At 57.7% G+C, this 115343-nt stretch carries 104 protein-coding genes, 1 tRNA gene, 1 riboswitch and 1 other annotated feature (1 of these 107 cut by a window edge); of the genes, 62 read left to right on the top strand and 43 right to left on the bottom strand.

Features of this window, described 5'->3' with window-relative positions; genetic code table 11:
- Positions 1–87 (bottom strand) — tRNA-Leu (locus N438_RS16380).
- 171 nt (positions 88–258) lie between these two features.
- Entirely contained in the window at positions 259–1287 is a 1029-nt protein-coding gene (gene rsmC, locus N438_RS16385; RefSeq protein WP_008807532.1) for a 16S rRNA (guanine(1207)-N(2))-methyltransferase RsmC, read from the bottom strand.
- Between the two features lie 102 nt (positions 1288–1389).
- On the opposite strand from rsmC, the gene N438_RS16390 reads away from it, so the two are divergent.
- From N438_RS16390 to deoD, 12 genes are all read left to right on the top strand, one after another.
- Entirely contained in the window at positions 1390–1803 is a 414-nt protein-coding gene (locus N438_RS16390) for a DNA polymerase III subunit psi (protein WP_004146046.1), read from the top strand.
- A complete protein-coding gene (gene rimI, locus N438_RS16395; protein WP_008807531.1) occupies positions 1772–2218 on the top strand; it encodes a ribosomal protein S18-alanine N-acetyltransferase in 447 nt (148 codons plus the stop codon). The genes N438_RS16390 and rimI overlap by 32 nt, the downstream gene beginning before the upstream one ends.
- 14 nt (positions 2219–2232) lie before the next feature.
- Positions 2233–2910 carry a pyrimidine 5'-nucleotidase gene (gene yjjG / locus N438_RS16400; protein WP_008807530.1) on the top strand — a complete coding sequence of 226 codons (678 nt, stop codon included), beginning with the start codon at positions 2233–2235 and terminating at the stop codon, positions 2908–2910.
- A 90-nt stretch (positions 2911–3000) separates the two neighbouring features.
- On the top strand, positions 3001–4590 hold the full coding sequence (prfC, locus tag N438_RS16405; protein ID WP_008807529.1) for a peptide chain release factor 3: 1590 nt from the start codon (positions 3001–3003) through the stop codon (positions 4588–4590).
- Between the two features lie 219 nt (positions 4591–4809).
- Entirely contained in the window at positions 4810–5430 is a 621-nt protein-coding gene (gene osmY / locus N438_RS16410) for a molecular chaperone OsmY (protein ID WP_008807528.1), read from the top strand.
- A gap of 129 nt (positions 5431–5559) precedes the next feature.
- A complete protein-coding gene (locus N438_RS16415; protein WP_002887716.1) occupies positions 5560–5721 on the top strand; it encodes a DUF1328 family protein in 162 nt (53 codons plus the stop codon).
- Between the two features lie 153 nt (positions 5722–5874).
- On the top strand, positions 5875–6948 hold the full coding sequence (locus N438_RS16420; protein ID WP_016160262.1) for a patatin family protein: 1074 nt from the start codon (positions 5875–5877) through the stop codon (positions 6946–6948).
- Complete coding sequence (locus tag N438_RS16425) at positions 6945–7730, top strand: metal-dependent hydrolase (RefSeq protein WP_012542923.1); 786 nt, start codon at positions 6945–6947, stop codon at positions 7728–7730. The genes N438_RS16420 and N438_RS16425 overlap by 4 nt, the downstream gene beginning before the upstream one ends.
- Positions 7731–8145: 415 nt before the next feature.
- Positions 8146–8925: a deoxyribose-phosphate aldolase gene (deoC, locus tag N438_RS16430; RefSeq protein WP_002887784.1), complete on the top strand. Its 780-nt coding sequence runs from the start codon at positions 8146–8148 to the stop codon at positions 8923–8925.
- 113 nt (positions 8926–9038) lie between these two features.
- Positions 9039–10361, top strand: coding sequence for a thymidine phosphorylase (gene deoA, locus N438_RS16435; RefSeq protein ID WP_008807525.1), 1323 nt, complete (start codon positions 9039–9041; stop codon positions 10359–10361).
- A gap of 52 nt (positions 10362–10413) precedes the next feature.
- A complete protein-coding gene (gene deoB, locus N438_RS16440; RefSeq protein ID WP_012542922.1) occupies positions 10414–11637 on the top strand; it encodes a phosphopentomutase in 1224 nt (407 codons plus the stop codon).
- A gap of 102 nt (positions 11638–11739) precedes the next feature.
- The gene (gene deoD, locus N438_RS16445) at positions 11740–12459 is read left to right on the top strand and encodes a purine-nucleoside phosphorylase (RefSeq protein WP_002887789.1); all 720 of its coding nucleotides are present in this window, start codon (positions 11740–11742) and stop codon (positions 12457–12459) included.
- An 80-nt stretch (positions 12460–12539) separates the two neighbouring features.
- Here deoD and lplA read toward each other — a convergent pair whose 3' ends face one another.
- Both lplA and N438_RS16455 read right to left on the bottom strand, forming a co-directional pair.
- Positions 12540–13556 (bottom strand): lipoate--protein ligase LplA, encoded by a 1017-nt coding sequence (gene lplA / locus N438_RS16450; protein ID WP_032732480.1) that lies wholly within the window; start codon positions 13554–13556, stop codon positions 12540–12542.
- Positions 13556–14203: a YtjB family periplasmic protein gene (locus tag N438_RS16455; RefSeq protein WP_012542920.1), complete on the bottom strand. Its 648-nt coding sequence runs from the start codon at positions 14201–14203 to the stop codon at positions 13556–13558. Before N438_RS16455 ends, lplA begins: the two co-directional genes overlap by 1 nt.
- A 104-nt stretch (positions 14204–14307) precedes the next feature.
- Here N438_RS16455 and serB point away from each other — a divergent pair, with 104 nt between their 5' ends.
- The 3 genes from serB to nadR are packed head-to-tail and all read left to right on the top strand — an operon-like array spanning position 14308 to position 17925.
- Entirely contained in the window at positions 14308–15279 is a 972-nt protein-coding gene (gene serB, locus N438_RS16465; RefSeq protein WP_016160266.1) for a phosphoserine phosphatase, read from the top strand.
- Positions 15280–15288: 9 nt separating this feature from the next.
- A complete protein-coding gene (radA, locus tag N438_RS16470) occupies positions 15289–16671 on the top strand; it encodes a DNA repair protein RadA (protein WP_110235838.1) in 1383 nt (460 codons plus the stop codon).
- Between the two features lie 21 nt (positions 16672–16692).
- Positions 16693–17925, top strand: coding sequence for a multifunctional transcriptional regulator/nicotinamide-nucleotide adenylyltransferase/ribosylnicotinamide kinase NadR (gene nadR, locus N438_RS16475; protein ID WP_002887802.1), 1233 nt, complete (start codon positions 16693–16695; stop codon positions 17923–17925).
- A gap of 174 nt (positions 17926–18099) precedes the next feature.
- Here the strand turns inward: nadR and ettA are convergent, their stop codons facing one another.
- Positions 18100–19767, bottom strand: coding sequence for an energy-dependent translational throttle protein EttA (ettA, locus tag N438_RS16480; protein WP_116696376.1), 1668 nt, complete (start codon positions 19765–19767; stop codon positions 18100–18102).
- Between the two features lie 228 nt (positions 19768–19995).
- On the opposite strand from ettA, the gene sltY reads away from it, so the two are divergent.
- Both sltY and trpR read left to right on the top strand, forming a co-directional pair.
- A complete protein-coding gene (gene sltY / locus N438_RS16490; protein WP_048964730.1) occupies positions 19996–21933 on the top strand; it encodes a murein transglycosylase in 1938 nt (645 codons plus the stop codon).
- Positions 21934–22021: 88 nt separating this feature from the next.
- Positions 22022–22351 (top strand): trp operon repressor, encoded by a 330-nt coding sequence (trpR, locus tag N438_RS16495; protein ID WP_008807518.1) that lies wholly within the window; start codon positions 22022–22024, stop codon positions 22349–22351.
- On the opposite strand, the gene yjjX is transcribed toward trpR, so the two are convergent.
- On the bottom strand, positions 22338–22853 hold the full coding sequence (gene yjjX / locus N438_RS16500; RefSeq protein WP_008807517.1) for an inosine/xanthosine triphosphatase: 516 nt from the start codon (positions 22851–22853) through the stop codon (positions 22338–22340). The genes trpR and yjjX overlap by 14 nt on opposite strands.
- Before the next feature lie 113 nt (positions 22854–22966).
- Here yjjX and gpmB point away from each other — a divergent pair, with 113 nt between their 5' ends.
- Positions 22967–23614: a 2,3-diphosphoglycerate-dependent phosphoglycerate mutase GpmB gene (gene gpmB, locus N438_RS16505; protein WP_008807516.1), complete on the top strand. Its 648-nt coding sequence runs from the start codon at positions 22967–22969 to the stop codon at positions 23612–23614.
- On the opposite strand, the gene robA is transcribed toward gpmB, so the two are convergent.
- Complete coding sequence (gene robA / locus N438_RS16510) at positions 23611–24480, bottom strand: MDR efflux pump AcrAB transcriptional activator RobA (protein ID WP_008807515.1); 870 nt, start codon at positions 24478–24480, stop codon at positions 23611–23613. The two genes, gpmB and robA, sit on opposite strands and share 4 nt — an antisense overlap.
- 209 nt (positions 24481–24689) lie before the next feature.
- On the opposite strand from robA, the gene creA reads away from it, so the two are divergent.
- The 4 genes from creA to creD are packed head-to-tail and all read left to right on the top strand — an operon-like array spanning position 24690 to position 28708.
- Positions 24690–25163 (top strand): protein CreA, encoded by a 474-nt coding sequence (gene creA, locus N438_RS16515; RefSeq protein ID WP_012542917.1) that lies wholly within the window; start codon positions 24690–24692, stop codon positions 25161–25163.
- Between the two features lie 12 nt (positions 25164–25175).
- On the top strand, positions 25176–25865 hold the full coding sequence (gene creB, locus N438_RS16520) for a two-component system response regulator CreB (protein ID WP_032731599.1): 690 nt from the start codon (positions 25176–25178) through the stop codon (positions 25863–25865).
- Positions 25865–27289 carry a two-component system sensor histidine kinase CreC gene (creC, locus tag N438_RS16525; protein WP_116696377.1) on the top strand — a complete coding sequence of 475 codons (1425 nt, stop codon included), beginning with the start codon at positions 25865–25867 and terminating at the stop codon, positions 27287–27289. Before creB ends, creC begins: the two co-directional genes overlap by 1 nt.
- 60 nt (positions 27290–27349) lie before the next feature.
- The gene (gene creD, locus N438_RS16530) at positions 27350–28708 is read left to right on the top strand and encodes a cell envelope integrity protein CreD (RefSeq protein WP_165818805.1); all 1359 of its coding nucleotides are present in this window, start codon (positions 27350–27352) and stop codon (positions 28706–28708) included.
- Between the two features lie 62 nt (positions 28709–28770).
- On the opposite strand, the gene arcA is transcribed toward creD, so the two are convergent.
- Entirely contained in the window at positions 28771–29487 is a 717-nt protein-coding gene (gene arcA, locus N438_RS16535; protein WP_002887843.1) for a two-component system response regulator ArcA, read from the bottom strand.
- A gap of 95 nt (positions 29488–29582) precedes the next feature.
- Between arcA and yjjY the strand changes: the two genes are divergently transcribed.
- The 7 genes from yjjY to N438_RS16575 all read left to right on the top strand — a co-directional run bounded on the left by yjjY (position 29583) and on the right by N438_RS16575 (position 36340).
- Entirely contained in the window at positions 29583–29723 is a 141-nt protein-coding gene (gene yjjY, locus N438_RS16540; RefSeq protein WP_001541509.1) for a protein YjjY, read from the top strand.
- A gap of 396 nt (positions 29724–30119) precedes the next feature.
- The gene (locus N438_RS16550) at positions 30120–30806 is read left to right on the top strand and encodes a tRNA/rRNA methyltransferase (RefSeq protein WP_008807510.1); all 687 of its coding nucleotides are present in this window, start codon (positions 30120–30122) and stop codon (positions 30804–30806) included.
- A 211-nt stretch (positions 30807–31017) separates the two neighbouring features.
- On the top strand, positions 31018–31086 hold the full coding sequence (gene thrL, locus N438_RS16555; RefSeq protein WP_004222578.1) for a thr operon leader peptide: 69 nt from the start codon (positions 31018–31020) through the stop codon (positions 31084–31086).
- Positions 31025–31142 (top strand) — a sequence feature (Thr leader region). It overlaps the preceding gene by 62 nt.
- A 25-nt stretch (positions 31143–31167) precedes the next feature.
- On the top strand, positions 31168–33630 hold the full coding sequence (thrA, locus tag N438_RS16560; protein ID WP_008807509.1) for a bifunctional aspartate kinase/homoserine dehydrogenase I: 2463 nt from the start codon (positions 31168–31170) through the stop codon (positions 33628–33630).
- A 1-nt stretch (position 33631) separates the two neighbouring features.
- Positions 33632–34561, top strand: coding sequence for a homoserine kinase (gene thrB, locus N438_RS16565; RefSeq protein WP_008807508.1), 930 nt, complete (start codon positions 33632–33634; stop codon positions 34559–34561).
- A 3-nt stretch (positions 34562–34564) separates the two neighbouring features.
- Complete coding sequence (gene thrC, locus N438_RS16570) at positions 34565–35845, top strand: threonine synthase (RefSeq protein ID WP_008807507.1); 1281 nt, start codon at positions 34565–34567, stop codon at positions 35843–35845.
- 195 nt (positions 35846–36040) lie between these two features.
- Positions 36041–36340: a DUF2502 domain-containing protein gene (locus tag N438_RS16575; protein WP_012968980.1), complete on the top strand. Its 300-nt coding sequence runs from the start codon at positions 36041–36043 to the stop codon at positions 36338–36340.
- A gap of 39 nt (positions 36341–36379) precedes the next feature.
- Here the strand turns inward: N438_RS16575 and yaaA are convergent, their stop codons facing one another.
- Positions 36380–37153 carry a peroxide stress protein YaaA gene (gene yaaA / locus N438_RS16580; protein WP_008807505.1) on the bottom strand — a complete coding sequence of 258 codons (774 nt, stop codon included), beginning with the start codon at positions 37151–37153 and terminating at the stop codon, positions 36380–36382.
- A gap of 77 nt (positions 37154–37230) precedes the next feature.
- Positions 37231–38661: a sodium:alanine symporter family protein gene (locus N438_RS16585; RefSeq protein ID WP_043875810.1), complete on the bottom strand. Its 1431-nt coding sequence runs from the start codon at positions 38659–38661 to the stop codon at positions 37231–37233.
- Between the two features lie 202 nt (positions 38662–38863).
- Here N438_RS16585 and tal point away from each other — a divergent pair, with 202 nt between their 5' ends.
- From tal to N438_RS16600, 3 genes are all read left to right on the top strand, one after another.
- Positions 38864–39817, top strand: a complete 954-nt coding sequence (gene tal, locus N438_RS16590) for a transaldolase (RefSeq protein ID WP_004204228.1) — start codon at positions 38864–38866, stop codon at positions 39815–39817.
- A gap of 99 nt (positions 39818–39916) precedes the next feature.
- Positions 39917–40504: a molybdopterin adenylyltransferase gene (gene mog, locus N438_RS16595; RefSeq protein WP_008807503.1), complete on the top strand. Its 588-nt coding sequence runs from the start codon at positions 39917–39919 to the stop codon at positions 40502–40504.
- Between the two features lie 119 nt (positions 40505–40623).
- Positions 40624–41928, top strand: a complete 1305-nt coding sequence (locus N438_RS16600; RefSeq protein WP_116696378.1) for an MFS transporter — start codon at positions 40624–40626, stop codon at positions 41926–41928.
- 56 nt (positions 41929–41984) lie between these two features.
- Here the strand turns inward: N438_RS16600 and satP are convergent, their stop codons facing one another.
- From satP to N438_RS16615, 3 genes are all read right to left on the bottom strand, one after another.
- Positions 41985–42551 (bottom strand): acetate uptake transporter, encoded by a 567-nt coding sequence (gene satP, locus N438_RS16605; protein ID WP_012542907.1) that lies wholly within the window; start codon positions 42549–42551, stop codon positions 41985–41987.
- 88 nt (positions 42552–42639) lie between these two features.
- Positions 42640–43389, bottom strand: coding sequence for an acidic protein MsyB (gene msyB, locus N438_RS16610; RefSeq protein ID WP_116696379.1), 750 nt, complete (start codon positions 43387–43389; stop codon positions 42640–42642).
- Positions 43390–43416: 27 nt separating this feature from the next.
- Entirely contained in the window at positions 43417–43821 is a 405-nt protein-coding gene (locus N438_RS16615) for a DUF2541 family protein (RefSeq protein ID WP_023339565.1), read from the bottom strand.
- Positions 43822–44207: 386 nt separating this feature from the next.
- Between N438_RS16615 and dnaK the strand changes: the two genes are divergently transcribed.
- From dnaK to nhaR, 4 genes are all read left to right on the top strand, one after another.
- A complete protein-coding gene (dnaK, locus tag N438_RS16620) occupies positions 44208–46124 on the top strand; it encodes a molecular chaperone DnaK (protein WP_008807498.1) in 1917 nt (638 codons plus the stop codon).
- Between the two features lie 87 nt (positions 46125–46211).
- Positions 46212–47345: a molecular chaperone DnaJ gene (gene dnaJ, locus N438_RS16625; protein WP_008807497.1), complete on the top strand. Its 1134-nt coding sequence runs from the start codon at positions 46212–46214 to the stop codon at positions 47343–47345.
- A gap of 175 nt (positions 47346–47520) precedes the next feature.
- Positions 47521–48696 (top strand): Na+/H+ antiporter NhaA, encoded by a 1176-nt coding sequence (nhaA, locus tag N438_RS16630; protein ID WP_008807496.1) that lies wholly within the window; start codon positions 47521–47523, stop codon positions 48694–48696.
- Positions 48697–48750: 54 nt separating this feature from the next.
- Positions 48751–49647, top strand: a complete 897-nt coding sequence (gene nhaR / locus N438_RS16635) for a transcriptional activator NhaR (protein WP_008807495.1) — start codon at positions 48751–48753, stop codon at positions 49645–49647.
- A 119-nt stretch (positions 49648–49766) separates the two neighbouring features.
- On the opposite strand, the gene rpsT is transcribed toward nhaR, so the two are convergent.
- Positions 49767–50030, bottom strand: coding sequence for a 30S ribosomal protein S20 (rpsT, locus tag N438_RS16640; RefSeq protein ID WP_002887965.1), 264 nt, complete (start codon positions 50028–50030; stop codon positions 49767–49769).
- Between the two features lie 329 nt (positions 50031–50359).
- Here rpsT and ribF point away from each other — a divergent pair, with 329 nt between their 5' ends.
- The 7 genes from ribF (at position 50360) to N438_RS16680 (ending at position 57555) form a co-directional block, all read left to right on the top strand.
- Entirely contained in the window at positions 50360–51298 is a 939-nt protein-coding gene (ribF, locus tag N438_RS16650) for a bifunctional riboflavin kinase/FAD synthetase (RefSeq protein ID WP_008807494.1), read from the top strand.
- Positions 51299–51341: 43 nt separating this feature from the next.
- A complete protein-coding gene (gene ileS / locus N438_RS16655) occupies positions 51342–54158 on the top strand; it encodes an isoleucine--tRNA ligase (RefSeq protein ID WP_032691334.1) in 2817 nt (938 codons plus the stop codon).
- Positions 54158–54658: a signal peptidase II gene (gene lspA / locus N438_RS16660; protein WP_008807492.1), complete on the top strand. Its 501-nt coding sequence runs from the start codon at positions 54158–54160 to the stop codon at positions 54656–54658. Before ileS ends, lspA begins: the two co-directional genes overlap by 1 nt.
- A gap of 117 nt (positions 54659–54775) precedes the next feature.
- Positions 54776–55225 carry an FKBP-type peptidyl-prolyl cis-trans isomerase gene (fkpB, locus tag N438_RS16665; RefSeq protein WP_002887976.1) on the top strand — a complete coding sequence of 150 codons (450 nt, stop codon included), beginning with the start codon at positions 54776–54778 and terminating at the stop codon, positions 55223–55225.
- A gap of 1 nt (position 55226) precedes the next feature.
- Positions 55227–56177, top strand: a complete 951-nt coding sequence (ispH, locus tag N438_RS16670; protein ID WP_002887979.1) for a 4-hydroxy-3-methylbut-2-enyl diphosphate reductase — start codon at positions 55227–55229, stop codon at positions 56175–56177.
- A 67-nt stretch (positions 56178–56244) separates the two neighbouring features.
- Positions 56245–57159 carry a ribonucleoside hydrolase RihC gene (gene rihC, locus N438_RS16675; protein WP_101139446.1) on the top strand — a complete coding sequence of 305 codons (915 nt, stop codon included), beginning with the start codon at positions 56245–56247 and terminating at the stop codon, positions 57157–57159.
- Positions 57160–57189: 30 nt separating this feature from the next.
- Positions 57190–57555 (top strand): DUF805 domain-containing protein, encoded by a 366-nt coding sequence (locus N438_RS16680; RefSeq protein ID WP_016160277.1) that lies wholly within the window; start codon positions 57190–57192, stop codon positions 57553–57555.
- Here N438_RS16680 and N438_RS16685 read toward each other — a convergent pair.
- Positions 57503–58432 (bottom strand): LysR family transcriptional regulator, encoded by a 930-nt coding sequence (locus N438_RS16685; RefSeq protein ID WP_008807489.1) that lies wholly within the window; start codon positions 58430–58432, stop codon positions 57503–57505. The two genes, N438_RS16680 and N438_RS16685, sit on opposite strands and share 53 nt — an antisense overlap.
- 92 nt (positions 58433–58524) lie before the next feature.
- Here N438_RS16685 and N438_RS16690 point away from each other — a divergent pair, with 92 nt between their 5' ends.
- From N438_RS16690 to N438_RS16715, 5 genes are all read left to right on the top strand, one after another.
- Positions 58525–59154 (top strand): hypothetical protein, encoded by a 630-nt coding sequence (locus N438_RS16690; protein ID WP_016160278.1) that lies wholly within the window; start codon positions 58525–58527, stop codon positions 59152–59154.
- Between the two features lie 294 nt (positions 59155–59448).
- Positions 59449–60270 (top strand): 4-hydroxy-tetrahydrodipicolinate reductase, encoded by an 822-nt coding sequence (dapB, locus tag N438_RS16695; protein ID WP_008807487.1) that lies wholly within the window; start codon positions 59449–59451, stop codon positions 60268–60270.
- 457 nt (positions 60271–60727) lie between these two features.
- Positions 60728–61876: a glutamine-hydrolyzing carbamoyl-phosphate synthase small subunit gene (gene carA, locus N438_RS16705; RefSeq protein WP_039102836.1), complete on the top strand. Its 1149-nt coding sequence runs from the start codon at positions 60728–60730 to the stop codon at positions 61874–61876.
- Between the two features lie 17 nt (positions 61877–61893).
- Complete coding sequence (gene carB / locus N438_RS16710) at positions 61894–65118, top strand: carbamoyl-phosphate synthase large subunit (protein WP_008807485.1); 3225 nt, start codon at positions 61894–61896, stop codon at positions 65116–65118.
- A 167-nt stretch (positions 65119–65285) separates the two neighbouring features.
- Positions 65286–65519, top strand: a complete 234-nt coding sequence (locus N438_RS16715) for a YgdI/YgdR family lipoprotein (protein WP_002888059.1) — start codon at positions 65286–65288, stop codon at positions 65517–65519.
- 47 nt (positions 65520–65566) lie between these two features.
- Here the strand turns inward: N438_RS16715 and N438_RS16720 are convergent, their stop codons facing one another.
- Genes N438_RS16720 through idnO form a run of 3 tightly spaced genes read right to left on the bottom strand, consistent with a single transcriptional unit; the run spans position 65567 to position 67341 of the window.
- On the bottom strand, positions 65567–66034 hold the full coding sequence (locus N438_RS16720) for a YhcH/YjgK/YiaL family protein (protein ID WP_008807484.1): 468 nt from the start codon (positions 66032–66034) through the stop codon (positions 65567–65569).
- Positions 66031–66561 (bottom strand): gluconokinase, encoded by a 531-nt coding sequence (locus tag N438_RS16725; RefSeq protein ID WP_016160279.1) that lies wholly within the window; start codon positions 66559–66561, stop codon positions 66031–66033. Before N438_RS16725 ends, N438_RS16720 begins: the two co-directional genes overlap by 4 nt.
- A 15-nt stretch (positions 66562–66576) precedes the next feature.
- On the bottom strand, positions 66577–67341 hold the full coding sequence (gene idnO / locus N438_RS16730) for a gluconate 5-dehydrogenase (protein ID WP_008807482.1): 765 nt from the start codon (positions 67339–67341) through the stop codon (positions 66577–66579).
- A gap of 236 nt (positions 67342–67577) precedes the next feature.
- Here idnO and N438_RS16735 point away from each other — a divergent pair, with 236 nt between their 5' ends.
- The 6 genes from N438_RS16735 (at position 67578) to folA (ending at position 74247) form a co-directional block, all read left to right on the top strand.
- The gene (locus N438_RS16735; RefSeq protein WP_008807481.1) at positions 67578–68570 is read left to right on the top strand and encodes a LacI family DNA-binding transcriptional regulator; all 993 of its coding nucleotides are present in this window, start codon (positions 67578–67580) and stop codon (positions 68568–68570) included.
- A 210-nt stretch (positions 68571–68780) separates the two neighbouring features.
- Positions 68781–69731 (top strand): 2-hydroxyacid dehydrogenase, encoded by a 951-nt coding sequence (locus N438_RS16740; RefSeq protein ID WP_022066144.1) that lies wholly within the window; start codon positions 68781–68783, stop codon positions 69729–69731.
- 70 nt (positions 69732–69801) lie between these two features.
- Positions 69802–71106, top strand: coding sequence for an MFS transporter (locus tag N438_RS16745; RefSeq protein WP_008807479.1), 1305 nt, complete (start codon positions 69802–69804; stop codon positions 71104–71106).
- Between the two features lie 95 nt (positions 71107–71201).
- On the top strand, positions 71202–71735 hold the full coding sequence (kefF, locus tag N438_RS16750) for a glutathione-regulated potassium-efflux system oxidoreductase KefF (protein WP_008807478.1): 534 nt from the start codon (positions 71202–71204) through the stop codon (positions 71733–71735).
- A complete protein-coding gene (gene kefC / locus N438_RS16755) occupies positions 71728–73593 on the top strand; it encodes a glutathione-regulated potassium-efflux system protein KefC (RefSeq protein WP_032732495.1) in 1866 nt (621 codons plus the stop codon). The genes kefF and kefC overlap by 8 nt, the downstream gene beginning before the upstream one ends.
- A gap of 174 nt (positions 73594–73767) precedes the next feature.
- Positions 73768–74247, top strand: coding sequence for a type 3 dihydrofolate reductase (folA, locus tag N438_RS16765; RefSeq protein ID WP_008807476.1), 480 nt, complete (start codon positions 73768–73770; stop codon positions 74245–74247).
- Between the two features lie 292 nt (positions 74248–74539).
- On the opposite strand, the gene apaH is transcribed toward folA, so the two are convergent.
- The 6 genes from apaH to lptD are packed head-to-tail and all read right to left on the bottom strand — an operon-like array spanning position 74540 to position 81275.
- Positions 74540–75388 (bottom strand): bis(5'-nucleosyl)-tetraphosphatase (symmetrical) ApaH, encoded by an 849-nt coding sequence (apaH, locus tag N438_RS16775; protein ID WP_008807475.1) that lies wholly within the window; start codon positions 75386–75388, stop codon positions 74540–74542.
- Between the two features lie 4 nt (positions 75389–75392).
- On the bottom strand, positions 75393–75770 hold the full coding sequence (gene apaG / locus N438_RS16780) for a Co2+/Mg2+ efflux protein ApaG (RefSeq protein ID WP_016160282.1): 378 nt from the start codon (positions 75768–75770) through the stop codon (positions 75393–75395).
- Between the two features lie 2 nt (positions 75771–75772).
- Positions 75773–76594: a 16S rRNA (adenine(1518)-N(6)/adenine(1519)-N(6))-dimethyltransferase RsmA gene (gene rsmA / locus N438_RS16785; RefSeq protein WP_008807474.1), complete on the bottom strand. Its 822-nt coding sequence runs from the start codon at positions 76592–76594 to the stop codon at positions 75773–75775.
- Positions 76591–77580: a 4-hydroxythreonine-4-phosphate dehydrogenase PdxA gene (gene pdxA, locus N438_RS16790; RefSeq protein WP_012542876.1), complete on the bottom strand. Its 990-nt coding sequence runs from the start codon at positions 77578–77580 to the stop codon at positions 76591–76593. Before pdxA ends, rsmA begins: the two co-directional genes overlap by 4 nt.
- A 5-nt stretch (positions 77581–77585) precedes the next feature.
- Complete coding sequence (gene surA / locus N438_RS16795) at positions 77586–78872, bottom strand: peptidylprolyl isomerase SurA (protein WP_008807472.1); 1287 nt, start codon at positions 78870–78872, stop codon at positions 77586–77588.
- 54 nt (positions 78873–78926) lie between these two features.
- On the bottom strand, positions 78927–81275 hold the full coding sequence (gene lptD, locus N438_RS16800) for an LPS assembly protein LptD (protein ID WP_008807471.1): 2349 nt from the start codon (positions 81273–81275) through the stop codon (positions 78927–78929).
- A 243-nt stretch (positions 81276–81518) separates the two neighbouring features.
- Between lptD and djlA the strand changes: the two genes are divergently transcribed.
- Positions 81519–82346, top strand: coding sequence for a co-chaperone DjlA (gene djlA, locus N438_RS16805; RefSeq protein ID WP_008807470.1), 828 nt, complete (start codon positions 81519–81521; stop codon positions 82344–82346).
- A gap of 32 nt (positions 82347–82378) precedes the next feature.
- On the opposite strand, the gene N438_RS16810 is transcribed toward djlA, so the two are convergent.
- Together N438_RS16810 and N438_RS16815 are read right to left on the bottom strand one after the other, a co-directional pair.
- Complete coding sequence (locus N438_RS16810; protein WP_008807469.1) at positions 82379–83077, bottom strand: response regulator; 699 nt, start codon at positions 83075–83077, stop codon at positions 82379–82381.
- On the bottom strand, positions 83067–84692 hold the full coding sequence (locus N438_RS16815; RefSeq protein ID WP_116696380.1) for a sensor histidine kinase: 1626 nt from the start codon (positions 84690–84692) through the stop codon (positions 83067–83069). Before N438_RS16815 ends, N438_RS16810 begins: the two co-directional genes overlap by 11 nt.
- A 323-nt stretch (positions 84693–85015) precedes the next feature.
- On the opposite strand from N438_RS16815, the gene N438_RS16820 reads away from it, so the two are divergent.
- Together N438_RS16820 and citX are read left to right on the top strand one after the other, a co-directional pair.
- Complete coding sequence (locus tag N438_RS16820) at positions 85016–86380, top strand: 2-hydroxycarboxylate transporter family protein (RefSeq protein ID WP_008807467.1); 1365 nt, start codon at positions 85016–85018, stop codon at positions 86378–86380.
- A gap of 179 nt (positions 86381–86559) precedes the next feature.
- On the top strand, positions 86560–87099 hold the full coding sequence (citX, locus tag N438_RS16830; protein ID WP_008807466.1) for a citrate lyase holo-[acyl-carrier protein] synthase: 540 nt from the start codon (positions 86560–86562) through the stop codon (positions 87097–87099).
- 42 nt (positions 87100–87141) lie between these two features.
- On the opposite strand, the gene rluA is transcribed toward citX, so the two are convergent.
- From rluA to araB, 6 genes are all read right to left on the bottom strand, one after another.
- Positions 87142–87801: a bifunctional tRNA pseudouridine(32) synthase/23S rRNA pseudouridine(746) synthase RluA gene (gene rluA, locus N438_RS16835; RefSeq protein ID WP_008807465.1), complete on the bottom strand. Its 660-nt coding sequence runs from the start codon at positions 87799–87801 to the stop codon at positions 87142–87144.
- A 12-nt stretch (positions 87802–87813) separates the two neighbouring features.
- Positions 87814–90720 carry an RNA polymerase-associated protein RapA gene (gene rapA, locus N438_RS16840; protein ID WP_008807464.1) on the bottom strand — a complete coding sequence of 969 codons (2907 nt, stop codon included), beginning with the start codon at positions 90718–90720 and terminating at the stop codon, positions 87814–87816.
- 186 nt (positions 90721–90906) lie between these two features.
- Positions 90907–93264, bottom strand: coding sequence for a DNA polymerase II (polB, locus tag N438_RS16850; protein ID WP_116696381.1), 2358 nt, complete (start codon positions 93262–93264; stop codon positions 90907–90909).
- A 148-nt stretch (positions 93265–93412) separates the two neighbouring features.
- The gene (gene araD, locus N438_RS16855; RefSeq protein ID WP_012968949.1) at positions 93413–94108 is read right to left on the bottom strand and encodes an L-ribulose-5-phosphate 4-epimerase; all 696 of its coding nucleotides are present in this window, start codon (positions 94106–94108) and stop codon (positions 93413–93415) included.
- A gap of 137 nt (positions 94109–94245) precedes the next feature.
- Positions 94246–95748 (bottom strand): L-arabinose isomerase, encoded by a 1503-nt coding sequence (araA, locus tag N438_RS16860; RefSeq protein WP_008807461.1) that lies wholly within the window; start codon positions 95746–95748, stop codon positions 94246–94248.
- A 10-nt stretch (positions 95749–95758) separates the two neighbouring features.
- A complete protein-coding gene (araB, locus tag N438_RS16865) occupies positions 95759–97468 on the bottom strand; it encodes a ribulokinase (RefSeq protein ID WP_012968947.1) in 1710 nt (569 codons plus the stop codon).
- A gap of 336 nt (positions 97469–97804) precedes the next feature.
- Here araB and araC point away from each other — a divergent pair, with 336 nt between their 5' ends.
- The gene (gene araC / locus N438_RS16870) at positions 97805–98650 is read left to right on the top strand and encodes an arabinose operon transcriptional regulator AraC (protein ID WP_004204301.1); all 846 of its coding nucleotides are present in this window, start codon (positions 97805–97807) and stop codon (positions 98648–98650) included.
- 128 nt (positions 98651–98778) lie between these two features.
- On the top strand, positions 98779–99546 hold the full coding sequence (locus N438_RS16875; RefSeq protein ID WP_008807458.1) for a DedA family protein: 768 nt from the start codon (positions 98779–98781) through the stop codon (positions 99544–99546).
- Here the strand turns inward: N438_RS16875 and thiQ are convergent.
- The 4 genes from thiQ to sgrR all read right to left on the bottom strand — a co-directional run bounded on the left by thiQ (position 99533) and on the right by sgrR (position 104732).
- Positions 99533–100234, bottom strand: coding sequence for a thiamine ABC transporter ATP-binding protein ThiQ (gene thiQ / locus N438_RS16880; RefSeq protein ID WP_012542868.1), 702 nt, complete (start codon positions 100232–100234; stop codon positions 99533–99535). The genes N438_RS16875 and thiQ overlap by 14 nt on opposite strands.
- Positions 100218–101828: a thiamine/thiamine pyrophosphate ABC transporter permease ThiP gene (gene thiP, locus N438_RS16885; RefSeq protein WP_008807456.1), complete on the bottom strand. Its 1611-nt coding sequence runs from the start codon at positions 101826–101828 to the stop codon at positions 100218–100220. Before thiP ends, thiQ begins: the two co-directional genes overlap by 17 nt.
- Positions 101804–102787, bottom strand: coding sequence for a thiamine ABC transporter substrate binding subunit (gene thiB, locus N438_RS16890; RefSeq protein ID WP_016160289.1), 984 nt, complete (start codon positions 102785–102787; stop codon positions 101804–101806). The genes thiP and thiB overlap by 25 nt, the downstream gene beginning before the upstream one ends.
- A 32-nt stretch (positions 102788–102819) precedes the next feature.
- Positions 102820–103039: riboswitch (TPP riboswitch) on the bottom strand.
- A gap of 37 nt (positions 103040–103076) precedes the next feature.
- Positions 103077–104732 carry an HTH-type transcriptional regulator SgrR gene (sgrR, locus tag N438_RS16895; protein WP_008807454.1) on the bottom strand — a complete coding sequence of 552 codons (1656 nt, stop codon included), beginning with the start codon at positions 104730–104732 and terminating at the stop codon, positions 103077–103079.
- An 87-nt stretch (positions 104733–104819) separates the two neighbouring features.
- Between sgrR and sgrT the strand changes: the two genes are divergently transcribed.
- Together sgrT and N438_RS16910 are read left to right on the top strand one after the other, a co-directional pair.
- Positions 104820–104972: a glucose uptake inhibitor SgrT gene (sgrT, locus tag N438_RS16900; protein ID WP_012542866.1), complete on the top strand. Its 153-nt coding sequence runs from the start codon at positions 104820–104822 to the stop codon at positions 104970–104972.
- Between the two features lie 271 nt (positions 104973–105243).
- Entirely contained in the window at positions 105244–106428 is a 1185-nt protein-coding gene (locus N438_RS16910) for a sugar efflux transporter (protein WP_008807453.1), read from the top strand.
- 44 nt (positions 106429–106472) lie between these two features.
- On the opposite strand, the gene N438_RS16915 is transcribed toward N438_RS16910, so the two are convergent.
- The gene (locus N438_RS16915; protein ID WP_012542864.1) at positions 106473–107783 is read right to left on the bottom strand and encodes an MFS transporter; all 1311 of its coding nucleotides are present in this window, start codon (positions 107781–107783) and stop codon (positions 106473–106475) included.
- 231 nt (positions 107784–108014) lie between these two features.
- Here N438_RS16915 and N438_RS16920 point away from each other — a divergent pair, with 231 nt between their 5' ends.
- Positions 108015–108911 (top strand): LysR family transcriptional regulator, encoded by an 897-nt coding sequence (locus N438_RS16920; protein ID WP_012542863.1) that lies wholly within the window; start codon positions 108015–108017, stop codon positions 108909–108911.
- A gap of 37 nt (positions 108912–108948) precedes the next feature.
- On the opposite strand, the gene aroD is transcribed toward N438_RS16920, so the two are convergent.
- From aroD to leuC, 6 genes are all read right to left on the bottom strand, one after another.
- Complete coding sequence (gene aroD / locus N438_RS16925) at positions 108949–109704, bottom strand: type I 3-dehydroquinate dehydratase (protein ID WP_038422108.1); 756 nt, start codon at positions 109702–109704, stop codon at positions 108949–108951.
- 30 nt (positions 109705–109734) lie between these two features.
- Complete coding sequence (locus N438_RS16930) at positions 109735–110949, bottom strand: MFS transporter (RefSeq protein ID WP_038422109.1); 1215 nt, start codon at positions 110947–110949, stop codon at positions 109735–109737.
- Between the two features lie 10 nt (positions 110950–110959).
- On the bottom strand, positions 110960–111823 hold the full coding sequence (locus tag N438_RS16935) for a shikimate dehydrogenase (RefSeq protein WP_008807448.1): 864 nt from the start codon (positions 111821–111823) through the stop codon (positions 110960–110962).
- Positions 111824–111834: 11 nt separating this feature from the next.
- The gene (locus N438_RS16940) at positions 111835–113868 is read right to left on the bottom strand and encodes an FAD-dependent oxidoreductase (protein ID WP_008807447.1); all 2034 of its coding nucleotides are present in this window, start codon (positions 113866–113868) and stop codon (positions 111835–111837) included.
- Between the two features lie 397 nt (positions 113869–114265).
- A complete protein-coding gene (gene leuD / locus N438_RS16945; RefSeq protein ID WP_008807446.1) occupies positions 114266–114871 on the bottom strand; it encodes a 3-isopropylmalate dehydratase small subunit in 606 nt (201 codons plus the stop codon).
- 10 nt (positions 114872–114881) lie between these two features.
- Positions 114882–115343 carry the end of a 3-isopropylmalate dehydratase large subunit gene (gene leuC / locus N438_RS16950; RefSeq protein WP_008807445.1) on the bottom strand. It continues 939 nt past the right edge of the window, so only the last 462 of its 1401 coding nucleotides appear in the window; its start codon lies off the right edge, out of view; the stop codon is at positions 114882–114884.

The raw sequence follows: 115343 nt of genomic DNA on the forward strand, positions 1-115343 counted from the left end.
TGGTGCGAGGGGGGGGACTTGAACCCCCACGTCCGTAAGGACACTAACACCTGAAGCTAGCGCGTCTACCAATTCCGCCACCTTCGCATACCATCGACACTATGAAAGTATCGTTACCACGGAGGCGCATTCTAGTGGTTTTCGGCGGCACGTCAATAGTTAATTATGCAGGTTGTATCGATTGCTGCAAAAATGGGCGGGTTTGCCGCGAAGAAGAGCCAGCGGCACCGCAAGTGGGCCGCTGGCGCCAGAAGACGATTATTTTTTCGCCTGGCGGGTCATGATGGTGCGATAGACCTTAAACCGTCCTGTTTGGGCGATCACTTCATGGAAGCCAAATGTCTCATCCAGCACCTGGGGATACGGCAGGAAGGCGTTGGCGACAATGCGCAGTTCGCCGCCGCTGTTCAGATGGCGAACCGCGCCGCGGATCAGCGCCTGGGCCGCTTCGAGGCTGGTCTGCAGCCCATCATGGAATGGCGGGTTGGAGATGATCATGTCGAAGCGACCATTGACCTCCGAAAAGACGTTGCTGGCAAACACATCGCCTGCAAAACCATTAGCGGCAAGCGTCGCGCGGCTGGCTTCGACCGCCGGGGCGCTGACGTCGCACAGGGTCAGACGCACCTTCGGCGAATGGCTGGCCAGCACTGCGGCCAGCACGCCCGCGCCGCAGCCGACATCCAGCACTTTCCCTTTGGTATGCGGCTCGAGAGTGGACAGCAGCAGCTGACTGCCGACGTCCAGACCGTCGCGACTAAACACGCCAGGCAGCGTTTTAATCGTCAGATTATCCAGCGCATACTCGCCCCAGAATGCGTCGGCGTCGAAGGTCGGCTGCTTTTCCAGACGACCATGGTAGAGGCCACAGCGACGGGCGCTGTCGATTTTATTCAGCGGGGCATATTCGGCCAGCATTTGCTCTGCGCTGCGAACGCCGCTACGGTTTTCCCCGACGACGAAAATATCGATTCCCACCGGCAGCAGAGAGAGCAGGTTCATCAGCTGGAACTGCGCCTCGGGTTTGTTCTTCGGCCAGTAGTAGATCAGGGTGTCGCAATCGGCGACGTCGGCGGCCTCGGCCACTAAGCTAAAACGGACGTTGTCACCCATCTGACGGTTCAGCACCTGCCAGTGGTGGAACTGTTGGGTATGAGCGCGGCTGGCCGCGGTATCCAGACGCGCAGGCAGGTCATCCTGCAGGTCACCGGCAAACAGAACGCGGGCGGACTCGAAATCATCACTGTGGCGCAGCAAGACTTCACTTGCCGGGGTAAAAGCGGACATGAAACACTCCTTCATTAAGACTGGCGCCGATTATAGTAGTTTGTTGGCGCAGATACGACGGATTTGCTATATTGCGCGCTTGTTTACCAGGAGTGTTTCGCTATGACATCCCGACGAGACTGGCAATTACAGCAGCTGGGCATTACCCAGTGGTCGCTGCGCCGACCGGGGGCGTTGCAGGGCGAAATCGCTATCTCGCTTCCTGAACATATTCGTCTGGTGATGGTGGCAGAAACCCCGCCGTCGCTGACAGAGCCGCTGATTGGCGACATATTACGCGCGCTGGCCGTGACGCCAGATCAGGTCCTGCAGCTTACCCCCGAGCGGGTGGCGATGCTGCCGCAGGACAGCCGTTGCAACAGCTGGCGGTTGGGCACAGAGGCGTCGCTGCCGCTGGCGGGCGCCCAGGTGTCCACCCCCGCTTTTGATGAACTTCAGACCAGCGCGCCTGCTCGCAGGGCGCTCTGGCAACAAATCTGCGCACATGAACACGATTTCTACCCTCAGCACGGCTGATTTATCCAACGCCTGGCAAATCGAAAAACGCGCCCACGCTTTCCCGTGGAGCGAACAGACCTTTGCCAGCAATCAGGGTGAACGTTATCTGAATTACCAACTGGCAGTGGATGGGGAAATGGCGGCATTTGCCATTACTCAGATTGTCCTTGATGAAGCGACGCTGTTTAACATCGCCGTCGACCCCGCATACCAGCGCCGTGGCCTGGGACGGGAACTGCTGGAACATGTTATTGATGAAGTTGAAAAACGCGGCGTCGTCACGCTGTGGCTGGAGGTGCGCGCTTCCAACGCTGCCGCCATTGCGCTCTATGAAAGCGTGGGTTTTAACGAAGCGACCATCCGCCGCAACTACTATCCGACGGTCGACGGGCGCGAAGACGCCATCATTATGGCTCTACCAATCAGTATGTAAGACAAGGTGATACGATGAAATGGGACTGGATTTTCTTTGATGCCGATGAAACGTTGTTTTCGTTTGATTCTTTCAGCGGCTTACAGCGGATGTTTCTCGACTACAGCGTGACATTTACCGCCGAAGATTTTCAGGACTATCAGGCCGTGAATAAGCCGCTGTGGGTGGATTATCAAAACGGCGTCATCACCTCGCTGCAGCTGCAGCACCAGCGCTTTGACAGCTGGGCGGAACGTTTGAATGTTAAGCCGGGTGAGCTCAACGACGCGTTTATGAATGCGATGGCGGAAATCTGTGCCCCGCTGCCGGGGGCGGTCTCGCTGCTCAACGCGCTGCAGGGCAAGGTCAGGATGGGCATCATCACCAACGGTTTTACCTCGCTGCAGCAGACTCGTCTGGAACGCACAGGTTTACGCGATCACTTTGATTTACTGATTATTTCTGAAGAAGTCGGCGTCGCCAAGCCGGATGCGCGCATCTTCGATTACGCGCTGGCGCAGGCGGGTAATCCACCGCGCTCGCGAGTACTGATGGTCGGTGATACCGCCGAGTCGGATATCCGCGGCGGCGTGAATGCCGGCCTGGCGACCTGCTGGCTGAATGCGCACCAGCAAACGCTGCCGGTAGACCTGCAGCCCGACTGGACGGTGACCTCGTTAAGCGAACTGGAGCAGCTCCTGTGTAAACACTGATTGCCTCCCCCCCATTGATGGGTAAAATAGCCGCAATTTTTCGTATTCCACATGCGCAGCCCGTTGCTGCGTTTACTTAGAAGATTAATTATGACGTTGTCTCCTTATCTGCAAGAGGTGGCCAAACGCCGCACTTTTGCCATTATTTCTCACCCGGATGCCGGTAAGACCACCATCACCGAAAAGGTGCTGCTGTTCGGACAGGCGATTCAGACCGCCGGTACCGTAAAAGGCCGTGGCTCCAGCCAGCATGCAAAGTCCGACTGGATGGAGATGGAAAAGCAGCGTGGGATCTCAATCACCACCTCGGTGATGCAGTTCCCGTATCACGACTGCCTGGTGAACCTGCTGGATACGCCGGGGCACGAAGACTTCTCCGAAGATACCTACCGTACTCTGACGGCGGTTGACTGCTGTCTGATGGTGATCGACGCGGCGAAAGGCGTTGAAGACCGGACCCGTAAGCTGATGGAAGTTACCCGTCTGCGCGACACGCCGATCCTCACCTTTATGAACAAACTCGACCGTGATATCCGCGATCCGATGGAGTTGCTGGATGAAGTTGAGAATGAGCTGAAAATCGGCTGCGCGCCGATTACCTGGCCTATCGGCTGCGGCAAGCTGTTCAAAGGCGTTTATCATCTCTACAAAGATGAAACCTACCTGTATCAGACCGGTAAAGGCCACACCATTCAGGAAGTGCGCATCGTGAAGGGGCTCAACAACCCGGAACTCGACGCAGCGGTGGGGGAAGACCTGGCGCAGCAGTTGCGCGACGAGCTGGAGCTGGTGCAGGGCGCGTCAAACGAGTTCGATAAAGATCTGTTCCTGGCGGGCGAAATCACCCCGGTGTTCTTCGGGACCGCGTTAGGTAACTTCGGCGTTGACCATATGCTGGATGGCCTGGTGGAGTGGGCGCCGGCGCCGATGCCGCGTAACACCGACACGCGTGAAGTCACCGCCACGGAAGAGAAATTTACCGGCTTCGTGTTTAAAATTCAGGCCAACATGGACCCGAAACACCGCGACCGTGTGGCTTTCATGCGCGTGGTGTCCGGCAAATATGAAAAAGGCATGAAGCTGCGTCAGGTGCGTATCGGTAAAGACGTCGTGATTTCCGACGCGCTGACCTTTATGGCCGGCGACCGTTCTCACGTTGAAGAAGCGTATCCGGGCGATATTATCGGCCTGCATAACCACGGCACCATTCAGATTGGCGATACCTTCACCCAGGGCGAGATGATGAAGTTCACCGGTATTCCGAACTTCGCACCGGAACTGTTCCGTCGTATTCGCCTGAAGGATCCGCTGAAGCAGAAACAGCTGCTGAAAGGGCTGGTTCAGCTCTCTGAAGAGGGCGCGGTACAGGTCTTCCGTCCGATCGCCAATAACGACCTGATCGTCGGCGCCGTTGGTGTGCTGCAGTTTGACGTGGTGGTCGCGCGTCTGAAAAGCGAATACAACGTGGAAGCGATTTACGAATCGGTCAACGTGGCCACCGCGCGCTGGGTTGAATCCACGGATGTGAAGAAATTCGAAGAGTTCAAACGTAAAAACGAAGTTCAGCTGGCGCTGGATGGCGGTGATAATCTGACCTATATCGCCCCGACAATGGTCAACCTGAACCTGACGCAGGAGCGTTATCCTGACGTGGTGTTCCGCAAAACGCGCGAGCACTAATCCCTGATGAAGCGCGGCATAGCCCGCGCTTTTTTCTTTCCACGCTCGCGTTTCCCTCCTTCTGGAAAGTTCTTAAAACACCGCTAATTCGTCTGTTTTTTGTCCATATCATCCGCAACCCCTTCGTCTGTCTACTATATTTAATTCGTGATTTTAAAAATGCTGGCGTAATTCACTGCTTTCAGACGCCAGCGCTGGTGAAAAAACGAGGACATCACGATGACCAGACTAAAGAATGCCAATATGTTGCTGGCGCTCTTCTTAGGCTTAGCCGCGTTGAACGCCTCGGCAGAGACGGAAAAAACAACGGTAGACAGTGCGAAGTCGGCTGCCAGCAATGCGGGAGAGGCGGTAGACAATTCGATTAATAAAGTCGGCGATTTTATGGATGACAGCACCATTACCGCGCGGGTAAAAGCGGCGTTGATCGACCATAAAGATATTAACTCCGGCGATATTTCGGTGAAAACGGAGAATAAAGTGGTCACCCTCAGCGGCGACGTCACCAGTACTGAACAGAAAAGTCAGGCACTGAGCGTAGCGAAAGGGGTCGAAGGCGTCTCGCACGTTAACGACAAGCTGACGGTCCATCATAAATCATCGAGCGAGACGGCGACGCTGAAAGGCTATGCCGGGGATACCGCCATTACCAGCGAAGTGAAAGCCAAGCTGTTGGCGGATGACATTGTCCCTTCGCGCAATGTGAAAGTCGAAACCAACGCCGGCGCGGTGCATCTGACCGGTACGGTGGCTTCCGCGGCGCAGGCGGAGCGTGCGGCAGAGATTGCGAAAGCGGTCTCCGGCGTGAAAAGCGTCCGCAACGATCTTAGCGTTAAGTAAATCGAGTTATTAACAAAAGTGTTGTCTGGCCAAGGTTGCCGAACGAATAGCAGCATCCTCTGAGCGATGAGCTATACAGAAAGGGTGCGCAAACCGCTGTTCACCGTCCATTATGGTAAGGAGAAAAGTATGTTTCGATGGGGAATTATTTTTCTGGTCATTGCATTAATTGCTGCGGCCCTGGGCTTTGGTGGTCTGGCGGGTACTGCCGCTGGCGCCGCGAAAATCGTCTTTGTCGTCGGGATTATCCTGTTCCTGGTGAGCCTGTTTACAGGACGCAGACGTCCTTAGGTGGCCCGCGATGCGGGCGATGCTGAAGCCTGAGCATTTTTACTGACACGTCATCTTACACAAAGCCAGTCCTGCGGACTGGCTTTCGCGGTTTAAGCGGTGGGCAAATTGCGTTACCTTGTCAGGAGAAGACCAATCGAACAGGAAAGCAGGGTGGGGCAACGCATTCCCGTCACGCTGGGCAATATCGCCCCGCTGGCGGTTAAACCCTTCCGACCAGGTAAGCTGGCGCTGGTATGCGAAGGCGGGGGACAGCGAGGGATTTTTACTGCCGGGGTGCTGGACGAATTTATGCGCGCCGGATTTAACCCCTTTGATCTGATGTTGGGGACCTCCGCCGGCGCGCAAAACCTCTCCGCCTACATGTGTAATCAGCAAGGCTATGCCCGCAAAGTTATCACCCGCTACACCACCTCACGCCAGTTTTTCGATCCGATGCGCTTTGTGCGCGGCGGCAACCTTATCGATCTCGACTGGCTGGTGGAGGCCACTTCGCAGCAGATGCCGCTGGCCATGAATTATGCTGAAGCGCAGTTCGCGTTGGGGAAAGAGCTGTGGCTGTGCGCCTGCCGCGGTGACGATTACTCTGCCAGCTATTTTTCGCCGACGCCGCAAACGTGGCTGGACCTGATCCGCGCCTCCAGCGCCATCCCCGGCTTTTATCGCAGCGGCGTGTTGCTCGACGGCGTCAGCTACCTTGACGGCGGCGTCAGCGATGCGATCCCGGTGCAGGAGGCGGCCCGCCGCGGCGCGCAGACCATCGTGGTGATCCGTACCGTCCCCTCGCAGATGTTTTATACCCCGCAGTGGTTTAAGCGGATGGAGCGCTGGCTGGGGGAGAGCAGCCTGCAGCCGCTGGTCAATCTGGTGCACCACCACGAAAACACTTACCGCGCTATCCAGCAGTTCATCGAGAAGCCACCCGGCAAGCTGCGGATCTTCGAAATCTACCCGCAGCGGCCATTGCGCAGTATGGCGCTTGGCAGTCGGCTGCCGGCGCTGCTGGAGGACTACAAAACCGGACGTCAGTGTGGCCGCTATTTCCTGGCGACGGTGGGTAAACTGCTGGCCGACCAGCCGCCGCTGCTGCGCCATGCGCCGCGTATTGCCCGGGCTGCGCCGGTGGTGGTGCCGCCCGTACCGGTGGCCAATGAAGCGCCTCAGGCGACTGTCATTCCTGCACCGCAGGCGAATGACGCCAGCTTTGATCATGAGGATCTGGCATGAGCCACCGTTTTATCGATACCCACTGCCACTTCGATTTTCCTCCCTTCGCCGAGGATGAAACCGCCAGCCTGGCGCGCGCGGCCCAGGCCGGTGTCGGGCAGATCATTGTCCCGGCCATCTCCGCTGCGCGTTTTAACCGGGTGCTGGCGCTGGCGGCGCAGCATGAGGCGCTGTACGCCGCGCTGGGAATGCATCCGATCGTCATTGAGCAGCATGCCGATGAGGGGTTGGCGCAGCTGGAGAGGTGTCTGTCCCTGCGTCCGCCAAAACTGGTGGCGGTGGGGGAGATTGGCCTCGATCTCTATCGCGACGATCCGCAGTTTGACCGCCAGCAAGCGCTGCTGGAGGAGCAACTGAGGCTGGCGAAGCGTTACGATCTGCCGGTGATCCTCCACTCCCGACGTACCCACGATAAGCTGGCGATGCTGCTGAAAAAACATGCCCTGCCGCGCACCGGCGTGGTACATGGCTTCGCCGGCAGCCTACAGCAGGCCGAGCGCTTCGTTCAGCTCGGCTATAAGATTGGCGTTGGCGGCACTATTACCTATCCGCGCGCCAGCAAAACCCGCGAAGTGATGGCGCGTCTGCCGCTTTCCGCGCTGCTGCTGGAGACCGATGCGCCGGATATGCCGCTGAATGGTTTTCAGGGTCAGCCCAACCGCCCTGAACAGGTGGCGCGCGTATTTGACGCGCTATGTGAACTGCGCGCGGAACCGGCACCGACGATTGAAGCCGCGGTGTTGGCGAATACAAAAAGCCTCTTTTCCGCGCTCGCGGGCTAAGCCTCTCCTTTTCCGCCTGAGACGAAGCAGGCCTCGATTTTGGCCTGCTGTGATAATTCCATCATTTTTTGTCCATCTAAAATTCTTTATATCTCAATAATAAACTGTTGTTTATGGCGACGATATGCACAAATTGTGCGCCATGGCGTCGAGAAACCTTAGTAGGATATGTTAGAATAATAACATCATCACTCACTGCGCTTTGCCGGTTATGCTTAAACAGGACGTAAAGGTAAGCGTCGCGATGATGGATGATTAATTGTGACTCACATCACATCACAGTAATGCAAATTAGTAAGTAGTTTTCATTAACTGTGATGAATGTCGAAGTGTAACAGCGAGTGGATGTTACAATAGTAACAGACTCGCAAGGTGAACAAACTATTGATCCGGCATGACGCCGGCGGAGTATGAAATGACTGATTTAAAAGCAAGCAGCCTGCGCGCGTTAAAACTGATGGACCTGACCACCCTGAATGACGACGACACCAATGAGAAAGTCATTGCCCTGTGTCATCAGGCGAAAACCCCGGTGGGTAACACTGCGGCGGTGTGTATCTACCCGCGCTTCATCCCGATTGCCCGTAAAACGCTGAACGAGCAAGGAACGCCGGATATTCGCATCGCCACGGTCACCAACTTCCCGCACGGTAATGACGATATCGACATTGCGCTGGCGGAAACCCGCGCAGCGATCGCTTACGGTGCCGATGAAGTGGACGTGGTCTTCCCGTACCGCGCGCTGATCGCCGGCAACGAGCAGGTCGGTTTCGAGCTGGTGAAAGCCTGTAAAGAGGCCTGCGCGGCGGCCAACGTGCTGCTGAAAGTGATCATCGAAACCGGTGAGCTGAAAGAAGAAGCGCTGATCCGCAAAGCGTCTGAAATCTCTATCAAGGCAGGCGCTGACTTTATCAAGACTTCGACCGGTAAAGTGCCGGTGAATGCCACGCCGGAAAGCGCGCGCATCATGATGGAAGTGATCCGCGATATGGGCGTTGAGAAAACCGTTGGCTTCAAGCCTGCCGGCGGCGTACGCAGCGCGGAAGATGCGCAGCAGTTCCTGGCGATCGCTGATGAACTGTTCGGCGCCGACTGGGCCGATTCTCGTCACTATCGTTTTGGCGCATCCAGCCTGCTGGCTAGCCTGTTGAAAGCGCTGGGTCACGGCGACGGCAAGAGCGCCAGCAGCTACTAATCCCTTGATTTGCCGGATGGCGCTGCGCTTATCCGGCCTACGAATGGATGCCTGTAGGCCGGATAAGGCGCTCGCGCCGTCATCCGGCAATTTATTCTCTTTGGGAGGTTACCGTGTTTCTCGCACAAGAAATTATTCGTAAAAAACGTGATGGTCATGCATTAAGCGATGAAGAGATCCGCTTTTTCATCAACGGCATCCGCGACAATACTATCTCAGAAGGGCAGATCGCCGCGCTGGCGATGACCATTTTCTTCCACGATATGTCCATGCCGGAGCGTGTTTCGCTGACCATGGCGATGCGGGATTCCGGCACCGTTCTCAACTGGAAAAGCCTTAACCTCAACGGCCCGATCGTCGATAAACACTCCACCGGCGGCGTGGGTGACGTGACCTCGCTGATGTTGGGGCCAATGGTGGCCGCCTGCGGCGGTTATGTACCGATGATCTCCGGGCGTGGCCTCGGCCATACCGGCGGTACGCTGGATAAACTGGAAGCGATCCCGGGCTTCGATATCTTCCCGGACGACAACCGCTTCCGCGAGATTATTAAAGATGTCGGCGTGGCGATTATCGGGCAGACCAGCTCGCTTGCTCCGGCCGACAAACGTTTCTATGCCACCCGCGATATTACCGCGACGGTGGACTCCATCCCGCTGATTACCGCCTCGATTCTGGCCAAGAAACTGGCGGAAGGGCTGGACGCGCTGGTGATGGACGTCAAAGTCGGCAGCGGCGCCTTTATGCCGACTTATGAACTCTCTGCCGCGCTGGCCGAAGCGATCGTGGGTGTTGCCAACGGCGCCGGCGTGCGTACCACCGCGCTGCTGACCGATATGAATCAGGTGCTGGCATCCAGCGCCGGCAACGCCGTTGAAGTTCGCGAAGCGGTGCAGTTCCTGACCGGCGAATATCGCAACCCACGCCTGTTCGACGTGACGATGGCGCTGTGTGTGGAAATGCTGATCTCCGGCAAGCTGGCGGCGGATGACGCCGAGGCGCGCGCGAAGCTGCAGGCGGTGCTGGATAACGGTAAAGCGGCGGAAGTCTTTGGCCGCATGGTCGCGGCGCAGAAAGGGCCGACCGACTTTGTCGAGAATTATGATCATTATCTGCCGACGGCGATGCTGAGCAAAGCGGTCTATGCTGATACCGAAGGTTTTATCAGCGCGATGGATACTCGCGCGCTGGGAATGGCAGTGGTTTCTATGGGCGGCGGCCGCCGCCAGGCATCAGATACCATTGACTATAGCGTTGGCTTTACCGATATGGCGCGTCTGGGTGACCACGTTGACGGACAGCGTCCGCTGGCGGTGATCCATGCCAAAGACGAGAACAGCTGGCAGGAGGCCGCGAAAGCGGTCAAAGCGGCCATTAAACTGGACGATAAAGCCCCGGAAATTACACCGACAGTCTATCGCCGCATCACTGAATAGCGATATACTGATCTGATCGCTTTTTTGCAGCGCAAGATGTATGGAGAACAAGATGAAACGTGCATTTATCATGGTGCTGGACTCCTTTGGGATTGGTGCAACGGAAGACGCTGACCGCTTTGGCGACGTCGGCGCCGATACGATGGGCCACATTGCGGAAGCCTGCGCCAAAGGCGAGGCTGACAATGGCCGCAAGGGCCCGCTGAATTTACCGAACCTGACCCGTCTGGGTCTGGTGAAAGCGCATGAAGGTTCTACCGGTAAAATTGCCGCCGGAATGGATGGCAATGCCGAAGTGATTGGTGCCTATGCCTGGGCGCATGAACTCTCTTCTGGTAAAGATACGCCGTCCGGTCACTGGGAAATCGCCGGTGTGCCGGTGCTGTTTGACTGGGGCTACTTTAGCGACCATGAAAACAGCTTCCCGCAGGAGCTGCTGGATAAGCTGGTGAAACGCGCCAACCTGCCGGGCTACCTCGGCAACTGCCACTCCTCCGGGACGGTGATCCTCGATCAGCTCGGCGAAGAACATATGAAAACCGGGAAACCGATCTTCTATACCTCCGCTGACTCGGTGTTCCAGATCGCTTGTCACGAAGAGACCTTTGGCCTCGACAAGCTGTATGAGCTGTGCGAAATTGCGCGTGAAGAGCTGACCGAAGGCGGCTATAACATTGGCCGCGTCATCGCCCGTCCGTTTATCGGCGACAAAGCCGGTAACTTCCAGCGTACCGGCAACCGTCACGATCTGGCGGTCGAACCGCCGGCGCCGACCGTGCTGCAGAAGCTGGTTGACGAGAAGAACGGCCACGTGGTGTCCGTGGGTAAAATCGCCGACATCTACGCCAACTGCGGCATCACTAAGAAAGTGAAAGCCACCGGGCTGGACGCGCTGTTCGACGCGACCATCAAAGAGATGAAGGAAGCGGGCGACGAGACCATCGTCTTCACTAACTTCGTCGACTTTGACTCCTCCTGGGGCCACCGTCGCGATGTCGCCGGCTACGCGGCGGGTCTGGAGCTGTTCGACCGCCGTCTGCCGGAGCTGATGGAGCTGGTTGGCGAGGACGACATTCTGATCCTCACCGCCGACCATGGCTGTGACCCGACCTGGACCGGTACCGACCATACCCGCGAGCATATTCCGGTGCTGGTGTACGGCCCGAAAGTGAAACCGGGTTCGCTCGGTCACCGTGAAACCTTCGCGGATATCGGCCAGACTATTGCGAAATACTTTGGTACGTCTGACATGGAATATGGCAAAGCCATGTTCTGAGGTCATTGCCCGGTGGCGCACAGCGATCCGGGCCTACGATTTGTAGGCCGGGTAAGGCGTAGCCGCCACCCGGCAAAAACAACAATGTAAAAGGAACTGAAGATGGCAACTCCTCACATTAACGCAGAAATGGGCGATTTCGCTGACGTCGTTTTGATGCCGGGCGACCCGCTGCGCGCGAAGCACATTGCAGAAACCTTCCTTGAAGACGTGCGTGAAGTGAACAACGTGCGCGGCATGCTGGGCTTCACCGGTACTTATAAAGGCCGCAAAATCTCCGTGATGGGCCACGGGATGGGTATCCCGTCCTGCTCAATCTACACCAAAGAGCTGATCACCGATTTCGGCGTGAAGAAAATCATCCGCGTGGGCTCCTGCGGCGCGGTGCGTGAAGATGTCAAACTGCGTGACGTGGTGATCGGCATGGGCGCGTGCACCGACTCTAAAGTGAACCGTCTGCGTTTCAAAGACCATGATTTCGCGGCGATTGCCGATTTCGGCATGGTGCGTAACGCGGTAGACGCGGCGAAAGCGCTGGGCGTTGACGCGCGCGTGGGCAACATCTTCTCCGCTGACCTGTTCTATACGCCAGACCCGTCCATGTTCGACGTGATGGAAAAATACGGCATCCTCGGCGTGGAAATGGAAGCGGCCGGGATCTACGGCGTGGCGGCAGAATTCGGCGCGAAAGCGCTGACCATCTGCACCGTCTCCGACCACATCCGTACCCACGAGCAGACCACTGCCGCTGAGCGTCAGACGACCTTCAACGATATGATTAAAATCGCGCTGGAATCGGTACTGCTGGGCGATAAAGAATAAGACCTGCTGTGCCGGGTGGCGGCTTCGCCTGACCCGGCCTACGGTTTTCCAGGCCCGCTAAGCGCAGCGGGCTTTTTTTATTAGCGCACCGCGCCGGCTATCCACGCCGACAGTTCTTTGAGTTCCGCTTCCTGCTCCGGGAAATCGCCGACCAGCGCCTCACACTGCTGCTGCAAGACTTCCGCCCGATACTGACAGCCAACTAAGCGTGCCGCCAGGGCCTCCAGCGGCGCCGGGTTCAGGCTATCGGTAAAGGCTTGCGTGCGGGTGATATGGCCTTTCTCGACGTCAAAATGCAGCTCAACGCCGCCCCAGCGAAAGCGCTCGTCCAGCAGATGAGAGAAGGCCGGCGCCTGGCCGAAGTTCCACTCCCAGCTGCTCTGGCGGGCGAAGGTCTCGGCAAAATTCGGCAGGTCCGGCGTGTTGTCCGGGGAGATCACCTCGGCGTCCACCCGTTCGCCGTAATGGCTGAAGAACGCCTCCTGAATCGCCTCGCAAATGTGCTGATGGGTAATGCCCGGCAGCAGCTCAACCAGGTTCGCCACGCGACCGCGCACCGAGGTAATGCCTTTGGCCTTTAGCTTTTTCTGGTCCGGGTTAAGGTAGTTAGCGAGGCGACTTAAATCGGCATTCAGCAGCAGGGTGCCGTGATGGAAACCGCGGTCGATGGTCTCGCGATAGGCGGATCCAGACACTTTGCGGTCGCCGCTGTCGGTTTTGACCACCAGATCGTTGCGCCCGGAGGCTTCGGCGGTTACGCCGAGTGAATTGAGCGCCGCCAGCACGATAGCGGTGGAGACGGTTTTGTCGTACTCCGGTTTGCCTGCCATAAAGGTAAAGCAGGTATTGCCGAGGTCGTGGAACACCGCGCCGCCGCCGCTGCTGCGACGGGCCAGCCGCACGTGATCTTCCTCCATGCGGCGAGTATTACACTCCTTCCACGGATTCTGCGCGCGGCCGATGACCACGGTATCGGCATTGCGCCACAGGAACAGCACCCGCTGGGTGGCGGGCATCTGTCGGAAAATACACTCCTCGACCGCCAGGTTGAACCACGGGTCGTAAGAGTCAGAGAGCAGGAGGCGCAATGTGGACATTATAGATTTCCTTTCTTTTCATCGTCTTCATCCTCAACCGGCTTGTTGGCGGTGAGCAGGAAGGGCGATTGCTGCCAGCGGGTGCGTTTACCCTGCAGCAGCGTGCGGGTTAGCACCACGCCGATAGCCAGGGACAGTAACAGCATCAGGCGTAATATATTGGTGGTATTATCCACCTGCTTCGCCTCGGTCGCCAGGGTATGAGTATCGAGGGTCAGACGCAGGTAGCCCAGCGGGCCGTTTTTTCCCGGAACCGGCTCGACAATCTGCTGGTTGAAGTAGCCGCCGGCTTTTTTGCCATCCAGCGCCAGCCGGTCGCGAACCTCGACGCTTTCGCCAGAGCGTGCCACCAGGTCGCCCTGTTCGTCATACACGCCGGCGTCCAGTACGCGGCTGTTATGGGTCAGCTGCGTCAACAGTTGATTAATGCGCTTCTCGTCCGGTGTTTCGCTGCGCATCAGCGGCACGAGATTCAGTACCACCTGCTGCGCCAGCGTGCGGGCCAGCTCTTCCAGCTGCGGATTGCGTTGTTTCTGACTGTTCTGACTGAACCACGAGGCGCCCTGCATCAGTGCGACGAGCAGCGCCAGACAGATAAGGACAATGACCGCACGATGCAGCCGGAATTTCAGTTTTGCGCGAACCATATTCCACCTTTGAAAATTTGCAGCTTAATGTTGCCAGAAGCGCTGGTTACAAGGTAGCCTCATGCGTTATTTTCCTCGCCTGAATGAAGAGATGTGGAGCCGTAATGCCTAACAGTTTGACCTGGTGCGACCTGCCTGAAGACGTTTCCCTGTGGCCTGGGTTGCCGCTTTCCCTGAGCGGCGATGAGGTCATGCCGCTGGATTATCACGCCGGGCGCAGCGGCTGGCTGCTGTATGGTCGCGGTCTGAATAAGCGCCGTCTGACGGACTGGCAGCGCGAGCTGGGCGCCGCGTTAGTGATCGTTGCCTCCTGGGTGGTCGAGGATTACCAGGTGATCCGCCTGGCCGGTTCGCTGACTCCCCGTGCGACGCGACTGGCGCATGAGGCGGGGCTGGACGTCGCGCCATTGGGTAAAATCCCCCATCTGCGCACCCCGGGCCTGCTGGTGATGGACATGGACTCCACGGCGATCCAGATCGAATGCATCGATGAGATTGCGAAACTGGCCGGCACCGGCGAGCTGGTCTCGGAAGTGACCGAGCGGGCGATGCGTGGGGAGCTGGACTTCACCGCCAGCCTGCGCCAGCGCGTGGCGACGCTGAAAGATGCGGATGCCAGTATTTTGCTGCAGGTGCGCGACGCGCTGCCGCTGATGCCGGGCCTGGCACAGCTGGTGCTCAAGCTGGAAACGTTAGGCTGGAAAGTGGCGATCGCTTCCGGCGGCTTCACCTTCTTTGCGGAGTACCTGCGCGACAAGCTACATCTCGACGCGGTGTTCGCCAATGAACTGGAGATCCGCGACGGCAAGCTCACCGGCAACGTGCTCGGCGATATCGTCGATGCGAAATATAAAGCCAATACGCTGCGCAAGCTGGCGGAAAAGTATGAGATCCCAACGGCGCAAACCGTGGCTATCGGTGACGGCGCCAACGACCTGCCGATGATTAAGGCGGCAGGCCTCGGCATCGCCTATCACGCGAAGCCTAAAGTGAATGAACAGGCGGAAGTAACTATCCGCCACGCTGACCTGATGGGGGTATTCTGTATTCTCTCGGGCAGCATGAACCAAAAGTAAGAGGTAAACGTGGCGAAAGCTCCAAAACGCGCATTTGTCTGTAATGAATGTGGTGCGGATTATCCGCGCTGGCAGGGGCAGTGCAGCGCCTGCCATGCCTGGAACACCATCACCGAGATGCGCATCGCCGCGTCGCCGCAGGTGGCGAGAAACGAGCGTCTTTCAGGCTATGCCGGTAACGCCGGCGTGTCGAAGGTGCAGAAGCTGTCAGATATCAGCCTGGAGGCGCTGCCGCGTTTCTCCACCGGCTTTAAAGAGTTTGACCGCGTGCTGGGCGGCGGCGTAGTGCCGGGCAGCGCGATCCTGATTGGCGGCAACCCCGGCGCCGGGAAATCGACGCTGCTGCTGCAAACCCTCTGCAAACTGGCGGAGGGGATGAAAACCCTGTACGTCACCGGGGAGGAGTCCCTGCAACAGGTGGCGATGCGCGCCCATCGTCTCGGGTTGCCGACGGCCAACCTGAACATGCTCTCGGAAACCAGCATTGAGCAGATCTGTCAGATCGCCGATGAAGAAAAGCCGCAGCTGATGGTGATCGACTCCATCCAGGTGATGCATATGGCCGACGTGCAGTCGTCGCCGGGCAGTGTCGCCCAGGTACGTGAAACCGCGGCTTATTTGACGCGCTTTGCTAAAACTCGCGGCGTGGCGATTGTGATGGTCGGCCACGTCACCAAAGATGGCTCGCTGGCCGGTCCGAAGGTGCTGGAGCACTGTATCGACTGCTCGGTGCTGCTGGACGGGGATACCGATTCCCGTTTCCGCACGTTACGTAGCCACAAAAACCGCTTTGGCGCGGTCAATGAACTCGGCGTTTTCGCCATGACCGAGCAGGGCCTGCGCGAAGTCAGCAACCCCTCCGCTATCTTCCTTAGCCGGGGAGATGAAATCACCTCCGGCAGTTCGGTGATGGTGGTCTGGGAAGGGACCCGCCCGCTGCTGGTGGAGATCCAGGCGCTGGTGGATCACTCGATGATGTCCAACCCGCGCCGCGTGGCGGTGGGGCTGGAACAGAACCGTCTGGCGATCCTGCTGGCGGTGCTGCATCGTCACGGCGGCCTGCAGATGGCCGATCAGGACGTCTTCGTCAACGTGGTTGGCGGGGTGAAGGTCACCGAAACCAGCGCTGACCTGGCGCTGCTGCTGGCGATGGTTTCCAGCCTGCGCGATCGCCCGCTGCCGCAGGATCTGGTGGTCTTTGGCGAAGTCGGGCTGGCCGGGGAAATTCGCCCGGTGCCGAGCGGTCAGGAGCGTATATCCGAAGCGGCGAAGCATGGTTTCCGCCGCGCCATCGTCCCGGCGGCCAATGTGCCGAAAAAAGTACCGGAAGGCATGCAAATCTTTGGTGTGAAAAAGCTTTCAGACGCGCTAAGCGTTTTTGACGACTTATAATAAGTTAAAAGGAGATTAGCGATGTCGTCATTTGACTATTTAAAAAGCGCCATTAAGCAGAAAGGTTGTACCCTGCAGCAGGTGGCGGAAGCCAGCGGAATGACCAAGGGGTATCTCAGCCAGCTGCTGAATGCCAAAATCAAAAGCCCGAGCGCGCAGAAGCTTGAAGCGCTGCATCGTTTCCTCGGGCTGGAGTTTCCCCGCCGGCAGAAAAGCGTCGGGGTGGTGTTTGGTAAGTTTTACCCGCTGCATACCGGGCATATCTATCTGATACAGCGCGCCTGTAGCCAGGTCGATGAGCTACATATCATCATGGGCTATGACGATACCCGCGACCGCGAGCTGTTTGAAGAGAGCGCCATGTCGCAGCAGCCGACGGTGCCTGACCGCCTGCGCTGGCTGCTGCAGACCTTTAAATATCAGAAGAATATTCGCATCCACGCCTTCAATGAAGAGGGGATGGAGCCCTATCCGCATGGCTGGGACGTCTGGAGCCATGGGATCCGCGCTTTTATGAGTGAAAAAGGGATCGAGCCGAACCGGATCTATACCTCGGAAGAGGCCGATGCGCCGCAGTACCTTGAGCATCTGGGGATCGAGACGGTGCTTATCGATCCTAAGCGGACCTTTATGAATATTAGCGGCGGGCAGATCCGCGAGAACCCGTTCCGCTACTGGGAATATATTCCGACGGAAGTGAAACCGTTCTTTGTGCGGACGGTGGCGATCCTCGGCGGCGAGTCGAGCGGTAAATCGACGCTGGTCAATAAGCTCGCCAATATCTTCAATACCACCAGCGCCTGGGAGTATGGTCGGGATTATGTCTTTTCGCATCTTGGCGGCGATGAGATGGCGCTCCAGTATTCGGATTACGATAAAATTGCCCTCGGACATGCGCAGTATATTGATTTTGCAGTGAAATACGCCAACAAGGTGGCGTTTATCGATACCGACTTCGTCAGCACTCAGGCCTTCTGCCTGAAGTACGAGGGGCGTGAGCACCCGTTCGTGCAGGCGCTGATTGATGAATACCGTTTCGACCTGGTGATCCTGCTGGAGAACAATACCCCGTGGGTGGCCGATGGGTTACGCAGCCTTGGGAGTTCGGTGGATCGTAAAGAGTTTCAGTCGCTGCTGGTGTCGCTGCTGAAAGAGAACGAGATCGAGTTTGTCCATGTTAAGGAGTCGGACTACGATGCCCGGTTCCTGCGCTGCGTTGAGCTGGTGAAACAGCTGATGGGCGAGCAGGGGTAGGGGCTCTGCGGGCTGTTGCCCTCACCCCAACCCTCTCCCGGTGGGAGAGGGAGCAAACCCTAAAAAAGGCAACTTGCGTTGCCTTTTTGCATTTACCTTGCCCTCACCCCAACCCTCTCCCGGTGGGAGAGGGAGCAAACCCTAAAAAAGCAACTTGCGTTGCCTTTTTGTGTTTTATTTCGCGATACGCTTGTACTTGATTCGCTTCGGCTCCAGCGCGTCGGCGCCGAGGGTGCGTTTCTTGTACTCTTCGTACTCGGTAAAGTTACCTTCGAAGAACTCAACCTTACCTTCATCCTGGTAATCCAGAATGTGGGTGGCAATACGGTCAAGGAACCAGCGGTCGTGCGAGATAACCATCGCGCAGCCCGGGAACTCCAGCAGGGCGTTTTCCAGCGCGCGCAGGGTTTCGATATCCAGGTCGTTGGTTGGTTCATCGAGCAGCAGGACGTTACCGCCGACCTGCAGCAGTTTCGCCAGGTGCAGACGACCACGCTCACCGCCGGACAGCTCGCCAACGCGTTTACCCTGGTCGACGCCTTTGAAGTTAAAGCGGCCCACGTAGGCGCGGCTCGGCATCTCGGTGTTGCCGATCTTCATGATATCCAGGCCGCCGGATACTTCTTCCCACACGGTCTTGCTGTTGTCCATCGCGTCGCGGAACTGATCGACGGAGGCCAGCTTAACGGTTTCACCCAGGGTGATGGTGCCGGAATCTGGCTGCTCCTGGCCGGACATCATGCGGAAGAGGGTGGATTTACCCGCGCCGTTCGGACCGATGATGCCGACGATAGCGCCTTTCGGTACCGAGAAGCTCAGATCGTCAATCAGCACGCGGTCGCCGTAGGATTTGCGCAGATGGCTGACTTCCAGAACTTTATCGCCCAGACGCGCGCCTGGCGGAATGAACAGTTCGTTAGTCTCGTTGCGTTTCTGGTATTCGACGTTGTTAAGCTCTTCAAAGCGCGCCAGACGGGCTTTGCCCTTAGACTGACGGCCTTTCGCGCCCTGGCGAACCCAGTCGAGCTCTTTCTCGATGGATTTACGACGCGCCGCTTCCTGAGAAGCTTCCTGCGCCAGACGCTGATCTTTCTGCTCCAGCCAGGAGGAGTAGTTGCCTTCCCACGGAATACCTTCGCCGCGGTCAAGTTCGAGGATCCAGCCGGCGACATTGTCGAGGAAGTAACGGTCGTGGGTAATCGCCACCACGGTGCCTTCGAAATCGTGCAGGAAGCGTTCCAGCCAGGCGACGGACTCGGCGTCCAGGTGGTTAGTCGGTTCGTCGAGCAGCAGCATATCTGGTTTTTCCAGCAGCAGGCGGCACAGCGCGACGCGGCGGCGTTCACCACCGGAAAGATTCGCGATTTTCGCATCCCAGTCCGGCAGGCGCAGGGCATCGGCCGCGCGCTCCAGCTGCACGTTCAGGTTGTGGCCGTCGTGCGCCTGGATAATCTCTTCGAACTTGCCTTGCTGGGCGGCAAGCTTATCGAAGTCCGCATCCGGCTCGGCGTATTTGGCATACACTTCGTCCAGACCCTTCAGCGCGTTAACCACTTCGGCGACCGCTTCTTCAACGGACTCGCGCACGGTGTGTTCCGGGTTGAGCTGCGGCTCCTGCGGCAGGTAGCCGATTTTGATGCCTGGCTGCGGACGCGCTTCACCTTCGATCTCGGTGTCGATACCGGCCATGATGCGCAGCAGGGTAGACTTACCGGCGCCGTTCAGACCGAGCACACCGATTTTCGCGCCAGGGAAGAAGCTGAGGGAGATATTTTTCAAAATATGACGTTTCGGCGGAACCACTTTGCCGACACGATGCATGGTATAAACGAATTGAGCCACGTTGGACTTCGCCTCTTTCTATTTTGATAGATAGTTCAAAGCCGAAGTGTAGCCTTTTTCGCGCGCTAATCCCAGCGAGGCGACAGGATTCACAGAAGCGTAAAAAAATGTCCAGGACATGGCGCGTTTAGCGTTGTCTGATTAGCATAAGTAAAGCTGCCTGCCGAACCGGCGGGGGCTTTTAAGCGGCACGATGCTGCGAAAATGCACCGGAAAGAGGAAGAGCTTGTGGAAAAAGCCAAAAAAATGGCGTGGCGTCTTTTGGCTGCCAGCGTTGGTCTGTTGACGTTGAGTCAGCTGGCGCATGCGGATTCACTGGATGAACAGCGCAACCGCTACGCACAAATTAAGCAGGCGTGGGATAACCGGCAGATGGATGTAGTCGACCAGCTGATGCCCACGTTAAGCACCTATCCCCTGTACCCCTATTTGCAGTACCGGCAGATCACCGACGATCTGATGAACCAGCCGGCGCTGGTGGTGAAAAACTTTATTGACGCCAATCCGACGCTGCCCCCGGCGCGTTCCTTACGTTCGCGCTTCGTGAATGAGCTGGCCCGGCGCAGCGACTGGCGCGGCCTACTGGCGTTTAGTCCCGATAAGCCGACCAGCACCGAGGCACAGTGCAACTATTACTACGCCAAGCTGAGCGTGGGGCAGTCGCAGGAAGCCTGGAGCGGGGCGAAAGACCTGTGGCTGACGGGCAAGAACCAGCCTGGCGCCTGTGAGCCGCTGTTCAACGCCTGGCGCGACTCCGGACAGCAGGATCCGCTGGCCTATCTCGAACGGATCCGCCTGGCGATGAAGGCCGGCAATATCGGGCTGGTCAAATCGCTGGCTCAGCAAATGCCCGGCAACTATCAGAGCATCGCTTCCGCCGTCGTCGCCCTGGCTAACGATCCAAACAGCGTTCTGACCTTCGCCCGCACCACCGGGGCGACGGATTTTACCCGCCAGATGGCCGCCGTCGCCTTCGCCAGCGTCGCCCGTCAGGATGTGGAAAATGCCCGCCTGATGATCCCTTCGCTGGTGCAGGCTCAGCAGCTCAACGAGGATCAAACTCAGGAGCTACGTGATATTGTCGCCTGGCGCCTGATGGGTACCGATGTAACCGAAGAGCAGGCTATCTGGCGCGATGACGCGATTATGCGCTCACAGTCCACGCCGCTAGTGGAGCGGCGCGTGCGGATGGCGCTGGGAACGGGCGATCGCCATGGCCTGAACACCTGGCTGGCGCGCCTGCCGATGGAGGCGAAAGAGAAAGACGAATGGCGCTACTGGCAAGCGGATCTGCTGCTTGAGCGCGGCAGGGACGAGGAGGCGCAGGCGATCCTTCGCTCGTTGATGCAACAGCGAGGCTTCTATCCGATGGTCGCTGCGCAGCGACTTGGCGAGGAGTATACCTTCCGCATCGATAAAGCCTCGGGAACGATCGATCCGGCGCTGGCTTCCGGTCCGGAGATGGCGCGGGTACGCGAGCTGATGTACTGGAATATGGATAACACCGCGCGCACCGAATGGGCGAACCTCGTCACCAGCCGAACCAAATCCCAGCAGGCGCAGCTGGCGCGTTACGCTTTTGATCAGCACTGGTGGGATCTGAGCGTGCAGGCGACGATCGCCGGCAAACTGTGGGATCAGCTGGAGGAGCGCTTCCCGCTGGCGTATAACGATCTGTTCGCGCGTTACATCAGTGGCAAAGATATCCCGCAGAGCTATGCGATGGCGATTGCCCGTCAGGAGAGTGCCTGGAACCCGAAAGTGCGCTCGCCGGTTGGCGCCAGCGGACTGATGCAGATTATGCCGGGCACCGCGACGCATACCGTCAGCATGTTCAGCATTCCCGGCTACAGCGGCCCGTCGCAGCTGTTGGATCCGGAAACCAACATCAACATCGGCACCAGCTATCTGCAGTATGTCTACCAGCAGTTCGGCAATAACCGTATCTATGCCTCGGCGGCCTATAACGCCGGGCCGGGCCGGGTTCGTACCTGGCAGGGGAACAGCGCCGGACGGATCGATGCGGTGGCGTTTGTCGAGAGTATTCCGTTCTCGGAAACCCGCGGCTACGTGAAGAATGTCCTCTCCTATGACGCCTACTATCGCTACTTTATGGGGCAGCAGGATAAGCTCTTCAGCGATGCGGAGTGGCGGCAGCGTTACTGATCGCCGGGAAGTATGTTATGCTTTGTACTCGTTGAAGAGTACATTCGACGGGCAGCGTAAGCTGCCCGTCTCAATATGGTGGCGCGATATGACCCAACAATCTCCTTATTCCGCGGCCGTTGCCGAACAACGTCATCAGGAGTGGCTGCGCTTTGTGGCGCTGTTACAACAGGCCTATGCTGAGGATCTGCATCTGCCATTGCTGCAGCTGATGCTGACGCCCGACGAGCGCGAAGCGCTGGGCACCCGGGTGCGCATTATTGAAGAGCTGCTGCGCGGTGAGATGAGCCAGCGCGAACTGAAAAATGAGCTCGGCGCCGGGATTGCGACCATTACCCGCGGGTCGAACAGCCTGAAATCAGCGCCGGCCGAACTGCGTCAGTGGCTGGAACAGACGCTGTTGGCTAGCGATAAATAGCGTTATGAAACGGGCTCAACGCCAGCACGACCGCCTGATGGTAAACGCTGCTGCGGGTTAATTTTCCACCGGTGAAAACCCCAATCGCTCCCTCTTTACGACCGATCTGGTCGATGCCGGTATACTGCGACATGACCGGTCCCAGGGCTTCACCAGCGCGAACCTGCTCAAGAATAACCTCAGGTAACGGCAGTGTGGCTGAGCGTGCTTCTCCGCGCCGATCAGCGCTTTCAATGACCACCCAGCTAAAGGTGCTGCCATCGTCGATACCGGCCTCAATGGCCACCCAGAAATCGGCACTGGGTTGGACAAGACGCGCATTGGCGACGCGATTTCGTGCGCCAGCGCGCGTTTCCTCGCTGCCGAAGGGCTGTTCCGGCACGCCGCTCTCGACGGAGACGGACTCAATATGGCAGGATCCTTCGCCGAAAATCTCGTTAAAAGCCTGCAGAATTGCCTGAATTTTGGCGGGATTAGTGGTCGCTGAGACAACATGGTGCATAATCAAAACAACTCAGAATAAACTAACGTCATCGCAGTATACTCTAAATCACCCTCAGGGCAGGCGGTAATGCCCAAACCCGGTTGATAACGAGTCCAGAACGGAAAAAAAGCATGTTACAGGTATACCTTGTTCGCCACGGTGAAACGCAGTGGAACGCCGAGCGACGTATTCAGGGTCAGTCCGATAGCCCGCTGACCGCACACGGTGAGCGCCAGGCCTGGCAGGTTGGCGAGCGCGCCAGAACGCTGGGGATCACCCATATTATTACCAGCGATCTGGGACGAACCCGCCGCACAGCAGAGATTATCGCCGAAGCCTGCGGCTGCAGCGTGATCGCCGATGCGCGTCTGCGCGAGCTGGATATGGGGGTGCTGGAGAAGCGCCATATCGACTCGCTCAGCGACGAAGAAGAGGGCTGGCGTCGCCAGCTTGTCAACGGCACGCCGGATGGCCGTATTCCGCAGGGCGAATCGATGCAGGAGCTCAGCGAGCGGATGCATGCGGCGCTGGCATCCTGTCTGGAATTACCGGCCGGTAGCCGACCACTGCTGGTGAGTCATGGGATTGCGCTGGGCTGCCTGGTAAGCACGATTTTAGGGCTGCCAGCATACGCTGAGCGTCGTTTGCGACTGCGCAACTGCTCTATCTCGCGCGTTGACTATCAGCAAAGCCCGTGGCTGGCTTCCGGCTGGGTGGTGGAAACGGCGGGCGACGTCTCGCATCTTGACGCCCCCGCGATGGACGAGCTGCAGCGTTAACGACGAATCGGGATCAGATACTCGCAGCGTAACTGAATCGGCGTAGCCTGATCCCGGTTTTCATCTTCAGGGTAGAAGCGTTCAATATCCAGCCCCTTGCGACGGGTCAGGTTTAGCATCGGCATGCAGGTACCGTAGACCGTCAGGATGAATTCCTGCAGGCCGGTGCCCAGTCCTTCATACGTGAACATGACATACTCGCCGCCCTCCAGGGTGACCGGGTGGGCGTTCTGCAGATGACCATTAGCCATCTCCGGCGTCAACGCGGTGGTATAGAACACTTCCTGCTCATCGTCTTTCTCCAGGCTCGGACGCGGCTCATGCAGCCCGTAGAGCACCGGAGGGATCGACGGCGAATTGCCGAGGAAGTCCCGCCAGAACTGGACGCGCATCTGGTTGCGGAAATCGGAGATTTCCTCGAGCTTACAGGTATAGCTCTGGGTGACGCCGAGCAACTGAGTGGTGGGCAGGGCGACAAATTCATGCTTTGGCAGCGTGAATTCGCCAAGACGCAGCGGCGGACGCATACCGAACGAGCTCCAGTCCGGGGAGCGGCGGTAGAGCGCCGGCGTCAGCGAGAACTGCTTTTTAAATGCCCGGGTGAAGGTCTGCTGGGAGTCGAAACGGTACTGAAGCGCAATATCAAGGATTGGACGGGCGGTTAGACGTAATGCGACAGCAGATTTCGATAACCGGCGCGCGCGAATATAGGCACCGATGGCATGGCCGGTGACATCCTTAAACATTCGCTGTAAATGCCACTTGGAATAACCTGCCTTCGCCGCCACATTGTCCAGAGAAAGCGGCTGATCCAGGTGACCTTCCAGCCAGCTAAGGAGATCGCGAATAATCCCTGCTTGATCCATAAAATGTCCCCATCCTTAAACACAGGTGCCTGATATTAAAGTAGCGGATAATAGCATTTTTTGATGTTTTAGCATTCAGTGTTTTTTTTGCTTTTAAATGCGGAAGGTCAGTGGAGCTGAACGATAATTTTGTAAAGCTGTGATCTATAAACCTTTTCTGCTAAGTGCGTGATAATCACTCAGCTATATTTTTTAATAATGGTAACAATATGAAATACAAGAAGTTTGCGATGGGCCTGCTGCTGCTGGCCGGCTGCCAGATGGCTCAGGCGGAGCAGATTGGTTCCGTGGATACGGTCTTCAAATGGTTAGGGCCGGATCACAAAATTGTCGTCGAAGCCTTTGACGATCCGGATGTGCAGAACGTGACCTGCTATATCAGCCGGGCGAAAACCGGCGGGATCAAAGGCGGGTTGGGGCTGGCGGAAGATACCTCCGACGCGGCCATCTCCTGCCAGCAGGTCGGGCCGATTGAGCTGACGGACAAAATCAAAAACGGCAAAAGCCAGGGCGACGTGGTGTTCCAGAAGCGCACCTCGCTGGTGTTTAAAAAACTGCAGGTCGTGCGTTTCTATGATGCCAAGCGCAATGCGCTGGTCTATCTGACCTACTCGGATAAAGTGGTTGATGGCTCGCCGAAGAACGCCATCAGCGCCGTGCCGATCATGCCATGGAATAAATAAACGGGAGCGCGCATGCAGCAGCCACGGATTTGGTTAGTCGAGGATGAACAGAGTATCGCTGATACCCTGGTTTACATGCTGCAGCAGGAGGGCTTCCAGGTCACCGTCTTTGGCCGCGGGTTGCCCGCGCTGGAGGCGGCGGCGCATCAGGCGCCCGATGTCGCCATCCTTGACGTCGGCTTGCCGGATATCAGCGGCTTTGAGCTCTGTCGGCGCATGCTGACGCGTTATCCGGCGCTGCCGGTGCTGTTTCTGACGGCGCGGAGCGACGAGGTCGATAAGCTGCTGGGGCTGGAAATCGGCGCTGACGATTATATCGCCAAGCCGTTTTCGCCGCGCGAAGTCTGCGCGCGGGTGCGAACCGTGCTGCGGCGACTGCAGAAGTTTGCCGCGCCTTCGCCGGTGGTGCGCGTCGGCGAGTTTGTGCTCGATGAGCAGGCGGCGTCGATAAGCTGGTTCGGCCAGCCGCTGAACCTGACGCGCTACGAATTCCTGCTGTTGAAAACCCTGCTTCACGCGCCTGGTCGCGTCTTCTCCCGTCAGCAATTGATGGAGCTGGTGTGGAGCGATGCCTGGGAAAGCCTCGACCGTACCGTCGATACCCATATCAAAACCCTGCGCGCCAAGCTGCGGGCCGTGAATCCCGAGGTTACGCCGATCAATACCCATCGCGGCATGGGCTACAGCCTGGGGCGTGGCTGATGCGTATCGGCATGCGCCTGCTGCTGGGCTATTTTCTTATCGTCGCTATCGCCGCGTGGTTTGTGCTGTCGATCTTTGTCCAGGAAGTGAAGCCAGGCGTGCGCGGGGCGACGGAGGGGACCCTCAACGATACCGCCACGCTGCTGGCGGCGCTGGCGCGTGAGGACCTGCTGGCGGCAAATCCGCAGCAGGGCAGGCTGGCTCAGGCCTTTCAACAGCTCAACCAGCAGCCGATCAACGCCCATATTGGCGGAATTAAAAAGGTGCGTAATGAGTACCGTGTCTATCTGACCGATGCCAGGGGCAAGGTAGTGTTTGACTCCAGCGGACAGGCGACAGGGCAGGACTATTCGCGCTGGAATGACGTCTGGCTCACCCTGCGCGGCCAGTACGGCGCGCGCAGTACGCGCAGCGATCCGCATGATGAAACCAGCTCAGTCATGTATATCGCCGCGCCAGTGATGGATAAGGGGCGGATTATCGGGGTGCTGAGCGTCGGTAAACCCAACCTGGCGATGACGCCGGTCATCAAGCGCAGCGAACGGCGGATCCTCTGGGCCGGCGGCGCCCTGCTGGGCATTGCGTTGTTGATTGGCGTCGGCGTCGTCTGGTGGATCAATTTCTCTATCGGCAAGCTGGTGCGCTATGCGGACTCGGTGACCGCTGAGCGCCCGCTGCCGCTGCCGGAGGTTGGCAGCAGCGAATTGCGCAAGCTGGCCCAGGCCCTGGAGAGCATGCGGGTAAAGCTCGAAGGTAAGAATGCCATCGAAAACTATGTCTATGACCTGACCCATGAACTGAAAAGCCCGCTGGCGGCCATCCGCGGCGCGGCGGAGATCCTGCGCGAAGGGCCGCCGCCTGCTGTGGCGGCGCGGTTTACTGATAATATCCTCGCGCAAAACACCCGGATGCAACTGCTGGTGGAGCGGCTGCTCCAGCAGGCGCGACTGGAAAGCCGGCTGGAGATAAAGCAGCAGCCGGTGTCGATAGATGCGCTATACCAACGGCTGACGGAGGAGCGTGACATCGCTCTGGCGGCGAAAGCTATCACCCTGCGCTGGCGGGAGAGTGGGATGCTGGTCAATGGCGATGGCGAGCTGCTGGCCCAGGCGCTGGGTAATCTGCTCGACAACGCGATTGACTTTACCCCCCAGGGCGGCGAGATCGCCCTGGCTGCGGAGAAGCGAAATGAAGAGGTGCAATTGAGCGTTATCGACAACGGGTGCGGTATTCCGGACTATGCCCTGGAACGAATCTTTGAGCGATTCTATTCGCTGCCGCGCGAAGACGGCCATAAGAGCAGCGGCCTGGGACTGGCGTTCGTTCGTGAAGTCGCGCGCCTGCATCAGGGTGATATTCATCTGCACAATCGCCCCGAAGGCGGCGTGGTCGCCACGCTGCGGCTTCACCGTCCCTTCACATAGCTTCAAATTCCCCCCACATAGCCGCTCTACAGTGAGGCCATCACGATAGGGAGAAAGGCTATGTTGAAATCACCGTTATTCTGGAAAATCACCACGTTAATCGGTTGTGTTGTGCTGTTATCTTTGCCGTTAATGATGGTCAGGGAGCTTATTAATGAGCGGGCGGATTATCGTAGCGAAGTGGTGGACGCCATTGAGCAAAGCACCAGTGGCTCGCAAAAACTCGCCGGGCCGCTGATCGCCATTCCGGTGACCGAGACCCTGACCCGCATGGAGAATCAAAAAGAGGTCAACTATCAGCGGAGCTGGGAGTACTACTGGCTGCCGGAGTCGCTGGCGGTCACCGGCAAACAGACCGTGGAGTCGCGGCGGGTGGGTATCTACAGCGGCCAGGTTTGGCATAACGCCTTGCAGATTAAGGCCTCGTTTGATCCGCTGCGTCTGGCGGCGCTGAGAAAAACGAATATCGTCTTAGGCCCGCCGCGGCTGGTGGTGAGCGTCGGCGATGCCCGCGGCATTGGCGCCATCCATGCCCCGGAGGTCAACGGTAACGTATTAAGCGTGGAGCCGGGGCTGGGGATAAGCGGCGATGGCGCAGGTATTAATATGCCAATGCCTGCGCTGGCGGAGGACAACAAGCCGCTTGAGATTGCCTTTTCACTCGATCTGAACGGGACGGGAGAGTTTTCACTGGTGCCGATCGGGCGTAACAGCGAGCTGCAGTTAACCAGTAACTGGCCGCATCCCGGCTTTCTCGGCAGCTTCCTGCCAACGCAACGGGAAGTGAGTGCTGCCGGCTATCGCGCCCACTGGCAAAGCAGCTGGTTCGCCAACGATATGGGGAGCTATTTTAAGGATGATATGGAGATCCCGTGGTCGCGGCTGCCAGCGTTCAGTGCCGATGTGATGTCCCTTGCCGACCAGTACCAGCTAACCGATCGGGCGACAAAATACGCCATCCTGTTAATTGGGCTGACCTTTATGGCCTTTTTCGTGTTCGAGAGCCTGACCCGTCGTCCCCTGCATCCGATGCAATATCTGCTGGTGGGCCTGTCGCTGGTGCTGTTTTACCTGGTGCTGCTGGCGCTCTCGGAGCACGTTGGATTTACCGCCGCCTGGCTGGCGGCCAGCCTGTCCGGCGTGGTGATGAACGGGGTCTATTTACAGGCAGTGCTCAGGGGATGGCGTAACAGCCTGCTGTTTGTCGCCGCGCTGCTGCTGCTGGATGGTGTGATGTGGTTTCTGCTGCATTCCGAGGACAGCGCGCTACTGCTGGGTACCGGGGTACTGGCGCTAGCGCTGAGCGTCCTGATGTTTTTGACCCGCCGGGTGGACTGGTATGCGTTATCGTTACCGAAAGGCAGTGCGCCCCCGCCGCCGGCTGCCGATGATGACAAGCTGCGCCTCTGGAAAGAGTGACGGCATAAAAAACGGCGCCCTTGGGGCGCCGTTTTCACATCATGACTGCGGAATAAAACGCATTATTCCTGCAGATCGCCACAGAAACGGTAGCCTTCACCGTGAATGGTGGCGATGATTTCCGGGGTATCCGGAGTGGATTCGAAGTGTTTACGAATCCGACGAATGGTCACGTCAACGGTACGGTCATGCGGCTTCAGCTCACGACCGGTCATTTTCTTCAGCAGCTCGGCGCGAGACTGAATTTTGCCCGGGTTTTCGCAGAAGTGCAGCATCGCGCGGAATTCACTGCGCGGCAGCTTGTACTGCTCGCCGTTCGGGCTCACCAGTGAGCGGCTGTTGATATCGAGTTCCCAACCATTGAACTTGTAGCTCTCCACGCTGCGGCGCTCTTCGCTCACGGTACCGAGATTCATGGTACGGGAGAGCAGGTTGCGCGCGCGGATGGTCAGCTCACGCGGGTTAAACGGTTTAGTGATATAGTCGTCAGCGCCGATTTCGAGGCCAAGGATCTTATCCACTTCGTTGTCGCGGCCAGTTAAGAACATCAGCGCGACGTCAGCCTGCTCACGCAACTCGCGCGCCAGCAGAAGACCATTTTTACCCGGCAGGTTGATATCCATGATTACCAGGTTGATATCATTTTCAGACAGGATCTGATGCATTTCCGCGCCATCGGTCGCTTCGAATACATCGTAACCTTCTGCTTCGAAAATACTTTTTAACGTGTTGCGTGTTACCAACTCGTCTTCAACGATAAGAATGTGCGGGGTCTGCATGTTTGCTACCTAAATTGCCAACTAAATCGAAACAGGAAGTACCAAAGTCCCTGACCTGCCTGCTGCATGTCGCAAATTAACATGCGCGGCGTAACATGACTAAAGTACGTAATTGCGTTCTTGATGCACTTTCCATCAACGTCAACAACATCATTAGCTTGGTCGTGGGTACTTTCCCTCTGGACCCGACGGTGTCAAAAACGGCTGTCATCCTAACCATTTTAACAGCAACATAACAGGCTAAGAGAGGCCGAACACCCAATAAAACTACGCTTCGTTGACATATATCAAGTTCAATTGTAGCACGTTAACAGTCTTGTGAAATCATTGCATCGTCATGCTCTTTATAGTCACAATCCTTACACAGCTCAACTAGTTGCGTGGATAAATTAATAAATACAGTGAATCCAATGCATGGAACGATGGCTCAGATGAAATTTCATTGCCCATCATATGGATAAATGGGTTCTGTTAACATACTCCTCGTCATGGCCTCCTGAGAACAGTTTAGATTTTTTTATGGGTAAGCAAACGCAATTTTAGTGATTTTTGTTGCAAATTTGTAAATTTTCACCGCGTAAAATGGTGGGGCCAGCGCTTCGCCAACGCCTGAGAGAGAGAAAGAAACCGCAATGCGTTTAACGATTATTTTAGTCGCCCCAGCCCGGGCAGAAAACGTCGGTGCCGCTGCCAGAGCAATGAAAACGATGGGATTTCGCGATCTCAGGATCGTGGACAGTGAAGCCCACCTGGCGCCAGCGGCACGCTGGGTGGCGCATGGTTCAGGTGATATCCTCGATGGCGTCACTACCTATCCAACCCTTGCTGCGGCGCTGCACGACGTCGATTTTACCGTCGCCACCACCGCCCGCAGTCGCGCGCGGTTTCATTACTACGCCACGCCGCAGCAACTGTTGCCGCTGCTGGAGGAGAAGGCGCAGTGGATGACGCACGCGGCGCTGGTTTTTGGCCGTGAAGACTCCGGGTTGAGCAATGAGGAACTGGCCCTGGCCGATGTGCTCACCGGCGTGCCGATGGTAGCGGATTATCCATCGCTCAATCTCGGCCAGTCGGTGATGGTCTACTGTTATCAATTAGCATCGCTTATGCAACAAACGGCTCCCGCCGCCGCCGCGGCAGATCATCATCAGCTGCAGGCATTACGCATCCGCACCGAGGCATTGCTTTCGCGTTTAGGCGTGGAAGAGGATGCCAAACTGGCCGACTGGCTGGCGCAACGAATGGGGCTGCTGCAGCAGCGCGACACGGCAATGTTGCATCGATTGCTGCATGATATTGAAAAAAACCTGCCAGAATAAAGCTCTGTCATATTTTTTGTTTATAGTTATCTGTGCTGTTTTTGTGGGCTGAATTCCGCCGAACTGGATGTTTTTTCTTGCCATGACGGCGCAATACGTAAGCTGGCTGAAATGGGGTTAATTGAGAAATTCATTGACTTAAGAAGGCAGATACTTTAACCAATATAGGCAGGACACACAGACAGATAAAAATACAGAGTACACAACATCCATGAATCGCATCGGCATGATTACCACCATTATCACCACCACCATTACCACAGGTAACGGTGCGGGCTGACGCGTACAGGAAACACAGAAAAAAGCCCGCACCTGAACAGTGCGGGCTTTTTTTTTGACAAGAGATCAAGGGGTAAGAACCATGCGAGTGTTGAAGTTCGGCGGTACATCAGTGGCAAATGCGGAACGTTTTCTGCGGGTTGCCGATATTCTGGAGAGTAATGCCAGGCAGGGGCAGGTAGCGACCGTACTGTCTGCCCCGGCGAAGATCACCAACCACCTGGTGGCGATGATTGAAAAAACGATCGGTGGCCAGGATGCCCTCCCGAATATTGCCGACGCTGAACGCATTTTTGCCGAACTTCTCCAGGGCCTTGCCGATGCCCAGCCCGCTTTCCCGCTTGCCCAACTGAAAGCCTTCGTTGAGCAGGAATTTGCTCAGATTAAGCATGTCCTGCACGGCATCAGCCTGCTGGGCCAATGCCCGGATGGGGTTAATGCCGCGCTGATCTGCCGTGGCGAAAAGCTCTCCATCGCCATCATGGCGGGTCTGCTGGAAGCCCGTGGACATAAAGTCAGTGTGATTAACCCGGTCGAAAAACTGCTCGCCGTGGGCCACTATCTGGAATCCACCGTCGATATCGCCGAATCCACCCGCCGCATTGCCGCTAGCCAGATCCCGGCAGACCATATGATCCTGATGGCCGGATTTACCGCCGGCAATGAGAAGGGCGAACTGGTGGTGCTGGGGCGTAACGGCTCCGACTATTCGGCGGCGGTACTGGCCGCCTGCCTGCGCGCGGACTGTTGCGAAATCTGGACCGATGTCGACGGGGTGTATACCTGCGATCCGCGCCAGGTGCCAGATGCACGTCTGCTGAAATCAATGTCTTATCAGGAGGCGATGGAGCTCTCCTACTTTGGCGCGAAAGTGCTGCATCCGCGCACCATTGCCCCTATCGCTCAGTTTCAGATCCCATGCCTGATCAAAAATACCGGCAACCCGCAGGCGCCGGGAACGCTCATCGGCGCCAGTCGCGATGAAGACGACCTGCCGGTGAAAGGCATCTCTAACCTCAACAATATGGCGATGTTCAACGTCTCCGGTCCGGGGATGAAAGGTATGGTCGGCATGGCGGCACGCGTCTTCGCCACCATGTCTCGCGCTGGCATCTCGGTGGTATTGATCACCCAATCCTCTTCGGAGTACAGCATCAGTTTCTGCGTGCCGCAGAGCGATTGCGCGCGTGCCAAACGGGCGATGGAAGATGAGTTTTATCTCGAGCTGAAAGAGGGGCTGCTGGAGCCGCTGGCCATTATGGAGCGTCTGGCCATCATCTCCGTGGTGGGCGACGGGATGCGTACCCTGCGCGGTATCTCGGCGAAATTTTTTGCGGCGCTGGCCCGCGCCAATATCAATATCGTGGCGATTGCCCAGGGCTCTTCCGAGCGCTCTATTTCGGTGGTGGTCAGCAATGACGACGCCACCACCGGCGTGCGCGTGACCCATCAGATGCTGTTCAACACCGACCAGGTGATTGAAGTGTTTGTCATCGGCGTCGGCGGCGTCGGCGGCGCGCTGCTGGAGCAGATCAAGCGCCAGCAGGGATGGCTGAAGAACAAACATATCGATCTGCGCGTCTGCGGTGTAGCCAATTCTCAGGCGCTGCTGACCAGCGTTCATGGCCTGAATCTGGAGAACTGGAGTGAAGCGCTGGCTGAGGCGAAAGAGCCGTTTAATCTTGGCCGTCTGATCCGCCTGGTGAAAGAGTACCACCTGCTCAATCCGGTGATCGTCGACTGTACCTCCAGCCAGGCGGTCGCCGATCAGTACGCCGACTTCCTGCGCGAAGGTTTCCATGTGGTGACGCCGAACAAAAAGGCCAATACCTCTTCGCTGGATTACTATCACCAGCTGCGCCATGCGGCCAGCAGCTCGCGCCGTAAGTTCCTCTATGACACTAACGTTGGCGCTGGCCTGCCGGTGATTGAGAACCTGCAGAACCTGCTCAACGCCGGCGATGAGCTGCGCCACTTCTCCGGGATCCTTTCCGGCTCTCTGTCCTTTATCTTCGGCAAGCTGGACGAGGGGGTGAGTTTCTCAGCCGCGACGGCGCTGGCCCGTGAGATGGGGTATACCGAGCCGGATCCGCGCGACGATTTATCCGGGGTGGATGTCGCGCGTAAGCTGTTGATTCTGGCCCGTGAGACCGGGCGTGAACTGGAGCTGTCAGACATTATCGTGGAGTCGGCGCTGCCGGCGGACTTCGACGCCAGCGGCGACGTCGAAACCTTTATGGCCCGTCTGCCCTCGCTGGACGATGGGTTTGCCTCGCGGGTTGCTAAGGCACGTGATGAAGGTAAAGTCTTGCGCTACGTCGGTAACATCGAAGAGGATGGTACCTGCCGCGTGAAAATTGCCGCCGTTGACGGCAACGATCCATTATTCAAAGTCAAAAATGGTGAGAACGCGCTGGCCTTTTACAGCCACTATTATCAGCCACTGCCGCTGGTGCTGCGCGGCTATGGCGCCGGGAACGACGTCACGGCGGCCGGCGTATTTGCCGACCTGCTGCGCACCTTGTCCTGGAAGTTAGGAGTTTAAGATGGTCAAAGTATATGCCCCGGCTTCCAGTGCCAATATGAGCGTCGGGTTTGATGTGTTGGGCGCGGCGGTCACGCCGGTGGATGGCACGCTGCTGGGCGATAACGTCACTGTTGAAGCGGCAGAGCAATTCAGTCTGCACAATCTGGGACGCTTCGCCAGCAAACTGCCGACGGCGCCGCAGGAAAACATTGTTTATCAGTGCTGGGAAAGCTTTTGCCGGGAGATCGGTAAGACGGTACCGGTGACGATGACCCTGGAAAAAAACATGCCGATCGGCTCCGGGCTTGGCTCCAGCGCCTGCTCGGTGGTCGCCGCGCTGGTGGCCATGAACGAGTTCTGCGGTAAGCCGCTCAACGAGACGCGGATGCTGGCGCTGATGGGGGAGATGGAAGGGCGTATCTCCGGCAGCATTCACTACGATAACGTGGCGCCGTGCTATCTTGGCGGCATGCAGTTGATGATCGAAGAGAACGGGATTATCAGCCAGCAGGTGCCGGGGTTTGATGAGTGGCTGTGGGTGTTGGCCTATCCGGGGATTAAAGTATCCACTGCAGAAGCGCGGGCGATTCTGCCGGCACAATACCGCCGCCAGGATTGTATCGCCCATGGTCGCCACCTCGCGGGCTTTATTCATGCCTGCTACACCCGCCAGCCGCAGCTGGCGGCAAAATTGATGAAAGATGTCATTGCCGAACCGTACCGTACCAAACTGTTGCCGGGCTTTAGCGAAGCGCGCCAGGCGACAATGGAGATCGGTGCGCAGGCTTGCGGCATCTCCGGCTCTGGCCCGACGCTGTTTGCGTTGTGTGATAAACCGGACACCGCACAGCGCGTCGCCGACTGGCTTGGCGCGCACTATCTGCAGAATCAGGAAGGCTTTGTTCATATTTGCCGGCTGGACACGGCGGGCGCACGCGTAGTGGGATAACCAATGAAACTGTATAACTTAAAAGATCATAACGAGCAGGTCAGCTTTGCGCAGGCCGTCACCCAGGGACTTGGCAAGCATCAGGGTCTGTTCTTTCCGCACGATCTGCCGGAATTCAGCCTGACTGAAATCGACGACATGCTGGCGCAGGATTTTGTCACCCGCAGCGCCAAAATTTTATCGGCCTTTATCGGCGATGAGATCCCGCAGGATGTCCTGCAGCAGCGGGTGCGCGCAGCGTTTGCGTTTCCGGCGCCAGTAAGCAAGGTTCAGGACGATGTCGGCTGCCTGGAGCTGTTCCACGGCCCGACGCTGGCGTTTAAAGATTTTGGCGGCCGCTTTATGGCGCAGATGCTGACCCATATCGCCGGCGATAAGCCGGTCACCATTCTCACCGCAACCTCCGGCGACACCGGGGCGGCGGTGGCGCATGCCTTCTACGGTCTGCCGAACGTCAAGGTCGTGATCCTCTATCCGCGCGGTAAGATCAGCCCGCTGCAGGAGAAGCTGTTCTGTACCCTCGGCGGCAACATTGAAACCGTGGCGATTGATGGCGACTTTGATGCCTGCCAGGCGCTGGTGAAGCAGGCGTTTGACGATGAAGAGCTGAAGGCCACGCTGGGGCTCAACTCGGCTAACTCCATCAACATCAGCCGCCTGCTGGCTCAGATCTGCTACTACTTCGAAGCGGCGGCGCAACTGCCGCAGGAAGCTCGCAATCAGCTGGTGATTTCCGTGCCAAGCGGCAACTTCGGCGATCTGACCGCTGGTCTGTTGGCCAAGTCGCTGGGTCTGCCGATTAAGCGCTTTATTGCCGCCACCAACGCGAACGACACCGTTCCCCGTTATCTGCAGGGCGGCGAGTGGGCGCCAAAAGCTACCCAGGCGACGCTGTCTAACGCCATGGACGTCAGCCAGCCGAACAACTGGCCGCGCGTCGAGGAGCTGTTCCGCCGTAAAATCTGGCGCCTGAGCGAGCTGGGTTACGCCGCGGTCGATGATGAGACCACCAAAGCGGCGATGCGCGAGCTGAAGGCCATCGGCTACATCTCTGAGCCGCACGCGGCGATTGCCTGGCGCGCGCTGCGCGATCAGCTGCAGCCGGGAGAGTACGGCCTGTTCCTCGGTACCGCGCATCCGGCGAAATTCAAAGAGAGCGTGGAAGAGATCCTGCAGGAAACCCTGCCGCTGCCGAAGGAGCTGGCTGACCGCGCCGACCTGCCGCTGCTGTCCCACAATCTGCCGGCGGATTTCGCCGCGCTGCGTAAGCTGATGATGGGCTAGTATTGTCGTTCATCCACCAGCTAAACCGGGCCTGGTGCCCGGTTTTTTTTACGCTCGAAGATGGAGATATTGTGTACGAACGAGCAATAAATGCGGCGCACTCTAGATTCAGATTGCAGAGAATAATCAGAATAGTTTTGTGGCGTTAATATTTTGCTATCGGCCCATAACGGGGACGGATAGAAGAGGTCACTTATGACAACGCTGAAATCTGCTTTGCTGGCACTTTCTATATTGCTGGTCGCTCCTGCGTTGGTTCATGCCGACGAAATCACCCTGCTCCCGGCGGTGAAGCTGCAAATCGGCGATCGCGATGATTATGGGCACTACTGGGATGGCGATCATTGGCGCGATCGTGACTGGTGGGCTCACCATTATGACTGGCGTGACGATCGCTGGCGCCCGCATGATGATTATCGCCACCATGATCGCGACGATGATGACGATCAAGGCCATCATGGCCATGGGCACGAGCGGCATCACCACGACGACTGATCATCTTTGCCCCCGCTGAGAGGCCGGGGGCATCGAGGCCTACTGCTCGTGGCGTTTAAACACCAGTTCGCCTTTCTCCGAAGCCTCCGCATCAAAGAAATAGCCTTCGCTATTAAAGGCTTTGAGCTGCTCCGGCTGGGTTAAGCGGTTTTCGATAATGTAGCGACTCATCAGACCGCGCGCCTTTTTCGCATAGAAGCTGATCACTTTGAATTTACCGTTTTTCTCATCGAGGAAGACCGGCTTGATCAGCTGACCCTGCAATTTTTGCGTTTTCACCGATTTAAAATACTCATCGGAAGCCAGATTGATGACGATATCGTCGCCCTGAGCCTGCAGCGCCTGATTCAGCTTCTCGGTAATGGTCTCGCCCCAGAACTGGTATAGATCTTTGCCGCGCGGGTTTTCCAGACGGATCCCCATCTCCAGGCGGTAGGGCTGCATCAGGTCCAGCGGGCGCAGCACGCCATACAGGCCGGAGAGCATGCGCAGGTGTCGCTGGGCGAAGTCAAAGTCGTCCTCGGTGAGCGTCTCTGCCTGCAGGCCGGTGTAGACATCGCCCTTAAAGGCAAGGATCGCCTGGCGGGCATTTTGCGGCGTAAAGTCAGGATGCCAGTCGTGGAAACGGGTGGCGTTCAGATCCGCCAGCTTGTCGCTAATGCTCATTAGCTTGCCGATTTGCGGCGCGGTCAGCTTACGAGCGATGCCGATAAGTTGTTGAGAATACTCGAGGAGTTCGGGCTGGGTATAGCGAGTCGTTGCCAGCGGGCTTTGATAATCGAGCGTTTTAGCAGGTGAAATCAGAATCAGCATATCCAGTCCTTGCAGGTAATTTCGACGAATTTTAACAAAAAAAGTGCATGGTGGGAGCGATAGCTGCGATTGCCGCGCTATTCGCGCGGCAGTTCATTCCAGGCGCCCGGGGCCAGTTGCTGGTGAATATCCGGGTAGCGGGCGGCATCGAAAGTGGGCTGGATACCCAGCCGCCGCTGGCGCAGATAATCGCTGGCGATAATCCGCACCGTCGGGGAAAGCAGCAGGATGGCCGTCAGGTTGGTCATCGCCATCAGCGCCATGATGATATCCGCGCTCTGCCAGACGACAGGCAGGCTTACCAGGGTCCCCAGCAGCACCATCAGGACGGTGAGTATTCGCAGCCCCCAGATGTAGCGAGGCTTATCCAGATGCAGAAAGACCAGATTATTTTCCGCATACACGTAGTTGGCCACAATAGAGCTAAAGGCGAACAGCAGCACGATGAAGGCGATAAAATCGGCTCCCCAGCCGCCGACCAGCACGCTCATCGCGTGTTGTAAGTCCTGAATGCCATTGAGCGTATATTCATTGTCGGGGCGCGGCGCCAGCATGACGATAATCGCGCTGGCAGTACAGATCACGATGGTATCGATAAACACGCCAATCATCTGCACGATCCCCTGCGCTGCCGGGTGCGGCGGCCAGGAGGCGGCGGCCGCGGCGGCGTTAGGCGAAGAACCCATCCCTGCTTCATTGGAGAACATGCCGCGCTGGAAGCCACTGGTCAGTGCCTGGCTGATGGAGTAGCCCACCGCGCCGGCGGCGGCTTCCTGCCAGCCGAAGGCGCAGCGAAAGATGGTAGCAAAAATGGTCGGCAGGGCGGTGACGTGCCACAGGCCGATGAGCAGACTGGTGGCGATCCACAGCAGCGCCATGATGGGCACCAGCCATTGCATCAGGCGCGCCACGCCGCGCAGGCCACGGAGAATGGCCAGGAAAACGAAAATGGCCAGCACGCCGCCGCTGACTGCCGCTGGCAGATCGAACGCATAGTGCAGGGCATGGGCCACCGAGTTGGCCTGCACGGTATTAAAGATAAATCCATAGGCCAGCAGCAGAAGGATCGAAAACAGGACACCCATCCAGCGCATGCCGAGACCGCGCGCCATATACCACGCCGGGCCGCCGCGAAACTGTCCCTGGCTGTCGCGCTCTTTGTATAGTTGCGCAAGAGAACACTCAGCGAAGCTGCTGGCCATGCCGAGCAGGGCGGAAACCCACATCCAGAATACGGCCCCAGGCCCGCCGGCAGCGATCGCCAGCGTCACCCCGGCAAGGTTGCCGCTGCCGACCCGGGCGGCAAGACTGGTACAGAGCGCCTGGAAGGACGTTAAACCGCCCGGCTGCGGGTGCAGGCTTTTTTTCAGACTGCGGCCGAATTTGCGCACGTAACGAAACTGAATACCCCGGGTTTGCCAGCTAAACCAGATCCCCGCCCCCAGTAACAGATAAATCATCACTGAGCCCCAGAGTATTTCATTGATAAATGAGAGAAAATCAGGCATTAAACATCCTCTTGTCCATGCCGGTACGCTTGTGTAAGCGTTACCAATTAAGTGACAATCCTTTCGCTTTCAGCAAATTAAGCGGCACAGTTTATCACACTCTGCGCTCTTCTCTCGTCGGCGGTTGCGCTGACCCGGCAGCGTGTTATCATCTGGGCAGACCGGTTACATCCCCTTAACTGCTGTTTAAGAGAAATATATCATGACGGATAAATTAACTTCTCTGCGTCAGTACACCACTGTCGTCGCTGACACCGGAGATATTGCGGCAATGAAGCTGTATCAGCCTCAGGATGCCACCACCAACCCTTCCCTGATTCTCGGCGCGGCTCAGATCCCTGAGTACCGTAAGCTGATTGATGACGCTGTGGCCTGGGCACGTAGCCAGAGCAGCGATCGCGCGCAGCAGATCCTCGATGCTTCCGACAAGCTGGCGGTGAACATCGGTCTCGAAATCCTGAAACTGATCCCGGGCCGTATTTCCACTGAAGTGGATGCACGCCTCTCCTATGATACTGAAGCGTCTATCGCGAAAGCCAAGCGCATCATCAAGCTGTATAACGACGCGGGCATCAGCAACGATCGTATTCTTATCAAGCTGGCTTCCACCTGGCAGGGCATTCGCGCCGCTGAACAGCTGGAAAAAGAAGGCATCAACTGTAACCTGACGCTGCTGTTCTCCTTCGCTCAGGCTCGCGCTTGCGCCGAAGCGGGCGTCTTCCTGATTTCGCCGTTTGTTGGCCGTATCCTCGACTGGTACAAAGCCAACACCGACAAGAAAGAGTACGCGCCGGCAGAAGATCCGGGCGTGGTTTCCGTCAGCGAAATCTACGAATACTACAAGCAGCACGGCTATGAAACCGTGGTGATGGGCGCCAGCTTCCGTAATGTTGGCGAAATCCTGGAACTGGCCGGCTGTGACCGCCTGACCATCGCCCCGGCGCTGCTGAAAGAGCTGTCTGAAAGCGAAGGCGCCGTTGAGCGTAAACTGGTTTATACCGGCGAAGTGAAAGCGCGTCCGGAACGTATTACCGAATCTGAGTTCCTGTGGCAGCATAACCAGGATCCGATGGCGGTAGACAAACTGGCGGAAGGTATCCGTAAGTTTGCGATCGACCAGGAAAAACTGGAAAAAATGATCGGCGAACTGCTGTAATCCCGCAGGTGGCCGACGCCCGTCGGCCACATTACACTGTCTGTCCCGCCTCCGGCAGTGTATCATTTCGTTTAACGCCACAGTTTGAACGGAATAACCATGAATACCTTACGAATCGGCTTAGTTTCCATCTCCGATCGCGCCTCCAGCGGCGTCTATCAGGATAAAGGCATCCCGGCACTGGAAGAGTGGCTGGCGCGTGCCCTCACCACCCCTTTCGAACTGCAAACCCGCCTGATTCCGGATGAGCAGGTGATCATTGAGCAAACGCTGTGCGAACTGGTTGACGAGATGGGGTGCCATCTGGTGCTGACCACCGGCGGAACCGGCCCTGCGCGTCGCGATGTGACGCCTGACGCAACGCTGGCGATTGCCGATCGCGAGATGCCGGGCTTCGGCGAGCAAATGCGCCAGGTTAGCCTACACTTTGTGCCGACGGCTATCCTTTCCCGGCAGGTCGGGGTGATCCGCAAGCAGGCGTTGATCCTCAACCTTCCCGGACAACCGAAAGCGATTCAGGAGACCCTGGAAGGGGTAAAAGATGCTGACGGCAAGGTACTGGTGCACGGTATTTTTGCAAGTGTACCTTATTGTGTACAGTTGCTGGAGGGGCCTTATGTGGAAACCGATGGCCGTGTGGTAGAAGCATTTCGTCCTAAGAGCGCCAGGCGCGAAACTTTATCCTGAATTTAATGCATTTGTGACATAACCTGCATCGCTGATGGTGTGCCGTTTTATTTACGATATAGTGCTGTTTACTTTACACGCTATAAATCACGCTGCACACCTCAGGATGAAATCGCGTTATGTCATATGCAAACCGACCGCTAAACCGCCAGGATTATAAAACGCTGACGCTGGCCGCCCTGGGCGGCGCGCTGGAGTTTTATGACTTTATCATTTTCGTTTTCTTTGCCGCCGTCGTCGGTGAGCTCTTCTTTCCCGCAGATATTCCCGAATGGCTCCGTCAGGTACAAACCTTTGGCATTTTCGCCGCCGGTTATCTGGCGCGCCCGCTGGGGGGGATCATCATGGCCCACTTTGGCGATCTGGTGGGACGCAAGAAAATGTTCACCCTCAGCATCCTGCTGATGGCGCTGCCGACCCTGGCGATTGGCCTGCTGCCAACCTATAGCTCGGTGGGCATCGTCGCGCCGTTGCTGTTACTGCTGATGCGTATTATGCAGGGGGCGGCGATCGGCGGGGAAGTTCCTGGCGCCTGGGTGTTTGTCGCCGAGCATGTCCCGGAAAAACGCATTGGTATCGCCTGCGGTACGCTGACGGCCGGCCTGACGGTTGGCATTCTGTTGGGGTCGGTGGTGGCGACGCTTATCAACACCAGCCTGACGCCGCAGGGGATCCACGACGGCGGCTGGCGGATCCCCTTCCTGCTGGGCGGTGTATTTGGTCTGATTGCGATGTATCTGCGTCGCTGGCTGCAGGAGACGCCGATTTTTCTTGAGATGCAGCAGCGTAAAACGCTGGCGCAGGAGCTGCCGGTAAAAGCGGTAGCGCTGAAGCACCAGAAGGCGGTGGTGATCTCTATGCTGCTGACCTGGCTGCTGTCGGCAGGCGTGGTGGTGGTGATCCTGATGTCGCCGGTCTGGCTGCAGAAACACTATGGCTTCGCGCCGGCGATTACCCTGCAGGCCAATAGCATCGCCACGATTATGTTGTGCATCGGCTGTCTGCTCGCCGGGCTGGCGGCGGATCGCTTTGGCGCCAGCCGGACTTTCATCGTCGGCAGCCTGCTGCTGGCGGTTGCCAGCTGGGCATTTTACCACCTGTCCGGCGCCAGCCCGCAGCGGCTGTTTCTGCTCTACGGCACGGTGGGGCTCTGCGTCGGGGTGGTAGGGGCGGTGCCTTATGTCATGGTGCGGGCCTTCCCGGCTGAAGTGCGCTTCACCGGCATCTCATTTTCCTACAACCTGTCGTACGCGATCTTTGGCGGCCTGACGCCGATTGCGGTCACCATGCTGATGGGCGTGTCGCCGATGGCGCCAGCCTGGTATGTGCTGGCCCTCTCGCTGATGGGGCTAGGATTAGGTATCTGGCTGCGTCAGGGGATGACGGCGTCGGCGGGATTGCCGGAAGGGGAACTGCAGCGTTGAGTCTAGTCTACCGATGATGACCTGCCGCCGCCCTGTGACAGGACGGCGGCGGACGATTAACGTGGTTCGCCGATCGGCAGCACGGTGCGGCCGAACTGCTCGTTCAGCACTTCACCCATCGCCAGGTAAATAGCGCTGGCGCCACAAACCAGGCCGACCCAGCCAGCGACTTTCACAATGCCTTCGTTATCCACCAGATGACCAATCGCCAGCAGCGCGAACAACACGGTCAGGCTCAGGAAGACAAACTGCAGCATGCGGGCTGCTTTCAGGGTGCCAAAGAACATAAACAGGGTAAAGACGCCCCACAGGCCGAGGTACATGCCGAGGAAGTGCGCGTTAGGCGCTTCCGCCAGACCCATTTTCGGCATCAGGAGGATAGCCACCAGCGTCAGCCAGAAGCTGCCGTAGGAGGTAAAAGCGGTTAAGCCAAAGGTGTTGCCTTTCTTGTATTCAAGCAGGCCGGCAAAAATTTGCGCAATGCCGCCGTAAAAAATGCCCATCGCCAGGATAGCTACATCGAATGCGAACAGGCCGCTATTCGCCAGGTTAAGCAGAATAGTGGTCATGCCGAAGCCCATAAGGCCCAGCGGTGCCGGATTAGCCAACTTAGTGTTGCCCATAATTCCTCAAAATTATCATTAAAAGGGAAGCATTACCCCGCGACTTGGCGGCGGGGCGCGGCATAATAATGAGGCGCTGAAGGGCTGTCTATGATCTGGCGGGGTATTTTTCACCAATTTCTGTTGCGCCCGACGGCGGCTGGATCATTTGCCGTAAACAGGCAATATGCAGGACCGCAGGGATGGTGACCCGGTAAGCGCTGCCGCTCACCGCTTTGACGCTGTTCAGCGCGGCGCCGAGCGGCCCGCCCAGCCCGGCGCCGCGCACCAGACGATGACCAATAACGCTTACGGCGGCATGGGTGCGCAGAATGGCGGTTAAGCGCTCGTCCAGCAACAGGGCGACCCCTTCGCTTAGCTTGCGGTGCCTCAGCAGATGGGGCAACAGATTTTCCAGCTCATGGCTCCGGCAATCCACCGCGGCAAGAAATTGTGCCTTTTGCTCCGCATCCAGCTTATTCCAGCTGTGCTGCAGGAAATGTTCCAGTAACTGCTGTTCGATCAGCGGCGTCGTCATCTGTTTGTCGACCTTCGCCTTCAGCCGTTTACACACATCCAGCAGGATCGCGCGATAAAATTTGCCGTGGCGGCGTAGGGTGTTGGCGATGCTGTCGCCGCCAAAATGCTGTAGCTCTCCGGCAATCAGCTGCCAGTTGCGGCGATAGCGTTCAGGGTGGCCCTCCATTGCTAAAAAGGTCTCGTTGCGCAGCAGCGTGCTGGAGAGGCGGGGTTTGCCGTTTTCGCCGTGGGTCAGAATACGGGTAAAAGCTTCCAGATGCGCCTCGCTGCACTCAGGAAGAAAGGCCAGATCGTCATCTGCCAGATAGTTAATATGCATAAATCATCCCTCCTCAGGATAACGAGGTTAGTCGTCGCCGATAATTTTTAATGAGGCCATATCTGAGGAGTGGACCGTGTGGCCGGAGAAGGCGATTTTCTTCACACAGCGTTTGCTGTCGTTATCGCTATTGATGTTGATCCAGCCGGAGGTGCTGCCCTCTCTTATCCCGGCGGGGACGTTCAGCGTATGGCTGGCGCCGCGGCTGGCCTTAAAGTAGACCGTCGCCCCGGAGAGCTGTACATCGCCGCGCTCGGCGCTGAGCTGAATGCGTTTGACGACCCGACAGACCGGGAGTTTCAGCGTCAGGTCGTTGGTTTCATTGCGCGGCATGGCTACCACACCGAGGATTTTATGGTCGTTGGCGGCCGCCGAGGTGATAAACGATAAGCCGAGGATAAGCCCCGCGGAAATCCGGAATAGTGGTTTCATCAATCTGTCCCCTGAATAAGTAAAGTGCGACGGCGAGGGATATTATCACCAGGGGCGTGGGGCCATTAGCGCGCAAGTATTGCGGGTTATGTCAATGATATTATGAATATATTTTGTTTTCACATTCATCATTTATATATGCATTTCGCTGCCTCTTTTGGCGCCTGACAATGTCGCTCGGGACGCTTTTCACGACTCAGGTCGGGGCACGGTGCAAAAAATTTTTAGGCTTGCCCCTTGATGCCGGGGTGGGCGACCCCATCTTGTAGTCAACCGCAGTGAAGAACCTGAAAAAAAATGATGTCTGGGCAGTTGAAACCGCACGTTTCGCCCTTATTACAGGTTCACAACCACATGTTGATCGAATTTTTAGTGGAGACGTTTAGATGGGTAAAATTATTGGTATCGACCTGGGTACTACCAACTCTTGTGTAGCGATTATGGATGGCACTACTGCACGCGTGCTGGAGAACGCCGAAGGCGATCGCACCACGCCTTCTATCATTGCCTATACCCAGGATGGTGAAACTCTGGTTGGTCAGCCGGCTAAACGTCAGGCAGTGACAAACCCGCAAAACACCCTGTTTGCGATTAAACGCCTGATTGGCCGCCGCTTCCAGGACGAAGAAGTTCAGCGTGACGTTTCTATCATGCCATACAAAATTGTTGCCGCAGACAATGGCGACGCATGGCTGGATGTGAAAGGCACCAAAACTGCACCGCCGCAGATCTCTGCTGAAGTGCTGAAAAAAATGAAGAAAACGGCTGAAGATTACCTGGGTGAACCGGTAACTGAAGCGGTTATCACCGTACCGGCTTACTTCAACGATGCGCAGCGTCAGGCAACCAAAGATGCCGGCCGTATCGCCGGTCTGGAAGTCAAACGTATCATCAACGAACCAACCGCGGCGGCGCTGGCTTACGGTCTGGATAAAGAAGTCGGTAACCGCACTATCGCGGTATACGACCTCGGTGGTGGTACTTTCGATATCTCTATTATCGAAATCGACGAAGTTGACGGCGAGAAAACCTTTGAAGTACTGGCGACCAACGGTGACACCCACCTGGGCGGTGAAGACTTCGATACGCGTCTAATCAACTACCTCGTTGATGAGTTCAAGAAAGATCAGGGCATTGACCTGCGTAACGACCCGCTGGCCATGCAGCGCCTGAAAGAAGCCGCTGAGAAAGCGAAGATTGAACTGTCTTCTGCTCAGCAGACCGACGTTAACCTGCCGTATATCACTGCAGATGCGACCGGTCCGAAACACATGAATATCAAAGTGACTCGCGCGAAACTGGAAAGCCTGGTAGAAGACCTGGTTAACCGTTCCATCGAGCCGCTGAAAGTGGCCCTGCAGGATGCCGGTCTGTCCGTTTCCGATATCAACGACGTGATCCTCGTTGGTGGTCAGACTCGTATGCCGATGGTGCAGAAAAAAGTCGCTGAGTTCTTCGGTAAAGAGCCGCGTAAAGACGTTAACCCGGATGAAGCTGTGGCGATCGGCGCAGCGGTTCAGGGGGGTGTACTGACGGGTGATGTGAAAGACGTTCTGCTGCTGGACGTAACCCCGCTGTCGCTGGGTATCGAAACCATGGGCGGCGTGATGACAGCGCTTATCAACAAAAACACCACTATCCCGACCAAGCACAGCCAGGTGTTCTCTACTGCAGAAGACAACCAGTCTGCGGTAACCATCCATGTGCTGCAGGGTGAGCGTAAACGCGCGTCTGATAACAAATCACTGGGTCAGTTCAACCTGGATGGTATTAACCCGGCGCCGCGCGGTATGCCGCAGATCGAAGTCACCTTCGACATCGATGCTGACGGTATCCTGCACGTTTCCGCGAAAGACAAAAACAGCGGTAAAGAGCAGAAGATCACCATCAAGGCGTCTTCCGGTCTGAATGAAGAAGAAATTCAGAAAATGGTTCGCGAAGCAGAAGCTAACGCCGAATCTGACCGTAAGTTCGAAGAGCTGGTACAGACCCGTAACCAGGGTGACCATCTGCTGCACAGCACTCGTAAGCAGGTTGAAGAAGCAGGCGATAAACTGCCGGCTGATGACAAAACCGCTATTGAATCTGCGCTGACCGCGCTGGAAACTTCCCTGAAAGGCGAAGACAAAGCGGACATCGAAGCGAAAATGCAGGCGCTGGCGCAGGCTTCTCAGAAGCTGATGGAAATTGCTCAGCAGCAGCACGCTCAGCAGCAGGCGGGTTCCGCTGACGCTCAGGCGAGCAACGCGAAAGACGACGATGTTGTCGACGCTGAGTTCGAAGAAGTGAAAGATAAAAAATAATCGCCCTTTGAACGGGTAAAACACTGGCACGGGCGAAGAGGTTTCCTCTCCGCCCGTGCACGCATGTTAAGGGGCTGAAAAACACCGATGGCAAAGCAAGATTACTACGAGATTTTAGGCGTCTCCAAAACAGCGGAAGAGCGTGAAATCAAAAAGGCTTACAAGCGCCTGGCCATGAAGTATCACCCGGACCGCAACCAGGGTGATAAAGAGGCCGAAGCCAAATTTAAAGAAATCAAAGAAGCGTATGAAATCCTGACTGATGCCCAGAAGCGTGCGGCCTACGATCAGTACGGCCACGCGGCCTTCGAACAGGGCGGCATGGGCGGCGGCGGCGGTTTTGGCGGCGGTGCGGATTTCAGCGATATCTTTGGCGATGTTTTCGGCGATATCTTTGGCGGCGGACGTGGTCGTCAGCGCGCGGCGCGCGGCGCCGATCTCCGTTACAACATGGAGCTGACGCTGGAAGAAGCGGTGCGCGGCGTCACCAAAGAGATCCGTATTCCGACGCTGGAAGAGTGCGACGTCTGTCACGGCAGCGGCGCCAAGGCCGGCAGCAAGCCGCAGACCTGTCCGACCTGTCATGGCGCAGGCCAGGTGCAGATGCGTCAGGGCTTCTTTGCGGTACAGCAGACCTGTCCGCACTGTCAGGGACGCGGTACGCTGATTAAAGATCCATGCAACAAATGTCATGGTCATGGGCGTGTAGAGAAAACGAAAACCTTGTCGGTTAAAATTCCGGCAGGTGTGGACACCGGCGATCGGATCCGTCTGGCGGGCGAAGGCGAAGCTGGCGAGCATGGCGCACCGGCAGGCGATCTGTACGTACAGGTCCAGGTGAAGCAGCACGCTATCTTTGAGCGTGAAGGTAATAACCTGTACTGCGAAGTCCCGATCAACTTCACGATGGCGGCGCTGGGTGGTGAGATTGAAGTGCCGACGCTCGACGGTCGCGTCAGTCTGAAAGTGCCGGGTGAAACCCAGACCGGCAAGCTGTTCCGCATGCGCGGCAAAGGTGTGAAATCCGTTCGCGGCGGCGCCCAGGGCGATCTGCTGTGCCGCGTGGTGGTGGAGACGCCGGTAGGGCTGAATGAGAAGCAGAAGCAGCTGCTGAAAGAGCTGCAGGAGAGCTTCGGCGGCCCGACCGGGGAAAACAACAGCCCGCGTTCGAAAAGCTTCTTCGACGGTGTGAAGAAGTTCTTCGACGACCTGACCCGCTAATTCCGCTTTTCCTGATATCCGGCCCGGGCCTTGCTGCCCGGGCTTTTTTTGCCTTACGCCTCCTCTTTTATTCGTAAAAAACGAACTTTAAAGCAATTTAAATCTGATTTTTTCGAGTTATCAGTGTGTGTATTATGCTTTTATCGAGTTATTCACCAACAGGATGAAAGTAAAAGTGAAACATCTGCAACGATTCTTTAGTAGCGATGCTTCCGGCGGCATTGTCTTAATCATTGCCGCCGCGCTGGCGATGGTGATGGCCAATACCAGCGTGACCAGCGGTCTGTATCACTCCTTCCTGGAGACGCCAGTTCAGCTACGAGTGGGGGCGCTGGAGATCAATAAGAACATGCTGTTATGGATCAATGATGCCCTGATGGCGGTGTTTTTTTTACTGATTGGCCTGGAGGTCAAACGTGAGCTGATTCAGGGGTCGCTGGCGAGCCGTCGTCAGGCGGTGTTTCCAGTGATTGCCGCGCTCGGCGGGATGATTGTACCGGCCCTGGTCTATCTGGCTTTTAACGCCCAGGATCCTGTCGCCAGAGAGGGGTGGGCGATCCCCGCGGCGACGGATATTGCCTTTGCGCTCGGTGTGCTGGCGCTGTTAGGTAGCCGGGTACCGACGGCGCTGAAGATTTTCCTGATGGCGCTGGCGATTATTGATGACCTCGGGGCTATCGTGATTATCGCGCTGTTTTATACCCACGACCTGTCCATGCTTTCGCTGGGCGTGGCGGCGGCGGCAATTGCGGTGCTGGTGGCCCTGAACCTCAGCGGCGTGCGGCGTACCGGGATCTATATTCTGGTTGGCGCGGTGCTGTGGACGGCGGTGCTGAAGTCTGGCGTTCATGCGACCCTTGCCGGGGTGATCGTCGGCTTTATGATCCCGCTCGAGGAAAAGCATGGCAAGTCACCGGCCAAAGCGCTTGAGCATGTCCTGCACCCGTGGGTCGCGTTTATGATCCTGCCGCTGTTCGCCTTCGCCAACGCTGGCGTTTCGCTGCAGGGAGTCACCCTGGCCGGACTGACGTCGCTTCTGCCGCTGGGCATTATGGCCGGGCTGTTTATCGGCAAGCCGCTGGGGATCAGCCTGTTCTGCTGGCTGGCGCTGAAGCTGAAGTGGGCCTCGCTGCCGGAGGGGACCACCTGCAAGCAGATCATGGCGGTGGGTATTCTGTGTGGGATTGGCTTTACGATGTCGATTTTCATCGCCACTCTGGCCTTCGGCAGCGTCGACCCCGCGTTGATCAACTGGGCCAAGCTTGGCATCCTGATTGGCTCAGTGCTATCAGCAGTCATCGGATATCTCATACTGCGTCAGCGCGTGACGGAGACTCGCCTCGCGGTATAACCTTTCTGCAGGAGAGCCTGCGTGGCTCTCCTGGACATTATCAGGGAGAGAAGCATGTCACATATCAACTACAACCATCTGTACTACTTCTGGCACGTGTATAAAGAAGGGTCCGTCGTTGGCGCGGCGGAGGCGCTGTTTCTGACGCCGCAGACGATTACCGGGCAGATCAAAGCCCTGGAAGAGCGCCTGCAGGGTAAGTTGTTTAAGCGAAAAGGAAGGGGACTGGAGCCGAGTGAGCTGGGCGAGCTGGTCTTCCGCTATGCCGACCGCATGTTTACCCTCAGCCAGGAGATGCTCGACATCGTCAACTACCGCAAAGAGTCGAATCTGCTGTTTGATGTCGGCGTCGCTGATGCGTTATCCAAGCGGCTGGTCAGCGGCGTGCTGGATGCCGCCGTCGTTGAGAGTGAGCAGATCCATCTGCGCTGTTTTGAATCCACCCATGAGCTGCTGCTGGAGCAACTGAGCCAGCATAAGCTCGATATGATTATCTCTGACTGTCCGATCGACTCGACACAGCAGGAAGGGCTATTTTCGGTGAAGATTGGCGAGTGCAGCGTCAGCTTCTGGTGCATGAATCCGGCGCCGACGAAGCCGTTTCCGGCCTGTCTGGAAGAGCGGCGGCTGCTGATCCCCGGTCGGCGTTCGATGCTGGGGCGTAAACTGCTGAACTGGATTAACGTGCAGGGCCTGAAGGTGGAGATCCTCGGCGAATTTGACGATGCGGCGCTCATGAAAGCCTTCGGCGCCGCGCATAATGCGATATTTGTCGCGCCGACGCTCTATGCGCATGATTTCTACTATGACGAATCGATTATCGAAATTGGCCGCATGGATAGCGTGATGGAGGAGTATCACGCTATTTTTGCCGAGCGAATGATTCAGCATCCCGCGGTTCAGCGCATCTGTAATCGCGATTACTCGTCACTGTTTACCGAACCCCGATAGCCTGCCGGCGTGGGCTGGCGTGGCGCTGGCCGCGCCAGCGCGCGTTAGCGGGGGAAGATGGCGGGCATAAAAAAACCCGCTTTCGCGGGTTTCTTTAACAAAGTTCAGCAAGCAGGCGATTAAGCCAGTTTGTTGATCTGTGCAGTCAGGTTTGCTTTATGACGCGCAGCTTTGTTTTTGTGGATCAGACCTTTAGCAGCCTGACGGTCCACGATTGGTTGCATTTCGTTAAATGCTTTCTGTGCAGCAGCTTTGTCGCCAGCTTCGATAGCTGCGTATACTTTCTTGATGAAAGTACGCATCATAGAGCGACGGCTTGCGTTGTGCTTGCGAGCCTTTTCAGACTGAACGGCGCGCTTCTTAGCTGATTTGATATTAGCCAAGGTCCAACTCCCAAATGTGTTCTATATGGACAATTCAAAGGCCGAGGAATATGCCCGTTTAGCCTTCTTTTGTCAATGGATTTGTGCAAATAAGCGCCGTTTAACACCACAGCGCTTCATTACGTAGTGATGGCGCAAGATTCTACCAGCTTGTTGCAGGCGAATACAGCTTTTCCACCATAAAAATCGCCGGGCGCGGCCAGTTTTCCCGCTTTCTCGCGCTGAGTGAATGAATTCCTGAGAACTTTCGTTGCCGAGGTGCAATCGCTGGTTAACGTTGACAGTTGTACAAGGTATACTCGGACGATTTTCACTGTTTTGAGCCAGACATGAAGCTGATACGCGGCATACATAATCTCAGTCAGGCGCCGCACGGGTGCGTGCTGACCATTGGTAATTTTGACGGCGTGCATCGTGGGCATCAGGCACTGCTGCAGCGGTTGCGCGAAGAGGGCCGCCAGCGCGGTTTACCGGTGGTGGTGATGATTTTCGAACCCCAGCCGCTGGAGCTCTTTGCCGCCGATAAAGCCCCGGCGCGGTTGACCCGCCTGCGTGAAAAGCTGGGCTATCTGGCTGAAAGCGGGGTCGACTATGTATTGTGCGTTCGCTTTGACCGCCGGTTCGCCGCGCTAACCGCGCAGGATTTTATCAGCGAACTGCTGGTGCGCCGCCTGGGTGTGCAGTTCCTTGCCGTCGGTGATGATTTCCGCTTTGGCGCTGGTCGCCAGGGGGATTTCTTGTTATTGCAAAAGGCCGGAGCGGAATACGGCTTCGACGTGACCAGCACCCAGACTTTCTGCGAAGGTGGGGTGCGTATCAGCAGTACGGCGGTGCGTCAGGCGCTGGCGGATGACGATCTCCTGCTGGCGGAGACGCTGCTGGGCCATCCGTTTAGCATCTCCGGACGCGTCGTTCATGGTGATGAACTGGGCCGTACCATAGGTTTTCCGACGGCGAACTTACCGCTGCGTCGTCAGGTTTCCCCGGTTAAAGGGGTCTATGCGGTAGAAGTGACAGGGCTGGGCGACAAACCCATAGCGGGCGTCGCCAATATTGGCACCCGTCCAACGGTCGCGGGCGTGCGTCAGCAGCTTGAAGTACATCTGTTGGACGTTGTAATGGACCTCTACGGTCGCCATATCAATGTAGTACTGCGTAAAAAGATACGTAACGAGCAGCGGTTTGCGTCGCTGGACGAGCTGAAGGCGCAAATCGCACGTGATGAGTTAACGGCCCGCGAATTATTTGGGCTGACCAGCCAGGCCTGAGCCGCTGGTGTTTATCAAACCGAAATACGGAACCGAGAATCTGATGAGTGACTATAAATCGACCCTGAATTTGCCGGAAACAGGGTTCCCTATGCGTGGCGACCTCGCCAAACGCGAACCGGGAATGCTGGCGCGTTGGACCGATGATGACCTGTACGGCATCATTCGTGCAGCCAAAAAAGGCAAAAAAACCTTCATTCTGCATGATGGCCCTCCTTATGCGAATGGCAGCATTCATATTGGTCACTCGGTTAACAAGATTCTGAAAGACATTATCGTTAAGTCCAAAGGACTGACGGGCTATGACTCGCCGTACGTTCCGGGCTGGGACTGCCACGGTCTGCCGATCGAACTGAAAGTCGAGCAACAATACGGCAAGCCGGGTGAGAAATTCACCGCCGCAGAATTCCGCGCCAAGTGCCGCGAATATGCCGCGGAGCAGATCGACGGTCAGCGTAAAGACTTTATCCGCCTGGGCGTGCTGGGCGACTGGTCGCGTCCGTACCTGACCATGGACTTCAAAACCGAAGCCAACATTATCCGTGCGCTGGGTAAAATCATCGGCAACGGTCATCTGCATAAAGGCGCTAAGCCGGTGCACTGGTGCGTTGACTGCCGTTCCGCGCTGGCGGAAGCGGAAGTGGAGTATTACGACAAAACCTCTCCGTCTATCGATGTGGCGTTCCACGCGGTAGACAAAGCCGCGGTACTGGCGAAATTCGGCGTAGCCGACGTCAACGGCCCGGTTTCCCTGGTTATCTGGACCACCACGCCATGGACCCTGCCGGCTAACCGCGCCATCTCTCTGTCGCCGGAATTCGACTACGCGCTGGTGCAGGTTGACGGTCAGGCGCTGATCCTGGCGAAAGACCTGGTTGAGAGCGTAATGAAGCGCGTTGGCGTTACGGATTACCGTATCCTGGCGGCGGTACAAGGTTCAGAACTTGAACTGATGCGCTTCCAGCATCCGTTCCTCGATTTCGACGTGCCGGCGATCCTTGGCGACCACGTGACGCTGGACGCGGGTACCGGCGCGGTGCATACCGCCGGCGGCCACGGTCCGGACGACTACACCATCAGCCAGAAATACGGTCTGGAAATCGCCAACCCGGTTGGCCCGGACGGTGCTTACCTGCCTGGTACCTATCCGTCTCTGGATGGCATCAACGTCTTCAAAGCCAACGACATCATCGTTGAGATGCTGCGTGACAGCGGCGCGCTGCTGCACGTGGAAAAAATGCAGCACAGCTATCCGTGCTGCTGGCGACACAAATCGCCGATCATCTTCCGCGCCACCCCGCAGTGGTTCGTCAGCATGGATCAGAAAGGCCTGCGCGCGCAATCGCTGAAAGAGATCAAAGGCGTGCAGTGGATCCCGGACTGGGGCCAGGCGCGTATCGAATCGATGGTCGCTAACCGCCCTGACTGGTGTATCTCCCGTCAGCGTACCTGGGGCGTGCCGATGTCGCTGTTCGTGCACAAAGAAACCCACGAACTGCACCCGCGTACCCTCGAACTGATGGAAGAAGTGGCGAAACGCGTTGAAGTTGACGGCATCCAGGCGTGGTGGGATCTCGATTCCCGCGACATCCTTGGCGATGACGCCGACAGCTACGAGAAAGTGCCGGATACCCTCGACGTGTGGTTTGACTCCGGGTCGACCCACTCTTCCGTGGTTGATGTGCGTCCGGAATTCGCCGGTCACGCCGCGGACATGTATCTGGAAGGCTCTGACCAGCATCGCGGCTGGTTCATGTCTTCACTGATGATCTCCACGGCGATGAAAGGCAAAGCGCCATATCGCCAGGTACTGACCCACGGCTTCACCGTCGATGGCCAGGGCCGCAAAATGTCCAAGTCTATCGGTAACACCGTTAGCCCGCAGGACGTGATGAACAAGCTGGGCGCCGATATCCTGCGTCTGTGGGTGGCTTCCACCGACTACACCGGCGAAATGGCGGTCTCCGATGAGATCCTCAAACGCGCCGCGGACAGCTATCGTCGTATCCGTAACACCGCGCGCTTCCTGCTGGCGAACCTGAACGGTTTCGATCCAGCGAAAGACATGGTTAAACCGGAAGAGATGGTGGTGCTGGACCGCTGGGCAGTCGGCTGCGCGCAGGCGGCACAGGAAGATATCCTGAAAGCCTACGAATCCTACGACTTCCATGAAGTGGTACAGCGCCTGATGCGCTTCTGCTCCATCGAAATGGGCTCGTTCTACCTCGACATCATCAAAGACCGCCAGTACACCGCGAAAGCGGACAGCGTGGCGCGTCGCAGCTGCCAGACCGCGCTGTTCCATATCGTGGAAGCGCTGGTGCGCTGGATGGCGCCGATCATGTCCTTCACCGCGGACGAAATCTGGGGCTACCTGCCGGGCGATCGTGAGAAATATGTCTTCACCGGAGAGTGGTATGAAGGTCTGTTCGGCCTGGCCGACGATGAAGCGATGAACGACGGTTTCTGGGATGAATTGCTCAAGGTGCGCGGCGAAGTCAACAAGGTGATCGAGCAAGCGCGTGCGGATAAGAAAGTCGGTGGCTCTCTGGAAGCAGCGGTCACGCTGTATGCCGATGCCGACCTGGCGGCCAAGCTCAACGCGCTGGGCGATGAATTACGATTTGTCCTGTTGACCTCCGGCGCCAACGTTGCCGATTATGCGCAGGCGCCGGCTGATGCCTGGCAGAGCGATCTGCTGAAAGGGCTGAAAGTGGTCCTGAGTAAAGCCGAGGGCGAGAAGTGCCCACGCTGCTGGCATTACACCAGTGACGTCGGCAAGGTAGCGGAACACGCAGAAATCTGCGGTCGCTGTGTGAGCAACGTAGCCGGTAACGGCGAGCAACGTAAATTCGCCTGATGAGTAAATCGATCTGTTCAACGGGGCTACGCTGGCTGTGGGTCGTCGTAGCCGTGCTGATTATCGATCTGGGTAGCAAATTCCTGATCCTCCAGAACTTCGCTCTGGGGGAGACGGTTCCGCTGTTCCCGTCGCTTAATCTGCATTATGCCCGCAACTATGGCGCGGCGTTTAGTTTCCTCGCCGACAGCGGCGGCTGGCAGCGCTGGTTCTTTTCCGGGATCGCGATCGGCATTTGTGTGGTGCTGACGGTACTGATGTACCGTTCGAAGGCGACGCAAAAGCTGAACAATATTGCCTACGCCCTGATTATCGGCGGTGCGCTGGGTAACTTGTTCGATCGCCTGTGGCACGGCTTCGTGGTCGATATGATCGACTTCTACGTCGGCGACTGGCATTTCGCCACCTTCAACCTCGCCGATAGTGCGATCTGCATCGGCGCAGCGCTGATTGTGCTGGAAGGTTTCTTGCCGAAACCGACCGCGAAAGAGCAGGCGTAAATGTCAATGCCGGGTGGCGCTACGCTTACCCGGCCTACAGAATTTGTGGCCGCCCGTCGGTCCGGTTAGCATAGCGCCACCGGGCAACCGGTGACCTAAAACAAGCGAGCAATTTGCATGTCTAAATCCGTACAGAGCAACAGCGCGGTACTGGTGCACTTCACACTAAAACTGGACGACGGCTCCACCGCCGAGTCCACCCGCAGCAACGGCAAACCGGCGCTGTTTCGCCTCGGCGACACCTCTCTGTCCGAAGGGCTGGAGCAACAGCTTCTCGGTCTGAAAGAGGGGGAGAAAAAGGCCTTTTCGCTGGAGCCTGACGCCGCCTTTGGCGTACCCAGCCCGGACCTGATTCAGTATTTCTCTCGCCGTGAGTTTATCGACGCTGGCGAACCGGAAATCGGCGCGATTATGCTCTTTACTGCAATGGATGGCAGCGAAATGCCTGGCGTGATCCGCGAAGTGAACGGCGATTCCATCACCGTCGACTTCAACCATCCGCTGGCCGGGCGCACCGTTCATTTTGATATTGAAGTGCTGGAGATCGATCCGGCGCTGGAGGAGTAACATGCAGATCCTGTTGGCTAACCCGCGCGGTTTTTGCGCTGGTGTTGACCGCGCTATCAGCATTGTAGAAAACGCGCTGACGCTGTATGGCGCACCGATCTATGTTCGTCATGAAGTGGTGCACAACCGCTATGTGGTGGATAGCCTGCGCAAGCGCGGCGCCATTTTTATCGAACAGATCAGCGAAGTGCCGGACGGCGCGATCCTGATTTTCTCCGCTCACGGCGTATCGCAGGCGGTACGGAATGAAGCGAAGAGCCGCGACCTGACGGTGTTCGATGCCACCTGTCCGCTGGTGACCAAAGTCCATATGGAAGTCGCCCGCGCCAGCCGCCGCGGCGAAGAGTCGATTCTGATTGGCCATGCCGGCCACCCGGAAGTCGAAGGTACCATGGGACAGTACAACAACCCGCAAGGGGGCATGTACCTGGTCGAGTCGCCGGAAGACGTTCTCAAGCTGGAAGTCAAAAACGACGCCCGGCTGTCGTTTATGACCCAGACCACGCTCTCCGTCGACGATACGTCTGACGTTATTGACGCCCTGCGCGCGCGTTTCCCGAAAATCGTCGGCCCGCGCAAAGACGACATTTGCTATGCCACCACTAACCGTCAGGAAGCCGTGCGCGCGCTGGCGGAGCAGGCTGACGTGGTGCTGGTGGTCGGGTCGAAAAACTCCTCCAACTCTAACCGCCTCGCCGAACTGGCGCAGCGGATGGGCAAAGCGGCTTACCTGATTGACGACGCCTCCGATATCCAGGAAGCGTGGGTCAAGGATGCGGCCTGTGTCGGCGTGACGGCGGGCGCATCGGCGCCGGATATTCTGGTGCAGAACGTCATTACCCGCCTGCAGGAGCTGGGCGGCGGCGAAGCCGTGCCACTGGAAGGCCGGGAAGAGAATATCGTCTTTGAAGTGCCGAAAGAGCTGCGTGTGGATGTCCGTGAAGTAGAGTAAGTTCTTTCCTCCAGCAGTATGAGAAGATGCCAGACTTAACGTCTGGCATTTTTTTTAGGGAGAAACCATGCGCTTACCGATCATTCTTGATACTGACCCGGGCATCGACGATGCTGCCGCCATTGCCGCGGCGCTGTTCGCGCCCGAGCTGGAGCTGCAACTGATGACCACCGTGGCGGGCAACGTTTCGGTGGAGAAGACGACCCGTAACGCGCTGCAGCTGCTGCACTTCTGGAATGCCGATGTGCCGCTGGCGCAGGGGGCGTCGATGCCGCTGGTGCGTCCGTTGCGCGACGCCGCCTCGGTGCATGGCGAATCCGGCATGGAGGGGTATGACTTTGTTGAGCATCAACGTCAGCCGCTGGCGAAGCCGGCCTTCCAGGCGATCCGCGATGCATTGATGCACGCTGCCGAGCCGATTACTCTGGTGGCGATTGGCCCGCTGACCAATATAGCGCTGCTGCTGACCCAGTACCCGGAATGCGTGTTCAACATTCGCCGGCTGGTGATCATGGGCGGCTCGGCGGGGCGCGGCAACTTCACGCCGAATGCGGAATTCAATATTGCTATCGACCCGGAAGCCGCCGCGAAAGTCTTCCACAGCGGGCTGGAGATTGTCATGTGCGGGCTGGACGTCACCAACCGGGCGCTGCTGATGGCAGATTACCTGGCGACCCTACCGACGCTGAACCAGACCGGTAAAATGCTTCATGCTCTGTTTAGCCACTATCGCAGCGGCAGCATGAGCAGTGGTTTGCGAATGCACGATCTCTGCGCTATTGCATGGCTGGCGCGCCCGGAACTGTTCACTCTCCAGCCGTGCTTTGTGGCGGTGGAGACGCAGGGGACCTGGACCGCGGGCACCACGGTGGTGGATATCGAAGGACGACTGGGTCAGCCGGCGAACGCCCTGGTGGCGCTCGATATCGACGTGGAAGGGTTTCAGCGCTGGGCAGCGGAGGTGATTGCCCTGGCGCCGTGATAAATCACTCGATTTTCAAGGAAAGAAGCAATGACCTATGGACAGGCGTATTTGAGCGGCTGGAAAGAGACCTTTAATTTTAGTGGCCGCGCCAGCCGGCAGCAGTTCTGGACGTTTTTTCTCATCAATGTATTGATCGCCACCATGCCGCTGGCGGCCTGGTGTCTGGCAACCAGCGTTAACCCTCAATACGGTATCCTCAGTTTTGTTGTCATTCCCTTTGCCGCGCTCTGGCTGCTGCTGATGGCGCTCCCCTTGCTGGCTGTTGGCTGCCGGCGAATGCATGATATCGGCCGCTCCGGGATCTGGTTTGTGTTGGGGGTTATCATTCCGTGGTTTGCAATTATTTCGCTGGCTCTGTGCTGCCTGCGTTCAACGCCGGCACCGTCTCGCTGAGATAATCAATCATCACCCGCATCCTGGCGGGCATATGCTTATCTCCCGCCCACAGTAGCCACAGGTCGCCGGAGTAGCTGCTGATGAATTCCCACTCGGGCAGCACCTGCACGATATCGCCCTTCGCCAGCGCCTCGCGAGCGGTAAACAGCGGCAGGCTGCCAATGCCCAGATGCTGCTTAACCGCGTCGAGGCGGACGGCGGTATGGTTGGCGGCGTACCGCCCGTAGGTTTGCACTGTTTCGCTTTTCCCTTCCCGGCGGAACTTCCAGCGCGCGTCGGCGGGCGTTTCGCCAAGACTAATGCAGCAATGCGCGCGCAGATCCTGCGGCGTATACGGCGTACCGTGCTGCTGTAAATAGGGCTCAGTGGCGCAGATAACGTGCCTGATTGGCATCAGCGGTTTGCCATGCAGACCAGGGGAAGGGGTATCGGTGATGCGCAGCGCCAAATCAATACCGTCATCGATAAAATCCAGAGGGCGATCTTCCAGCCGCAGGCAGACGTCCACCTGCGGGTAGCGATGGAAAAACGCCATCATCAGCGGGTGGATCACAAAGCGGCCGACGGCTTTCGGTACGCTGAGCGTCAGCTTTCCCTGAGCGACCGTTTGGCGACTGCTGGCGGAATCTATCGCCTGCCGCGCCGCTTCCAGCATCTGCTGGGCATGCTGATACACTGTTTCCCCGGCATCGCTCAGTCGCAGCTTGCGGGTGGTACGATGCAGCAGCTTGCTGCCCATCTCCCGCTCCAGCCGCGACACGCTGCGGCTCACGGCGGAGGGCGTCAGTCCGCTCTGGCGGGCGACGGCGGAAAAGCTGCCCTGGTCGACAATCTGGACGAAGAGGGCGAGGTCCGGCAGGAGGTTTAGATTCATTTGTGCTCCCGGGGCAAAAGTGCATTGGCGGGTGGTGGGATTATCGCTGTCGATATTATCAATATACTGGTCGGACAGAGAGGAGAATCACCATGACTGAACGAGTTTATTACACCAGCGATGCTACCGACGGGCGCGCCCAGATCATCGCCTGCACCGCAGAAGTGGATGGCCGTTACGCCATCGAACTGGATCGGACGTTGTTTCACCCGCAAGGAGGCGGTCAACCGGCAGACCGCGGCTGGATAGCTGGGCAGGTGGTTGAGACGGTTATTGTGCGCGGCGACAGCGTGCTGCATATCCTGTCGCAAGCGCTTCCCCTCGGTGACGTGGAGATGAAAATTGATGCCTCCGCGAGACAGCTGCATGCCCGTCTGCATTCTGCCGGCCACCTGCTTGGCCTGGCGGGCGAACAGCTTGGCTGGCAACCGGTGAAAGCGCACCACTGGCCCGGCGAAGGGCGGATAACCTTTACCAGCAGGAACAATGCCGCGCTGCCGGACGCCAGTGCGCTACTGGCGCCGGTGAAGGCCTGGCAGGCGCAGGACTTACCGCGTCAGGTGACGTTCGCTGATGGCTTGCGCCAGGTGGGCTTCGGCGAACTGCCCGCTTATCCCTGCGGTGGCACCCACGTCGCCCGTCTGGCGGAGCTGGGCGACATTGTTATCAGTCAGATAAAGATGAAGAAGGGGCAGCTGGTGGTCAGCTATATCCTGGCATAAGGCTTTCTGCTCTACCGAAAGTATAATGTTTCCACAGCATTTCAATGCTGGTCGGTCGAGTTTGCCAGATTTAGTGCATCTTATTTCTTGAAACCGACAGATGACGAAAACGTCGATTATTGTCTCCGAGAGAGCACCCGCAAAGCACGCATTTCAGCACAATCGTATAGTTTTTACTGATATCGTCCGCCGTTTGTCATAAATTTCTAATTATCGGCGTTTTTGAGTAGCGGCCCGCTGACGGGCTGGTTACTCTGAAAACAATTTACGTAATGTTAACAAAAGAGAATAGCTATGCATGATGCACAAATCCGCGTGGCCATCGCCGGCGCGGGCGGCCGGATGGGACGCCAGTTAATTCAGGCTGCATTGCAGATGGAAGGCGTGGCGCTGGGCGCGGCGCTGGAGCGCGAAGGGTCAAGCCTGGTGGGCAGCGACGCCGGGGAGCTGGCGGGCGCCGGCAAAGCGGGCGTCGCGGTGCAGAGCAGCCTGACGGCGGTAAAAGATGATTTCGACGTGTTGATCGATTTTACCCGCCCGGAAGGCACGCTGAATCATCTGGCGTTTTGCCGCGAGCACGGTAAAGGGATGGTCATCGGCACCACCGGTTTTGACGACGCTGGCAAGCAGGCGATTCGCGACGCCGCGCAGGAGATTGCCATTGTCTTCGCCGCTAACTTTAGCGTCGGCGTCAACGTCCTGTTAAAGCTGCTGGAGAAGGCGGCAAAGGTGATGGGCGACTACACCGACATCGAAATTATCGAAGCGCACCACCGGCATAAAGTGGATGCGCCGTCAGGCACCGCGCTGGCGATGGGCGAAGCGATCGCCGGAGCATTGAACAAAGATCTGAAGGAATGCGCCGTCTACAGTCGTGAAGGTCATACCGGCGAACGCGTTCCGGGCACCATTGGCTTCGCCACCGTCCGTGCGGGCGATATCGTCGGGGAGCATACGGCGATGTTTGCTGATATCGGTGAGCGTATTGAAATCACCCATAAAGCCTCCAGCCGGATGACCTTTGCTAATGGCGCGGTTCGCTCTGCATTGTGGCTGAAAGACAAGAAAAATGGTCTGTTTGACATGCGTGATGTGCTGGATTTGAACAGTTTATAACGATTATTACCCATCGTGATGTGGTTATTGCAATCAATAAGTTATTGATGCAAGGGGCAATATATTGTTGCCCTTTTTTATTTTTATGGGTTTGGTGTGTGTTTTACGTTGTGATAGCTATAAATAATAATCTTCATGCTGTTTTTGGTGAATGAAATGTAAATTTTGACCATTTGGTCCACTTTTTAGCGCTTCGTCGCCAGGTTTTACACTCTTTCCCGTCCGCAAGCGTTTTCTCAGCCAGGTTTGTTGATCTTTTTGGCGTAAAAATCACATGTTATGCGCCAGTGGCGTAAAATGACATTAAAAATCTCCGCTTTAAGTTGACTTTTATCCGACATCTCTCCAGAATGCCGCCGTTTGCCAAAAATCTGCGGGCAACAGATTTGCATTGATTCAGATCGTGTTTATGAATTAATATGCAAATAAAGTGAGTGGATATTCTCTGGAGGGTGTTTTGATTAAGTCAGCGCTATTGGTTCTGGAAGACGGAACCCAGTTTCACGGTCGGGCCATCGGGGCAACCGGCACGGCGGTTGGGGAAGTCGTTTTCAATACTTCAATGACCGGTTATCAAGAAATCCTCACTGATCCTTCCTATTCCCGCCAAATCGTCACTCTTACTTATCCTCATATTGGTAATGTCGGCACCAACGCCGCCGATGAAGAATCTTCTCAGGTACACGCGCAGGGTCTGGTGATCCGCAATCTGCCGCTGATTGCCAGCAACTTCCGCAATACTGAAGATCTTTCTTCTTATCTGAAGCGCCATAACATCGTGGCGATTGCCGATATCGATACCCGCAAGCTGACGCGTCTGCTGCGTGAGAAAGGGGCGCAGAACGGCTGCATCATCGCGGGCGACAGCCCGGATGCTCAGCTGGCGCTGGAGAAAGCGAAAGCGTTCCCGGGTCTGAACGGCATGGATCTGGCGAAGGAAGTGACCACCGCAGAAACCTACAGCTGGACGCAGGGCAGCTGGACTCTGGCGGGCGACCTGCCGGAAGCGAAAGCGGAAAGCGAGCTGCCGTTCCACGTTGTGGCGTATGACTTCGGCGCGAAACGCAACATCCTGCGCATGCTGGTGGACCGCGGCTGCCGCCTGACGGTGGTGCCGGCGCAGACCTCTGCCGAAGACGTGCTGAAAATGAATCCGGACGGTATTTTCCTCTCTAACGGCCCAGGCGACCCGGCGCCGTGCGATTACGCTATCGACGCGATTGAAAAATTCCTTGAGACCGATATTCCGGTATTCGGTATCTGCCTTGGCCATCAGCTGCTGGCGCTGGCGAGCGGTGCGAAGACCATTAAGATGAAGTTCGGCCACCACGGCGGCAACCATCCGGTGAAAGATATTGATAACAATGTGGTGATGATCACCGCGCAGAACCACGGTTTTGCGGTTGACGAAGCCACCTTGCCGGCCAACCTGCGCGTGACCCACAAGTCGCTGTTCGACGGCACCCTGCAGGGCATTCATCGTACCGACAAACCGGCGTTTAGCTTCCAGGGGCACCCTGAAGCGAGCCCGGGGCCGCATGATGCCGCGCCGCTGTTCGACCACTTTATCGAGTTAATTGAGCTCTACCGTCAGTCCGCGAAATAATCAGGAGTAAAAGAGCAATGCCAAAACGTACAGACATAAAAAGTATCCTGATTCTGGGCGCGGGCCCGATTGTTATCGGTCAGGCGTGTGAGTTTGACTACTCCGGCGCGCAGGCCTGTAAAGCCCTGCGTGAAGAGGGCTACCGCGTTATTCTGGTGAACTCCAACCCGGCGACCATCATGACCGACCCGGAAATGGCTGATGCGACCTACATCGAGCCGATTCACTGGGAAGTGGTACGTAAAATTATCGAAAAAGAGCGCCCGGATGCCGTGCTGCCGACCATGGGCGGCCAGACCGCGCTGAACTGTGCGCTGGAGCTGGAACGTCAGGGCGTGCTGGCAGAGTTCGGCGTGACCATGATCGGCGCCACTGCGGACGCGATTGATAAAGCGGAAGACCGTCGTCGCTTCGACGTGGCGATGAAGAAAATCGGCCTCGACACCGCGCGCTCCGGCATCGCCCACACCATGGAAGAAGCGCTGGCGGTTGCCGCCGACGTTGGCTTCCCGTGCATTATCCGTCCGTCCTTTACGATGGGCGGCACCGGCGGCGGTATCGCCTATAACCGCGAAGAGTTCGAAGAAATCTGCGAACGCGGCCTGGATCTCTCTCCGACCAACGAACTGCTGATCGATGAATCGCTGATCGGCTGGAAAGAGTACGAGATGGAAGTGGTGCGCGATAAGAACGACAACTGCATCATCGTCTGCTCGATTGAAAACTTCGATGCCATGGGGATCCATACCGGCGACTCCATCACCGTTGCCCCGGCGCAGACCCTGACCGACAAAGAATACCAAATCATGCGTAACGCCTCGATGGCGGTCCTGCGTGAAATCGGTGTGGAAACCGGCGGCTCTAACGTGCAGTTCTCGGTGAACCCGAAAGACGGTCGCCTGATCGTTATCGAAATGAACCCGCGCGTCTCCCGCTCTTCGGCGCTGGCCTCGAAAGCCACCGGCTTCCCGATTGCTAAAGTGGCGGCCAAGCTGGCAGTGGGCTACACCCTTGACGAGCTGATGAACGACATCACCGGCGGCCGCACTCCGGCTTCCTTCGAGCCGTCCATCGACTACGTGGTCACCAAAATTCCACGCTTCAACTTCGAAAAATTCGCTGGCGCGAACGACCGTCTGACCACCCAGATGAAATCCGTCGGCGAAGTGATGGCCATTGGCCGCACCCAGCAGGAATCGCTGCAGAAAGCGCTGCGCGGCCTGGAAGTGGGCGCCACCGGCTTCGACCCGAAAGTGAGCCTCGACGACCCGGAAGCGCTGACTAAAATTCGCCGCGAGCTGAAAGACGCTGGCGCCGAGCGTATCTGGTACATCGCGGATGCCTTCCGCGCCGGCCTCTCGGTAGACGGCGTCTTCAACCTGACCAATATCGACCGCTGGTTCCTGGTGCAGATTGAAGAGCTGGTGCGTCTGGAAGAGAAAGTGGTGGAAGTGGGCATCAACGGCCTCGACGCCGACTTCCTGCGTACCCTGAAGCGTAAAGGCTTTGCCGATGCGCGTCTGGCGAAACTGGCGGGCGTGCGGGAAGCGGAAATTCGCAAGCTGCGCGACCAGTATGACCTGCATCCGGTCTACAAGCGCGTGGACACCTGCGCCGCCGAATTCGCCACCGATACCGCCTACATGTACTCCACTTATGAAGAAGAGTGTGAGTCCAACCCGTCCGTTGACCGCGATAAAATCATGGTCCTCGGCGGCGGCCCGAACCGTATCGGCCAGGGTATCGAATTTGACTACTGCTGCGTACACGCCTCTCTGGCGCTGCGCGAAGACGGTTACGAGACCATCATGGTCAACTGTAACCCGGAAACCGTGTCTACCGACTATGACACCTCCGACCGTCTGTACTTCGAGCCGGTGACCCTGGAAGACGTGCTGGAAATCGTGCGCATCGAGAAGCCGAAGGGCGTTATCGTCCAGTACGGCGGCCAGACGCCGCTGAAGCTGGCGCGCGCCCTGGAAGCCGCAGGCGTACCGGTTATCGGCACCAGCCCGGACGCTATCGACCGCGCGGAAGACCGTGAGCGCTTCCAGCATGCGGTTGACCGTCTGAAGCTGAAGCAGCCGGCGAACGCCACCGTCACTGCCATTGAGCAGGCGGTAGAGAGAGCGAAAGAGATTGGCTACCCACTGGTGGTTCGGCCGTCTTACGTGCTTGGCGGCCGGGCGATGGAAATTGTTTACGACGAGCAGGATCTGCGCCGCTACTTCCAGACCGCGGTTAGCGTCTCCAACGATGCACCGGTACTGCTGGATCGCTTCCTCGACGACGCGATTGAAGTGGATGTCGACGCCATCTGCGACGGCGAAATGGTGCTGATTGGCGGCATCATGGAGCATATCGAGCAGGCGGGCGTACACTCCGGCGACTCAGCCTGTTCCCTGCCAGCGTATACGCTGAGCCAGGAAATTCAGGATGTGATGCGCGAGCAGGTGCAGAAGCTGGCTTTCGAGCTGCAGGTTCGCGGCCTGATGAACGTCCAGTTCGCGGTGAAAGATAACGAAGTTTATCTGATTGAAGTGAACCCGCGTGCGGCGCGTACCGTACCATTCGTCTCCAAAGCCACCGGCGTCCCGCTGGCGAAAGTCGCGGCGCGCGTAATGGCCGGTAAGACGCTGGCGCAGCAGGGCGTGACCAAAGAGATCATCCCGCCGTACTACTCGGTGAAAGAGGTGGTTCTGCCGTTCAACAAATTCCCGGGCGTTGACCCGCTGTTAGGGCCAGAAATGCGCTCTACCGGGGAAGTGATGGGCGTGGGCCGTACCTTCGCGGAAGCATTCGCCAAAGCGCAGCTGGGCAGCAACTCGACCATGAAGAAACAGGGCCGTGCACTGCTCTCCGTTCGCGAAGGCGACAAAGAGCGCGTGGTCGACCTGGCGGCGAAGCTGCTGAAGTTTGGCTTTGAGCTGGATGCGACCCACGGTACGGCGATTGTGCTGGGCGAAGCCGGTATCAACCCGCGTCTGGTGAACAAGGTGCATGAAGGTCGTCCGCACATTCAGGACCGTATCAAGAATGGCGAATACACCTACATCATAAACACCACCGCAGGTCGCCAGGCGATTGAAGACTCCAAGCTGATTCGCCGCAGCGCGCTGCAGTACAAGGTGCATTACGACACCACCCTGAACGGCGGCTTTGCCACCGCGATGGCGCTGAACGCTGACGCCACCGAGAAGGTGATTTCGGTTCAGGAAATGCACGCGCAAATCACCAAATAAGCGCGCCGGCCTGGCCGGAGAGCAACAAACCAGGGCTGACGACATCGTCAGCCCTTTTTTTGGCTGCAGTCATCTTCGGAGAGTTCTGCTTTTAACCACCTGTCGGGTCAGGCTAACTATAGTGAGCACCATAACGATACCTATTGATGAAAAGACAGGAGGATACAATGCGGAACAATATTCTGGTGGCATCCGCACTGGCAGCGACGGCAATCATGTTCGTGGCCGGCTGCTCATCGAATCAGTCGATCAAAACCACCGATGGCAAGACCATTGTCACCAGCGGCAAACCGCAGGTGGATGATGACACCGGCCTCGTCTCATACAAAAATGCCGAAACCGGCCGCGTGGAGCAGATTAACCGCGACCAGGTGAAGTCCATGGATGAGCTGGATAACTAATGGTTATCCCAGGCCCCGCGGGGAGTGTGCGGGGCCGAACGATCGCGTTACAGTAGCGCGCGATCGATTTTAACCACGATTTTACGCAACGCTGCGCCTTGTTCGAGGCAGGCCATCGGGCGGTGTAATTCGCCAGGGAAGAGGATCGCCAGCTCTTCCGGGTAGAGATGAATCAGCGTTTCGCTGTCGATAGCCTGACAGAAACCGATATCCTGCGTCGTGTTGAAGTGACCATCTTCAACGACCGGCAGCCCTTTATTCCCGGCACCGATGATCTCTTCACCTTTCAGCACAATGTGAATGTCGAGATATTGACGATGATATTCCGGGCGTTGCTCGCTCAGCGGCCGGGTATGGCCTTCGACGACGGTAAAAAACACATTATCACTCTCGACGGTATATTTCCCCGGCGGCAGCGCGTGCGGTTGTTGCTGTAACACGGCCTGCAGCGCCTGGCGGATCACCGGCGGATAGAGCTCATTTTCGGCGGCGGCGGTTAAGGTATCGATAATCATGCCGGGATCCTCTGCGGTTGTTGCGAATGAAGTAACGTTAATGAGTGAGCGACAATACTGGCGATGTCGGGGGTAATATCGACGGCCAGAACATCGCTTTCACTGGCGTCTGGCGTCTCCAGGGCGGCAAACTGGCTACGCAGTAACGCTTCTGGCATAAAGTGGCCTTTACGCTGGCGCATTCGCTGCAAAATGCAGTCATAATCCCCGGTCAACCACAGGAAGCGTAGCTTCGCGTTCCCCTCACGCAGGCGGTCGCGATAGCGCTTTTTTAATGCGGAACAGACCAATACACCTGACTCGTTTTTCTGCTCAAGACTGAAAATGACGTCGGCGATACGCGTCAGCCACGGCTGACGATCCTCATCATTCAGCGGCTGGCTGGTGGCCATTTTGACGATATTGTTGCGTGGATGAAGGTCGTCGCCGTCGATAAATTTCGCTCCCAGCGCGTGGGCCAATGCCTGACCGACGGTGGATTTGCCGGTTCCGGAGACGCCCATCAAAATAATGCATTGTCCTGCCATCATGCGCTCCTTCTCTCAGACCGCGACCAGCATGCCGCCGTCAACGAACAGCAGATGGCCGTTGACGAAATTCGACGCGTTTGACGATAAAAAGACGGCAGCGCCGACCAGCTCCTGCGGATCGCCCCAGCGGGCGGCAGGGGTGCGTTTGCATAACCAGTCGGTAAACGCCTTATCCTCAACCAGCGTCCGGGTCATCGCCGTATTAAAGTAGCCCGGGGCAATGCCGTTGACCTGAATGTTGTGCCGCGCCAGCTCAACGCACATTCCGCGGGTTAGCATCTTCACCGCGCCTTTGGCGGCGGCGTAGGGGGTGATGGTGTCGCGCCCCAGCTCGCTCTGCATGGAGCAGATATTGATGATTTTTCCCTGCTGGCGGTCAACCATGCGCTTCGCGACGGCCTGAGAGACGAGAAATACCGCCGTCTGGTTAACTGAAATCACGTCATTCCATTCCTGCACCGGGAATTCGGTAAACGGGTGGCGGCGCTGGATCCCGGCGTTATTGAATAACACGTCAATCGGGCCAAGATGCGCTTCGATATTGGCAATGGCTTCTTCAACGGCCTCGGCATCGGTCACGTTAAATACCGCAGCATGGGCGGTGGCGCCTTCGTCGCGGAGCTTCATCACCGCATCGTCCGCTCGCGGGGCAGAAAGGTCATTAATAATGATTTCTGCGCCATATTGCGCCAGACCCTGAGCCATGACAAAACCGATCCCCTGTCCTGCGCCCGTAATTAAAATGCGTTTACCTTGTAAGCTGAAAAGATCGTTCATCTCGATATCCTGATTAGCGGCTGAAGAAAACCTGTGCCCTATCTCACGGATTTTTACCGGGGGAAACTGTGATGAAGATCACTCGGAACCGTGTTACAAAAAGGGGTTACTTTAAACGTGACGCTGCCGGTAAATCTCGCTGACTCAACAGGTTAACGGCTACGGACTGGCATTCTCTTTTGCCCCCCCGACAGGCATAATGGCCTGAAGCAGTCAGGTATTTGGCGGACACACAGATGAAAGCACAACGCATTACTCTCCATGATATTGCCGAGCTGGCTGGCGTAACCAAGATGACCGTTAGCCGCTATTTGCGCACCCCGGAAAAGGTGAAACCGGAGACGGCGGAGCGTATTGCCAGCGTGATAGCGGAGATCGGCTATCAGCCCGACCCGGATAATCCGGCGATGACCAGCGTCGCCGTGCCGCGGATTGGCGTACTCATTCCCTCCTTTCATAATCAAATTTTTGCCGATCTGCTGGCCGGCATCGAATCTGTTGCCGCCGGGCATGGTTACCAGACGCTGGTGGTGAATTACGACTACGATCGCCAGCGTGAAGAGGAGCAGATTGCCGCCGTGCTGGCGTTTAACGTGAAAGGACTGCTGCTGACCGAGTCGGTGCACTCCCTGCGGGCGGACAAGTATCTGAATGCCGCGAAGATCCCGATCGCCGAAGTGATGGGGCTGGCGGAGAATCCAGGACGCATTAACGTCGGATTCGATAACTTCCAGGCCGGCTTCGATATGACCACCATGCTGCTGGCCAGCGGTAAACGACGGATCATCTACTTCGGCTCGATGTCCGACGTCCGCGACGAGCAGCGTTATCTGGGCTACTGTCGGGCGATGGAGAATGCCGGGCTGGCGGTGGGGCGCATTGCGCCGAATAAAGTCTCGTCGGTTTCCATTGGCACCGGCATGATGACCCTGGCGCGGCAAATGTACGCCGATATGGACGGTATCCTGTGCACTAATGACGACCTGGCGGTGGGCGTGTTACAGGAGTGCCTGGCGTCCGGTATCAGCGTGCCCCAGGAGCTGGCTATCGCGGGCTTTCATGGCCTGGAGATCGGCCAGATCGTCTCTCCCCGGCTGGCCAGCGTCCTGACGCCGCGCTTCGAGATGGGTAAGGTGGCGACAGAGATTTTAATAAAGAAAATCAAAGGACTGCCCACCATTGAAAAAGTGGATCTCCACTACCGCCTGTCGATGGGCGAAACGATTTAACGTCCATCAGCCAGCGCCTGCCGCGTGTTAGCGAAAGGTTAATGCGCGCGCGGTCCATCGCCTGTCTGGTCGCCGTTTTGTCTTCACGATCACGCGTCCGGTAACACGCATTTTTAACACGATTCAGCGTGATACAGATCGCAAAATCCCCCGATAAAAACCCGTTTGATAGTGGCTACCGTCGTAACCAAACGTCAAACAGGTGATCTGATGAAGAGTGTTATTCCCCGCGCCGTCCTTTTAGTGGCCCCCGTAATTGAAACCCTGCAGCGGCAGCTGGCGGAGCATTTCCCGCTGCTGCGTCTCTACGAGCAGGACGATCCGATCGCCTTTCTGCGTGAGCAAGGAGAGAACATTGCCGTCGTGGTCACTCGCGGCGACGTCGGCGTAGCAAACAGCGTCCTTGAGTTGCTGCCTCAGGCTGGGCTGATTGCCATCTTCGGCGTCGGTACCGATGCGGTGGATCTGGCGTATGCCCGCTCGCGGCAAATTGCCGTCACCATCACCTCCGGGGTGTTGACGAATGATGTCGCTGACCTGGCGATGGGGCTGCTGCTGGCCGGTTCCCGTCAGCTCTGTCAGGGCGATCGCTTTGTCCGCGAGGGACGCTGGCTGAGCGGTGGTATGCCGTTGGCGACTCAGGTCAGCGGGAAGCGTATTGGCCTGCTGGGTATGGGGAATATTGGCCAGGCGATCGCCCGCCGGGCGCGGGGTTTTGATATGCAGGTGCTGTATACCGACCGTAAAAAGATAGCGGGCCTCGATTATCAGTGGTGTGCCGACCTGCATACCCTGGCGCATGAGAGCGATTTTCTGGTGATTGCCGCATCCGGCGGCGAGGCGAACCGCGGCATCATCGACGCCTCGGTGTTTAACGTGATGCCGGCGCATGCCTGGCTTATCAATATTGCCCGCGGTTCGCTGGTGGATGAAAAGGCGTTGATCCACGCGTTACAAAACGGCGTTATCGCCGGGGCCGGGCTCGATGTTTTCGAACAGGAACCCCAGGTCCCGGCGGCGCTGATCGCCCTCGATAACGTGGTGCTGCAGCCGCATGTCGCCAGCGCCACGCAGGAAACACGACAGAAAATGAGCGAAGTGGTTTTTGCTAACGTCGCCGCCTGGTTTGCCGGCGCAGCGCTGCCAAACGCTATCGATTAATTAGCTTTTTATTTCTGTACCCGCGCGATCTCAATCAAAACAATAACCTCTGCATAGAGAGTGCAAATATATGAACGAGAAAATTCCCAGCACCCGTTGGCTGCGTATCATTGTGCCGGTGTTAATTGCCTGCATTATGTCATTTATGGACCGGGTTAATATTAGCTTTGCCCTGCCAGGCGGCATGGAGGCCGATTTAGGCATTACCAGCCAAATGGCCGGCGTGGCCAGTGGTATCTTTTTTATTGGTTATTTATTTTTGCAAATTCCCGGTGGGCGAATTGCGGTTAACGGCAGCGGTAAAAAATTTATTGCCTGGTCGCTGGTAGCCTGGGCTATCGTTTCCGTGGCGACAGGGTTTGTGACTCATCAATATCAACTGCTGGTGCTGCGATTTATTCTCGGGGTTTCGGAAGGGGGAATGCTGCCGGTAGTGCTGACCATGGTCAGCAATTGGTTTCCGGAAAAAGAGCTGGGTCGCGCGAACGCGTTTGTGATGATGTTTGCCCCGCTCGGCGGCATGCTCACCGCGCCGGTCTCCGGCGCCATTATTGCGGCGCTTGACTGGCGCTGGCTGTTTATCATCGAAGGGCTGTTGTCGCTGGTGGTGCTGGTCGTGTGGTGGTTTATGATCAGCGACCGTCCGCAAGAGGCCCACTGGTTGCCCGCCCGCGAGCGTGACTATCTGGTGACCACCCTGGCCGCCGAGCGTGCGGCGAAGCAGGCCGAAGCCCCAGTCAGCAAGGCCCCGGTGAAGGATGTGTTTGGTAATGCCGGACTGATGAAGCTGGTGATCCTCAATTTTTTCTACCAGACCGGGGATTATGGCTACACGTTGTGGCTGCCGACCATTCTGAAGGGGTTAACCGGCGGCAACATGGCCAGCGTTGGCTTCCTGGCGGTGCTGCCGTTTGTCGCCACGCTGGCCGGGATCTATGTGATTTCGTTGTTCAGCGACCACAGCGGTAAGCGTCGTCTGTGGGTTCGCTTCTCGCTCTACAGTTTTGCGGCAGCGCTGGTGGCGTCGGTGGTGCTGCGCGACCACATGGTGGCGGCCTATATCGCGCTGGTGATCTGCGGCTTCTTTCTCAAATCGGCTACCAGTCCGTTCTGGTCGATGCCGGGGCGTATCGCTTCGCCGGAGGTGGCGGGCAGCGCACGCGGGGTGATCAATGGCCTGGGCAACCTCGGCGGATTCTGTGGCCCCTATCTGGTGGGCGTGATGATGTATCTCTACGGACAGAATGTGGCGGTCTGCGCCCTGGCCGGTTCGTTGATTATCGCCGGCACAATGACCTTTCTGCTACCGAAGCAATGCGATCTGGTCGACAGCGATTCTGATGTGGCGATCAAGAAGCAACCCCGAAATGCGTAAACCCCCGCGACATAAATCACAGTTATCATTGTAAGCGGTTCGCTTAACTGTCTACACTCTTGCTGATTACGACAAGAGCAAACGCAGGCCAATCAATGATTCTGATAATTTATGCGCATCCTTATCCGCAGCATTCTCATGCGAATAAGCGAATGCTTGAACAGGCAGGGACGCTTGAAGGCGTAGAGATACGCTCCCTCTATCAACTCTATCCCGACTTTAATATCGATGTCGCCGCCGAGCAGGCGGCGCTGGCCCGTGCCGATCTGGTTATCTGGCAGCACCCTATGCAGTGGTATAGCGTACCGCCGCTGCTGAAGCTGTGGATGGACAAAGTGTTGGCGCACGGCTGGGCCTATGGTCACAACGGTATTGCCCTGCGCGGTAAATCGCTGATGTGGGCGGTGACCACCGGCGGCGGTGAAAGCCACTTCGACATCGGCTCATTCCCCGGTTTTCCGGTGCTGGCGCAGCCGTTGCAGGCAACCGCGCTTTACTGCGGAATGAAATGGCTGCCGCCGTTCGCCATGCACTGCACTTTTATCTGCGATGACGAAACGCTGCAGGCGCAGGCCCGCCATTATCGTCAACGCTTAATCGACTGGCAGGAGGCACACCAGAATGGATAGCCATACGCTGATACAAGCGCTGATTTACCTGGGCGCCGCGGCGCTGATTGTGCCCATCGCCGTCCGCCTGGGGCTGGGGTCGGTGCTGGGCTATCTGATCGCTGGCTGTATTATCGGCCCGTGGGGGCTGCGGCTGGTGACTGACGCCGAGGCGATTCTGCACTTTGCCGAGATCGGCGTGGTGCTGATGCTGTTCGTGATTGGTCTGGAGCTGGATCCGCAGCGGCTGTGGAAGCTACGCGCCTCGGTGTTCGGCGGCGGCGCGCTGCAGATGGTAGCCTGCGGGGTATTGATCGGTCTGTTCTGCATGCTGCTGGGCCTGCGCTGGCAGGTGGCCGAGCTGATAGGCATGACCCTGGCGCTCTCCTCAACCGCGATCGCCATGCAGGCGATGAATGAGCGCAATCTGACGGTATCGCAGATGGGGCGCAGCGCCTTCGCGGTGCTGCTGTTCCAGGATATCGCGGCGATCCCGCTGGTGGCGATGATCCCCCTGCTGGCGGCCAGCGGCGGCGCCACCTCGCTGGTGGCGTTTGCCCTCTCCGCGCTGAAGGTGGCCGCGGCGCTGGCGCTGGTGGTGGCCCTGGGGCGCTATCTGACCCGTCCGCTGCTGCGCTTTGTCGCCCGTTCCGGCCTGCGCGAAGTGTTCAGCGCCGTGGCGCTGTTCCTGGTCTTCGGCTTTGGATTGCTGCTGGAGGAAGTCGGGCTGTCGATGGCGATGGGGGCGTTTCTCGCCGGGGTGCTGCTGGCCAGCTCCGAGTATCGTCATGCGCTGGAGAGCGATATCGAGCCGTTTAAAGGGCTGCTGCTGGGGCTGTTCTTTATCGGCGTCGGCATGTCGATTGACTTCGGCACTCTCGTGACCCATCCGCTGCGTATCGTTATTTTGCTGGTCGGTTTCCTGGCGATAAAAATGCTGATGCTGTGGCTTATCGCCAGGCCGCTGGGCGTGCCACGCGCCCAGCGCCGCTGGTTTGCGGTGCTGCTGGGGCAGGGAAGCGAGTTCGCGTTTGTGGTCTTTGGCGCCGCGCGGATGGCGGATGTGCTGGACGGCGAATGGGCTAAGGCGCTGACCCTGGCGGTGGCGCTGTCGATGGCGGCAACGCCGGTCTTGCTGGTCCTGCTGACCCGTCTGGAGAAATCGGCCAGCGGCCAGGCGCGGGATGCTGACGAGATTGATGAAGAGCAGCCGCGGGTGATTGTTGCCGGCTTTGGCCGCTTCGGGCAGATTGCCGGGCGACTGTTGCTCTCCAGCGGGGTGAAGATGGTTATCCTCGATCACGACCCGGATCATGTTGATACCTTGCGCAAATTTGATATGAAGGTTTTCTACGGCGATGCCACCCGGGTCGACCTGCTGGAATCGGCCGGCGCCGAAAAGGCGGAAGTACTGATCAATGCCATAGACGATCCGCACGTCAGCCTTGAGCTGGTGGAAAGGGTAAAAGAGCATTTTCCGCATCTGCAGATCATCTCCCGCGCCCGCGATGTCGATCATTACATCAAGCTGCGCCAGGCTGGCGTCGAGGCGCCGGAGCGTGAAACCTTCGAGGCGGCGCTGAAGTCCGGCCGAATGACGCTGGAGGCGCTGGGACTCGGCGCCTATGAAGCCCGCGAGCGGGCCGATCTGTTCCGTCGCTTCAACCTGCAGATGGTCGAAGAGATGGTGGCGATGGCGGAAAACGACGCGGCGTCGCGGGTGGCGGTCTTCAAGCGGACCAGCGATATGCTCACCGGCATCATCAACGAAGATCGTCATCATCTGTCGCTGGTGCAGCGTCACGGCTGGCAGGGGACGGAAGAGGGCAGGCACTCCGGGGATATTGCCGATGAGCCGGAAAATAAGCCCTCAGCCTGACGCTCGTCAGTAACATTTTGTTTTCCGTTTAGAACCGGTTCTGGCGGCCCACGGTGTGAACGTGGGCTTGCCAGCAAATCAGAAAATTTTCTTATTCTTTACCTTCCGGCCAGTCGACGAAGTAGTACGCTTTCCGTATAGTGGCGACAATTTTTTGCACTCGGGAATGAATGAATGATCAGTCTGATTGCGGCGTTAGCGGTAGATCGCGTCATTGGTATGGAAAACGCCATGCCATGGAACCTGCCTGCCGATCTCGCCTGGTTCAAACGCAACACGTTAAATAAGCCGGTGGTGATGGGGCGTCTGACCTGGGAATCCATTGGGCGCCCGTTGCCGGGGCGTAAAAATATCGTGATCAGCAGCAAACCCGGCAGCGACGATCGCGTGCAGTGGGTCTCCTCAGTGGAGGAAGCGATTGCTGCCTGCGGCGATGTGGAAGAGATTATGGTGATTGGCGGCGGCCGCGTTTATGAGCAGTTCCTGCCGAAAGCGCATAAGCTCTATCTGACGCACATTGATGCGGAAGTGGAAGGCGATACCCATTTCCCGGATTACGACCCGGACGAGTGGGAGTCGGTGTTCAGCGAGTTTCATGACGCTGACGCGCAGAACTCCCACAGCTACTGCTTTGAGATCCTCGAACGCCGTTAAGCGGGAAGGATAGCAATGAAAAAACCCCGGTCGCGCCTGGCGTGACCGGGGTTTTCTTTTGCGTGAATTCCGCGACGAAGGCGCACTCAGTATCTCGTCATGTTCCCCGTCGCAGGCTTCGTCTTTCGGGAGCGCTGTCCGGGCGACAAATCGCAAGGAAATGTAGGTCGGGTAAGGCGTGAGCCGCCACCCGACACAAAAGTGGCTCCGCGCCCGCCGTTCTTGCCCGGGGCGACAAATCGCAAGGCAATGTAGCCCGGATAAGGCGCAACGCGCCGCCATCCGGGAAGACTCAGGACGCGACGGCTTCGCCTTCGTCGAGGCTTTTCTGGCGGTTCGACGGCTGGGTGAAGTACTGCTTATCTTCCCAGCGCAGGCAGGTGAGTTCCCCGCCCCAGCAGCAGCCCGTATCCAGGGCGTAAATCCCCTCCGGCGTACCGCGTCCCTCCAGTGAAGCCCAGTGGCCAAAGGCAATGCTGTAGGCATTGCTGACCGGGCCAGGAATGGCAAACCACGGCTTCAGCGGCGCTGGGGCGTCCTCGGGCGCCTCTTTCGAATACATATCCAGCTGGCCGTTGGGGAAGCAGTAGCGCATGCGGGTAAAAGCATTAGAGATAAAGCGCAGGCGCGCCAGACCGCTCAGCTCGTTGCTCCAGTGATTCGGCATATCGCCATACATGGCATCGAGGAAGAAAGGGTAGGAGTCGCTGGAGAGCACCGCTTCTACATCGCGCGCGCACTGCTGGGCGGTCTCCAGATCCCACTGCGGCGTGATGCCCGCGTGGGCCATCACCAGCTTTTTCTCTTCATCCACCTGCAGCAGCGGCTGGCGACGCAACCAGTTGAGCAGCTCGTCGGCATCCGGGGCTTCCAGCAGGGATTTCAGACGATCCTTCGGCTTGTTACGGCTGATACCGGCGAAGACGGCCAGCAGGTGGAGATCATGGTTGCCCAGCACCAGTCGCACACTGTCGCCCAGAGATTTGACATAGCGCAGGACCTCCAGCGACCCCGGGCCACGGGCCACCAGATCGCCGGTCAGCCATAGCGTATCGGTACTCGGGTCGAATTCAACCTGCGCTAATAATGCGATCAGTTCATCGTAGCAACCGTGAACGTCGCCAATAAGGTATGTTGACATTGTTTTAATGAATGAGCGTTGGAACTGCGAGACGGAACACAGGGATCTCGATACGGAACGGCGAGCCGTCGATATCGATCATCTCATAATGACCCTGCATGGTTCCCAGCGGCGTTTCGATGACCGCGCCGCTGGTATATTGATATTCACCGCCAGCGGGAATATGTGGTTGCTCGCCGACCACCCCTTCACCCTGAACTTCAGTCTCACGACCGTGGCCGTTAGTGATGAGCCAGTAGCGGCCAAGCAGCTGAACCTGACTCCGCCCCAGATTGCGAATGGTGACGGTATAAGCGAAGACGTAACGCTCTTCTTCCGGAGAAGACTGCGATTCGATATAGACGCTTTGCACCTGAACGCAAACACGAGGCGAATTAATCATGGTTAGCTCTCCTTCGAAGGCAGATTGTTGGATAACCAGTTGGCCATCTTACAGTACTGCTCTACAGAAATATTTTCCGCACGCACTGCCGGGTCGACGCCCAGCTCGGTCAACACTTCAACGCTAAACAGATTGCCGAGACTATTGCGGATGGTCTTACGGCGCTGGTTGAAGGCTTCGGTGGTGATGCGGCTCAGTACCCGGACCTCTTTTACCGGATACGGCATGGTGCGGTGCGGCACCAGGCGAACCACCGCGGAGTCAACCTTAGGCGGCGGGGTAAACGCGCTCGGCGGCACTTCGAGTACCGGGATCACCTGGCAATAATATTGCGCCATCACGCTTAACCGACCATACGCCTTACTGTTCGGCCCGGCAACCAGACGATTGACCACTTCTTTCTGCAGCATAAAGTGCATATCGGCAATGGCATCAGTATAGCTGAACAGATGGAACATTAGCGGCGTCGAGATATTGTACGGCAGGTTGCCGAAGACGCGCAGCGGCTGGCCCATTTTCTCCGCCAGTTCGCCGAAGTTCATGGTCATCGCATCCTGCTGATAGATGGTCAGCTTCGGTCCGAGGAACGGGTGCGTCTGCAGGCGAGCCGCCAGATCGCGGTCCAGTTCGATAACGGTCAGCTGGTCAAGACGTTCGCCGACCGGTTCGGTCAGCGCGGCGAGACCCGGGCCGATTTCAACCATCGCCTGGCCTTTCTGCGGATTAATCGCCGAGACGATGCTGTCGATCACAAACTGATCGTTGAGGAAGTTCTGCCCGAAGCGTTTACGGGCTAAATGGCCCTGATGGACTCGATTATTCATTGGGTATTAACAATCATTTTGATGGCGAGATTAAGCGCCGTGATAAAACTGCCGACGTCCGCTTTTCCCTGACCCGCTAATTCCAGTGCGGTGCCGTGGTCGACGGAGGTACGAATAAAAGGTAAACCGAGCGTAATGTTCACGCCACGGCCAAAGCCCTGGTATTTTAGCACGGGCAGGCCCTGATCGTGGTACATCGCGAGTACCGCATCGGCATGGTCAAGGTATTTGGGCTGAAAGAGGGTGTCTGCCGGCAGCGGACCGCTGAGGTTCATCCCCTTCGCGCGCATCTCTTCCAGCACCGGAATAATGGTGTCTATCTCTTCCGTTCCCATATGGCCGCCTTCGCCAGCGTGCGGGTTAAGCCCGCAAACCAGCACATGCGGCTGGGCAATGCCAAATTTCGTGCGCAGATCGTGATCGAGAATGGTGATGATCTCGCGCAGCAGCTCGGGCGTTATTGCTTCGCTGATGGCTTTCAACGGCAGATGGGTCGTCACCAGCGCCACCCGCAGCTCCTCGGTCGCCAGCATCATCACCACTTTGCTGGCCTTCGCGCGCTCTTCGAAGAACTCGGTATGACCGGTGAAGGCGATGCCGGCGTCGTTGATGTTGCCTTTGTGCACCGGGCCGGTCACTAACGCTGCAAATTCGCCGCTAAGGCAGCCGTCGCAAGCGCGCGCCAGCGTTTCCACGACATAGGCGCCGTTTTGCACGTTCAGCACGCCGGGTTCCGCCGGGACGTTCAGCGGTACGTTAAGCAGCGTCAGCGTACCGGCGCGCTGCGGAACGGGCGGTTGCGCAGGATCGTATGGGAGGAGAGATAAAGGAAGACCGAGCCGCTGGGCTCGGTCAGTTAACAAGGCGCCGTCGGCGCAGATCACCAGCTCAACTGGCCAGTCGCGCTGGGCAAGCTGCACGACCAGGTCAGGGCCAATCCCGGCGGGTTCGCCGGGAGTGATGACAACTTTACGGATTTCAGGCATCGATATTAGTTGCTCAGAATTTTAACATACGCACTGGCGCGCTGTTCCTGCATCCAGGTTGCCGCTTCTTCAGAGAATTTGCGGTTCATCAGCATGCGGTATGCACGATCTTTCTGCGCGGCGTCGGTTCTGTCGACCTGACGGCTATCCAGCAGTTCGATCAGATGCCAGCCGAAGGAGGAGTGCACCGGTCCGCTGGTCTGCCCTTTGTTCAGACGCATCAGCGCATCGCGGAATGCCGGATCGAAGATGTCCGGCGTCGCCCAACCTAAATCACCGCCCTGGTTTGCTGAACCCGGATCTTCAGAGAACGCTTTCGCCGCTTTGGCGAAGGTGGTTTTCCCGCTCTTAATGTCAGCCGCGATCTGTTCCAGTTTGGCCTGGGCCTGGGCATCATTCATGATCGGCGACGGCTTAAGCAGAATATGACGGGCATGCACTTCGGTGACGGAGATGTTCTGAGTCCCGCCGCGCAGGTCGTTGACTTTCAGAATGTGGAAGCCGACGCCAGAGCGGATCGGGCCGACGATATCCCCTTTTTTGGCGGTGCTTAACGCCTGGGCGAAAATACCAGGCAGCTCCTGGATACGACCCCAGCCCATCTGGCCTCCCTTCAGCGCCTGTTGGTCAGCGGAGTAGGTGATGGCCAGTTTACCGAAGTTAGCGCCGTTGCGCGCTTGTTCAACGATGGCATTTGCTTGCTCCTGAGCTGCGGCAACTTCATCCGCGGTCGGGTTTTCCGCCAGCGGGATCAGGATGTGGCTCAGGTTAAGCTCGGTGCTGGCATCGTTCTGGTCGCCAATCTGTTTTGCCAGCGCTTCGACTTCCTGCGGCAGCACGGTGATACGGCGACGCACTTCATTGTTACGCACTTCCGAAATCAGCATCTCTTTGCGGATCTGGCTACGGTAGGTGTTGTAGTTGATGCCTTCATAGGCCAGACGGCTGCGCATCTGATCCATGGTCATGTTGTTTTGTTTGGCGATGTTGGCGATGGCCTGATCGAGCTGGTCGTCAGAGACCTTCACGCCCATCTTCTGCCCCAACTGCAATACGATCTGGTCCATGATCAGTCTTTCGAGGATTTGATGGCGCAGTGTCGCGTCATCCGGCAGCTGTTGGCCAGCCTGACCCGCATTGAGCTTAACTGATTGCATCAAACCATCGACGTCGCTTTCCAGCACGACGCCATTATTGACGACGGCCGCTACTTTATCGACCACCTGAGGGGCAGCGAAACTGGTATTCGCGATCATGGCGATACCGAGAAGCAGCGTTTTCCAGTTCTTCATACTTTTTCCATTTCAATTAACCGCAAATGCGGACGATGTTGTAAACCAGCCGCATCACAGGGAGCTCTGGTACGGTAAAATGTTCGAACGCAGCATCTGCTGGGTGCCGAGGCCGTAGTTAGAGCTCAGACCGCGCAATTCAATATTGATTCCGAAGGTGTTGTCGTATTTGCTCTCGCCGCCGTTGTTGTTGCTATCCCAGCCGTTGACTTTACGTTCGTAGCCAAGACGGATGGCGTAGCAGCAGGAGTTATACTGAACACCCAACATCTGGTTTGCTGCTTTCCGGGTATTGGTATCGAAGTAGTATGCCCCGACCACAGACCAGCGATCGACGATCGGCCAACTGGCGGTCATCCCCACCTGCGAAATACCCTGTTTATATTGTGCCGCCGTGGAATATGAAGGCAGTGTAGCCTGAATATATTCCGGGCTGGCGTAACGATAGTTAAGCTGGACTAAGCGGTTTTCATCGCGACGGTATTCAATGGTGCCGTTACCGGTGGCGACGTTATCCAGACGGGTGTCGTACTGGATCCCTCCGCGTAAACCCCAGTCATCGGCGATGCGCCAGTAGGTATCGCCGGCCCATACCAGTGAACCCGTGGTGTCGTTGTTCTCCCAGTTGATGTTGTCATCACCGGTGCGTGACTCGGTGAAATAGTAGATTTGACCAACGGAAATATTAAAACGTTCCACGGCGGCGGCATCATACACGCGAGAGGTGATGCCGGTAGTGACCTGGTTGGCTGACGCGATGCGGTCCAGACCGCTATAGGTACGGTCGCGGAACAGGCCGGTGTAGTCCGACTGCAATAGCGTGGAGTCGTAGCTACCGATTTCACTCTGATCGCGGTACGGCACGTACAGATACTGCATGCGCGGTTCCAGCGTTTGGGTGAATCCCTCCTGCAGGTCGCGTTCAAAGACCATTTTACCGTCGATTTTAAACTGCGGCATTACGCGGCTGACAGACTCTTTGTAGTCAGTGCCGTTGGCGGCGTTGTACTTATCGAGGTTGCTCTGCTGGTAGTGGGTCGCCAGCAGCTTGGCTTCAGTATTCAGACTGCCCCAGGCGTTGGACAGCGGCAGGTTGATCGTCGGTTCGAGGTGAACGCGGGTCGCTTCCGGCATGTTGTTATTCGAGTTAACAAAATGGGCGACCTGACCGTACAGATGGGTATCGAACGGACCGACATCGTTCTGGTAGTAGTTGATGTCGAGCTGCGGCTCAGCCGAGTAGGAGTTGCTCGATTCCCGGTCAAAGACCTGGAACTGCTTGGTCGATACCGTCGCGTCAAAGTTCTGATTGACGTAACCGGCGCTGAATTTCTGCGTCGCATAGCCGTCGGTACTGGAACCATATTTCGAGCTGAAATCGTTGAAGTAGTCAGGATCGCTGACCTTGGTGTAGTCAGCGTTCAGACGCCATACCTGATCGATAACCCCGGAGTGGTTCCAGTAGAACAGCCAGCGGCGGCTGTTGCTGTCGCTCGAATGATCGTCTTCGTAGACTTTATCCGACGGCAGGTAGTCGAATTCAGTTAAGCCGCTGCCGAGCTGGGTCAGGTAGCGGAATTCGTTTTCCCACATCACGCCGCCGCGTTTGTTCATATAGTGCGGGGTGATAGTGGCATCGAAGTTCGGCGCAATGTTCCAGTAGTACGGCAGGGAGAATTCCACACCGTTTTTGGTACTGTATTTGGCGTTCGGGATCAGGAAACCGGAACGACGTTTGTCGCCCACCGGCAACTGCAGGTAAGGGCTGTAGAAAATCGGTACTGAGCCCAGCTTAAAGCGGGCGTTCCAGATCTCGGCAACCTGCTCTTCACGGTCGTGGATGACTTCGCTGCCCACGACGCTCCAGGTGTCGGAGCCCGGCAGACAGGAGGTAAAGCTGCCATTTTCCAGAATGGTATAGCGGTTTTCGCCGCGCTGTTTCATCAGGTCCGCCGTGCCGCGTCCCTGGCGTCCGACCATTTGATAATCGCCCTGCCAGACGTTGGTATCTTTGGTGTTCAGGTTTGACCAGGCTTTAGGCCCTTTGAGGATCACCTGGTTATCGTCGTAATGGACGTTGCCCAGCGCATCCACCGTTCGCACCGGTTGCGCCTGGCCCGCGGCCTGCTGCTGATGCAGCTGCACTTCGTCGGCACGCAGGCGGCTGTTCCCCTGGTTAATATCGACGTTGCCGGTGAAGACGGCATTATCCGGGTAGTTGCCCTTCGCATGATCGGCGTTAATCGTCACCGGCAGATCGCCAGGCCGCCCTTCCACGAGCGGACGATCAAAGCTTGGCACGCCAAGCATACATTGCGTTGCGAGATCGGCAGCGAGGCCTTGTTGGCTATACAAGGCGCTGGCAATCATCGTAGCCAGGAGGCTGGGAATACGTTTTTTCATACGTTGTATTTATTGTTCCATCATCTTGTGGCAGCGGCTTGCAAACGGTCAGAGCCTAACTTACTCAACATTATCACGCTAGTGTTAATCCTGCCCGTTTCGAGCCCGAGCGTTAGGCACCCTGTTGAATGACGAGTATGATAAAGCAAATTATAGGCTATGTCCCACAATTGACCGAGGCGCGAGTGCCGGGTAACGTGCGGTCATATTCGAGCTTAACGGCGATAAACAGTTGGGGAGTCTATGCAGTATTTGGGTAAAGTGATTGGCGTGGCAGTGGCTTTGCTGATGGGCGGTGGGTTTTGGGGTGTCGTGCTCGGCTTCCTGGTGGGCCATATGTTTGACCGGGCGCGCAGTCGCCGGTTGAATCTCTTCGCCAATCAACAGGAACGCCAGTCGCTCTTCTTTTCCACCACCTTTGAAGTGATGGGGCATCTGACCAAATCCAAGGGTCGCGTCACCGAAGCTGATATTCATGTCGCCAATGTGCTGATGGATCGCATGAACCTGCACGGTGCATCGCGTACGGCGGCGCAGCAGGCGTTTCGCGACGGCAAGGCCGACAACTATCCGCTGCGCGAGAAGATGCGTCAGCTGCGCAGCGTCTGCTTTGGGCGCTTCGATCTGATTCGGATGTTTCTGGAAATTCAGCTGCAGGCGGCGTTCGCTGACGGCGAATTGCACCCCAACGAACGTGAAGTGCTGTTCGTCATCGCTGACGAGCTTGGCATCTCCCGCGCCCAGTTCGATCAATTCCTGCGGATGATGCAGGGCGGCGCCCAGTTTGGCGGCGGTTCGCAGCAGCAATCGTATGGTCAGCACGGCGGCAATGCCGGCTGGCAGCAGGCGCAGCGCGGGCCAACCCTCGAAGATGCCTGCAATGTGCTGGGGGTGAAACCGACCGATGACGCGGCGACGGTGAAGCGCGCCTATCGTAAGCTGATGAACGAACATCATCCGGACAAGCTAGTGGCGAAAGGGCTGCCGCCGGAGATGATGGAGATGGCCAAACAGAAAGCTCAGGAGATCCAGAAGGCCTGGGAGCTGATCAAAGAGCAGCGCGGCTTCTGAGTTTTCCCGCCCCTCCCGTCCGGCGAGGGGTTTTAGTTTTTAGGCTGTGCGCGTCGGTACAGCCGCCGCGGATGGCCGATTTTTCCATACAGCATCTCCACTTCCAGAAAGCCGGTCTCGACACCGTGTTCCAGATAGCGCCGGGCGGTGGTTTTGCTGAGCCCGGCGGCGCTGACCACCTCATCGACGGAAAAACAGTGTGCTTCCCGGCCGCTAAACAATCCCTGCACCAGCGCCAGCGTCTTCTCTTCAATGCCCTTACTGCCGCTATCCACGCGGAAGTTCTTCGCCTGCAGTTGGTAGAGAGAATCGACGTTCTGCTGATCGACGATTTTCCATTCCCGCTGCTGATCGTAAAACTGGATAAAGCGCTCAAGCGACTGGCTCAGCCGCTTCCAGGAGACGGGCTTAAGGATATAGTCGAAGGCGCCGTTGCGGATGGCCAGGCTGCAGGTTTCCATATCGCTGGCGGCGGTGATAAAGATCACTGAGCAATGGGTGGTTGCCAGCACCGGGTCGGTCATCAGCGTGACGCCTTTGCCGTCCGGTAAATAGTTATCCAGCAGCACCAGCTGCGGCGGACTGGCGTGGAGCAACTGCCGCGCCTGAGCGAGGGAGGCCGCCATGCCTGCCAGCCGCAGTCGCGGGTGTTTTTGCACAAGCTCGGCGTGCAGGCGCGCCAGCTCGCTCTCATCTTCAATGATCAGCACATCGACCAGGTCATGATGCATTGTGGGCCTCCGTTTGCGGACAGGCGGGGGCGTCGGCCGGGATAAACAGGGTGAAGATGGTTCCCCGCGGCGCGTTGTCGGCGACTTCGATGGTGCCGCCCGCCTGAGTGACATAATGTTCAATAAGATACAAACCAATGCCGTGATCGCCACGGGTTTTGGTGGTCACGCCGCGTTCAAAAATGCGGTCGCGAATATCGGGACGAATGCCGACGCCGCGGTCAGCCACTTCGATGATCAGTTCCCGGGCGTTGAGCTGAATCAGCACTTCCACCGGCTCGTGCGGCAGCTCGGCGCGCTGCGTGGCTTCGATGGCGTTATCCAGCAGGTTGCCGATGATGGAGATCAGTTCGGATTCCTTTAGCGACGGCAGCGGACGATCGATACGACAGGCCGGGTCGAAGCTCAGGACCACGCCTTTTTCGCGGGCGCGGGTCGCTTTGCCCAACAGCAGGCCGCACAGCGTCGGCGAGTGGAAGTGCGAGGAGATGAAGTCCAGCAGCTCCTGGGCATGCTCCGACTGGGCCTGAATATAGTGGATCGCTTCGTCATAGTGACCCATATGCAGCAGACCGGAGAGGGTGGTCATCCGGTTGAGCTGCTCGTGGCGCATGATGCGCAGGTTGTCGACATAGCGCTTCACCTGGCTGAGCTGGGCGGTGAGGGCATTGATTTCGTTGCGGTCGCGGAAGGTGATCACCCAGCCCTGCAGCGTATTCTCCAGCATAATGCGCACCCGGCTGGCGAGCACGGTCAGCTGGTTGAAGCGGCACAGCTCGTCATGAGTGTCACGCTCGAGCATGTCGCCGCTGGCGAAAAACGGCTGCGGCGAAATGACGCTGTCGATTGACTGGCCGCGCAGCTGACGGGCAGGCTGGCTGAGCCCCAGCAGGCTGCGGGCGGCATGGTTAATCACCTCAATGCGCCGCTGGTGATCGATGACGATCACCCCTTCAAAGATCGACTCCATCATTGCCTTTTGCTGACGTACCAGCAGGCCTATCTCCCGCGGCTCGAGCGAAAAAATCTGCTTCTTGATGCTGCGGGTAAAGTACCAGGAGAAGATAAACAGGGCGATGAGCAGCAGGATGGCGGCGATAAAAATATTGATCACTTTGGTCAGCGTGATGCTGTCGAGATAGCTGGTGAGGTAGCCAACGGAGACAATGCCGATCACCTGCCCCTCGTCATCGACGATGGGCGTTTTGCTGCGCAGCGAGACGCCGAGGCCGCCTTTGCGAATGGTGGTGATGGAGTGCCCCTCCAGCACCGCCTGATTGTCGCCGCCGACCAGCCGCGTACCAACCCACTCCGGATGGACGGAGTGAAACAGATGCACGCCCTGCCGATCGCCGATGACGATAAAACTGGCGTCGCTATGGGCGGCGATTTGCTGCATAAACGCCCGGATCGCCTGCGGATCGTGCTGGCTGACCTGCTGACGCAAATTTGGCATCAGGGCTATCTCTTCAGCCTGAATTTTGGCCCGGCCACTCATCTCCTGATACAGCTGGCGGCTGGCGTCAAAATAATAATAAATGCCCAGCGCTATAAAGAGGACCGAGAAAAAGGCGACCAGCGAAATAAACAGCTTATATTGAAAAGAGAGCTTCATAGGTCCCGTACTGCGTATTCACCATACCGGCACTCTATCATTTTTCTGTCACGTGACGTAAATGTTAAGAAGAAGTTGTGATCGTCTGCGCAGGCGCTGGCTGTCGGCGGGGGACTCAGTGGAAATAACGCGTCAGGGAGAATAAAAACCATAAAAACCACAATAATAAATCAGAGATATATCACCCCTTAGCGGTTCCGTGAATAGAAACCATAAAAACCATAGTGACCATTAAAACTTCTTTTTTAATCTGGGGAGCTTCACATTAACGACGCCGCTGTCCCTTTACGCTGAAAATGAATAATAACGACAGGGCTGAATTTATGAGCACCACAGACAATGCATTCTCTGCAACCCTTGAACCGATCAATACGCCGAAAACCACGCTGAAGCAGCGCTGGTGGCACATCATGGATAACTGGAAGGTAGGGATCGTCCCGCTGCCGCTGTTTTTGCTGGCCGGGGGGCTGATTGCCCTCGACTGCCTTGGCGGTAAACTGCCGAGCGATATCGTGGTGATGGTGGCCACCCTGGCTTTCTTTGGCTTCGCCTGCGGCGAGTTTGGTAAGCGCCTGCCGGTGCTGGGAAAACTCGGCGCGGCGGCGATCTGCGCCACTTTTATTCCTTCCGCGCTGGTCCACTACGGTCTGCTGCCGGATGTGGTCGTGGAATCCACCACCAAATTCTATAAATCCACCAATATCCTCTATCTCTACATCTGCTGCATCATCGTCGGCAGCATCATGAGTATGAACCGCACCACGCTGATTCAGGGCTTTCTGAAGATCTTCTTCCCGATGCTGTGTGGCGAAGTGGTCGGCATGCTGGTGGGCATCGGCGTCGGCACGCTGCTGGGCATGGAGCCGTTCCAGGTGTTCTTCTTTATCGTGCTGCCGATCATGGCCGGTGGCGTGGGGGAAGGGGCGATCCCGCTGTCAATGGGTTACGCCGCGCTGATGCATATGGAGCAGGGCGTGGCGCTGGGCCGTATATTGCCGATGGTGATGCTCGGCAGTCTGACGGCGATCGTTATCTCCGGCTGCCTCAACCAGCTCGGCAAGCGTTCTCCGCATCTCACCGGTGAAGGGCAACTGATGCCGAACCGCAGCAATGAAACCCGTAGCCTCGGCGAGAGCGAAGGCGTGAGCGGCAAAACCGACGTCGGGACCCTGGCCTCCGGCGCGCTGCTGGCGGTGCTGCTGTATATGATGGGGATGCTTGGCCACAAACTGATTGGCCTGCCGGCGCCGGTGGGCATGCTGTTCCTCGCGGTGCTGTTAAAGCTGGCTAACGTGGTTTCTCCACGCCTGCAGGAGGGATCGCAGATGGTGTATAAATTCTTTCGCACCGCGGTGACTTACCCGATCCTCTTTGCCGTCGGCGTGGCGATCACCCCGTGGCAGGAACTGGTAAACGCCTTCACGCTGACCAACCTTCTGGTGATCGTCAGTACCGTCTCGGCGCTGGTGGCGACCGGGTTCTTTGTGGGTAAAAAAATAGGGATGCACCCGATCGATGTGGCGATTGTCTCCTGTTGCCAGAGCGGGCAGGGCGGCACCGGCGATGTGGCGATCCTGACCGCCGGTAACCGCATGAGCCTGATGCCGTTCGCGCAGATCGCTACCCGCATCGGCGGGGCGATAAATGTCTCGCTGGGACTGCTGTTCCTCAGCCACTATCTGGCGTGATTAAACGCTGCGCTAAGCGATAAATCTGCCATTTTCCGCTACAGAACGCAGAAAATATCTGCGTTCTGTATCCTAAATGCTCCGCATTTAGCGTTACAATCAGCGCGCGATCGGCTATCGCATCCATCATCATGACAGCCCAGGCGCTGTCGCATTTATCATATGTAGGAGAGGAATTAATGTCAGTGGATACTCCCGCCCAGGCGGGCGTCAGCATCGATGCATTGCTGGCGGCGAAAGAGCAGCGTGCAGCCCGCCAGGCTGACTGGCTGGCCCATTATCAGCAGCCTGTTATTTCCCTGACCCTGGTGACCCCGGGGGCGGTGAAAGACAGCATTCGCTATCGCAACATGATGGGCGTTGCCCTCCAGGCCTGCGACCAGCTGCTGTGGAAGCACCGCTGGCAAGCGCTGGATCGTCAGGTGCTGTGGTTGCCGACCGGGCCCGAAGCGCTGTGGTGCGTGGCGCACCCGGCCAGCGAAATCAAAGCGATGTGCAGCACGCTGGAGCAGAGCCATCCGCTGGGACGCCTGTGGGATATCGATGTGATCTGTCCACAGAACGGGCAGGTGGGACGTCAGTCGCTGGGTGAGTCGCAGCGCCGCTGTCTGCTGTGTGATGAGCCGGCGCACGCCTGCGCGCGCAGCCGTCGCCACGACACCGATCTCGTCGTGGCGCGCGTTGAGCAGATGATTGATGCGTGGTTTGCCCGCGACTAACGGGTCAGTATTCCCCGGCGGCAAGGCGCTACCGGGGACATCCTAAAAGTCGACCGGCGCGCGAAAGGTCATCGCGTTGCCGTAGGCAGGGTGGGTGATGGTGAGCGTCTCGGCGTGCAGCAGCAGACGCGGGGCCATCGCCAGCGCCTCCGGCGTGGCGTAAAAGCGGTCGCCAAGGATCGGATGCCCCAGCGCCAGCATATGCACGCGCAGCTGATGCGAGCGCCCGGTAATCGGCTTCAGGCGCACGCGGGCGGTGTTGTCCTCCGCGTACTCCAGCACCTCATACTCGGTTTGCGCCGCTTTGCCGGTTTCGTAGCACACCTTCTGCTTTGGCCGGTTCGGCCAGTCGCAAATCAGCGGTAAATCCACCAGACCTTCCGCCGGCTGCGGATGGCCCCAGACGCGGGCGACGTACTGTTTTTTCGGCTCGCGCTCGCGGAACTGACGTTTCAGCTCACGCTCCGCGGCCTTATTCAGCGCCACCACAATCACGCCGCTGGTGGCCATATCCAGGCGATGCACCGATTCGGCCTGCGGGAAGTCGCGCTGAATGCGCGTCATCACGCTGTCTTTATGCTCCTCAAGACGACCGGGTACGGACAACAAGCCGCTCGGCTTGTTGACCACCATGATGTGCTCATCCTGATACAGGATCACCAGCCAGGGATCCTGCGGCGGATTGTAGTTTTCCATCGCCATGTTCGCGTTCCGTTACTGGTGGGTGACGACGATCAGACGCAGCGCGTCCAGACGCCATCCGGCCTGCGCCAGCGCATCCATCACCTGCTGACGGTTGCTTTCGATCGCCGCCAGTTCGTCGTCACGGATGTTCGGATTCACCGCCTTCAGCGCTTCCAGACGCGACAGCTCCGCCGTCAGCTTTTCATCGGCTTCGTTACGCGCTGCGTCGATCAGCCCCTGCGCCGCTTTGGCGATCTGCGCTTCGCCCTGTTGCAGAATGGCGTGAACGTCCTGCTGCACCGCGTTGACCAGTTTGCTGCCGGTGTGGCGGTTGACCGCGCTCAGCTGGCGGTTGAAGCTTTCAAATTCCACCTGGCCGGCGAGGTTGTTGCCGTTTTTATCCAGCAGCAGGCGAACCGGGGTCGCCGGCAGGAAGCGGTTAAGCTGCAGCTGCTTCGGCGCCTGCGCTTCGACGACGTAGATCAGCTCCAGCAGCAGGGTGCCGACCGGCAGCGCCTTATTCTTCAGCAGGGAAATGGTGCTGCTGCCGGTATCGCCGGAGAGGATCAGATCCAGACCGTTGCGGATCAGCGGATGTTCCCAGGTGATGAACTGCGCATCTTCACGCGACAGCGCCACGTCACGCTCGAAGGTGATGGTGCAGCCGTCTTCCGGCAGGCCCGGGAAATCCGGGACCAGCATATGGTCGGACGGGGTGAGGACGATCAGGTTTTCACCGCGGTCGTCCTGGTTGATGCCGACGATATCGAACAGGTTCATCGAGAAGGCGATCAGACTGGTGTCGTCATCCTGCTCTTCGATGCTCTCCGCCAGCGCCTGCGCTTTCTCGCCGCCGTTGGAGTGGATCTCCAGCAGACGGTCGCGGCCCTGCTCCAGCTGCGCCTTCAGGGCGTCATGCTGTTGGCGGCAGGATTTGATCAGATCGTCAAAGCCATCGGTGGATTCTGGCGCCGCAAGATAGTTGATCAGTTCATCATGGACGCTGTCGTAGACGGTACGGCCGGTCGGGCAGGTATGTTCGAAGGCGTCGAGCCCTTCGTGATACCAGCGCACCAGCACCGACTGCGCGGTCTTTTCCAGGTATGGAACGTGGATCTGGATATCGTGTGCCTGACCGATACGGTCGAGACGGCCGATACGCTGCTCCAGCAGATCCGGGTTAAATGGCAGGTCGAACATCACCAGGTTGCTGGCGAACTGGAAGTTACGTCCTTCGGAGCCGATTTCGGAGCACAGCAACACCTGCGCGCCGGTGTCTTCTTCGGCAAACCACGCCGCGGCGCGGTCGCGTTCGATAATCGACATCCCTTCATGGAACACCGCGGCGCGGATGCCTTCGCGCTCGCGCAGCACCTGCTCCAGCTGTAGCGCGGTGGCGGCTTTGGCGCAAATCACCAGGACCTTCTGCGAGCGATGGCTGGTCAGGTAGCCCATCAGCCACTCGACGCGCGGGTCGAAGTTCCACCAGGTGCCGGTATCGCCTTCAAATTCCTGATAGATCTGCTCCGGATAGAGCATGTCGCGCGCGCGCTCTTCCGCGGTTTTGCGGGCGCCCATGATGCCAGAGACCTTGATGGCCGTCTGGTACTGGGTCGGCAGCGGCAGACGAATGGTGTGCAGCTCGCGTTTCGGGAAGCCTTTCACGCCGTTACGGGTGTTCCGGAACAGCACGCGGCTGGTGCCGTGGCGGTCCATCAGCATCGAGACCAGCTCCTGGCGCGCGGCCTGAGCGTCTTCGCGATCGCTGTTGGCAGCCTGCAGCAGCGGCTCGATATCCTGCTCGCCGATCAGATCGCCAAGGGTATTGAGTTCGCTATCGCTCAGCGTGTTGCCCGCCAGCAGCAGGGCGACGGCATCGGCGACCGGGCGGTAGTTTTGTTGTTCTTCAACAAACTGGGCAAAATCGTGGAAGCGGTTTGGATCCAGCAGACGCAGGCGCGCAAAGTGGCTCTCCATCCCCAACTGTTCCGGCGTCGCGGTCAGCAGCAGGATGCCCGGCACGCGCTCGGCCAGCTGTTCAATGGCCTGATATTCACGGCTCGGCGCCTCTTCGCTCCACACCAGGTGGTGCGCTTCGTCGACCACCATCAGGTCCCATTCGGCGTCGCACAGATGCTCCAGGCGCTGTTTGCTGCGGCGCACGAAGTCTAAAGAGCAGATCACCAGCTGTTCGGTTTCGAACGGGTTGTAGGCATCGTGCTGCGCTTCGGCGTAACGTTCGTCGTCGAACAGTGAGAAACGCAGGTTGAAACGGCGCAGCATTTCCACCAGCCACTGGTGCTGGAGGGTTTCCGGGACCACAATCAGCACGCGCTCGGCGGCGCCGGAGAGCAGCTGCTGGTGCAGGATCATCCCGGCTTCAATGGTTTTACCTAAGCCCACTTCATCGGCCAGCAGGACGCGCGGCGCGTGACGACGGCCCACGTCATGGGCGATGTTCAGCTGATGCGGGATCAGGCTGGTGCGCTGGCCGCGCAGGCCGCTCCACGGCATGCGGTACTGCTCGCTCTGGAACTTACGCGCACGGTAGCGCAGGGCAAAGCGGTCCATACGGTCAATTTGACCGGCAAACAGGCGGTCCTGCGGCTTGCTGAACACCAGTTTGCTGTCGAGCAGCACTTCACGCAGAGTCACGTTCGCTTCCTGGGTGTCCAGGCGAGTACCGGTGTAGGACAGCAGCCCGTTCTCTTCATTCACTTTGTCAACGTGGAGCTGCCAGCCTTCATGGCTGGTAATGGTGTCGCCCGGGTTAAACATCACGCGGGTGATCGGGGAATCGTTGCGAGAGTACAGACGGTTTTCGCCGATGGCGGGGAAAAGGAGAGTGACCATGCGCGCATCCAGCGCTACCACCGTCCCTAATCCTAGTTCGCTCTCTGTGTCGCTAATCCAGCGTTGACCAAGTGTAAAAGGCATATGTGTTCGGCTCTTTGTTCTTTAATTGCAGGCAATAGTTGATCATCTCCATGAATAATCGGAGATGCGTCAAAATTGGGGCCAGGAATGGAAAGGGCGCTATATTACTGGATGGAGGAACGTTCGTCACCTCCTCCGCACCCTTCATTTTTCGGCTTTTGTGCCTGCGGAATGAGTGAGAAAAAATTAAAATAGCCCCAGCTGTCCTGTCACTATTGTAGCAAAGTCATCGTTGACGAAGGGCAGGATCCCTTCCGCCACCGGCTGCAACTGCTTTGTTAAATAGTGATCGTAATCGAGCGGCGACTGCTGGTAATCCACCGGCTCCGGGCCGCTGGTGGTCCAGACGTATTTGATGGTGCCGCGCTGCTGATACTGCTGCGCCCGCCCAAGCTTCACGTTGTGTTCATCCGCCAGCCTCGCGGCGCGCACGTGCGGCGGCACGTTACGTTGATACTCGGCCAGCGGTCGGCGCAGGCGCTTGCGATAAACCAGCTGCTTGTCGAGTTCGCCATTCATCAGCCTGGCGATAGTCTCCCGCACATAATCCTGATACGGCTGGTTGCGGAAGATGCGCAGGTATAACTCCTGTTGAAACTGCTGGGCTAGCGGCGTCCAGTCGGTGCGTACCGTCTCCAGCCCCTTGAACACCATGCGCTGGGCATCGCCCTCCTGAATCATCCCGGCATAGCGCTTCTTGCTGCCGGTATCGGCGCCGCGGATCGTCGGCATTAAAAAGCGGCAGAAGTGGGTTTCATACTCCAGCTCCAGGGCGCTGGTCAGCTGGCTTTTACCAAGCTCCTGCGCCCACCAGGCATTGACGTCGCTGACCAGCTCGCGGCCGATCTCCGCTGCCTGTGCTTCGCTATGCGGGCGTTTCAGCCAGACGAAGGTGGAATCGGTATCGCCGTAGATAACGTCGTAGCCTTTGGCTTCAATTAGCGCTTTGGTCTGGCGCATGATCGCGTGACCGCGCATGGTAATCGACGAGGCGAGACGCGGGTCGAAGAAGCGGCAGGCGCTGGTGCCCAGCACGCCGTAGAAGGCGTTCATGATAATCTTCAGCGCCTGGGAGAGCGGCTTATTATGCTGGCGTTTGGCTTCATCGCGGCCGTGCCAGATCTGGCTGACAATGCCGGGCAGGCAGTGTTTGTCGCGCGAAAAGCGGGCGCCAAGGAAGCCCTCGATGCTGTGCTGATCATCGGGCTGCGCCAGGCCTTCCACCAGGCCGACCGGATCGATTAGAAAGGTACGAATAATCGACGGATACAGGCTTTTGTAGTCCAGCACCAGCACCGAGTCATACAGACCGGGGCGGGAGTCCATCACGTAGCCGCCGGGGCTGGCCTGCGGGGGGACGTCGCCGAGGTTCGGCGCCACGTAGCCCAGGCGGTGCATGCGTGGGAAATAGAGATGGCTGAAGGCGGCCACCGATCCGCCGTGGCGATCGGCGGGCAGACCGTTAACCGTCGCCCGTTCGAGCAGAAACGGCATGATCTCCGTTTTGTGGAAGATCCGCGTGACCAGCTCGCAATCCTGCAGGTTATAGATCGCCAGCGCCGGTTTGTCTTCATGGAAGCGGCGATCGATCTCGTCCATCCGATCCCACGGGTTGTCAATGGCTTTACCTTCACCCAGCAGTTCGCGGGCCACGGCCTCCAGTGAAAAGGAGGAGAAGTTCCAGAACGCGGATTTTAGCGCGTCGATGCCGTCGATAATTAGCCGCCCGTTGGCCTGGGCGAAAAAGACGCCGTTCTTAAAACCGTGCTCACGCCACTCCAGCTCGCTGTTGCCGCGGCCGAGACGCAGCGGGATACGATAGCGCTCGGCGTGCTTTTGCAGGACCCGCAGATCGAACTGCACCACGTTCCAGCCGATCAGCACGTCAGGGTCGTGTTCGGCAAACCAGGCGTTGAGCTTTTCCAGCAGCAGGGGACGGCTGGCGATGAAGACCAGCTCGAAGTCGACGTCTGGCGGCGTTTCCGGTTCGGGGCCCAGCATGTAGACCACCCGCTGGCCGCAGCCTTCCAGACCGATGCAGTACAGCTCGCCGTGGCGGCTGGTTTCGATATCCAGCGACACCCATTTCAGCGGCGGGCGATAGTCAGGGTTCGGTTTCATGCGCGCGTTGACCAGCTGTGAGCCGCGCGTTTCGCCTTCCACCCACACCGGGGCGGTAATAAAGCGCTCCATCAGGTAGCGCTCCGGCGGACGGATATCACCCTCGTAGACGGTGACGCCGCTGTCGCGGAGCATCTTCTCCAGACGCATCAATTGACGATGGGCGCGACAGTAAAGGCCGACAACCGGCTGCCGGTGGAAATCTCTCAGGGTCAGTGGAGCGAAGCGGAAGCCTTTCTCCCCCTGCAGCAGCCGTTCAGCCTGCGCCTGCTGCGCTTCGGAGATAAAGGCAACGGACTCCTGCGGCGGCAGCGTGACCTGCAGCGGGCCGTCGTCGGTGGCCAGCCAGAAGGAGAGCTCGCTGCCCTGCGGGGTGTCCCGCCAGTGACGGGTGAGTAGAAAACCTGCTCGTGGCTGGGTCACGGGTATTCTCGCCGATAAAAAACCAGGCCTGATTATAGCCTGGTTTCATGATGGATGCTGGGGTTTTATACAGGTATTCGGCGCTAAGGTGGCCCCGGATTGCGGCTTGCGCTTTATCCGGGCTACCAGACGGTGGCGAGCAGTGTGATTATTGGCCGTAGTAGGCTTTGGCCCCGTGCTTACGCAGATAATGCTTATCTAGCAGCGTCTGCTGCATATCCGGCAGCTGCGGCGCCAGCTGGCGACAGAAGATGCCCATATAGGCGATCTCTTCCAGCACGATGGCGTTATGCACCGCGTCTTCGGCATTCTTACCCCAGGCAAACGGGCCGTGGGAGTGCACCAGCACGCCGGGCATCTGCGCGGGGTCGATTCCCTGCTGACGGAAAGTTTCGACAATCACGTTGCCGGTTTCCCACTCATATTCGCCGTTGATCTCCGCATCGGTCATCAACCGGGTGCAGGGAACCGGGCCATAGAAATAGTCAGCGTGGGTGGTGCCGGTCGCTGGAATGGATTGCCCGGCCTGCGCCCAGATGGTGGCGTGGCGCGAATGGGTATGCACAATACCGCCCAGCGTCGGGAAGGCCTGATACAGCAGGCGATGAGTAGGGGTATCCGACGAGGGCTTCTTGTTGCCTTCCACCACCTCGCCAGTCTCCAGACTGACCACCACCATATCGTCGGCGGTCATCACGCGGTAATCCACGCCGGAGGGTTTGATAACCAGAACGCCCTGGTCGCGGTCGACGGCGCTGACGTTGCCCCAGGTTAAGGTCACCAGATTATGCTGCGGCAGCGCTAAGTTGGCTTCCAGAACCTGGCGTTTAAGATCTTCTAACATAGTGTGCTCCGAATAGCAGGCGAGTCGGGTATCCCTCACCCCGACCCTCTCCCGGCGGGAGAGGGAGAAAGGCGGCATGGCGCCCTGTCGGTATCCTCTCCCCAACGGGGAGAGGGAAAGGGTGAGGGGACGGCCTCTTAGCGTTTTGAACCGTAATACACTTCATTCCAGCGCAGCGCGTCCTTGAAGGACGGCAGACGGGTATCGTTGTCGATGACCGTCAGCTCGATATTGTGCAGCTCGGCGAACTGGCGCATATCGTCGAGGTTCAGCGCATGGCTGAAGACGGTATGGTGCGCGCCACCGGCGATGATCCAGGCTTCCGAAGCGGTACGCAGATCCGGCTGCGCTTTCCACAGGGCGTTGGCCACCGGCAGCTTCGGCAGATCGTGCGGCGTCGGGACGGTTTCAATGGTGTTGACCAGCAGACGGAAGCGATCTCCCAGATCGATCAGGCTGGCGACAATCGCCGGGCCGGTCTGGGTATTGAAGATCAAACGCGCCGGATCCGCTTTGCCGCCGATACCCAGCGGCTGGACGTCGAGGATCGGTTTCTCAGCGGTAGCGATCGTCGGGCACACTTCCAGCATATGCGAACCGAGCACCAGGTCGTTGCCGTTGTCGAAGTGGTAGGTGTAATCCTCCATAAAGGAGGTGCCGCCCTGCAGACCGGTTGACATCACCTTCATGATGCGAAGCAGAGCGGCGGTTTTCCAGTCGCCTTCACCGGCAAAGCCGTAGCCCTGCTGCATCAGGCGCTGCACGGCGAGACCCGGAAGCTGTTTCAGGCCGTGGAGATCTTCAAAGGTGGTGGTAAAGGCGTGGAACCCGCCCTGCTCGAGAAAGCGTTTCATCCCCAGCTCAATGCGCGCGGCGTCCAGCACGTTCTGGCGCTTCTCGCCGTGAACCTGCGCCGCCGGGGTCAGACGGTAGCTGCTTTCATATTCATCGACCAGCGCGCTGATATCGCCGTCGCTGATGCTGTTGACCACCTGCACCAGATCGCCGACCGCCCAGGTGTTCACTGAGAAGCCAAACTTGATCTGCGCCGCGACTTTATCGCCGTCGGTCACCGCCACTTCGCGCATGTTATCGCCGAAACGGCACACTTTCAGATGGCGAGTATCCTGTTTGGAGACCGCCTGGCGCATCCAGCCGCCGATGCGCTGGTGGGCTTCTTTATCCTGCCAGTGGCCGGTGACCACGCTGTGTTGCTGGCGCATACGGGCGCCGATGAAACCGAACTCGCGGCCGCCGTGCGCGGTCTGGTTCAGGTTCATAAAGTCCATATCGATGCTGTCCCACGGCAGCGCGGCATTGTATTGCGTATGGAACTGCAGCAGCGGCTTGTTGAGGATGGTCAGGCCGTTGATCCACATTTTTGCCGGCGAGAAGGTATGCAACCAGACCACTAACCCGGCGCATTTGTCATCGTAGTTGGCGTCGCGGCAGATATGGGTGATCTCGTCCGGAGTGGTGCCCAGCGGCTTAAGGACCAGTTTGCACGGCAGTTTGGCTTCCGCATTCAGGCTGTTCACCACATGTTCGGCATGCTTCGTCACCTGGCGCAGGGCTTCCGGGCCGTACAGATGTTGGCTGCCAATAACGAACCATACTTCATAGTTATCAAAAATCGTCATTTTCGTATCCTTAATGGGTGAGCGCTGCCTGAGATTGCGGGGCTTTTTCCGCCTTTGCAGCCGAAGGGAGATAGTGTTGTTCAGCGCTGACCGACCACTGCTGGTAGCGCTGATAGAGTTGTTCGAAACGTTGCGCCTGCGCCGGGCGTGGCTGCAGGGTGGTTTCCACCTGGCTTGCCATCCGCTGCTGGGCGGCGGGAATATCGTCATAGACGCCGGCGGCGACGGCGGCGAAGATAGCCGCCCCCAGCGCACAGCACTGATCGGAGGCGACAATCTGCAGCGGGCGGTTCAGCACATCGCAGCAGGCCTGCATGATGACCTGGTTTTTCCGTGCGATACCGCCGAGGGCCATCACGTTGTTAACCGGGATCCCCTGCTCGGTGAAGCACTCCATAATGGCGCGGGCGCCAAAGGCGGTGGCGGCGATGAGGCCACCGAACAGCGCCGGCGCGTCGGTCGCCAGGTTAAGATCGGTGATCACCCCTTTCAGACGCTGGTTGGCATTCGGCGTGCGGCGGCCGTTGAACCAGTCGAGCACCACCGGCAGGTGATCGAGGGACGGATTATTGGCCCAGGCTTCGGTGAGCGCCGGCAGTAACTGTTTTTGGCTGGCTTTGATTTGCTCGCGCAACGCCGGCTGCTGCTGAGCCAGTTGTTCCAGCGGCCAGCCGAGAATGCGGCCAAACCAGGCGTAAATATCGCCGAAGGCGGACTGGCCTGCCTCCATGCCGATAAAGTGCGGAACCACGCTGCCGTCAACCTGCCCGCAGATGCCTTTTACCGTGCGCTCGCCGACGCTCTCTTTATCGGCAATCAGGATGTCGCAGGTGGAGGTGCCGATGACTTTCACCAGCGCGTTAGGTTGCGCCCCGGCGCCAACGGCGCCCATATGGCAGTCGAAGGCGCCGCCGGAGATGGCCACGGTCTGCGACAGACCCAGACGCTGGGCCCACTCTGCGCTCAGCGTGCCGACCGGCACATCGGCCGTCCAGGTATCGGTGAACAGCGGCCAGGCCAGATGCTGGTTAATGATGGGATCAAGCTCATCGAAGAAGCTGGCCGGCGGCAGACCGCCCCAGCTTTCGTGCCACAGCGATTTATGTCCGGCGCTGCAGCGGCCGCGGCGCAGATCCTGCGGACGGGTGGTGCCGGAGAGCAGGGCGGGTACCCAGTCGCAAAGCTCTACCCACGAGGCGGCAGCCTGGGCGACGGCGCTATCTTCGCGGGTGACGTGAAGGATTTTGGCCCAGAACCATTCGCTGGAGTAGATACCGCCAATATAGCGCGAGTAATCCTCTTTGCCCGGCTGGTGACACAGGCGGGTGATCGCCTCGGCTTCCTCGACCGCGGTGTGATCCTTCCACAGGACAAACATGGCGTTAGGGTTGTCAGCGAATTCTTCGCGCAGCGCCAGCACGTTGCCCTCGGCATCAACGGGAGCCGGGGTTGAGCCGGTGCTATCGACGCCAATGCCCACGACGTCGGCGCGCTGTTCGGCGCTCAGCGAAGCGAGCACGCTTTTCAGCGCCGCTTCCATGGACTCGATGTAATCTCGCGGGTGGTGGCGGAACCGGTTGTTAGCCCCATCGCAATACTGTCCTTCCCGCCAGCGCGGATACCACTCTACGCTTGCCGCCAGCTCTGCGCCGGACGCGCATTCCACCGCCAGGGCGCGGACTGAGTCACTACCAAAGTCGAGGCCAATCGCAATTGCCATCTTGTTACTCCATGCAGAAATCATTCATGCAGCAACAGTAGATATCCCCGGCAAAATCCGTCAGGCCGGATTCGCTAATCTTATGGATTATTTTGCTGTCACCTCGCAAAGTGTGACGCCGTGCAAATATTCGATGTGGACTTTCCTGCCGTATTTATAGACACTTTTGTTACCCGGTATATCACGGTGGAATGCACGCTGCTGGCGCTTTTTCGCTTACCGTGCGGCTTTTTAGCGAAATTCCCACCGCCGTCGCAGTCGCGACAGGGCCGAGAGCGATAAAATGATGAATATGGACAATTGGTGTCACTAATACCTTCGGGGAGAACCACGCGTATGGCCGAAACGCAAAACGATCCGCTGCTGCCGGGCTACTCTTTTAACGCTCATCTGGTCACCGGCCTCACGCCGATTGAGGCGCAGGGATACCTGGATTTCTTTATCGACCGCCCGCTGGGCATGAAAGGCTATATTCTCAACCTGACGATCCGCGGCGAGGGTGTTATCAACAACCACGGCGAGCAGTTCGTCTGCCGGCCGGGTGATATGCTGCTGTTCCCGCCAGGGGAAATCCATCACTACGGCCGCCATCCCGACGCCAGCGAGTGGTATCACCAGTGGGTCTACTTCCGGCCACGCGCCTACTGGCACGAGTGGCTCAACTGGCCGACGATCTTCGCCCAGACCGGCTTTTTCCGTCCGGATGAACAGTGGCAGGCGCGCTTTGGCGAACTGTTCGGCCAGATCGTCGATGCCGGGCAGGGGGCGGGGCGCTATTCCGAACTGCTGGCGATAAATCTGCTGGAACAGCTGCTGCTGCGGCGCATGGAGGCGATCAACGAATCGCTGCATCCGCCGCTGGATAACCGGGTGCGCGACGCCTGCCAGTACATCAGCGACCATCTGGCGGACAGCCATTTTGATATTGCCAGCGTCGCCCAGCACGTCTGCCTGTCGCCCTCGCGTCTGTCGCACCTGTTCCGCCAGCAGTTGGGGATCAGCGTGCTCGGCTGGCGGGAAGATCAGCGCATCAGCCAGGCCAAACTGCTGCTGAGCACGACACGGATGCCGATCGCCACCGTCGGGCGCAACGTTGGCTTTGAAGATCAGCTCTATTTTTCGCGCGTATTTAAAAAATGCACCGGCGCCAGCCCGAGCGAATTCCGTGCAGGATGTGAATAAAAAGTAAAGAAAGTGAAATGATGACCCGCTTAAATATCACAGCCAGTAAACTATTAAGACAATTGGTGGCTTGACGAGGGCGCGATGGCTCCGGAGAATCCGGGCTTCGTTTTTTAACCGGGTACATTATGCAAGCATTGCTGGAACACTTTATCACCCAATCCACGGTCTACTCGTTGTTAGCCGTGATGCTGGTGGCCTTTCTCGAGTCGCTGGCGCTGGTGGGGCTTATCTTACCCGGAACGGTGATGATGGCCGGCCTTGGGGCGCTTATCGGCAGCGGTGAGGTTAACTTCTGGCAGGCGTGGCTGGCGGGGATTGTCGGCTGTCTGCTGGGCGACTGGATCTCATTCTGGCTCGGCTGGCGCTTTAAAAAGCCGCTGCACCGCTGGTCGTTTATGAAGAAAAACCGTGCCCTGTTGGAGAAGACCGAGCATGCGTTGCATCAGCACAGCATGATCACCATTCTGATCGGCCGCTTTGTTGGGCCGACGCGACCGCTGGTGCCGATGGTCGCCGGGATGCTCGATCTGCCGGTGGCGAAGTTTGTGCTACCGAATATTATCGGCTGCCTGCTCTGGCCGCCGCTCTATTTCCTGCCCGGCATTCTCGCCGGGGCGGCGATTGATATTCCGGCCGATGAAAACAGCGCCAGCTTTAAATGGCTGCTGTTGGGGGCGGCGCTGCTGGCCTGGCTGGCAGGGTGGCTGTGCTGGCGGCTGTGGCGGAGCGCGAAAACCTCAGGCGATCGCCTGACCCGCTGGCTGCCGCGCGGCCGACTACTGTGGCTGTCACCGCTGATGGTGGTGGTCGCCGCGACGGCGCTGACTCTGGTCTGCCGCCATCCGCTGATGCCGGTCTATCTGGCGATCCTGCACAAGGTTATTGCGCGCTGATGCCCATCAGATGCGAGGCGCTGCTGTTGCCGCTTAACAGCTCGGCGGTGGCGCCATCCCAGACAATCCGCCCTTCGGCGACCACTATCGAGCGCGGCGCGATGCGTGCGGCATCTTCCACGCTGTGGGAGACCATCAGCAGAGTGAGCTGCTGCTGCTCGCAGACATCGGCGACCAGGGACAGCATCTCCTGACGCAGCGCCGGGTCAAGCGCTGAGAAGGGTTCATCCAGTAACAGCACCGGCTGCTGGCGCACCAGACAGCGGGCCAGCGCCGCGCGCTGCCGCTGACCGCCGGAAAGCTCGCCCGGCAGGCGTTCCAGCAGCGCATCAATTCCCATCTGTCCGGCCATCGCCGCCACCTGCGCCTGCTGCTCGCGGCTCAGTTTCAGGCCCGGGTGGATCCCGAGGCTGATATTCTGCCGAACCGTGAGATGGTTAAACAGGTTATTCTCCTGGAACAGCATCGAGACCGGACGCTGCGCCGGCGGCGTCGCGTTATGCACCTCGCCATTGATCCGCAGGCTGCCGCTGGCGGGCGGTAGAAAACCGGCGATCAGATTCAGCAGGGTGCTCTTTCCGGCGCCGCTGGGGCCGAGCACCGCGATGCGCTCGCCGCGCGCGACGTCGAGGGTAAAACGCATCGGCAGATGCTGGTACAGCCAGGTCACATCATTGAGTTTTAGCATCACGCCCCGGAAGTTTTTCAATCAGCGTAAATAATAAGAAACAGAGCAGCAGCAGGAGCAGGGCGGTGACGGCGCCGTCCTGGCTGCGGTAGGCGCCTATCTGCTGGTACAGATAGAAAGGCAGGGTGCGGAACGCCTCGTTGCCGAACAGGGCCACCACGCCGAAGTCACCAATCGACAGCACGCAGGCGAAGGCTAACGCCTGGGCCAGCGGGCGCCGGAGGGCGCGAAGCTCAACCACCCGCAGCCGCGTGAAGCCTTCAATCCCCAACGACTGGCACAGCATACTGTAGCGAGCGGTCACGTCGCGCATCGGGTTTTCCAGCACTTTAAGCGCGTAGGGGATCGCCATCAGGGCATTGGTGAAGATGACGATGCCGTCGGCGGACTCCGGCAGTCCGACGCTGTTACTGAGCAGCAGAAAAAAGCCAGTGGCCAGCACAATCCCCGGCATGGCAAGGATTAACATGCCGCTCAGCTCCATCGCCTGCCCGGCCAGCGGCCGCTGGCGGGCGCGCAGCTCCCGGCTGCTCCACAGCAGCATCATCGTCAGGGTTACGCTCAACAGCCCGGCGGCGATGGCGATGCGCAGAGAGGTACTCAATGCCTGCCAGAGCGCCGGCTGCGCCAGCACGTTCAGCATGTTGCGGTTGATCCCGTCGACGATGACCGCCAGCAGCGGTGGGAGCAGCAGCAGCAGGGCGGCGCCGATCAAGAGTCCGTCGCTCAGGCGGCTGTGCAGACGATCGTCAGGGTCGCGCCAGCCGCGGACATGGCTGACGCCGATAGCCACCGCTTTACTCAGACGCTGGCTGAGCAGTACCAGCGCGAGGCAGCAAAGCATCTGGATCAGCGCCAGCATTGCCGCGCGCGCCGGATCGTAGTCAAAGCTCAGCGCCTGGTAGATAGCCAGCTCAATCGTGGTGGCCTTCGGGCCGCCGCCCAGCGACAGCACGGTGGCGAAGCTGGCGAAGCAGAGCATAAAAATCAGCGCAGCGACGGCGGGAATGTGCCGGCGCATCCACGGCCATTCGACGAGGCGGAAGAAGGCATAGCCGCGCATGCCAAGCTGGGCGGCAATTTGCCGCTGTTCACCAGGGATACTCTCCAGCGCCTGCAGCAGCAGGCGGGTGGCCATCGGCATATTGAAAAAGACGTGCGCCAGCAGGATGCCCTGCAGACCGTAGGGCGAGAAATCCCACTGCCAGCCGAGCGCGTGAAACAGCGAGGCCAGCCAGCCCTGGCGGCCATAGACGCTGAGGATGCCAAACACCGCCACCAGCACCGGCAGGATCAGGGTCATCGCGCACAGGCGCAGCAGCAGTGTGCGGCCCGGGAAGCGACGCCGGTAAAGGGCGCGGGCGAGAAAGATCGCCGGCCCCACCGAGAACAGCGCTGACAGCGACGCCTGCCAGAAGGAGAAGCGCACCACGTGCCACAGGTAGCTATCGCTGAAGACTGATTGCCAGCCCGCGCCGGGGGCGCTAAACCACAGCGCCAGAAACGCCGCCAGCGCGACGGCGCAGAGCAGGGTAGCGGCAAAAAGGCCCGGCAATAGCCCGCGAAGGTTTAGCGGCTGACGGCGCGTTGCCATGCGCTAATCCAGGTCTGACGCTCGCTGGCGACCTGCTGCGGGGTAAACGCCAGGGTGGTCTGCGGCTTCACCAGGGTATCAAACCCGGCCGGCAGCGCGACCTGAGTCACCGGATACATCCAGTTCCCGGTGGGGATGGCGTTCTGGAAGCCAGGCGAGACCATAAATTTGAGGAACTTCTCCGCCAGTTCCGGCTGCTTGCTGGCGGCGGTACGCGCGGCAACTTCGACCTGCAGATAATGGCCTTCGGCGAAGCTCGCCGCCGCATAGTTGTCTTTCTTCTCTTCAATAATGTGGTAAGCCGGCGAGGTGGTGTAGCTTAAGACCAGGTCGCTTTCCCCTTTCAGGAACAGACCGTAGGCTTCACTCCAGCCCTTGGTGACGGTGACCGTTTTCGCCGCCAGTTTCTGCCAGGCCTCGGGCGCTTTATCGCCATAGACCTTTTGCATCCACAGCAGCAGGCCCAGCCCCGGGGTGCTGGTGCGGGGATCTTCGTAGATGACGCGCCATTTCTGCGGGCTCTCAACCAGCTCTTTCAGGCTTTTCGGCGGGTTAGCCAGTTTATTTTTGTCATAGACGAAGGCGAAATAGCCGTAATCGTAGGGGACAAAGGTGTCATTATCCCATCCGCCTGGCACGCTGACCGCGCTGGCAGGTACGTGGCTTTTGGCGAACAGTTTACTCTGCGCCGCGGCTTCCAGCAGGTTGTTATCCAGGCCAAGCACGATGTCGGCCTTGCTGTTCTTGCCTTCCATGCGCAGGCGATTCAGTAGCGAAACGCCATCTTCCAGGGCGACGAACTTCAGTTCGCAGCCGCAGTCCGCTTCAAAGGCTTTTTTGACCGCCGGGCCGGGGCCCCAGTCGGCAGAGAAGGAGTCATAGGTATAGACGGTGAGGACAGGCTTAGCCAGAGCGGGCATGGCGACCAGCGCCAGCAGCGGGAGTAATTTTTTCAACACTTTGCACCTCAGAAAAAAGGGGTGGCAAAGGATTTTGAGTGAGCCTCAAATCCCTTCGCCGGCGTTATCCGGATCAGGTTCGACGGGTATTTTCTCAGCCCATACGCTTCATCCTTCAAGCCGCATCTGCGTTAGCTTCGCGCGTTCACCCCTGTCACATAGTTATCTATGCTCCAGGGGATTCACCCGCTTGCTGCCGTGATGCAACTTGAATGATATTGCGTATGTTTATTAGCACCCCGTTGAGAACGGCCTTAGTGTAATGATTTTGTCAGATGACGGAAAGCGCTTACGGCTCCGGCGGCGCAAACCACGCGGATTTAAAGTCGAACCAGCCGAGGGTGTTCATCCGTACGCCGCGCATACTGCGCTGCCCCTGAATCATCAGCCAGTGGTGGATCAGCGGCACGATATGTTGCCCGGCCAGCAGCCGCTGGCTCCAGGTGGCCGGATTAAACTCTCCCGCGCGCCAGCGGCAGGCGTCTGCCTGCCAGTCAATGGGGATGCAGCGCTGAATGAGCGGGACTTCGTACAGATAGGCGAAGAGTGAGAATTCGATCGGTAAGGTGAAGTTAACGCTGTTAAGCCAGATATCGCTGACCACCTCGCCGCGATGCCAGGCATCATACTCCAGCTCCTGGATCTCCAGTTTTACCTGATGCGCTGCCAGCAGGTCGCGCATAATCCCGCCGATCACCCGATGTTCGACGTGATCGCGGTAATAGGTGAGGGTGACGGTCTCCAGCCCCGCCGGCTTCTCGCAGGCGTGGTTGCTGGCGTGATGCCAGCGCGGCAGCAGGCCGTAGGCGGGAAACCAGTTGCCCTGGTAGTGTTCGCCCGCATGGTAGAGCAGGTTGGCGGGCTGAAACAGATAGCTTAACCAGCGACGCACCGCGTCGTTGGCCCCCAGCGGGCTTCGCGAGTCGAACAGCAGGTAATAGCAGCCCTCTTCCAGGCGACTCTCCACCGCTTTTTCGCTTTCGGTATTGCCCTGCAGCGTCAGGCCGCCATTGGGCTCTTCACTAATTTCCGGCAGCACCCAGACGTTCACCTCATCGATCAGCGCCCGGTAGCCAAAATAGTCTTCAAAGGCATGGATCTTGAGCTGGTTCTGATTGTTACGCACCACGGCATAAGGGCCGGTGCCGACCGGCATGGAGGAAAAGTGGTTCATGGTCTGCCACTCCTGCGGCAGCACCATCGCCGGCACCTGACCCAGCAGCCAGGGCAGCCAGCGGTCGGGCTGGCGCAGATGAATATCCAGGGTCCAGGCGGTGGGCGATTCGATGCGTTCGATATGTGAATAGAGCGGCAGGGCATTGCTGCGCTGCAGAGAGGCGATCACATCCGCCATCTCCAGCTCACGGCCGTGGTGAAAATGGATGCCGGGACGGAGGAAAAAGCGCCAGTGGGTGGGGGTCAGTTGCTGCCAGTGGTGGGCAATATCGGCTTCCAGTTCCCCATTTTCCTCATTTACCCGCGTCAGGGCGCTGAAAATTTGCCGGGCAATATGCGTTTCCGAACGCCGCAGCGCACTGCCGGGCAGTAAATTCTTCATCGGACGATAGTAGAGCACGCGCAGGATATGGCGTCCCTGGCGAAAGCTGCGGCCAAGATGAGAGATCAGCATCTGGCGGACGGCGGCCTTATCGCCGACCAGCTGCACCAGCTGATCGATGCGATCCTGCTCGAGGAGATCTTCGGCACGCTGCTGCTGCAGGGCGAGGCCGGTATAGAGAAAGGTTAGCCGCGAACGCTTGCCGCGGCCTGCCTCCGCCTCCCAGGCCAGCCAGCCGCGGGACTCCATCATATTGAGCAGGGTGCGCATATGGCGACGCGAGCAGCTCAGCATTTCCGCCAGCTCGTTGAGGGTGGTCTCCTGCGACTTGCCGTCGCAGCACTGCCATAAGCGGATGAACTGTTGTTGCAGACGGCTGGAAGACATAAAAGGGGAACTCCTGCGCAAAACTCAGCAATTTATTACTCCCCATATTAAGCCAATAATGAATCCCGATGAAGCGAGGAGGTGAATATGATGAGGTCTACCGCAAAATCGTTCTACCAGCGCTATTTTTCTGCGACGCAGGATGCGTCCTGGCTGGCCCGCCTGATGGCAGGACGACAACAGGAAATCCTGGGAGAACTGATGCAGTGGGGAGTGACGTCAAAGGCCTCTGATCATTGACTTGCAGACATCATGTGTGACTGAGTATTGGTGTTATACTCGTCGTTTTTCACGCTGCAGGGGCGTTGGCCGCGACCGCTCGTTTCGCTGTCGATGCGCTCAGGGCCTGACGTTCTGGCCACGCTCACCCTTTCAGGGCCAGCACAAGCGCTGTGCAAAACGGTTAACCGTTTTGTCCTGCAACATGAAACCCATAGAGTATAGAATCACCCGCCAGCAGAAATCCTCTGCTGGCTTTTTTCGTTTACTTCGCGTGTGTTAAGGACATTCCATGCTGTGGTTGATGACGATGGGACGACGGCTAAACGGCGTGTATGCCGCCTTTATGCTGGTTGCTTTTATGATGGGCGTGGCGGGCGCGTTGCAGGCGCCGACGTTGAGTTTGTTTCTCAGCCGCGAAGTAGGGGCGCAGCCGTTCTGGGTGGGCCTGTTCTACACGGTAAATGCCATTGCCGGGATCCTGGTGAGTCTGGCGTTGGCTAAGCGCTCTGATAGCCGCGGCGATCGGCGGCGGTTAATTATGCTCTGCTGCCTGATGGCGGTGGGCAATGCGCTGCTGTTTGCCTTCAACCGTCACTACCTGACGTTAATTACCTGCGGGGTGATGCTGGCGTCCATCGCCAATGCCGCCATGCCGCAGCTCTTCGCCCTGGCCCGGGAGTATGCCGACAGCTCGGCGCGGGAAGTGGTGATGTTCAGCTCGATCATGCGCGCCCAGCTGTCGCTGGCGTGGGTGATTGGCCCGCCTCTGGCCTTTATGCTGGCCCTCAATTATGGCTTTACCACCATGTTTTCCATTGCGGCGGGCATCTTTGTCATTAGCCTGGCGCTGATTGCCATTAAACTGCCCTCGGTCCCGCGGGTGGAACAGCCTTCGGAAGAGGCGGCGGCGCTGGTGCAGGCCGGCGGCTGGCAGGATAAGAACGTGCGCATGCTGTTTATCGCCTCCACGCTGATGTGGACCTGCAACACGATGTATATCATTGATATGCCGCTGTGGATCAGTAACGATCTCGGTCTTCCCGACAGCCTTGCCGGGATCCTGATGGGCACCGCCGCCGGACTGGAAATACCGGCGATGATCCTCGCCGGCTACTACGTGAAGCGCTTTGGTAAACGTAAAATGATGGTGGCGGCGGTCGCGGCCGGTGTGCTGTTTTATGCCGGGTTGATTCTGTTTCATGGCCGTACGGCGCTGCTGGCCCTGCAGCTATTTAATGCGGTCTTTATCGGTATTATCGCCGGGATCGGTATGCTGTGGTTCCAGGATTTAATGCCGGGCCGGGCGGGGGCGGCGACCACCCTGTTCACCAACAGTATTTCCACCGGCGTGATCCTCGCCGGCGTGATGCAGGGGGCGCTGTCGCAAAGTTATGGCCACGCCAGCGTCTACTGGACAATCGCCGCGATTTCGCTGGTGACACTGTTTTTGACCAGCAGGGTGAAGGATATCTGACAATCTGCCTTGCCCCGGCGAGCCGCGTCGCCGGGGCAAGCTGACTACTCCAGGACGATACGCTTGATATCGCCGATGATAAAAATGTAGGCAATCACGCCGATCAGCGCCGTCAGGCCGACATAGATCAGCGCGTAAAAGAAATTACCCGTTGCGGAGATAATCACGCCAATTATCAGTGGCGCAATAATAGATGCCATATTGGCGCAAAAGTTAAATATGCCGCCGGTGAGGCCTGCCATATTTTCCGGGGCAATATCAGAAATTAAGGTCCAGCCCAGACCGACCATCCCCTGGCCAAAAAATGCCACCGACATAATAATGATAACGGTGCTGTTAGCGCTTACCCAGTTCGCCGCAATAATACAGCTGGACAGTAGTAAACCGGAAATTATTGGTAACTTTCGACTGATGTTGACGGAGCCGGTTCGCTTCAGCAACCGGTCCGAGATCCAGCCGCCGAAGAGGATGCCGATCGCGGCGGCAAGGAAGGGCCAGGTGGCGAAAAATCCGACGTGAAGCCAGGGAAGATGGCGCTCGTTGGCAAGATAGCTGGGAAACCACGTCAGGAAAAACACCAGCGTGGTGTTCCCGGCGAACTGGCCCAGACTGGCGCCTACGATCTGACGACAGCCCAGCAGACGCCTGGCGTCACGCCAGTTAAATGGAACGTTCTGGATTTTATTGTTAATGTTGTTTGCGCCGATGTAATCCAACTCTGCTTTATTAGCCGTGCGTGATTCATGCGGTTCGTGATAAAAACGCCACCACACCAACGTAAATAAAATACCTAATCCGCCGGTGAGAAAAAACAGCGTTCTCCAGCCATGGTGTTCGAGGATTAAAAATAACAGCGGCGAGAAAGCGGCCAGCCCTATATATTCGCCAACTGTATATGTTGCCGTCGCCCGCGCGCGCTCATGCTGGGGAAACCAGGTGCTGACGATGCGGCTGTTGGCCGGAAAGCAGGGCGCTTCGCTGACGCCAAGCCCCAGGCGCAGGAGGAGCAGGGTTTTCAGCCCGAGGGTAAAACTTTGCAGCAGAGTAAACAGCGACCAGAAGAAAATAGACAGGGCATAGGTGAGCTTGTTACCAAAACGGTCTAAAAATACCCCGCCAGGGATCTGCGCCAGCGCATAGGTCCAGGCAAAGGCGGAGAAAATGATGCCCATCATCGCTGGATCGATATGAATTTCCTGGGTTAATTGTGGGGCGACAATACCCAGGATGGTGCGATCGAGATAATTGATCATCGTTCCGACGGACAACAGCAGTAAAATAACTATCCGAACGCGGCTTCTTTTTTTCGTCCCCGATGAGGAAGTGAGGACTTCCTGAGAGTTTGACATACTCATAGCGAGTTCCTTTAAAGTTTAAAATATTTTTGCATATATTCGCACATGCAAAAACATCTCCAGGAACTATAGATAGTATCTATGAATGGCAACGCTTTGTTGCACATTCATACGCTTCACAAAAGAATATTTGATGTAACGCCGATATTTACCCGCTCCTGCACATTATTGGTGGCTTGCATGGTATATTAGCGTCAGTGCATTTATTCTTATATTATACGGGCAAAAATAATGAACCTAAAGCAACTTTATTATTTTAAACGTCTGTCTGAAACCGAACATTACACCGAAGCCGCCTCCAGTCTGTGCATCACCCAGCCCTCGCTAAGCCATGCGATATCGGAGCTGGAGAAGGAGTTAGGGGTCGCGCTGTTCGCCAGACAGGGACGGAACGTTAAAATTACGCAAAACGGCAAGCGTTTTTTGCCGTATGTCGAAGATGCGCTGGCCTCGCTGGAGAATGGCCGGATGACATTACAAAAAAATGGCGCCGAGAATAAAGAGAATATTCGCATCGCCTTTATTTACACGATGGGCGAATATGTTGTTCCGCAGTTAATTAATCAATATTCTCTTTCACCTGAATGTCACAACGTTACTTTTTCTTTTACTCAGGGGACATCGCTGACCCTATTGCAGGAGCTGAAAGCTGGCAAAGTCGATCTGGCGATTTGCTCTTATATTGCGGATGAGCCGGATATCGATTTTATTCCTGTTATTCAGCAGGAGCTGGTGGTGGTCACGGCGAAGGATCATCCGTTGGCCCGCCTGTATGAACATGAGGTCGATCTGGTAGAGACGATTCATTATCCCTATATCTATTTTTCAGAGAATAGCGGTTTACGTCCGTTTATCGATAATGTGTTTATGCAGCAAAAGCTGGTGCCGGAGATCGCCTGCTACGTGGATGAGGATACCGCGATGGCCGGGTTGGTCAGTATTGACTATGGGATCGCGATTATGCCGCGGATCTCCGCGCTCTCCTATTACAACGTTCACATCCTGAAGATTAAAAACACCATCCCCCCACGCTATATCTATCTGGCGACAATGAAAGATCGGTTACTTTCCCCGGCGCTACAGTCATTTAAAAATGTGGTTATCCACGACAGCCAGAATCTCTGTTAGCGGATGGCCCGGAGATCGCCTCCGGGCCATTCGGGCATCAGGAGAGAATATCCATCACTTCACGTAGTTTGGCGATGGCGATCTGTCCTGGCGCAGAAGCCTGTCCTACGGTACCGAAGGTCATCGCCGAGCCGAATAAGCGCCCGGTCACCCGGCTAACGCCACCGGATTTGCCCATCGACATGGTAATCAGCGGGCGAGTGGCATATTTTTCTTTCATGGTCAGCGTAGCGGCAAGCAAGGTCAGAACGTCCTGCGGCGACTGCGGCATCACCGCGATCTTCGGCAGGTCGGCGCCCAGATCCTGCATGCGGCGCAGGCGATAGATAATATCTTCCTGAGCGGGAGTCTTGTGGAAATCATGGTTACTCATGATCACCTTGACGCCCGCGGCATGCGCATCGTTAACCAGCGCGCGGATCTGCGCTTCATCATTGAATAGCTCGATATCGATAACATCAACCAGTCCGCTGCGCGCGGCTTCGCGATTGAGCGCGAAGTACGCTTCGTCGCTGATCTCGGTTTCGCCACCTTCTTTCTTGCTGCGGAAGGTGAACAGCAGCGGGAGCGCTTTCAGCGCGCCACGGATTTCCGCCAGCGCGGCCATCACCTGGGTCATGTCTCTGACCTGGGTAAAGTGGTCAACGCGCCATTCGATAATATCGGCGCCGGCATCGACCAGACCATGGGCGTTACCCAGTATCTCATCGAGGGTTTTGCCGATCAGCGGTACACAAATGAGGGTTTCCCCTTCCTGAAAGGTGATGTTCTTTACGGTTACTGCATTTGTCATGTAGGTATCCATTATTGTTCGCGTTGAACCTCAGGCGGTGACTGCGGTGCGGGACACTTTTTGCGCCGCCCGAGCCTGCAGTTGACGATAGCCGATGTACAGGGCGATCACAAAGCCGATCACGGCGATTGCAAAATCAAACCACATAATGCTGGCAATACTGATCTGCGAAAGCTTTGCGGTGATCAGGGGGATCGTGAAGCTGGCGATACTGCCGGCGGTGTAGAAGATCCCGGTTGCTTTACCTTTTCCGTCCGGGAAACTCATCGCCATGATTGTTGCTCCCAACTGCAGTACCCCGCCGGCGGCGGCAAAGCCGATGATAAAGGCGAAGCCGGTGACCATCATCGGCGTCGGGAACAGGCACACCAGCAGCAGCGAAATCATCGACAGGCCAGTATAGATGATCATGGCGATGGCCGAGCTGAACACCTCTTTGACGAAGGCGGCGGTCACGAAGACGCAGACCAGCGAACCGACGGTATAGATGCTAAGCAGTTTAATCGCCGAGGCGTAGGGCAGACCGACCACGAATTGACCGTACTGCGCCAGCCACTGGCTGACCAGATAGAAGGTTGCCATGCCAATGTAGCCGTACAGGGTGAAGATCACCATATCCAGCTTATTAGCCTGCGGCCGGGCAGTTGCTTCCGCCTGCGCCGTAGGGGCCTCCTCTTTTTTCGCCGACTGGCTATCCGGGAATGGCATTTTGAGCAGGTAGATGCCGCTCAGGACAAACAGTCCCGCCGCAATGACGAACGACCAGCCGAACCACAGATTCGCCCAGATCAGGAAGCTGATAATGAATGGCAGCAGGAACTGTCCGGCGGAAACGAAGGCTTTGATCAGCACGTTGGCCCGGCTGGCGGAGTGCGGGAAAGACTCCATTAGCGCCGGATAGGTTCCGGAGTCGAGGAAGCTATTCGCCAGGCCCGCCATAATGCCGAAGACGTAGGCCAGATAGATATTTTTAGTCAGCAGGATGCCGACGAAGAAGATCAGATAGCTGAGGATCCCCAGATAAATAAAAGGCTTACGGCCAAAGCGATCCGACAAAAAGCCGGTCACAATGGTCGCCAGCTTGCCGATACCTAACGAGGAGATAACGATGGATACGCCAGCAGCGTCTGTTCCCCACTGTTCCTGAAGATGGGCCATGTTGAGGGTGATTAAGAGCACCCCCATGCCGTGAATCAGGTAGTTGAGATACAGCCCTGCCGCAGTAGGGATGTATTTATTTTTCATCATTCGCCTCTTAGAACAGAATGCTCTTGATGTAATCAACCGGCATCTGTTTACCCGTCCAGATTTCGAACGCGCGCGCGCCTTGCCACAGCATCATCCCCAGACCGTTCAGGGTGCGGCAGCCTTTTTTCTCCGCCACTTCCAGCAGGTGGGTTTTACGCGGGTTGTAGACGACGTCAGAGACGATCAGATCCGGGCGCAGGAAGCTGTCGTTCGGCAGCAACATTTGGCCTTCGAACGGCTTCATGCCAACGCCGGTGGCATTGGTCAGGATCACGCTGCTGTCGATTTCGGCGCGCAGCTTGTCATGATCGTCGAGATCGAACAGATGGATCTCGCAGTTGGTGTTGTTGCGGATCTTAGCTACCGTTTCTTCGGCGTTGGCGAAGAATTTATCGCGGCGGTTAAAGATGGAGATCGCCTTCACGCCATCCAGAGCCGCCTGGACGCAGAGCGCGGTCGCCGCGCCGCCGGCGCCGAGGACGGTCATCTTCTTGCCGATGATATCGATACCCGCTTCGCTAAGGGCGCGCATATAGCCGGTGCCGTCGGTGATATGCCCGGTCAGTACGCCATCGTCGTTGACCACGGTGTTGACCGCCCCGACCAGCTGCGCCGCCGGCGACAGCTTATCGAGATACTGGCAAATTTCGGTTTTGTTCGGCATAGAGACATTAAAGCCGCGCAGCTTCATTGCCCGAAAGCCCTGCACAACGTCCTTCAGCTCCTGATTACCGACTTCAAAAGCCAGATAAACATAGTCCAGCCCGAGATGGGCGAAAGCCTCGTTATGCATGGTGGGTGACATGCTGTGGCGAATCGGGGTGGCGATCAGGCCAATCAGCTCAGTGTGTCCAGTAATACGTTCTGCCATGACAAAAATCCTCAATAAGTTAGAAAGGGAATTCGTTGTGCTTCGCGACTGCCCAGCGCACCCATGTCTTCCAGGGTATCCAGCACGTTGCGGCCTTCGCGGATGCCGTCGATAATGCGCCGCGCCATCAGGCTGTCGCCGATATTCATGATTTTGACGTTATTGGCATTGGCCCAGCGCTCGATCTCGTCGAGACCCGTCCGGTTGGCGCGCATCCCCAGGCAGACAAAGCCGTAGTCAAAGGGGATATCGAAGGTTTGCTGTGTATTTTTCACCCGGAAATGGTCGGCAGCGACTGCCATCAGTTGGGTATTCATGTGCTGTTCGACCTGGTGCTCGTCGAGCATGGTCAACATGGCATTTTTGGTAATGATGTCGAGATCGCGACCGGCGGCGTCCTGCATTTCGATTAATACCGCCTGCGCGCCGCGCGCCGTAAAGTATTCGATAACGTCGAGGCCAACGGCGCCAGCGCCGACGACGGCGATGCGTTTACCCTCGATATTGGTAAATTTCGCCAGGTTGTCGATCATGCCGGTAATGGAAAAGACTTTGCCGTCCGCGGTATCAATGTTTTCCCGCAAGCCTTCAATGGGCGGCAGCAGCGGCGTTGAGCCGGTGGCGTTGACAATCAGATGCGGATGCAGGGCGGAAACTGAGGCCACGTCGGCACGTTTGCCGACCTGCAGCATCAGGTTGTCCAGCGAGGCGATGCGATTTTTCATAAACTGCGGGAAATCAGCGATGCGTTTTTTCTCCGGCAGACGAGAGATATCGCTGGCGAGGCCGCCAACGTGGTTTTTCGCCTCCAGCAGCCAGGTATGGCAACCGACTTCCGCCGCCGTGCAGGCGGCTTCCATCCCGGCGGTGCCGGCGCCGATGACTACTACGTTCGTTTCGCGACTGACGCGGCGCATTTTGTAGGCATCGCCGTGGATGATGTCCGGGTTAATCGAACAGCGCAGCGGGCGCGAGCGGGCGATACGATGGTCAGCGCAACCGATATTGCAGGAGATGCATTTGCGCATCAGGCGCTCTTTACCGCCTTGCACCTTCTGCACCCACTCCGGCTCGGCAATCAGGCCGCGGCCAATGGCAATAAGGTCGGCATCGCCGCTGGCGAGAATATCCTCGGCCACCTGTGGTGAGCGAATATTGCCGGCGATGACCGTGGGCTTATGGAATTTATCGCGCACCGCGCGGGAGAGGTAGCGCTTCCAGCCATCCTCCAGCGACATCTGGTCGATTTGCAGATTCAGGTTGTCATTCTGCGCCGCAGAGACGTTGATGATATCGACCTTATCCTGGCAGAGTTCAAGGATGCGCAGGGAATCTTCGAGGGTATTGCCCCCCTTGAGGAAGTCGTCGGCGCTGATGCGCAGGCTGACCGGAAAACGCGGCCCCACGCAGGCGCGCACTTTATCGATAATCAGACTTAATATCCGGGTGCGATTTTCGACGCTGCCGCCAAATTCATCGGTGCGTTTGTTAAATAACGGCGATAAAAACTGGCTAATTAAATAGGAATGACCGGCATGAATTTCGACGCTGTCAAAACCCGCACGACGAACGCGCTCCGCGGCATCACCAAACTTTTCAACGGCATGATAAATTTCCTCATGCGTCATTGGGCGTGGAATATTTCCGTGCTTTTTCGAGGGCGTCGTGGAGGAAGAGAGTGGCGTCTGACCGTCAAGGCGGTAGGCGTACGCCGAAGCGCCGGCATGATTTAACTGAATGGATACGCAGGCGCCATGTTTATGCAGGGTCTCGGTTAATTTAAACAGTCGCGGAATATATTGATCGTTATCGATGCGTAACTGCGTGGTGCCGTTGGAAGCAAAGGGAAAATCAATACAGATGTTTTCGATGGTGATAAGTCCGGTGCCGCCTTTGGCCCGCAGTTCATAGTATTCCAGCTGTTCCTGCGACACCTCGCCGTTGAGCGTGGCCATATTGGTGCCCATAGGGGGCATGATAATGCGGTTTTTTAGCGTCATGCCGTTGATGGTCAACGGACTGAAAAGGTGCGGATAGTGGCTCATCTCTTCTCTCCACAGGAGGCCGGGAGGCCGATATGCGGGGGCCCGGGCGTGTCCTTAGTTAATATTTCTCTGTGGGCAAAGATAGCGAGGGGAAAAATCGAAAAATAATGTTTTTTTTTGTTCTGAGCTATAGGGGTTCTCTATGAGATTAACGCTTCTTTCACATTCTTATATTTTTATATTAAACACTCGTGCCTTATTTTTACTTGCAGTGAAGGGATAATACATAAACAACGAAGAGGAAGAGAAGGAAAGCGGAATGATTCTTCTTTATGGTGTGGGGCAGGGTGGGGTCAAGGCCTGACAATCAGCGAATCAATATTGTTTTTTGTGCGTGAGATCGCAATTTCCGCCGCGATAAAATTAAAAAGCCCGGTCAAATGACCGGGCCCGAAGGTTAATTCATAAACGCCGGCAGCTTGCGTTCATAGTCGGAAATCGCCTCTCCGTGCTGCAGCGTCAGGCCGATGCTATCCAGGCCGTTGAGCATACAGTGGCGGCGGAAGTCGTCGATCTTAAAGCTGTAGGTTTTATCCCCAGCTTTAACTACCTGCGCTTCCAGATCCACTTCAAACGTCATGCCCGGGTTGGCCTGCACCAGCTTGAACAGCTCATCGACCTGCTCGTCGCTCAGGGTCACCGGCAGCAGCTGGTTATTGAAGCTGTTGCCGTAAAAGATATCGGCAAAGCTTGGCGCAATCACGACCTTAAAGCCGTAATCGGTCAACGCCCACGGCGCGTGCTCGCGCGAGGAGCCGCAGCCGAAGTTTTCACGTGCCAGCAGGATTGACGCCCCTTTGTATTGCGGGAAATTCAGCACAAAATCCGGGTTCGGCTGCTGGCCTTTATCGTCGAGAAAGCGCCAGTCGTTAAACAGGTGGGCGCCGAAGCCGGTGCGAGTCACTTTCTGCAAAAACTGCTTGGGAATAATCGCGTCGGTATCGACGTTTGCAGCATCCAGCGGAACCACCAGGCCGGTATGTTGGGTAAATTTCTCTGCCATGATGGTCTCCTTACTTCAGATTACGGATATCGGCGAAATGACCGGTAACAGCTGCCGCTGCGGCCATTGCCGGGCTCACCAGGTGCGTGCGTCCGCCGCGGCCCTGACGGCCTTCAAAATTACGGTTGCTGGTGGAGGCACAGCGCTCGCCCGGATTCAGGCGGTCATTGTTCATTGCCAGACACATCGAGCAACCCGGTAAGCGCCACTCAAAGCCGGCTTCGATGAAGATCTTATCCAGGCCTTCCGCTTCCGCCTGCGCTTTCACCGGACCGGAACCCGGCACCACCAGCGCCTGGACACCCGGCGCCACTTTACGTCCTTTAGCGATTTCCGCCGCGGCGCGTAAATCTTCGATTCGCGAGTTGGTGCAGGAGCCGATAAACACTTTATCGATAGCCACATCCGTCAGCGGGATCCCGGATTTCAGGCCCATGTAGGCCAGCGCTTTTTCGGCGCTGGCGCGTTCCAC

This window comes from Klebsiella sp. GL120222-02, from assembly GCF_003097195.1.
Classification (GTDB): Bacteria; Pseudomonadota; Gammaproteobacteria; order Enterobacterales; family Enterobacteriaceae; genus Klebsiella; species Klebsiella variicola.

Coding starts and splice junctions, on each gene's coding strand:
- rsmC (WP_008807532.1), bottom strand. CDS start 1,287: ATGTCCGCTTTTACCCCGGCAAGTGAAGTCTTGCTGCGCCACAGTGAT.
- N438_RS16390 (WP_004146046.1), top strand. CDS start 1,390: ATGACATCCCGACGAGACTGGCAATTACAGCAGCTGGGCATTACCCAG.
- rimI (WP_008807531.1), top strand. CDS start 1,772: ATGAACACGATTTCTACCCTCAGCACGGCTGATTTATCCAACGCCTGG.
- yjjG (WP_008807530.1), top strand. CDS start 2,233: ATGAAATGGGACTGGATTTTCTTTGATGCCGATGAAACGTTGTTTTCG.
- prfC (WP_008807529.1), top strand. CDS start 3,001: ATGACGTTGTCTCCTTATCTGCAAGAGGTGGCCAAACGCCGCACTTTT.
- osmY (WP_008807528.1), top strand. CDS start 4,810: ATGACCAGACTAAAGAATGCCAATATGTTGCTGGCGCTCTTCTTAGGC.
- N438_RS16415 (WP_002887716.1), top strand. CDS start 5,560: ATGTTTCGATGGGGAATTATTTTTCTGGTCATTGCATTAATTGCTGCG.
- N438_RS16425 (WP_012542923.1), top strand. CDS start 6,945: ATGAGCCACCGTTTTATCGATACCCACTGCCACTTCGATTTTCCTCCC.
- deoC (WP_002887784.1), top strand. CDS start 8,146: ATGACTGATTTAAAAGCAAGCAGCCTGCGCGCGTTAAAACTGATGGAC.
- deoB (WP_012542922.1), top strand. CDS start 10,414: ATGAAACGTGCATTTATCATGGTGCTGGACTCCTTTGGGATTGGTGCA.
- deoD (WP_002887789.1), top strand. CDS start 11,740: ATGGCAACTCCTCACATTAACGCAGAAATGGGCGATTTCGCTGACGTC.
- lplA (WP_032732480.1), bottom strand. CDS start 13,556: ATGTCCACATTGCGCCTCCTGCTCTCTGACTCTTACGACCCGTGGTTC.
- N438_RS16455 (WP_012542920.1), bottom strand. CDS start 14,203: ATGGTTCGCGCAAAACTGAAATTCCGGCTGCATCGTGCGGTCATTGTC.
- serB (WP_016160266.1), top strand. CDS start 14,308: ATGCCTAACAGTTTGACCTGGTGCGACCTGCCTGAAGACGTTTCCCTG.
- nadR (WP_002887802.1), top strand. CDS start 16,693: ATGTCGTCATTTGACTATTTAAAAAGCGCCATTAAGCAGAAAGGTTGT.
- trpR (WP_008807518.1), top strand. CDS start 22,022: ATGACCCAACAATCTCCTTATTCCGCGGCCGTTGCCGAACAACGTCAT.
- yjjX (WP_008807517.1), bottom strand. CDS start 22,853: ATGCACCATGTTGTCTCAGCGACCACTAATCCCGCCAAAATTCAGGCA.
- gpmB (WP_008807516.1), top strand. CDS start 22,967: ATGTTACAGGTATACCTTGTTCGCCACGGTGAAACGCAGTGGAACGCC.
- robA (WP_008807515.1), bottom strand. CDS start 24,480: ATGGATCAAGCAGGGATTATTCGCGATCTCCTTAGCTGGCTGGAAGGT.
- creA (WP_012542917.1), top strand. CDS start 24,690: ATGAAATACAAGAAGTTTGCGATGGGCCTGCTGCTGCTGGCCGGCTGC.
- creB (WP_032731599.1), top strand. CDS start 25,176: ATGCAGCAGCCACGGATTTGGTTAGTCGAGGATGAACAGAGTATCGCT.
- creC (WP_116696377.1), top strand. CDS start 25,865: ATGCGTATCGGCATGCGCCTGCTGCTGGGCTATTTTCTTATCGTCGCT.
- creD (WP_165818805.1), top strand. CDS start 27,350: ATGTTGAAATCACCGTTATTCTGGAAAATCACCACGTTAATCGGTTGT.
- arcA (WP_002887843.1), bottom strand. CDS start 29,487: ATGCAGACCCCGCACATTCTTATCGTTGAAGACGAGTTGGTAACACGC.
- yjjY (WP_001541509.1), top strand. CDS start 29,583: ATGACTAAAGTACGTAATTGCGTTCTTGATGCACTTTCCATCAACGTC.
- N438_RS16550 (WP_008807510.1), top strand. CDS start 30,120: ATGCGTTTAACGATTATTTTAGTCGCCCCAGCCCGGGCAGAAAACGTC.
- thrA (WP_008807509.1), top strand. CDS start 31,168: ATGCGAGTGTTGAAGTTCGGCGGTACATCAGTGGCAAATGCGGAACGT.
- thrB (WP_008807508.1), top strand. CDS start 33,632: ATGGTCAAAGTATATGCCCCGGCTTCCAGTGCCAATATGAGCGTCGGG.
- thrC (WP_008807507.1), top strand. CDS start 34,565: ATGAAACTGTATAACTTAAAAGATCATAACGAGCAGGTCAGCTTTGCG.
- N438_RS16575 (WP_012968980.1), top strand. CDS start 36,041: ATGACAACGCTGAAATCTGCTTTGCTGGCACTTTCTATATTGCTGGTC.
- yaaA (WP_008807505.1), bottom strand. CDS start 37,153: ATGCTGATTCTGATTTCACCTGCTAAAACGCTCGATTATCAAAGCCCG.
- N438_RS16585 (WP_043875810.1), bottom strand. CDS start 38,661: ATGCCTGATTTTCTCTCATTTATCAATGAAATACTCTGGGGCTCAGTG.
- tal (WP_004204228.1), top strand. CDS start 38,864: ATGACGGATAAATTAACTTCTCTGCGTCAGTACACCACTGTCGTCGCT.
- mog (WP_008807503.1), top strand. CDS start 39,917: ATGAATACCTTACGAATCGGCTTAGTTTCCATCTCCGATCGCGCCTCC.
- N438_RS16600 (WP_116696378.1), top strand. CDS start 40,624: ATGTCATATGCAAACCGACCGCTAAACCGCCAGGATTATAAAACGCTG.
- satP (WP_012542907.1), bottom strand. CDS start 42,551: ATGGGCAACACTAAGTTGGCTAATCCGGCACCGCTGGGCCTTATGGGC.
- msyB (WP_116696379.1), bottom strand. CDS start 43,389: ATGCATATTAACTATCTGGCAGATGACGATCTGGCCTTTCTTCCTGAG.
- N438_RS16615 (WP_023339565.1), bottom strand. CDS start 43,821: ATGAAACCACTATTCCGGATTTCCGCGGGGCTTATCCTCGGCTTATCG.
- dnaK (WP_008807498.1), top strand. CDS start 44,208: ATGGGTAAAATTATTGGTATCGACCTGGGTACTACCAACTCTTGTGTA.
- dnaJ (WP_008807497.1), top strand. CDS start 46,212: ATGGCAAAGCAAGATTACTACGAGATTTTAGGCGTCTCCAAAACAGCG.
- nhaR (WP_008807495.1), top strand. CDS start 48,751: ATGTCACATATCAACTACAACCATCTGTACTACTTCTGGCACGTGTAT.
- ribF (WP_008807494.1), top strand. CDS start 50,360: ATGAAGCTGATACGCGGCATACATAATCTCAGTCAGGCGCCGCACGGG.
- ileS (WP_032691334.1), top strand. CDS start 51,342: ATGAGTGACTATAAATCGACCCTGAATTTGCCGGAAACAGGGTTCCCT.
- lspA (WP_008807492.1), top strand. CDS start 54,158: ATGAGTAAATCGATCTGTTCAACGGGGCTACGCTGGCTGTGGGTCGTC.
- fkpB (WP_002887976.1), top strand. CDS start 54,776: ATGTCTAAATCCGTACAGAGCAACAGCGCGGTACTGGTGCACTTCACA.
- ispH (WP_002887979.1), top strand. CDS start 55,227: ATGCAGATCCTGTTGGCTAACCCGCGCGGTTTTTGCGCTGGTGTTGAC.
- rihC (WP_101139446.1), top strand. CDS start 56,245: ATGCGCTTACCGATCATTCTTGATACTGACCCGGGCATCGACGATGCT.
- N438_RS16680 (WP_016160277.1), top strand. CDS start 57,190: ATGACCTATGGACAGGCGTATTTGAGCGGCTGGAAAGAGACCTTTAAT.
- N438_RS16685 (WP_008807489.1), bottom strand. CDS start 58,432: ATGAATCTAAACCTCCTGCCGGACCTCGCCCTCTTCGTCCAGATTGTC.
- N438_RS16690 (WP_016160278.1), top strand. CDS start 58,525: ATGACTGAACGAGTTTATTACACCAGCGATGCTACCGACGGGCGCGCC.
- dapB (WP_008807487.1), top strand. CDS start 59,449: ATGCATGATGCACAAATCCGCGTGGCCATCGCCGGCGCGGGCGGCCGG.
- carB (WP_008807485.1), top strand. CDS start 61,894: ATGCCAAAACGTACAGACATAAAAAGTATCCTGATTCTGGGCGCGGGC.
- N438_RS16715 (WP_002888059.1), top strand. CDS start 65,286: ATGCGGAACAATATTCTGGTGGCATCCGCACTGGCAGCGACGGCAATC.
- N438_RS16720 (WP_008807484.1), bottom strand. CDS start 66,034: ATGATTATCGATACCTTAACCGCCGCCGCCGAAAATGAGCTCTATCCG.
- N438_RS16725 (WP_016160279.1), bottom strand. CDS start 66,561: ATGGCAGGACAATGCATTATTTTGATGGGCGTCTCCGGAACCGGCAAA.
- idnO (WP_008807482.1), bottom strand. CDS start 67,341: ATGAACGATCTTTTCAGCTTACAAGGTAAACGCATTTTAATTACGGGC.
- N438_RS16735 (WP_008807481.1), top strand. CDS start 67,578: ATGAAAGCACAACGCATTACTCTCCATGATATTGCCGAGCTGGCTGGC.
- N438_RS16740 (WP_022066144.1), top strand. CDS start 68,781: ATGAAGAGTGTTATTCCCCGCGCCGTCCTTTTAGTGGCCCCCGTAATT.
- N438_RS16745 (WP_008807479.1), top strand. CDS start 69,802: ATGAACGAGAAAATTCCCAGCACCCGTTGGCTGCGTATCATTGTGCCG.
- kefF (WP_008807478.1), top strand. CDS start 71,202: ATGATTCTGATAATTTATGCGCATCCTTATCCGCAGCATTCTCATGCG.
- kefC (WP_032732495.1), top strand. CDS start 71,728: ATGGATAGCCATACGCTGATACAAGCGCTGATTTACCTGGGCGCCGCG.
- folA (WP_008807476.1), top strand. CDS start 73,768: ATGATCAGTCTGATTGCGGCGTTAGCGGTAGATCGCGTCATTGGTATG.
- apaH (WP_008807475.1), bottom strand. CDS start 75,388: ATGTCAACATACCTTATTGGCGACGTTCACGGTTGCTACGATGAACTG.
- apaG (WP_016160282.1), bottom strand. CDS start 75,770: ATGATTAATTCGCCTCGTGTTTGCGTTCAGGTGCAAAGCGTCTATATC.
- rsmA (WP_008807474.1), bottom strand. CDS start 76,594: ATGAATAATCGAGTCCATCAGGGCCATTTAGCCCGTAAACGCTTCGGG.
- pdxA (WP_012542876.1), bottom strand. CDS start 77,580: ATGCCTGAAATCCGTAAAGTTGTCATCACTCCCGGCGAACCCGCCGGG.
- surA (WP_008807472.1), bottom strand. CDS start 78,872: ATGAAGAACTGGAAAACGCTGCTTCTCGGTATCGCCATGATCGCGAAT.
- lptD (WP_008807471.1), bottom strand. CDS start 81,275: ATGAAAAAACGTATTCCCAGCCTCCTGGCTACGATGATTGCCAGCGCC.
- djlA (WP_008807470.1), top strand. CDS start 81,519: ATGCAGTATTTGGGTAAAGTGATTGGCGTGGCAGTGGCTTTGCTGATG.
- N438_RS16810 (WP_008807469.1), bottom strand. CDS start 83,077: ATGCATCATGACCTGGTCGATGTGCTGATCATTGAAGATGAGAGCGAG.
- N438_RS16815 (WP_116696380.1), bottom strand. CDS start 84,692: ATGAAGCTCTCTTTTCAATATAAGCTGTTTATTTCGCTGGTCGCCTTT.
- N438_RS16820 (WP_008807467.1), top strand. CDS start 85,016: ATGAGCACCACAGACAATGCATTCTCTGCAACCCTTGAACCGATCAAT.
- citX (WP_008807466.1), top strand. CDS start 86,560: ATGTCAGTGGATACTCCCGCCCAGGCGGGCGTCAGCATCGATGCATTG.
- rluA (WP_008807465.1), bottom strand. CDS start 87,801: ATGGCGATGGAAAACTACAATCCGCCGCAGGATCCCTGGCTGGTGATC.
- rapA (WP_008807464.1), bottom strand. CDS start 90,720: ATGCCTTTTACACTTGGTCAACGCTGGATTAGCGACACAGAGAGCGAA.
- araD (WP_012968949.1), bottom strand. CDS start 94,108: ATGTTAGAAGATCTTAAACGCCAGGTTCTGGAAGCCAACTTAGCGCTG.
- araA (WP_008807461.1), bottom strand. CDS start 95,748: ATGACGATTTTTGATAACTATGAAGTATGGTTCGTTATTGGCAGCCAA.
- araB (WP_012968947.1), bottom strand. CDS start 97,468: ATGGCAATTGCGATTGGCCTCGACTTTGGTAGTGACTCAGTCCGCGCC.
- araC (WP_004204301.1), top strand. CDS start 97,805: ATGGCCGAAACGCAAAACGATCCGCTGCTGCCGGGCTACTCTTTTAAC.
- N438_RS16875 (WP_008807458.1), top strand. CDS start 98,779: ATGCAAGCATTGCTGGAACACTTTATCACCCAATCCACGGTCTACTCG.
- thiQ (WP_012542868.1), bottom strand. CDS start 100,234: ATGCTAAAACTCAATGATGTGACCTGGCTGTACCAGCATCTGCCGATG.
- thiP (WP_008807456.1), bottom strand. CDS start 101,828: ATGGCAACGCGCCGTCAGCCGCTAAACCTTCGCGGGCTATTGCCGGGC.
- sgrR (WP_008807454.1), bottom strand. CDS start 104,732: ATGTCTTCCAGCCGTCTGCAACAACAGTTCATCCGCTTATGGCAGTGC.
- sgrT (WP_012542866.1), top strand. CDS start 104,820: ATGATGAGGTCTACCGCAAAATCGTTCTACCAGCGCTATTTTTCTGCG.
- N438_RS16910 (WP_008807453.1), top strand. CDS start 105,244: ATGCTGTGGTTGATGACGATGGGACGACGGCTAAACGGCGTGTATGCC.
- N438_RS16915 (WP_012542864.1), bottom strand. CDS start 107,783: ATGAGTATGTCAAACTCTCAGGAAGTCCTCACTTCCTCATCGGGGACG.
- N438_RS16920 (WP_012542863.1), top strand. CDS start 108,015: ATGAACCTAAAGCAACTTTATTATTTTAAACGTCTGTCTGAAACCGAA.
- aroD (WP_038422108.1), bottom strand. CDS start 109,704: ATGACAAATGCAGTAACCGTAAAGAACATCACCTTTCAGGAAGGGGAA.
- N438_RS16930 (WP_038422109.1), bottom strand. CDS start 110,949: ATGAAAAATAAATACATCCCTACTGCGGCAGGGCTGTATCTCAACTAC.
- N438_RS16935 (WP_008807448.1), bottom strand. CDS start 111,823: ATGGCAGAACGTATTACTGGACACACTGAGCTGATTGGCCTGATCGCC.
- N438_RS16940 (WP_008807447.1), bottom strand. CDS start 113,868: ATGAGCCACTATCCGCACCTTTTCAGTCCGTTGACCATCAACGGCATG.
- leuD (WP_008807446.1), bottom strand. CDS start 114,871: ATGGCAGAGAAATTTACCCAACATACCGGCCTGGTGGTTCCGCTGGAT.